This is a genomic window from Agromyces laixinhei (assembly GCF_006337065.1).
GTDB lineage: Bacteria > Actinomycetota > Actinomycetes > Actinomycetales > Microbacteriaceae > Agromyces > Agromyces laixinhei.
Map to the genome: position 1 here is coordinate 906,103 of NZ_CP040872.1, position 113,748 is coordinate 1,019,850.

The 113,748-nt window shown below is 68.7% G+C and carries 105 protein-coding genes (2 of these 105 cut by a window edge); 66 read left to right on the plus strand and 39 right to left on the minus strand.

What is annotated here, in order from left to right; genetic code table 11:
* From FHG54_RS04290 to FHG54_RS16290, 5 genes are all read left to right on the plus strand, one after another.
* Positions 1–3,672: the 3' portion of a DNA methyltransferase gene (locus FHG54_RS04290; RefSeq protein ID WP_233437870.1), read on the plus strand. The gene continues 630 nt to the left of window position 1, outside the view; only the last 3,672 of its 4,302 coding nucleotides appear in the window; the start codon falls outside the window, past its left edge; its stop codon occupies positions 3,670–3,672.
* Positions 3,669–9,980: a DEAD/DEAH box helicase gene (locus tag FHG54_RS04295; RefSeq protein WP_139416175.1), complete on the plus strand. Its 6,312-nt coding sequence runs from the start codon at positions 3,669–3,671 to the stop codon at positions 9,978–9,980. Before FHG54_RS04290 ends, FHG54_RS04295 begins: the two co-directional genes overlap by 4 nt.
* 28 nt (positions 9,981–10,008) lie before the next feature.
* The gene (locus tag FHG54_RS04300) at positions 10,009–12,246 is read left to right on the plus strand and encodes a 3'-5' exonuclease (protein ID WP_139416176.1); all 2,238 of its coding nucleotides are present in this window, start codon (positions 10,009–10,011) and stop codon (positions 12,244–12,246) included.
* A 20-nt stretch (positions 12,247–12,266) separates the two neighbouring features.
* Positions 12,267–13,238, plus strand: a complete 972-nt coding sequence (locus FHG54_RS04305; protein WP_139416177.1) for a DarT ssDNA thymidine ADP-ribosyltransferase family protein — start codon at positions 12,267–12,269, stop codon at positions 13,236–13,238.
* Between the two features lie 163 nt (positions 13,239–13,401).
* Positions 13,402–13,563, plus strand: a complete 162-nt coding sequence (locus FHG54_RS16290) for a DUF6994 family protein (protein ID WP_168197099.1) — start codon at positions 13,402–13,404, stop codon at positions 13,561–13,563.
* Between the two features lie 189 nt (positions 13,564–13,752).
* Here FHG54_RS16290 and FHG54_RS04310 read toward each other — a convergent pair whose 3' ends face one another.
* On the minus strand, positions 13,753–14,922 hold the full coding sequence (locus FHG54_RS04310) for an NINE protein (RefSeq protein WP_233437871.1): 1,170 nt from the start codon (positions 14,920–14,922) through the stop codon (positions 13,753–13,755).
* A 361-nt stretch (positions 14,923–15,283) separates the two neighbouring features.
* On the opposite strand from FHG54_RS04310, the gene FHG54_RS04315 reads away from it, so the two are divergent.
* Positions 15,284–15,934: an NADPH-dependent F420 reductase gene (locus tag FHG54_RS04315; protein ID WP_233437872.1), complete on the plus strand. Its 651-nt coding sequence runs from the start codon at positions 15,284–15,286 to the stop codon at positions 15,932–15,934.
* Positions 15,935–15,946: 12 nt separating this feature from the next.
* Here FHG54_RS04315 and qcrB read toward each other — a convergent pair whose 3' ends face one another.
* Positions 15,947–17,659 (minus strand): cytochrome bc1 complex cytochrome b subunit, encoded by a 1,713-nt coding sequence (gene qcrB, locus FHG54_RS04320; protein ID WP_139416179.1) that lies wholly within the window; start codon positions 17,657–17,659, stop codon positions 15,947–15,949.
* A gap of 247 nt (positions 17,660–17,906) precedes the next feature.
* Between qcrB and FHG54_RS04325 the strand changes: the two genes are divergently transcribed.
* From FHG54_RS04325 to FHG54_RS04340, 4 genes are all read left to right on the plus strand, one after another.
* Positions 17,907–18,287: a hypothetical protein gene (locus FHG54_RS04325; RefSeq protein ID WP_139416180.1), complete on the plus strand. Its 381-nt coding sequence runs from the start codon at positions 17,907–17,909 to the stop codon at positions 18,285–18,287.
* A 186-nt stretch (positions 18,288–18,473) separates the two neighbouring features.
* Positions 18,474–19,640, plus strand: coding sequence for a hypothetical protein (locus FHG54_RS04330; protein WP_139416181.1), 1,167 nt, complete (start codon positions 18,474–18,476; stop codon positions 19,638–19,640).
* Between the two features lie 305 nt (positions 19,641–19,945).
* Complete coding sequence (locus FHG54_RS04335; protein ID WP_139416182.1) at positions 19,946–20,209, plus strand: hypothetical protein; 264 nt, start codon at positions 19,946–19,948, stop codon at positions 20,207–20,209.
* 21 nt (positions 20,210–20,230) lie between these two features.
* A complete protein-coding gene (locus FHG54_RS04340) occupies positions 20,231–20,629 on the plus strand; it encodes a type II toxin-antitoxin system VapC family toxin (protein ID WP_139416183.1) in 399 nt (132 codons plus the stop codon).
* A gap of 17 nt (positions 20,630–20,646) precedes the next feature.
* Here FHG54_RS04340 and FHG54_RS04345 read toward each other — a convergent pair whose 3' ends face one another.
* Together FHG54_RS04345 and FHG54_RS04350 are read right to left on the minus strand one after the other, a co-directional pair.
* Complete coding sequence (locus tag FHG54_RS04345) at positions 20,647–21,177, minus strand: hypothetical protein (protein ID WP_139416184.1); 531 nt, start codon at positions 21,175–21,177, stop codon at positions 20,647–20,649.
* Positions 21,174–21,419 carry a hypothetical protein gene (locus FHG54_RS04350; protein WP_168197100.1) on the minus strand — a complete coding sequence of 82 codons (246 nt, stop codon included), beginning with the start codon at positions 21,417–21,419 and terminating at the stop codon, positions 21,174–21,176. The genes FHG54_RS04345 and FHG54_RS04350 overlap by 4 nt, the downstream gene beginning before the upstream one ends.
* Positions 21,420–21,490: 71 nt before the next feature.
* Here FHG54_RS04350 and FHG54_RS04355 point away from each other — a divergent pair, with 71 nt between their 5' ends.
* Positions 21,491–22,759 (plus strand): hypothetical protein, encoded by a 1,269-nt coding sequence (locus tag FHG54_RS04355; protein WP_139416186.1) that lies wholly within the window; start codon positions 21,491–21,493, stop codon positions 22,757–22,759.
* 80 nt (positions 22,760–22,839) lie between these two features.
* Entirely contained in the window at positions 22,840–23,187 is a 348-nt protein-coding gene (locus FHG54_RS04360) for a VOC family protein (RefSeq protein WP_139416187.1), read from the plus strand.
* 76 nt (positions 23,188–23,263) lie between these two features.
* On the opposite strand, the gene FHG54_RS04365 is transcribed toward FHG54_RS04360, so the two are convergent.
* The gene (locus FHG54_RS04365; RefSeq protein ID WP_233437873.1) at positions 23,264–23,707 is read right to left on the minus strand and encodes a DoxX family protein; all 444 of its coding nucleotides are present in this window, start codon (positions 23,705–23,707) and stop codon (positions 23,264–23,266) included.
* A gap of 131 nt (positions 23,708–23,838) precedes the next feature.
* Between FHG54_RS04365 and FHG54_RS04370 the strand changes: the two genes are divergently transcribed.
* A complete protein-coding gene (locus FHG54_RS04370) occupies positions 23,839–24,108 on the plus strand; it encodes a hypothetical protein (RefSeq protein WP_139416188.1) in 270 nt (89 codons plus the stop codon).
* Between the two features lie 16 nt (positions 24,109–24,124).
* Here the strand turns inward: FHG54_RS04370 and FHG54_RS04375 are convergent, their stop codons facing one another.
* Positions 24,125–24,337 (minus strand): VOC family protein, encoded by a 213-nt coding sequence (locus FHG54_RS04375; protein ID WP_139416189.1) that lies wholly within the window; start codon positions 24,335–24,337, stop codon positions 24,125–24,127.
* Positions 24,338–24,378: 41 nt separating this feature from the next.
* Here FHG54_RS04375 and FHG54_RS04380 point away from each other — a divergent pair, with 41 nt between their 5' ends.
* A complete protein-coding gene (locus FHG54_RS04380; protein WP_139416190.1) occupies positions 24,379–25,017 on the plus strand; it encodes a rhomboid family intramembrane serine protease in 639 nt (212 codons plus the stop codon).
* On the opposite strand, the gene FHG54_RS04385 is transcribed toward FHG54_RS04380, so the two are convergent.
* From FHG54_RS04385 to FHG54_RS04400, 4 genes are all read right to left on the minus strand, one after another.
* Entirely contained in the window at positions 25,014–25,388 is a 375-nt protein-coding gene (locus tag FHG54_RS04385; RefSeq protein ID WP_233437874.1) for a hypothetical protein, read from the minus strand. The genes FHG54_RS04380 and FHG54_RS04385 overlap by 4 nt on opposite strands.
* Positions 25,389–25,472: 84 nt before the next feature.
* Positions 25,473–26,096: a dihydrofolate reductase family protein gene (locus tag FHG54_RS04390; protein ID WP_139416192.1), complete on the minus strand. Its 624-nt coding sequence runs from the start codon at positions 26,094–26,096 to the stop codon at positions 25,473–25,475.
* 61 nt (positions 26,097–26,157) lie between these two features.
* Positions 26,158–26,997 carry an AraC family transcriptional regulator gene (locus FHG54_RS04395; RefSeq protein ID WP_139416193.1) on the minus strand — a complete coding sequence of 280 codons (840 nt, stop codon included), beginning with the start codon at positions 26,995–26,997 and terminating at the stop codon, positions 26,158–26,160.
* Between the two features lie 183 nt (positions 26,998–27,180).
* Entirely contained in the window at positions 27,181–27,837 is a 657-nt protein-coding gene (locus FHG54_RS04400) for a response regulator transcription factor (RefSeq protein ID WP_139416194.1), read from the minus strand.
* Between the two features lie 69 nt (positions 27,838–27,906).
* Between FHG54_RS04400 and FHG54_RS04405 the strand changes: the two genes are divergently transcribed.
* Entirely contained in the window at positions 27,907–28,413 is a 507-nt protein-coding gene (locus FHG54_RS04405) for a hypothetical protein (protein WP_139416195.1), read from the plus strand.
* Positions 28,414–28,655: 242 nt separating this feature from the next.
* On the opposite strand, the gene FHG54_RS04410 is transcribed toward FHG54_RS04405, so the two are convergent.
* Together FHG54_RS04410 and FHG54_RS04415 are read right to left on the minus strand one after the other, a co-directional pair.
* Positions 28,656–29,291 (minus strand): LysE family translocator, encoded by a 636-nt coding sequence (locus FHG54_RS04410; RefSeq protein WP_139416196.1) that lies wholly within the window; start codon positions 29,289–29,291, stop codon positions 28,656–28,658.
* Positions 29,288–30,061, minus strand: coding sequence for a metallophosphoesterase family protein (locus FHG54_RS04415; RefSeq protein ID WP_139416197.1), 774 nt, complete (start codon positions 30,059–30,061; stop codon positions 29,288–29,290). The genes FHG54_RS04410 and FHG54_RS04415 overlap by 4 nt, the downstream gene beginning before the upstream one ends.
* Before the next feature lie 133 nt (positions 30,062–30,194).
* Here FHG54_RS04415 and FHG54_RS04420 point away from each other — a divergent pair, with 133 nt between their 5' ends.
* A complete protein-coding gene (locus tag FHG54_RS04420) occupies positions 30,195–31,367 on the plus strand; it encodes a DUF222 domain-containing protein (protein WP_168197102.1) in 1,173 nt (390 codons plus the stop codon).
* Entirely contained in the window at positions 31,282–31,710 is a 429-nt protein-coding gene (locus FHG54_RS17110; protein WP_420837422.1) for an HNH endonuclease, read from the plus strand. Before FHG54_RS04420 ends, FHG54_RS17110 begins: the two co-directional genes overlap by 86 nt.
* A gap of 44 nt (positions 31,711–31,754) precedes the next feature.
* Here FHG54_RS17110 and FHG54_RS04425 read toward each other — a convergent pair whose 3' ends face one another.
* Positions 31,755–32,231, minus strand: a complete 477-nt coding sequence (locus tag FHG54_RS04425) for a hypothetical protein (RefSeq protein ID WP_139416199.1) — start codon at positions 32,229–32,231, stop codon at positions 31,755–31,757.
* Between the two features lie 148 nt (positions 32,232–32,379).
* Between FHG54_RS04425 and FHG54_RS04430 the strand changes: the two genes are divergently transcribed.
* Positions 32,380–33,600: a sensor histidine kinase gene (locus FHG54_RS04430; protein ID WP_139416200.1), complete on the plus strand. Its 1,221-nt coding sequence runs from the start codon at positions 32,380–32,382 to the stop codon at positions 33,598–33,600.
* Positions 33,597–34,205 carry a response regulator transcription factor gene (locus tag FHG54_RS04435; protein WP_139416201.1) on the plus strand — a complete coding sequence of 203 codons (609 nt, stop codon included), beginning with the start codon at positions 33,597–33,599 and terminating at the stop codon, positions 34,203–34,205. The genes FHG54_RS04430 and FHG54_RS04435 overlap by 4 nt, the downstream gene beginning before the upstream one ends.
* A 61-nt stretch (positions 34,206–34,266) precedes the next feature.
* Here the strand turns inward: FHG54_RS04435 and FHG54_RS04445 are convergent, their stop codons facing one another.
* Together FHG54_RS04445 and FHG54_RS04450 are read right to left on the minus strand one after the other, a co-directional pair.
* Entirely contained in the window at positions 34,267–34,554 is a 288-nt protein-coding gene (locus tag FHG54_RS04445) for a DUF1905 domain-containing protein (protein ID WP_139416203.1), read from the minus strand.
* Between the two features lie 34 nt (positions 34,555–34,588).
* Positions 34,589–35,695, minus strand: coding sequence for a hypothetical protein (locus FHG54_RS04450; protein WP_139416204.1), 1,107 nt, complete (start codon positions 35,693–35,695; stop codon positions 34,589–34,591).
* Positions 35,696–35,799: 104 nt separating this feature from the next.
* Between FHG54_RS04450 and FHG54_RS04455 the strand changes: the two genes are divergently transcribed.
* Positions 35,800–36,513, plus strand: a complete 714-nt coding sequence (locus tag FHG54_RS04455; RefSeq protein WP_139416205.1) for a hemerythrin domain-containing protein — start codon at positions 35,800–35,802, stop codon at positions 36,511–36,513.
* Between the two features lie 64 nt (positions 36,514–36,577).
* Here FHG54_RS04455 and FHG54_RS04460 read toward each other — a convergent pair whose 3' ends face one another.
* From FHG54_RS04460 to FHG54_RS04480, 4 genes are all read right to left on the minus strand, one after another.
* Positions 36,578–37,843, minus strand: coding sequence for an MFS transporter (locus FHG54_RS04460; RefSeq protein WP_232331424.1), 1,266 nt, complete (start codon positions 37,841–37,843; stop codon positions 36,578–36,580).
* A 160-nt stretch (positions 37,844–38,003) separates the two neighbouring features.
* Complete coding sequence (locus FHG54_RS04465; RefSeq protein WP_139416207.1) at positions 38,004–41,195, minus strand: M14 family metallopeptidase; 3,192 nt, start codon at positions 41,193–41,195, stop codon at positions 38,004–38,006.
* 360 nt (positions 41,196–41,555) lie between these two features.
* Positions 41,556–43,835, minus strand: coding sequence for an ABC transporter ATP-binding protein (locus tag FHG54_RS04475; protein WP_139416208.1), 2,280 nt, complete (start codon positions 43,833–43,835; stop codon positions 41,556–41,558).
* Entirely contained in the window at positions 43,832–45,565 is a 1,734-nt protein-coding gene (locus FHG54_RS04480; RefSeq protein WP_139416209.1) for an ABC transporter ATP-binding protein, read from the minus strand. Before FHG54_RS04480 ends, FHG54_RS04475 begins: the two co-directional genes overlap by 4 nt.
* A 279-nt stretch (positions 45,566–45,844) precedes the next feature.
* On the opposite strand from FHG54_RS04480, the gene FHG54_RS04485 reads away from it, so the two are divergent.
* From FHG54_RS04485 to FHG54_RS04505, 5 genes are all read left to right on the plus strand, one after another.
* The gene (locus tag FHG54_RS04485) at positions 45,845–47,548 is read left to right on the plus strand and encodes an acyl-CoA dehydrogenase family protein (RefSeq protein ID WP_338025692.1); all 1,704 of its coding nucleotides are present in this window, start codon (positions 45,845–45,847) and stop codon (positions 47,546–47,548) included.
* Between the two features lie 90 nt (positions 47,549–47,638).
* Positions 47,639–48,187, plus strand: a complete 549-nt coding sequence (locus tag FHG54_RS04490) for a hypothetical protein (protein WP_139416211.1) — start codon at positions 47,639–47,641, stop codon at positions 48,185–48,187.
* The gene (locus FHG54_RS04495) at positions 48,163–49,020 is read left to right on the plus strand and encodes a hypothetical protein (protein WP_139416212.1); all 858 of its coding nucleotides are present in this window, start codon (positions 48,163–48,165) and stop codon (positions 49,018–49,020) included. The genes FHG54_RS04490 and FHG54_RS04495 overlap by 25 nt, the downstream gene beginning before the upstream one ends.
* 354 nt (positions 49,021–49,374) lie before the next feature.
* The gene (locus FHG54_RS04500; protein ID WP_139416213.1) at positions 49,375–49,923 is read left to right on the plus strand and encodes a hypothetical protein; all 549 of its coding nucleotides are present in this window, start codon (positions 49,375–49,377) and stop codon (positions 49,921–49,923) included.
* Positions 49,899–50,756: a hypothetical protein gene (locus FHG54_RS04505; RefSeq protein ID WP_139416214.1), complete on the plus strand. Its 858-nt coding sequence runs from the start codon at positions 49,899–49,901 to the stop codon at positions 50,754–50,756. The genes FHG54_RS04500 and FHG54_RS04505 overlap by 25 nt, the downstream gene beginning before the upstream one ends.
* Positions 50,757–50,782: 26 nt before the next feature.
* Here the strand turns inward: FHG54_RS04505 and FHG54_RS04510 are convergent, their stop codons facing one another.
* The 4 genes from FHG54_RS04510 to FHG54_RS04525 form a co-directional block, all read right to left on the minus strand.
* The gene (locus FHG54_RS04510; protein WP_139416215.1) at positions 50,783–51,901 is read right to left on the minus strand and encodes a carboxylate-amine ligase; all 1,119 of its coding nucleotides are present in this window, start codon (positions 51,899–51,901) and stop codon (positions 50,783–50,785) included.
* A gap of 108 nt (positions 51,902–52,009) precedes the next feature.
* On the minus strand, positions 52,010–52,798 hold the full coding sequence (locus tag FHG54_RS16685) for an NINE protein (RefSeq protein WP_139416216.1): 789 nt from the start codon (positions 52,796–52,798) through the stop codon (positions 52,010–52,012).
* On the minus strand, positions 52,788–53,618 hold the full coding sequence (locus FHG54_RS04520) for a sulfite exporter TauE/SafE family protein (RefSeq protein WP_232331411.1): 831 nt from the start codon (positions 53,616–53,618) through the stop codon (positions 52,788–52,790). The genes FHG54_RS16685 and FHG54_RS04520 overlap by 11 nt, the downstream gene beginning before the upstream one ends.
* A gap of 49 nt (positions 53,619–53,667) precedes the next feature.
* Positions 53,668–54,252, minus strand: coding sequence for a VanZ family protein (locus FHG54_RS04525; RefSeq protein ID WP_139416217.1), 585 nt, complete (start codon positions 54,250–54,252; stop codon positions 53,668–53,670).
* 367 nt (positions 54,253–54,619) lie between these two features.
* Here FHG54_RS04525 and FHG54_RS04530 point away from each other — a divergent pair, with 367 nt between their 5' ends.
* The 3 genes from FHG54_RS04530 to FHG54_RS04540 all read left to right on the plus strand — a co-directional run bounded on the left by FHG54_RS04530 (position 54,620) and on the right by FHG54_RS04540 (position 56,057).
* On the plus strand, positions 54,620–54,823 hold the full coding sequence (locus FHG54_RS04530; protein ID WP_022893782.1) for a cold-shock protein: 204 nt from the start codon (positions 54,620–54,622) through the stop codon (positions 54,821–54,823).
* A gap of 449 nt (positions 54,824–55,272) precedes the next feature.
* Complete coding sequence (locus tag FHG54_RS04535; protein ID WP_022893778.1) at positions 55,273–55,479, plus strand: cold-shock protein; 207 nt, start codon at positions 55,273–55,275, stop codon at positions 55,477–55,479.
* Positions 55,480–55,703: 224 nt separating this feature from the next.
* On the plus strand, positions 55,704–56,057 hold the full coding sequence (locus FHG54_RS04540; RefSeq protein WP_139416218.1) for a TFIIB-type zinc ribbon-containing protein: 354 nt from the start codon (positions 55,704–55,706) through the stop codon (positions 56,055–56,057).
* 148 nt (positions 56,058–56,205) lie between these two features.
* Here FHG54_RS04540 and FHG54_RS04545 read toward each other — a convergent pair whose 3' ends face one another.
* Positions 56,206–56,619: a VOC family protein gene (locus FHG54_RS04545; RefSeq protein WP_139416219.1), complete on the minus strand. Its 414-nt coding sequence runs from the start codon at positions 56,617–56,619 to the stop codon at positions 56,206–56,208.
* Between the two features lie 195 nt (positions 56,620–56,814).
* On the opposite strand from FHG54_RS04545, the gene FHG54_RS04550 reads away from it, so the two are divergent.
* The 3 genes from FHG54_RS04550 to FHG54_RS04560 all read left to right on the plus strand — a co-directional run bounded on the left by FHG54_RS04550 (position 56,815) and on the right by FHG54_RS04560 (position 58,179).
* Complete coding sequence (locus FHG54_RS04550; RefSeq protein WP_139416220.1) at positions 56,815–57,201, plus strand: ArsR/SmtB family transcription factor; 387 nt, start codon at positions 56,815–56,817, stop codon at positions 57,199–57,201.
* On the plus strand, positions 57,198–57,671 hold the full coding sequence (locus tag FHG54_RS04555; RefSeq protein WP_139416221.1) for an SRPBCC family protein: 474 nt from the start codon (positions 57,198–57,200) through the stop codon (positions 57,669–57,671). The genes FHG54_RS04550 and FHG54_RS04555 overlap by 4 nt, the downstream gene beginning before the upstream one ends.
* Positions 57,672–57,756: 85 nt before the next feature.
* Complete coding sequence (locus tag FHG54_RS04560) at positions 57,757–58,179, plus strand: VOC family protein (protein WP_139416222.1); 423 nt, start codon at positions 57,757–57,759, stop codon at positions 58,177–58,179.
* On the opposite strand, the gene FHG54_RS04565 is transcribed toward FHG54_RS04560, so the two are convergent.
* The 3 genes from FHG54_RS04565 to FHG54_RS04575 are packed head-to-tail and all read right to left on the minus strand — an operon-like array spanning position 58,148 to position 62,165.
* The gene (locus FHG54_RS04565; protein ID WP_139416223.1) at positions 58,148–58,765 is read right to left on the minus strand and encodes a GyrI-like domain-containing protein; all 618 of its coding nucleotides are present in this window, start codon (positions 58,763–58,765) and stop codon (positions 58,148–58,150) included. The genes FHG54_RS04560 and FHG54_RS04565 overlap by 32 nt on opposite strands.
* Complete coding sequence (locus FHG54_RS04570) at positions 58,758–59,696, minus strand: arginase family protein (protein WP_139416224.1); 939 nt, start codon at positions 59,694–59,696, stop codon at positions 58,758–58,760. The genes FHG54_RS04565 and FHG54_RS04570 overlap by 8 nt, the downstream gene beginning before the upstream one ends.
* A 39-nt stretch (positions 59,697–59,735) precedes the next feature.
* Entirely contained in the window at positions 59,736–62,165 is a 2,430-nt protein-coding gene (locus FHG54_RS04575) for a phosphoketolase family protein (protein ID WP_139416225.1), read from the minus strand.
* Between the two features lie 152 nt (positions 62,166–62,317).
* Between FHG54_RS04575 and FHG54_RS04580 the strand changes: the two genes are divergently transcribed.
* Positions 62,318–62,704 (plus strand): DUF1353 domain-containing protein, encoded by a 387-nt coding sequence (locus FHG54_RS04580; protein WP_168197103.1) that lies wholly within the window; start codon positions 62,318–62,320, stop codon positions 62,702–62,704.
* On the plus strand, positions 62,698–63,060 hold the full coding sequence (locus FHG54_RS04585; RefSeq protein ID WP_139416227.1) for a hypothetical protein: 363 nt from the start codon (positions 62,698–62,700) through the stop codon (positions 63,058–63,060). Before FHG54_RS04580 ends, FHG54_RS04585 begins: the two co-directional genes overlap by 7 nt.
* Here the strand turns inward: FHG54_RS04585 and FHG54_RS04590 are convergent.
* Positions 63,014–65,227 carry a DUF819 family protein gene (locus FHG54_RS04590; RefSeq protein ID WP_139416228.1) on the minus strand — a complete coding sequence of 738 codons (2,214 nt, stop codon included), beginning with the start codon at positions 65,225–65,227 and terminating at the stop codon, positions 63,014–63,016. The two genes, FHG54_RS04585 and FHG54_RS04590, sit on opposite strands and share 47 nt — an antisense overlap.
* A 310-nt stretch (positions 65,228–65,537) precedes the next feature.
* Here FHG54_RS04590 and FHG54_RS04595 point away from each other — a divergent pair, with 310 nt between their 5' ends.
* The 10 genes from FHG54_RS04595 (at position 65,538) to FHG54_RS04640 (ending at position 83,500) form a co-directional block, all read left to right on the plus strand.
* Entirely contained in the window at positions 65,538–68,087 is a 2,550-nt protein-coding gene (locus FHG54_RS04595; RefSeq protein ID WP_139416229.1) for a DEAD/DEAH box helicase, read from the plus strand.
* A gap of 138 nt (positions 68,088–68,225) precedes the next feature.
* Positions 68,226–70,538 (plus strand): 5'-nucleotidase C-terminal domain-containing protein, encoded by a 2,313-nt coding sequence (locus FHG54_RS04600; RefSeq protein ID WP_139416230.1) that lies wholly within the window; start codon positions 68,226–68,228, stop codon positions 70,536–70,538.
* Positions 70,539–70,744: 206 nt separating this feature from the next.
* A complete protein-coding gene (locus tag FHG54_RS04605; protein WP_139416231.1) occupies positions 70,745–75,295 on the plus strand; it encodes an ExeM/NucH family extracellular endonuclease in 4,551 nt (1,516 codons plus the stop codon).
* A gap of 102 nt (positions 75,296–75,397) precedes the next feature.
* Complete coding sequence (gene recQ, locus FHG54_RS04610) at positions 75,398–77,398, plus strand: DNA helicase RecQ (RefSeq protein ID WP_139416232.1); 2,001 nt, start codon at positions 75,398–75,400, stop codon at positions 77,396–77,398.
* Between the two features lie 87 nt (positions 77,399–77,485).
* A complete protein-coding gene (locus tag FHG54_RS04615; protein ID WP_139416233.1) occupies positions 77,486–78,163 on the plus strand; it encodes a PadR family transcriptional regulator in 678 nt (225 codons plus the stop codon).
* A 151-nt stretch (positions 78,164–78,314) separates the two neighbouring features.
* On the plus strand, positions 78,315–79,346 hold the full coding sequence (locus tag FHG54_RS04620) for an ATP-binding cassette domain-containing protein (protein ID WP_139416234.1): 1,032 nt from the start codon (positions 78,315–78,317) through the stop codon (positions 79,344–79,346).
* Positions 79,343–80,185 (plus strand): ABC transporter permease, encoded by an 843-nt coding sequence (locus FHG54_RS04625; protein ID WP_139416235.1) that lies wholly within the window; start codon positions 79,343–79,345, stop codon positions 80,183–80,185. Before FHG54_RS04620 ends, FHG54_RS04625 begins: the two co-directional genes overlap by 4 nt.
* 143 nt (positions 80,186–80,328) lie before the next feature.
* Positions 80,329–80,748, plus strand: a complete 420-nt coding sequence (locus FHG54_RS04630; RefSeq protein ID WP_139416236.1) for a hypothetical protein — start codon at positions 80,329–80,331, stop codon at positions 80,746–80,748.
* Positions 80,749–80,800: 52 nt separating this feature from the next.
* Entirely contained in the window at positions 80,801–81,196 is a 396-nt protein-coding gene (locus tag FHG54_RS04635; RefSeq protein WP_139416237.1) for a DUF7144 family membrane protein, read from the plus strand.
* 174 nt (positions 81,197–81,370) lie between these two features.
* Positions 81,371–83,500, plus strand: coding sequence for an acyl-CoA dehydrogenase family protein (locus FHG54_RS04640; protein WP_139416238.1), 2,130 nt, complete (start codon positions 81,371–81,373; stop codon positions 83,498–83,500).
* Positions 83,501–83,556: 56 nt separating this feature from the next.
* On the opposite strand, the gene FHG54_RS04645 is transcribed toward FHG54_RS04640, so the two are convergent.
* Together FHG54_RS04645 and FHG54_RS04650 are read right to left on the minus strand one after the other, a co-directional pair.
* Positions 83,557–84,396, minus strand: coding sequence for an ABC transporter permease (locus tag FHG54_RS04645; protein WP_139416239.1), 840 nt, complete (start codon positions 84,394–84,396; stop codon positions 83,557–83,559).
* The gene (locus FHG54_RS04650; RefSeq protein ID WP_139416240.1) at positions 84,393–85,418 is read right to left on the minus strand and encodes an ATP-binding cassette domain-containing protein; all 1,026 of its coding nucleotides are present in this window, start codon (positions 85,416–85,418) and stop codon (positions 84,393–84,395) included. Before FHG54_RS04650 ends, FHG54_RS04645 begins: the two co-directional genes overlap by 4 nt.
* A gap of 82 nt (positions 85,419–85,500) precedes the next feature.
* Here FHG54_RS04650 and FHG54_RS04655 point away from each other — a divergent pair, with 82 nt between their 5' ends.
* Positions 85,501–86,298: a TetR/AcrR family transcriptional regulator gene (locus FHG54_RS04655; protein ID WP_139416241.1), complete on the plus strand. Its 798-nt coding sequence runs from the start codon at positions 85,501–85,503 to the stop codon at positions 86,296–86,298.
* Here FHG54_RS04655 and FHG54_RS04660 read toward each other — a convergent pair.
* Together FHG54_RS04660 and FHG54_RS04665 are read right to left on the minus strand one after the other, a co-directional pair.
* Positions 86,276–86,446, minus strand: a complete 171-nt coding sequence (locus FHG54_RS04660) for an HPP family protein (protein ID WP_139416242.1) — start codon at positions 86,444–86,446, stop codon at positions 86,276–86,278. The genes FHG54_RS04655 and FHG54_RS04660 overlap by 23 nt on opposite strands.
* Before the next feature lie 30 nt (positions 86,447–86,476).
* On the minus strand, positions 86,477–87,490 hold the full coding sequence (locus tag FHG54_RS04665) for a malate dehydrogenase (RefSeq protein ID WP_139416243.1): 1,014 nt from the start codon (positions 87,488–87,490) through the stop codon (positions 86,477–86,479).
* 74 nt (positions 87,491–87,564) lie between these two features.
* On the opposite strand from FHG54_RS04665, the gene pip reads away from it, so the two are divergent.
* The 3 genes from pip to FHG54_RS04680 all read left to right on the plus strand — a co-directional run bounded on the left by pip (position 87,565) and on the right by FHG54_RS04680 (position 89,914).
* The gene (gene pip, locus FHG54_RS04670) at positions 87,565–88,647 is read left to right on the plus strand and encodes a prolyl aminopeptidase (protein WP_139416244.1); all 1,083 of its coding nucleotides are present in this window, start codon (positions 87,565–87,567) and stop codon (positions 88,645–88,647) included.
* Between the two features lie 25 nt (positions 88,648–88,672).
* Positions 88,673–89,542 carry a KPN_02809 family neutral zinc metallopeptidase gene (ypfJ, locus tag FHG54_RS04675; protein WP_139416245.1) on the plus strand — a complete coding sequence of 290 codons (870 nt, stop codon included), beginning with the start codon at positions 88,673–88,675 and terminating at the stop codon, positions 89,540–89,542.
* A gap of 111 nt (positions 89,543–89,653) precedes the next feature.
* A complete protein-coding gene (locus FHG54_RS04680) occupies positions 89,654–89,914 on the plus strand; it encodes a hypothetical protein (RefSeq protein WP_139416246.1) in 261 nt (86 codons plus the stop codon).
* Here the strand turns inward: FHG54_RS04680 and FHG54_RS04685 are convergent.
* Together FHG54_RS04685 and FHG54_RS04690 are read right to left on the minus strand one after the other, a co-directional pair.
* Positions 89,862–90,560 carry an alpha/beta fold hydrolase gene (locus tag FHG54_RS04685; RefSeq protein WP_139416247.1) on the minus strand — a complete coding sequence of 233 codons (699 nt, stop codon included), beginning with the start codon at positions 90,558–90,560 and terminating at the stop codon, positions 89,862–89,864. The two genes, FHG54_RS04680 and FHG54_RS04685, sit on opposite strands and share 53 nt — an antisense overlap.
* Positions 90,561–90,569: 9 nt before the next feature.
* Positions 90,570–91,553 (minus strand): EamA family transporter, encoded by a 984-nt coding sequence (locus FHG54_RS04690; protein WP_139416248.1) that lies wholly within the window; start codon positions 91,551–91,553, stop codon positions 90,570–90,572.
* A gap of 143 nt (positions 91,554–91,696) precedes the next feature.
* Here FHG54_RS04690 and FHG54_RS04695 point away from each other — a divergent pair, with 143 nt between their 5' ends.
* From FHG54_RS04695 to FHG54_RS04705, 3 genes are all read left to right on the plus strand, one after another.
* Positions 91,697–92,740, plus strand: coding sequence for an alcohol dehydrogenase catalytic domain-containing protein (locus tag FHG54_RS04695; RefSeq protein ID WP_139416249.1), 1,044 nt, complete (start codon positions 91,697–91,699; stop codon positions 92,738–92,740).
* Between the two features lie 77 nt (positions 92,741–92,817).
* Positions 92,818–93,501, plus strand: coding sequence for a DUF2510 domain-containing protein (locus FHG54_RS04700; protein WP_168197104.1), 684 nt, complete (start codon positions 92,818–92,820; stop codon positions 93,499–93,501).
* Between the two features lie 26 nt (positions 93,502–93,527).
* Positions 93,528–94,550, plus strand: a complete 1,023-nt coding sequence (locus FHG54_RS04705) for a PHP domain-containing protein (RefSeq protein ID WP_139416251.1) — start codon at positions 93,528–93,530, stop codon at positions 94,548–94,550.
* A gap of 9 nt (positions 94,551–94,559) precedes the next feature.
* Here FHG54_RS04705 and FHG54_RS04710 read toward each other — a convergent pair whose 3' ends face one another.
* From FHG54_RS04710 to FHG54_RS04725, 4 genes are all read right to left on the minus strand, one after another.
* Positions 94,560–95,462: an alpha/beta fold hydrolase gene (locus FHG54_RS04710; RefSeq protein WP_139416252.1), complete on the minus strand. Its 903-nt coding sequence runs from the start codon at positions 95,460–95,462 to the stop codon at positions 94,560–94,562.
* Between the two features lie 279 nt (positions 95,463–95,741).
* On the minus strand, positions 95,742–96,218 hold the full coding sequence (locus FHG54_RS04715) for a DUF1990 family protein (RefSeq protein WP_139416253.1): 477 nt from the start codon (positions 96,216–96,218) through the stop codon (positions 95,742–95,744).
* The gene (locus FHG54_RS04720) at positions 96,215–96,676 is read right to left on the minus strand and encodes an SRPBCC family protein (protein ID WP_139416254.1); all 462 of its coding nucleotides are present in this window, start codon (positions 96,674–96,676) and stop codon (positions 96,215–96,217) included. The genes FHG54_RS04715 and FHG54_RS04720 overlap by 4 nt, the downstream gene beginning before the upstream one ends.
* An 80-nt stretch (positions 96,677–96,756) precedes the next feature.
* On the minus strand, positions 96,757–99,498 hold the full coding sequence (locus tag FHG54_RS04725) for an ATP-binding protein (RefSeq protein WP_210415468.1): 2,742 nt from the start codon (positions 99,496–99,498) through the stop codon (positions 96,757–96,759).
* A gap of 247 nt (positions 99,499–99,745) precedes the next feature.
* Between FHG54_RS04725 and FHG54_RS04730 the strand changes: the two genes are divergently transcribed.
* The 15 genes from FHG54_RS04730 to FHG54_RS04800 all read left to right on the plus strand — a co-directional run bounded on the left by FHG54_RS04730 (position 99,746) and on the right by FHG54_RS04800 (position 111,886).
* On the plus strand, positions 99,746–100,597 hold the full coding sequence (locus FHG54_RS04730; RefSeq protein WP_139416255.1) for an alpha/beta fold hydrolase: 852 nt from the start codon (positions 99,746–99,748) through the stop codon (positions 100,595–100,597).
* A 48-nt stretch (positions 100,598–100,645) separates the two neighbouring features.
* On the plus strand, positions 100,646–100,828 hold the full coding sequence (locus FHG54_RS04735) for a hypothetical protein (protein ID WP_139416256.1): 183 nt from the start codon (positions 100,646–100,648) through the stop codon (positions 100,826–100,828).
* A 196-nt stretch (positions 100,829–101,024) separates the two neighbouring features.
* Complete coding sequence (locus FHG54_RS04740; protein WP_139416257.1) at positions 101,025–101,318, plus strand: RidA family protein; 294 nt, start codon at positions 101,025–101,027, stop codon at positions 101,316–101,318.
* A 24-nt stretch (positions 101,319–101,342) separates the two neighbouring features.
* Positions 101,343–102,104: a MerR family transcriptional regulator gene (locus FHG54_RS04745; protein WP_139416258.1), complete on the plus strand. Its 762-nt coding sequence runs from the start codon at positions 101,343–101,345 to the stop codon at positions 102,102–102,104.
* Entirely contained in the window at positions 102,094–102,492 is a 399-nt protein-coding gene (locus FHG54_RS04750) for a DUF4260 family protein (RefSeq protein WP_139416259.1), read from the plus strand. Before FHG54_RS04745 ends, FHG54_RS04750 begins: the two co-directional genes overlap by 11 nt.
* Positions 102,493–102,541: 49 nt before the next feature.
* Complete coding sequence (locus tag FHG54_RS04755) at positions 102,542–103,270, plus strand: DUF1345 domain-containing protein (protein WP_139416260.1); 729 nt, start codon at positions 102,542–102,544, stop codon at positions 103,268–103,270.
* A 151-nt stretch (positions 103,271–103,421) separates the two neighbouring features.
* Positions 103,422–104,024, plus strand: coding sequence for a small multidrug efflux protein (locus FHG54_RS04760; protein WP_139416261.1), 603 nt, complete (start codon positions 103,422–103,424; stop codon positions 104,022–104,024).
* 135 nt (positions 104,025–104,159) lie between these two features.
* The gene (locus tag FHG54_RS04765; RefSeq protein WP_168197105.1) at positions 104,160–104,891 is read left to right on the plus strand and encodes a GOLPH3/VPS74 family protein; all 732 of its coding nucleotides are present in this window, start codon (positions 104,160–104,162) and stop codon (positions 104,889–104,891) included.
* A 155-nt stretch (positions 104,892–105,046) separates the two neighbouring features.
* Entirely contained in the window at positions 105,047–106,090 is a 1,044-nt protein-coding gene (locus tag FHG54_RS04770) for a sensor histidine kinase (RefSeq protein ID WP_168197106.1), read from the plus strand.
* 14 nt (positions 106,091–106,104) lie between these two features.
* Positions 106,105–106,704, plus strand: coding sequence for a response regulator transcription factor (locus FHG54_RS04775; RefSeq protein ID WP_210415469.1), 600 nt, complete (start codon positions 106,105–106,107; stop codon positions 106,702–106,704).
* Between the two features lie 146 nt (positions 106,705–106,850).
* Positions 106,851–107,378, plus strand: a complete 528-nt coding sequence (locus tag FHG54_RS04780; protein WP_139416264.1) for a hypothetical protein — start codon at positions 106,851–106,853, stop codon at positions 107,376–107,378.
* Between the two features lie 129 nt (positions 107,379–107,507).
* On the plus strand, positions 107,508–107,972 hold the full coding sequence (locus FHG54_RS04785) for a hypothetical protein (protein WP_139416265.1): 465 nt from the start codon (positions 107,508–107,510) through the stop codon (positions 107,970–107,972).
* A 155-nt stretch (positions 107,973–108,127) separates the two neighbouring features.
* Positions 108,128–109,516, plus strand: a complete 1,389-nt coding sequence (locus FHG54_RS04790; protein WP_139416266.1) for a DUF1214 domain-containing protein — start codon at positions 108,128–108,130, stop codon at positions 109,514–109,516.
* Positions 109,517–109,619: 103 nt separating this feature from the next.
* Positions 109,620–110,540, plus strand: coding sequence for an HAD family hydrolase (locus tag FHG54_RS04795; protein ID WP_168197032.1), 921 nt, complete (start codon positions 109,620–109,622; stop codon positions 110,538–110,540).
* Positions 110,537–111,886: a DUF1214 domain-containing protein gene (locus tag FHG54_RS04800; RefSeq protein ID WP_139416267.1), complete on the plus strand. Its 1,350-nt coding sequence runs from the start codon at positions 110,537–110,539 to the stop codon at positions 111,884–111,886. Before FHG54_RS04795 ends, FHG54_RS04800 begins: the two co-directional genes overlap by 4 nt.
* Before the next feature lie 417 nt (positions 111,887–112,303).
* Here the strand turns inward: FHG54_RS04800 and FHG54_RS04805 are convergent, their stop codons facing one another.
* Complete coding sequence (locus FHG54_RS04805) at positions 112,304–112,981, minus strand: hypothetical protein (RefSeq protein WP_139416268.1); 678 nt, start codon at positions 112,979–112,981, stop codon at positions 112,304–112,306.
* Between the two features lie 368 nt (positions 112,982–113,349).
* Between FHG54_RS04805 and FHG54_RS04810 the strand changes: the two genes are divergently transcribed.
* Positions 113,350–113,748, plus strand: partial view of a hypothetical protein gene (locus FHG54_RS04810; RefSeq protein ID WP_139416269.1) — the 5' portion only. Its footprint extends 72 nt past the window's final position; the window shows 399 of its 471 coding nt (coding positions 1–399); it begins with the start codon at positions 113,350–113,352; the stop codon falls past the right edge of the window.

Consider the following 113,748-nt stretch of genomic DNA (forward strand, 5'->3'; position numbering starts at 1 on the left):
GACGCCGCCGACCGCACGCACTTCCACGATTCACTCGGCGTGCTGTTCCGACTCGTCGACCAAGGGCATCGGCCGGCGCAGGCCGCGACGGCCGAGGCATCCGATGTACTCGAGGGTCTCACGTTCAACAGCCTCAAGGCCGACCTCTTCGTGCCCGCGGCGACCGCGCACATCGACGAGGTCGGGCTCGGCGACGAGGCGATGCAGCGGGTGCTCGCCCACCTGCTGCTGAGCAAGGAGCAGCGCGGACGCGACCGGGGGTTCATCAGCTACTCCGACCTCGGCATCAACCAGCTCGGCGCCGTGTACGAGGGCCTGATGTCGTATACCGGCTTCTTCGCGACGACCGACCTCTTCGAGGTCGCCAAAGACGGGGATCCCTCGAAGGGCTCGTGGGTCGTGCCCGTCGACCGGTCGTCGGGCATCTCGCCGAAAGATTTCGTGCCGGCGGAAGACCCGATCACCGGCGAGAAGAAGGCGGTGCTGCACGAGCGTGGCAGCTTCGTCTTCCGCCTCGCCGGCCGCGAGCGCCAGCAGTCGGCCTCGTATTACACGCCCGAGGTGCTCACCCGGTTCGTGGTGAGTCAGGCACTCGAAGAACTGCTCGACCAAGACGGTCGCACGACCACCGCAGACGAGATCCTCGAGCTCACGGTCTGCGAGCCGGCGCTTGGCTCGGGCGCATTCGCGATCGAGGCGGTGCGCCAGCTCGCCGAGGAATACCTCACCCGCAAGGAGCAGGAGCTCGGCGAGAAGGTCGACCCCGAAGACCGCCCGCGCGAGCTGCAGCGGGTCAAGGCGTCGATCGCGCTGCACCAGGTCTACGGCGTCGACCTCAACGCGACCGCGGTCGAGTTGGCCGAGATCTCGCTGTGGCTCGACACCATGGTCGAGGGCCTGGCCGCGCCGTGGTTCGGGCTGCACCTCAAGCGCGGCAACTCGCTCATGGGGGCGCGCCGTGCGGTGTGTTCGACCGAGCAACTCGCCAAGAAGTCCTGGCTCAAGGATGTGCCGCGCGACGTGCCGGTGACCGACCTCGCCGAGAACCTGCGCGTCGGGCGGCTCGCCGAGGGCACGGCGGGCGCGATCCACCACTTCCTGCTGCCGGCCGACGGATGGGGCGCCGCGGTCGACGCCAAAGAAGCGAGGGAACTCGCTCCCGAAGCGCTGGCCAAACTGAAGGCTTGGCGCAAGCAGATCCTGCTCAAGCCGACGACGGCGCAGACGAAGAAGCTCGTGAACCTCGCCTACCGAGTCGAAACGCTCTGGCAATTCGCCCTGCGCCGCCTCACCATCGCCGAACGCGAGGCCCGCCGCGCCATCCCCCTCTGGGGCCAAGACGCTGCACCTTCCGTCGGTCGAGTAGCGAGCGCCAGCGAGCGTATCGAGACCACCCCCGTCACCCGCCCCGAAATCGAGGCCAAACTCAACGACCCCGACGGCGCCTTCCAACGACTCCGCCGCGTCATGGACGCCTGGAACGCCCTCTGGTTCTGGCCCCTCACCGACACGCTCACCGACGGTGCCCAGCCCCCGTCGCTCGACGAGTGGATCGACGGCATGACCGCCTTGCTCGGCACCCATTTCGAGGGCAAGAAGACGGGCAAGACCGCAGGCGCCGAGACCCTCGGCCTGCCGACGGGCTGGCACGCGCTCGGCGACGCCGAAGAACTCGACCTCTCGTTCGCAGGTGCGCAGCCGGTGGTCGAGCTCGTCGAGACCACGCCCTGGCTCAGAGCGGCAGAACGCATCGCCGCCCAGCAGGGCTTCTTCCACTGGGAGCTCGACTTCGCGACCGTCTTCGAGCGCGGCGGCTTCGACCTGCAGGTGGGGAACCCGCCCTGGGTGCGGCCTCGCTCCGACGTCAACGCGCTGCTCGCTGAGGGTGATCCCTGGTGGCAGCTGGCGGTGAAGCCGACGCAGGCGCAGATCGCGGCGAAGCGCGCCCAGACGCTCGAGCTCGACGGCATCCGAGACCTGCTGGTCGACGGCACGGCGGATGTCGCGGCCACCGCCGCGTTCGTCGGAGCCACTCAGAACTACACCCATCTCGCTGGTCTGCAGCCCGACCTCTACCGCTGTTTCATGGAGCGGGCGTGGTCGCACGGCAGCAACCGTGGTGCCATTGGACTTATCCACCCAGAGACGCACTTCACCGACGAAAAGGCCGGGCCATTGCGCGAAGCGACTTACACTCGACTTCGTCGGCACTGGCAGTTCGTGAATGCGCTGCTCCTGTTTGAGATCAAGGACAATAAGCGGTATGGCGTCCACATCTATGCTGTGGCGCGGGATTGGGTTGGTTTTCTCTCAGCGACAAATCTCTATCACCCAGAGACAGTTCAGCGGTCATTCATCCACGACGGAAGTGGTCCCGAGCCGGGGCCACGGACTCTCGAAGGGCGGTGGGAGACTGCACCCCATCGATCACGGATCGCCACAGTTACCGACTCGACCCTCGCTGCATGGCGTGATGTTCTCGGCGAGAGCGCCCCAATTCGTCAGACAAAGATGCTTTTCGCCGGCGGTCGTGCGGCCACACGTCTCTTTGAGCAACTGCAGCAAACCCGCCGCTTGCGTGAATTGATGCCAGAGTTTTCGGCTGGATGGGTGGAAGGATCTGACAACGGCCCTGGCGGTACCTTTGATGTTGCTTGGGGGATCCCGCATGCGTGGAGCGATGTGATCCTTCAGGGCAGTTTCCTCCACGTTGCTCGGCCCTTTTACAAGAAACCCAATTCGACACTTCGCCACAATCAAGACACGACGAACTATGACGTCGAGGCGCTTGAGCGGTCGGCCGTCCCCACCTCGTCCTTCATGCCGATCCTTGAAAAGTCCGAGTATCGTGCACGCTACGACCACGTCGCGGATGGGACCTCAGCACTCGATCATTACCGGATTGCCTGGCGGGCAATGGCTGACAATGTCGGCAGGCGGACGCTAATGCCGAGCATCATTCCGCCTGGGTGCGCCCATGTTGATGGAATTCACTCGATGATCGTCGATGAAGAGTCGTTGCCGAGTGCGCTGGGTTTCATGAGTTCATTGGTGGCGGACTTCCTCATCCGCGCGGCTCCTAAATCGACGATTCGCGCCAACGCAATTCAGCGTCTTCCGATCTCCACCGAGCACCATCTGGTGGATGCAATGGCCCTGCGCGCACTGCGATTGAACTTAGCGACGGATGCCTACTCCAAACTCTGGCGTGTCAGCCACCGCGACAGTTTCGTGGATGAGCGATGGACGGGTGGCGTCGGGTATGTTGGGCGACCGAAATTGGGCGACGTTGGCCATGAATGGGATAGAGGTCTCTTTCTTCGGCGAGATGCGGACCGCCGTCAGGCGCTTCTCGAAATCGACGTGATTGTTGCGATGGCACTCGGCCTCACGGCAGACATGCTTGTCGGGATCTTGCGGTCTGGCTTTGCTGTTCAAGCAGGCTATGACCGGCGAGAGCACTTCGATGCCTGCGGGCGCCTCGTCCCGAACTCTGTCCTGACGGTGTGGCGCAAGAAGGGCGAAAGCATTACGGAATCGGAGCGTACGGCTGAGCATCCGGGCTCTGGAATCGAATACACGTACGAGCTTCCGTTCGTGACGCTCGACCGAGAGGCCGACATGCGGCAGGCGTATGCGCATTTCGAGCGGATCCTGAAGGAGCGGTCGTGAGCGATCTGCTGCCGAGCGTCGAGGCGGAGCAGATCCGACGCAGCCTGCTCGGCTACCTCACGACGACGTTCGCCCTCGCCGACGTCGAGGCTCGCGATGCGCTCACGTCATTCCTCGACCAGCCCGACGACGGCATCTTCCGTGGGCCGTACGTAAGAGTTCGGCTCCCGTTCCGGCCGGCGGATGCCGACCGGCCGGCGGCGCTCGAGTGGGACAGCGGCCAGACGCCGTACGGCCACCAGGCGGCGGCGTTCGAACGGCTGAGCAGCGCGAACCTCAGCGAAGCGAAGCCGTACCCGCTGCCCACGCTCGTCACCACCGGCACCGGGTCGGGCAAGACCGAGGCGTTCCTCTACCCGATCCTCGATCACGTGCTGCGCGCGAAGCGGAACGGTCAGGGCGGCGTCAAGGCGCTGATTCTCTACCCGATGAACGCACTCGCCAACGACCAGGCGCGACGCCTCACCGACCTCGTCACCATGCGCGAGGAGCTCCGCGGCATCCGTGCGGCGATCTACACCGGGCAAGCCGACGCCGAGCGCTCCCACGTCACGCCTGACGGCCTCATCACGAGCCGGGCGGCGATCCGCGGCGAAGCGCCCGACATTCTGCTCACGAATTACAAGATGCTTGACCAGCTGCTGCTGCGTGGCGAAGACCAGACGATATGGCAACATAGCGCCGGCAGCCTGCAGTACCTCGTGCTCGACGAGTTCCACACCTATGACGGCGCGCAGGGCACCGACGTCGCCATGCTGTTGCGGCGCCTGCGACTCACACTCGAACGGTACGCCGGCGAGGCGGTGCAGGTGACGCCCGTCGCGACCTCCGCGACGCTCGGCGACCGGGGCGACCCGAGCGCCATGATCGACTTCGCCCGCACCGTCTTCGGGGTCCACTTCGACGAGACCTCCGTCGTCACCGAGACCCGGATGTCGTACGATGTGTGGTCGCGCGACGCGGCCGCTCGAGCCGTCGCGGGCGGGTTCGCCGCTGAACCGGTCGACAACGCGCTGGTCGATTCGGTCGTGGGCGCCGTGGCCGACCCGCGCGAGCTCGACGTCGACGAACTCACCCGCCGCGTCAGCGCCGCGCTCTACGACGGCGTCGCATCAGATTCGCTCGACGATGATCTCGTCGCCGCCCTCGCCGCAGCGCACCCGCTCGTCCGCGCGCTCGCCGAAACCGCGAACGACGCGATCCGCCTCGACGACCTCGCCGACCGCATCCTGCCAGCCGGCCTCGCCGTCGACGAGACCTTCGAGACGCGGGCCGAGCGACGCCGCGCATTCCTCGTCACGGTGCTCGCCGCACTCAGCCACATCCGCACCCGGCAGGGACGCGGCGCACTCTCGATCGACCTCCATCTCTGGCTCCGTGCACTGACGCGCATCGACCGGGTCGCCGACCCCGTCGCCCGGTTCCGATGGAGCGACGACGGGCAGCTGCTCGGCTCCGATGCATCCGACCTCGACGGCGCGCCGGCGTACCCGGCGATCTATTGCCGCCACTGCGGCCGAAGCGGATGGGGCGTGCAGCTCGCCCCCGTCGGCACCTACCTCGACCACGACGACGTCGACATCCGCGGCAACCACCTGCACCGCGAGCGCGGATTCCGTGCCCTCGTGCACGCGCCGAACGAGGCCCGTCGTGCCCTCGACGAACCCGTCGATGGGCTCCGCTGGTTCCACGTGCGCGACCGCATCATCCTCGACGCGGCACCCGACGACGATGCCGTCGTGCTGCCGGTGCTCGTGCTCTCCGGCAACGACGTCGAAGACCGATCGAAAGACGACGACTGCCCGTCGTGCGGGCGTGCCGACGGTATCCGTTTCATCGGCAGCGCCGTGGCCACCATGCTCTCGGTCGCGGTCACGACGCTCTTCGGCGAGCCCGCGCTCGACGCTGCCGAGAAGAAGGCGCTCGTCTTCACCGACAGCGTGCAAGACGCGGCGCACCGGGCCGGGTTCGTGCAGAGTCGCTCGCACGTGTTCAGTCTGCGCAACGCGGTGCGCCGCGCCGTCGGCACGCGCCCCGCGAACCTTTCGAAGCTCGTCGAGCTGCTGCTGCAGGATGCCGGCGACGACCGAGACGCCCGCTATCGTTTGCTCGCGCCCGAGATCGTCGACCACGACAACTTCCGCGGCTTCTGGGAGGCCGATTCGGCGCGCGACGTCGACCCCGCCGTCGAAGAACGGGTGCGACAGCGGTTGCTGTTCGACCTCGTCATGGAGTTCGGCCTGCAGTCGCGGGTCGGTCGCACGCTCGAGCTCACCGGCAGCCTTGCCGCCGAGGTGAGCGCCGGCACCCCGGCGAAGCTCGAGGCCATCGGCCGCTCGGTGCTCACCGGCTTCTCGAAGACCACCACGCTCGACGAAGGCACCCCCGCCGAGGTGCCGGCCGACGTCGTCGTGCGCTGGGTGCGCGGCGTGCTCGAACGACTGCGCGACCGCGGCGCCATCGACCACGACTGGTTCCGCAAGTACGTCGAGAACGACGGCAAGCGCTGGTACCTGTGGGGCGGTCGCCCCCGCGGCGTCGGCATGCCCGCGTTCCCCGACGGCCGCGACGCCCCCGGGTTCGCGCGCATCGGCTCGCCGTCGGCTGCGGGCGGCCCCGGGCAGAAGAGCCACCTCGACCAGGCGAGTTCGAGCCAGAGCTGGTACGCCTCCTGGGCGCGTGACGTGCTCGACGTGACCCCGGCCGTCGGCGCCCACCTCACGCGTTCGCTGTTCGCGCAGCTCGACGCCGACGGCGTCGTCTCGTCGGTCGGCATCGGGGCCGGCGCCGCGACGGTCTACCGGCTCGCGCCGGCATCCGTCACGGTGCATCCGGTCGACCTCGCCGACTTCGAAGCGGGTCGCCACCTGCTCGTCTGCGACGTCTGCCAGAACCCGGTGCCCGGCACGATCGCCGTGGTCGACCAACTCGCCGACGGCCCCTGCGTGTCGGCCCGCTGCCCCGGCTCGCTGCGACGCAGCCGCGGCGGGCAGAACTACTACCGTGCCCTCTACGACGACGGCGACATGCGCCGCGTCGTCGCCCGCGAGCACACCAGCCTGCTCGACGACGAGACCCGCCTCGCCTACGAAGACGGGTTCAAGTCGTCGGGCACCGACCCCGACAGCCCCAACGTGCTCGTCGCCACACCGACGCTCGAGATGGGCATCGACATCGGCGACCTGTCGACCGTCATGCTCGCCGGGCTCCCTCGCACCGTCGCGTCGTACTTGCAGCGCGTCGGCCGCGCGGGGCGCCTCACCGGCAACGCCCTGTCGCTCGCGTTCGTGACCGGCCGCGGCGAACAACTGCCCAAACTCGGCGAACCGCTCTCGGTCATCAACGGGGCCGTGCGGGCGCCCGCCACCTACCTCAACGCCGAAGAGATCCTGCGGCGGCAATACGTCGCCTCCCTCGTCGACCGGCGAGCCGCCGACCTCACGGACGCCCCGCGGAACGCGCGGGATGTGCTCTCTTCGACGGAGCCCGGCTCCTTCCTCGGCGACCTCGTCGCCGATGCCGAGGCGCACCACGTCGAGCGCCTCGGCGCCTTCCTCGGCGCCTTCGACGGCGGCAGTGTGAGCGACGAGGCTCGCGACGCGCTCCGTCGCTGGGCGACACCGGGCGAGGAACCCGGGTCGAGCGCCTTCGCCGCGGCTGCGCGTGATGCCGTGCAGCGATGGAGCGCGCAGGTCGACGAGGTGCGGTTCCGCAAGAATGCCGTCGCTGACGCCCTCGACGACCTCAAGCGCGCGGCGGAGCATCCGACCGCCGGCGACGAGGAGCGCCGCGAATACCGCACCGCGCGGGCCTCGTACGCGATGGCGACCAAGCAGCTTGCCGAACTGCGGTCGGAGCACTGGGTCGCCGCACTCGAGCGCTTCGGGCTGCTGCCGAACTACTCGCTCATCGACGACTCGGTGCGGCTCGACGTGGCGCTCAGCTGGATCGACCCCGACAGTCTCGAATACCGCGATCGCGCCATCAGCTACGAGCGGGGCGCGGGCATCGCGATCAGCGAGCTCGCGCCCGGGGCGGTGTTCTACGCTCAGGGCATCGAGATCACCGTCAACGCCGTCGACCTCGGCAGCGGCGGCGAGGCCGTGCGCACCTGGTCGTTTTGCCCCGCGTGCGGCTTCGGATACGACCACGGCACTGTGGAGCACACCCACGGCTCATGCCCGCGCTGCGGGGCAAGCGGCATCGCCGACACCGCGCAGCAACTGCGCGTCGTCGAGCTCGAGCAAGTGTCGGCCGAAGTGCGCCGCGACGAGGCATCCATCGGCGACCGCCGCGACGAACGCCAACGCGAGCGGTTCGTCATGCAGGTCGCGGCCGACGTCGACCCGGCCGGCATCACCGACGCCTGGTACGTCGAGGGCGACGGCTTCGGCGTCACGTACCTGCGCGACCTGACCGTGCGCTGGCTCAACCTCGGGCGCGTCGGGCCCGCCGGCGAGAACCGGCTCATCGCCGGAGACGAGCGCACGGCGCCACTGTTCCGCGTCTGCCGGGTCTGCGGCAAGCTCGATGCCGAAGCGAACGCGAACTCGCGGCGTGAGCACAAGCCGTGGTGCCCGAACCGCGACGCCCGCGACGAGCAGGCGATTCCGATCGCGCTCAGCCGCACGCTGACCACCCAGGGCATCATGCTGCGTCTGCCGCCGCGCATCACCATCGGCGACACTCTCGCCGTGCCGAGCCTCGCCGCGGCGATCCTGCGGGGCCTGCGTGAAGTCATCGGCGGCGACCCCGACCACCTGCGCATCATCGAGACCGTGCAGCCCACGCTCTCCGACGGCTCCGAGAACGTGCCCGCGCTGCTCGTGCACGACGCCGTGCCCGGCGGCACCGGCTACCTCGCAGAGCTCGCGAACACCGACCGCATCCGGGAGCTCCTCGAGATCGCGTGGCAGACCGTGCGCGACTGCCCCTGCCGCACCGAAGGCAGGGCGTCATGCCATCGTTGCCTGCTGCCGTACGCGCCCGGCGGCAGCGCCGACCGCGTCTCGCGGGCGAGTGCCGAACACAGCCTCGCGGTGCTGCTCGGCGTCGTCGACGGTGAACCGACCGCGTGGGAGGTCACCCGTGAAGACCCCGGCGTCGCCGTCGGCGAGCCGGTCATCGAATCGCTCTTCCGTGAGGTCTTCATGGCCCGGGCGAAGAAACTCGGCGCCGGTGTCAAAGAGATCCCCGGCGACCACGGCAACAAGATCCAGGTCACTTTCCCCGGCAGCCGTCGCATCTGGATGCTGCAACCGCAGCTCATGCTCGGCCACACGCAGCCCGACTTCGTGCTCGAACAGTTCGGCGGTGGGGCCAAACCGATCGCGATCTACACCGACGGGCGTGCGTTCCACGCCTCCGTCGCCCACAACCGGATCGCCGACGACGCGCAGAAACGGGAGCTGCTCAGGGAGCAGGGTTACCTGGTGCTGGCGTTCACCTGGGACGACCTCGTGCGCGCCCGCGACGAGAAGGTGGAGCCCGCGACGCCGTGGTTCGACGCCGGCACGGCGACGGTCTTCTCGGGTCAGTACGGGCTCTCGCTCGCTTCGCTCGACCACGTCACCGCGAACCCGATGACCTGGCTCATGGGTTGGATGCAAGACCCCGAGAAGGCCGCGAAGCGATGGGAGTCGGTGGCCGAAGCGCTGCCGATGCTCGTGCGCCTGCCGACCAGCGTGCTCATCGACTCGGGCGAACGCACGCTCGATGAACTGAGTGTCGAGGCCCTCGTCGACGGGCAGCCGGTCGGCTCCGACCCGACCACGTGGCAGTTGAGGCACGATCGCGCCGTGCTCACGGCCCGTCATCTCGGGCACGGCAAGACCGAGGCATCCGTCGCCCTCGACGACCGAACCGCGGCCGTCGGCGGCGCGAGCTTCGCCGACGACTGGCGGTTCTGGTTGCGACTCTCGAACCTGCTCGGTGCGCGGGCGGAGGTGTCGTCGGTCACGATCGCGGCCCTCAGCGACCTCATGCCGAAGACCTCCGGCGGCGCGCCCGGACCCGCCGACGTGACGATGTCTGCCGACCTCACCATCGAATGGCAGGGCCTCGTCGACCTCGCCACGCCCGAAGAGCGGGTGCTCATCGACGCCATGCACGCGGTCGAAGGCATGCCCGTGCCTGAGATGGGCCTCGAGCTCGGCGACGGCATCCCCGCGTCATTCGCCTGGATCGAACCGAAGATCGTCGTGCTGCTGCACCCTGCCGCCGGCGACCGAGCCGAGCTCGAGGACGCCGGCTGGACGCTCGTCGAGCCTGACGCGACATCCGTGGCCGCCGCCCTCGGCCTGAACTGACCATCCCTGCCGACGCGAGAGGACGCCGATGCCCAACCTGATCATGACCAAGATGAAAGGTCAGAAGCACGAGAAGGCCGTCGATCTGAAGATCATGGCGTTCCTGCGCAAGCTCACCGAGGACGACACCATTCCCGGCCTCAACATCGAGCGGATGAACCACCCGGTCGACGAGCGGGCGCGCACCGGGCGGGTCGACATCCACTTGCGTGCGGTGCTCTACCAGCTTGACCCCATCGGGCAGGAGCGCACCTATGTGTACGCAGGAACCTGGGAGCACGACGAGGCGATCGAGCGTGCCCGCACGCGCAAGCTGCAGATCAACCCGGTCAACGGGATCCCGGAGTTCATCGAGTCGACGACGCCCGCGGATGAGGTGCCTGCTGAGGGTCAGCCGACGGCCGGGAGTTCTGACGTGCAGGCCGCCGCGTCACGCTCGTTCCTCACCGAGCGGTCGTACTTCCGAAGCGATCTCGTCGACGAGTTCGGTTTCACCAGTGAAATCGCGGAGCGCGCCTTCGCCGCGCCCGACGAAGACGCGCTGCTCACCTTTGCCGCGTCGCTCGAGAACGACTGGCAGGCGTCGGTGCTGCTCGAGATGGCGGTGGGCTCCGCCATCTCGCAGATCAAGGAGTCGCTCGGCATCGCGGAATCGACTGAGCCCGTTGCGCCCGTCGAGGTCGATGTCCGCCACGAAGATGCTCGACTCGTCGACGCACTCAAGCACCCGGCCGCGCAGATGCAGTTCACGTTCATCGACAACGACGAAGAACTGCAGCGCGTCATCGAAGGCGCCGACTTCGGCGCCTGGCGGGTCTTCCTCCACCCCGACCAGCGCAAGTACGCCACGGCGAAGTACCACGGACCGTTCCGGCTCACCGGAGGGGCCGGCACCGGCAAGACCGTGGTCCTGATCCACCGCGCCCGCAACCTCAGCGCGAAGGACCCGGCATCGCGAGTCGTGCTCACCACGTACACGCGGGCGCTGGCCGACAACCTGCGACGCGACCTCGAGCGTCTCGATCCCGACGTTTCGTTCGCAGGCGGCCTCGGCGAATCGGGAGTGCTCGTGCGGGGGGTCGACGCACTCGTCGCGGCCATCCGCGAGCGCGCCGGTGCCGGATTCGGCCAGGCTGCGACGCGGGTCATCGGCGGTCAGGTCGATTCGTCCGCACGGCCCGTTTCGAACGACAGCGGGTGGGATGCCGCGGTCGACGACTCCGGGGCGGACCTCGCTGGGGCGCTCCGCTCGAAGTCGTTCCTCTCGGGCGAGTACCTGGAGGTCGTTCTCCCGAACCGGGTGACCACGAAAGACGAGTACTTCGCCGCGCGGAGGCCGGGACGCGGCATCGCCCTCGACCGCGCGAAGCGCGCACAGGTCTGGAAGGTCGTCGAGCACTTCCGGCGCAACGCGCGGATCAACGGCACGGTCACCTACGCCGAACTCGCCGCCATCGCCGCCGGGTGGCTCGCGGGCCTCGACGGCGGCGAGCCGCGCAGCTTCGCCGACCACCTGCTCATCGACGAGGCGCAAGACCTCACCGCGTCGCACTGGCAGTTCCTTCGCGCATTCACCGCCGTCGGCGACGACGACATGTTCATCGCCGACGACATCCATCAGCGCATCTACGGCCGCCGGATCGTGCTCTCACGGTTGGGTATCCCGATCGTCGGGCGCAGCCGCAGGCTCAGCCTGAACTACCGCACCACGGCGCAGAACCTGCGCTACGCACTCGGTCTGCTCGAAGGTGCGGAGTTCATCGATGCACAGGGCGACCCTGAGGATGTCGCGGGCTACCGCTCGGCGCGCCTCGGACCCGACCCTCGACGAATCGCGACCACGTCGGCAGGCGAGCAGTACTCGGTGCTCGCCGACACCATCCGCGGATGGCTCGACCAGGGAGTGCGCGGAGAGACGATCGCGGTGCTCACAGCGTCGAACAACGCCTCGAAAGACGTGCACGACGCGCTGGCGCATCACGACATCCACAGCACCATCCTCACGACGGCCAAGCAGACCGGCACCGATCCCGTCGTGCTCACCATGCACACCTCGAAGGGCATGGAGTTCTCACGCGTCGTGCTCTTCGACATGTCCGACGGGTCGTTCCCGTCGGCGTGGGCTTCGCGGGGGCTCGCGCCCGAGGACCGAGCCGACCAGGAGCTGCGCGAACGGTCACTGCTCTACGTCGCTTCAAGTCGGGCGCGCGATGAACTCGTCGTGTTGTGGAATGGTCGCCCGTCCGAGCTGCTTCGGGCGTCCTGATCGGGTGATCGCCGCCACCGATGTCTGAGGTCAGCCGGTCACTCGTCGCCGAGACGCAGCCGTGTGGTCACGGCATCGACATCGATGCCTGCCTGTTCTGCGCCGAGTTCGCGGCAAACCGCGTCTGGCTGAGCGACACGGAGCAGTTCTTCCACAACCGCCCAGACTGCGAGACTCGAACGCTGAGCGAACGTCGTGGCCGGTACTCGAAGGATCCGAACTGGCGTCGGCAGATCGGGTTCGCGAAAGCCGAACGCGAGGGTGCCCGACCGTGCCCGCAGTGCCGCCCGTATGATCCTCGGCGTTGGCGGCGGAAGCAGCCGACGGAGCGCCACATCGGTGAGTTGCGGCTCACCCACTTCACCACGCTCGACAACCTCATCCGAATCATCGGTGACCGGGAGGTGGTCTGCCGAAGCCGGCTTGACGCATCGGTGAAGGGCTTCGGATCGGTTGCCGGCGCTCGGCAGCGTGCCGGAACCCTCGTGCGGGAGCCGGATGTGACGGCGCTCGACTGCGTCCCGTTCAGCCTCACCCACCGACCCGCATTCATGGAAGCGCTCGTTCGTGGTCGTGACGACGTTCGTCTCGTTGCGCCGGAGGAACGGCCGCCCGTCGAGACGATGATCGCTCTCGAGACGTCGTTTCGCCGCGTCATCCATCGCGATCCTGATGTGGCTCGGGCGTTCGAGCTCCGGTGGGCCGTGTCGTCTCGTGACGCCGGAGATCCGCGTACCGGCATCCGCCATTCGAAATCGGATCTGATCCAACTGATCGATTTCGCACGTGGTGCAACGGGAGACAGGTTTGCGGATCATCCGATCGCACAGAGCGCGGAGTTCCTGGTAGAGCAGGGAGTGCCGTTCCGGCTGATCGATCGTGTGCTCGTGCCGTCCGTCGCCTTGAAGCGTGCGGTCGCCCACCTGCTGGAGAGCACGTCGATCGCCGACCCGCCTGATGTGCGCCTTCGTTCGCACTGGTTCCGATTGTGACCCGGCTCCGAGTTGATCGCACCCCGCGGGGGCTTTTCGTCGGCAAGAGTGCTGACTCTTGAACGACGCGGTGAGAATCGACACGACGTTCGACTTCCGCGACGATGCGGGTGGCAAGGATCCCGATCAGCACAGCCCCACGCTGCGGGCATAGCACAAGCTGTTGTGGAGCAAACCGCTACCCGACGGGCGGATGCTCGATCTCGTCGATACGAGGCGAGGGCCCTACCTCTACCATCACTCCGATGTCGGAGAATTCTTCCTCGCGAGCGACTCGGTCGTGCACACGTACTCCGACTGGGTGACGACCGCCCAGATCATTTAGCAGATACCAACCGCGGGCGTGCTCACGTTCAAGGCGGCCGGGTACACCATCGGAGGAATGATGGTGTACCCCGGCAACACGGTCGTTCCGATTGACGCCTTCGGTCAGCGCATCCGTTCGCCATCAACGCGGGCCGGTTCGCATTCGGCGTCGTCGGCCGGACTCTCGAGCCCGGCCGACCGCACAACGTCACAGCATTGCGTACGCCTCGAACGTGAGGCCAGCGGGCAGGGTCTCGAGGTCCCAGAAGGAGGACTCGAACTGGGCGGTGCCGCCGGCAGGGAGGCGATCGATGAAGGCGAAGCCGCTGCCGACGATCGTTCCAGCGCTGTCACGGGCGATCACCGCGACCTCGACGAGCTCCTGGTCTTCGCTGAAGGCCGACGATACCTGGCCGGTGACACTGAGCCAGCCGTACTCTTCCGCGGTCGCAATGCCCGAGACGCTGAACGAGCCGGTTTCAGCCGCAGGAGAAGACGTGGCTGCGAGCGATGTCGGGCCGCGCACATCGAGCTTTGCGATGGTGCCGGCACCGACCGAGTAGAAGTCGCCGACGATGACGGTGCGACCCTGCAGAACCGTTGTGTAGTTGCTCGCGGAATCGAGGATCACGCCAGCAGCGTCGACTGCCTCGACGGTGATTCCTGCCGACGGGAACACGTGGTCGGCGTTGGGATTTTCGATCACGACGGCGTACCACCAGGTGTCGGATTCGACGTCTTTGCCGAACGCGGACTCCACGATGGCGGGGTCCTGGATCGCGGGTGCCGCGGGCTTCTCCGGTCTCGGAGCGGATGCGGCATCCTCTTCGGTCTGGCTCTTCTCATCTGCCGTCGTCGTGGCCGCGGCGGCGCCCGCCGACGCAGCCGTGCCTGCGAGTGCCGCGGCACTCATGCCGTTGATGACGAGCGACAGTACGAGGACGACGCCCGTGACGATCCACGCCGTCGTGCGGTGTTTCGCGTAACCGTCAAGCGGGCGACCCTGCAGGTCGCGCTGCGCTCCGCCGAGCACGAGAATGAGGTCGACCAGCACCCAGATGCCGAGACCGCCGAGCGTGAGCAGCTTCGCGATGCCGGTGCCGACTTTGCCGAGGTAGAACCGGTCGACGCCGAAAAAACCGAGGAACAGTGCGAAGAGCCAGGTCGCGATGAACGACTTGGGAGGGGTGTCGCCGGTGGCTGGTGCTGCGTATGCGTCGGACGCTGTTGCGGCGGGCGTTGCGTGCTCGGTCCATGCCTCGCCATCCCAGTAGCGCAGGCCGCCCACGCTGTCGTACCAGCCCGCGGGAACGCCCGTGGGTGCAGTTCCGTCGGTGTCGACGGGCAAGCCGCTTTCGGCGGGCAAGTCGGTAGGCATGTTCATGATGGTCCGTTTCGCTGTGGTGTCGGATGCGTCGAAGTCAGTGCGCATCGCCGTCGGGTCGACAGCCGACTGACGTTACAGATCCGGTGCGACAAACGCTGGCCCGGAACGCCGGATCGGCGGGCTGAGCGCGGCGAGATTCGCCGCCTGATCTGGTGATCGATTCGCGGAACCCCCACAACGGGGCACGAAGCCGCAACGCAGATTCCTGAGGCCCATCGGTCCCGCCGCTACCAGCGGCGAACGCGCGCGTGGCCTTGAACCCGATGCCGCTGTACGCGCCGATGCCGTGATCTTCGTGCCGGTCAAGCCGGCAGCCGGGAACAACGAACGCCCGCACATGGTTCGCTTCACCATGACGACCATTGGAATCATCGGAGCAGGACACATCGGCAGCCAGGTCGCGCGCGCGGCGATCGGGGCGGGCTACGACGTGGTCATCGCCAACTCGCGCGGGCCCGAGACGCTCGCAGACCTCGTCGCGGAGCTCGGTCCGAACGCGCGCGCTGCAACGGCGACGGATGCCGCGACCGCGGCGGATGTCGCCGTCGTGACGGTGCCCTTCAAGGCCTACGCGTCGATCCCCGTCGAACCGCTCGCCGGCAAGATCGTGATCGACACGAACAACTACTACTGGGAGCGCGACGGCCGGGTGCCCGCGCTCGACGAGGGCCGCGACACCGTCTCGGGCATGCTGCAGAAGCACCTGCCCACGAGTCGGGTGGCCAAGGGCTTCAACCACATCCGGTCGGGAGAGATCACGACCGACGGCGCGCCTGCAGGGTCGTCCGAGCGTCGGGCGCTGGCGACGGCGAGCGACTTCGACGATGCCGCGCAGTTCGTCGCCGACCTCTATGACCAGATCGGCTTCGACACGGTCAACGTGGGCCCGCTCTCCGAGAGCTGGCGCATCGAGCGCGACCAGCCGGCCTACGTCGTGCCGCAGACCCGCGACGAGCTCGTCGCGAACCTCGCGAAGGCCGAGCGGCAGGTCGCCGCCGCGTAGACACCGGCCGGTTCAGTGCCGGTGGGCGGTCGCGAGATCCTCGGCGATCGGGGCATCCGACGGCGTCACCGAGTCGTCGCGCGCGTCGATGGCGCGTTCTGAGGCCCTGACCTCGATCCGATCCTCGAAGAAGAACCGCGACAACAGCACCTGCACCCGCCGCGCGACGGTCAGCCTCCCGCGCTCGTCGGGCCGTAGCTCGAGCGGCCGGGGAACGTCGACCGACCCGATGCGCCGCCGCTCGTGCTCGCTCACCGGCTTGTGCATCTCGACGTACTCGCCGCCGGGCATTCGCACGATGCGCCCGGTCTCGAAGCCGTGCACGAGCAGCTCGTGGTCTTTGCGCTGCAGGGCCAGGCACACGCGCTTCGCGATGAAGAACGCGGTCGCGGGGCCGAGCACGAGCGTCGCCTGCAGCACCGTGATCACGCCCTCGAAAGTCACCGAGAAGTGCGTCGAGATGAGGTCGGCGCTCGCCGCGATCCAGAGGGTGCCGTAGAAGACGATGGCGGCGACGCCGATCGCGGTGCGGGTCGGGGCGTTGCGCGGGCGGTCGAGCAGGTGGTGGTCGCGGTGGTCGCCCGTGATCCACTCCTCGACGAACGGGTAGACGACGATGAGCAGCATGTACGCGGTCACCACGGCGAGGGGCACGAGCAGGGCGAGCGTCCACGTGCGGTCGAGCCACACGAACTCCCAGCCGACGGGCACGAGTCGCAGCGCCCCGTCGAGAAAGCCCGTGTACCAGTCGGGTTGGCTGCCGGCGCCCGCGTCGGTGGGCGACGCCGGGCCGTAGAGCTGGATCGGGTTCACGGTGACGAGCGCCGAGATCAGCAGAATGAGCCCGGTGACGATGAACATGAGCCCGCCGGCGCGAGCCGCCGCGTTCGGCAGCATCGGCACGCCGACGATGTGCTGCTCGGTGCGCCCGATGCCGGGGAACTGCGGCGGCCGGTGGTGCCACGCCGCGAGCGCGCGCGTGGCGACGAGCGCGATGAGCAGCGCAGGCACGACCGCCACGTGCAGCGGATACAGGTACTCGATGATCTGCCCCGGAAACTCGCCGCCGAAGAGCAGGAAGCTGAGCCAGGTGCCGACGAGTGGGATGCCGCGTGCGATGCCCTCGGTGATGCGCAGGCCGGTGCCCGACAGCATGTCGTCGGGCAGCGCGTAGCCGCTCCAGCCGCCGGCGAGCGCGACGACGAAGATGAGGAAGAGCAGCACCCACATGGCCCGGCGCGGCCGCCGGAACGCCCCGGTGAAGAACGTCGTCAGCAGCTGCATGATGATCGACGCCGGCAGCAGCAGCCCGGCCCAGTGGTGCGCCTGCCTGATGAGCAGGCCGCCCGGCACCTCGAACGAGATGTGCATGGTCGACGCGAACGCCTTCGAGACCTCGGCACCGTGCAGCGGAGCGTACCCGCCGGAGTACGTCGTCAGTTCGCTCGACGGGGTGTACCAGAACATCAGCAGCACGCCGGTGACGGTGATCACCACGATGCAGGCGAGCGTCACCACGCCGAACAGGTTCGTCCAGTGGCTCGGCACCCTGCGCCGCCGAAGCTCGGCGGTGACGTCGCCGATGCGGCGGCCGAAGATCGTGGTGTTCGCCGCCCGCCCGGCGAGTCGGTCGGTGACCGAGGTGCGCGCCGGGCTCCGGCCGTCGGGCCGGTGGCCCGGGCCCGCCACGAACTCGCCACGAGGTTCTTCCACGGTGCTTCGCATGTGCGGCTTCTCCAATCGTCCTCACTACATACGACTGAGAAGCAGGTCGAGTTGTGACATCCGTCGGCCATGAAAGCCAGCGGATGTCACGACGTCGAGAGAGTTCGTCACGAAACGCCGGTGCCGGAGTGCCGAAGTGCCGGAGTGCCGAAGTGCCGAAGTGCCGAAGTGCCGCGACTCGGATGTCGGTGGCCCGCTCTAGCGTCGGAATCTTCGGCCCCGGCCGGAGTCAGCTAGGGGCACGACCATGAGTTCGGACTCTCACCTCTCCGCGATCGCTGCGAGGCACCTCGGCATCGCAGATGCATCGGAACGCCGCATCGAGCGGGCGCGGTTCGTCGCAGACATCAACGATCTCGAACTGCGCCTCGCCATCATCGACGATCGGTTCGAGCGGCTCGCGAGTCGCAGCGACGAGCGCTACCAGGACTGGCGTCGCGACACGGCCACGAAGTGTCGAGACCTCGCGATCCGCGCGCGCTCGCTCGAGGATGACGGCCGGCTCGAGGCGCACCTTCGGCGCCAGGTCGCTGCGGTGCTCGTCACGATCCGTGCGCGCGTCGCGGCGCTCGACGCCCGGCGCAGCGCGCTGCTCGACCGGCGGTCGCGCGCGCGAGTCGAGAGTTGACGTTTCGCCTCGTTGATTCTCCGGCTGTGGTCGGTGGTCGGTGGTCGGTGGTCGGTGGTCGGTGGTCGGCGGTAGCGTCGTGATCTTCGGCTCGACCGGAGCCACAGCAGCAGGAGCCTTCAGATGACGCCCCAATCAAGAAAACCTCTCACTCGGGATCGTGGCTCGCGACCTGGCGAACACGGCATGCCCGCAACCCCGTGGTTCACCTTTGCGGTGATTGCGTTCCTCTCCGTGGCTGGTCTGCTGGTCTGCATCCAAGCGCTCACGATCGTCTACGAACTGCGCGACACAGCTGGTTCTGCCGAGACCCCGGCCGTGGGCCGGGCAATCGAGTCCCTCGCCGAATTCGGCCGTGCCGCATCACAGGAATCGATGACCTTCGTCACGGCCATGCTCGGCCTCGTCATCGCGCTGCACGCGGGCTCTGCGCTTCGAGCTGATCGATCGGTCTCGTCTCGTCCCGACGGCGAGCATCGGATCTTCGCACTGCTCGCTGCCATCGCGGCGATCGCAACCGGAATCTGGATTGGGCTCCTCCTCGTCGGCGGCTGGAGGGGAATGGCAGCTGCGCCTGCAACGGCCGCGTCGATCGTGATCGGTGGAGCGACCATCGTGCTCGCGGCTTGGGTGGGCAGACTCTTCGTGCCGCCGCTCACCACGCAGATCGCGGTAGTCGAGACCCAGATCGCTGAGGCGAGCGCACGCCTTGCTCAAATCGGCGAACCTGAGCGCGGCCGCTGGGCCGACTTCGGAGCGCGCTGCGCGCTCGCCGCGTGGATTTGCGTGCCGCCGATCGTGATGATCTGGGTGGTCGTGCGCGTGGGCCAGGGTGAGGGGTACTCCGCCACGCTCATTGCGAGCGCGATGACGCTCGCGAGCGTACTGATCGGCGCGGTGCTTGCTGCCGGTTGGCTCTCATGGGCAGGTACCCGCGGCGTCACGTCGATTTTCAGGCGCAACGTCTCGATAGTGGCCAGGGTCATGGGTGTTCTCGGAATCCTCGCGATCTGCGTTCCGTTCGCGCTGGATCCCGACCCCGTGAGCCAGATCGCGGCGGCGCTGCTCATCGGATGGGCCATTGTTGTTGTGCTCGCGTTCTGGCTGCCGTCCACCACTTTCATCGGTCTGAATCGTTGGTCGGCAGCGCACGCACTCGACGTCTCCGTAGCAGCGAGTCTCCGAGCTCGAGTGAGCAGGCTCGACGATCGACTTGATGTGCTGCGAGGCGAGCGTCGTCAGCGTCGCGTTGATGGGGGCCGTCGTATTCGGGGAGCCATTCGTCAAGGGACTCCGAGGTCAGATAGCCGAGACCAGGTGACGCAGAATGGGCTGCTGTTCGACGAACAGTAGTTCACGCCGCCGGGGATCGTGGCGCCGCGGCATCCGCTCGCTCAGCTCCGCGGTGCCGGTCTCTCGACCTGTTCGCTGTCGCTCGATCGCGCGCGCGCCCAGCGCAGCGTCGATCGCATCGAGCAGTGCGGGCGCGTGCGTCGTGACGGTAAGTCGACCTCGGGCCCGGCATCGACGAGCAGGTCGACATCGCTCGAGCGCGGCGGCATCCGAATCGCGTGTCGTTACTCGACCGGTATATCGCCGGGGCGGCTCGATCAGGCGCGACAGGTGTGCCACCGACTCGCCGGTGGTACACTGACGGCATGCCCACCATCCGCCCGCGGTTCCAGGTGACTGAGACGCCCGAGATCGAGCGCGCGCTTCGGCTCGCCTCGGCGGCATGGCCTGACGTGCCGCGGCATGAGCTCGTCAGCCGGCTGTTCAGCACGGCTGCGGCCGAGCTCGATGCCGAACGCGAGGCTGCACGTCGGGATCGAATCAGCGCGGTCGACTTCACCGCGGGTGCGTTCGACGTCGCGTACGCGCCGGGCTACCTCGAAGAACTTCGCACCGAGTGGGCTGAGTGATCGGGTGGGCCGAGTGACCGAGTGGGCCGAGTGATCGTGCTCGACGCGAGTGTGGTCATCGCGCACCTCAGCTCGCACGATACGCATCACGAGCGTGCTGTGGCGTTCTTCCGCGCGAACGTGGCCGAGGCGTTCGTGATGCACTCGTTGACCATGACCGAGATCCTGGTCGGGCCGATCCGTGTCGGGCGCAGTGAAGCGGCGGAGCACGCGCTCGCAAGCCTCGGCATCAGCGAGTGGATGCCGCCGGCCGGGAGTGCAGCGCGTCTCGCCCGAGTGCGCGTCGAGTCGGGGCTGAAGCTTCCCGATTGCTGCGTGCTCGATGCTGCGCTGAGCAACCGCGGCCGCATTGCGACCTTCGACGGGCGTCTCGCGCAGGCCGCGCACGATCTCGGCGTCGAGGTGATCCAGCCGGGTTGACGGGCGTCCGCCCGCGGTCACTCGGGCGCGAGGCCGAGGTCGCGGATGAGGTACACCCACGGGAAGGCGCGACACGCCACGATCCAGCCGTCGTCTTCGTCACGCCGTGATGGGCCCCGCCCCACGATCCGCTTGTGCTGCCACTGCGTGACGGTGCGAACCATGCGGTGGCGCAGCATGCCGGCCTCCACCGTGTGCCAGCCCGCTCGCCCGGCGAGCTCGAGTTCGGCCATCTCGTCGAACGCGGTGACCGGGCCGAGCCAGCGATATTCGGTGTCGTCGTCCGCGACATCCGCTCGGCTTGTATCGCCGAAGCGCTGCTGCGCGGCCTGCCTGCTCATGCCGAGTTCGGCGCCGATCGCCGACCAGCTGACACCGCCTGAGCGAGCCGTCTCGACGGCCTGTCGCAGGATGGCGCGCACCTCGCGTTCAGCCTCGTCGCTGGCCCGGATGAGGGCGAGATGGCCGTCGTGACCGATCTCGCCGCCGCCGGCGACCTCGACGGAATCGAGAATCGCGAGCGTGACCGCGTCGCCGACGCTGCTCATCGCTCGTCGTCGCGGCTGGGCAACCACCAGCCGTCACTCTCGCTCGACCGGTTGTGCGATGAGAGCCACCCGAGCGTGCCGGCCAAGAGCACCGTGCCGGTGATGGTCAGCACGATGCCGATGCCGATCAGCATTCCTCGAACGAACCCCTCCAGCAGGAGGATGCCCAGCATGGTGGTGGAGACGCCGAGCAGTATGGCGCCGAAGCCGGTCGACCATCCGGCGATGAGGTGACGGTTCATTGGCCGGCGCATGCGTCAACGATAGATTGACACTTCGGAGGATGTCAAGTAATGGTTGACATCGTCAGTGGTTGCGAGCGGCGATCGTAGGATGGAGCATGGCCGGTTTCAGGGTCAGGCGTTTCGGGGTCGGGCGCAGGCGCGCTGCGCACGAATCCGAGGCCCACGACGCCGATTTGGCGAAACGCGCCGGAGCAGCCCTGGTCGCCGCCGACGAGCGCATGCGCCTCACCGCCGACGAACTCGGCTTCGCCGAAGCCGAGCTGGGATCTGGCGCCACGGCGCAATCGAGCGAAACGCTCGTCACGGTGCGCAGCCAATTGAACGCTGCCTTCCGGTTGAACCGGCTCAACCACGATGTGGCTGCTACCGCCGCCATCGGGAGCGCCATCGAGGCGCCCGCCGGCGTCACACCCGGCGCCCCCGGCGGCGTCACAACCGGCGCCGCCTCGTCCGCAGCCGACGACGCGCGGGCCCGCAACCTGCGCATCCTGCAGTTGTGCGAGTGGGCCGAGACCGTGCTCGACGCGCAGACCGCCGCCCTCGCCGACCGGGCGAAGCGCGCGCGGCATGCGCCAGAGATCATCGCTTCCGTGCGAGTCGACATCGAGCGCATGCGCGCCCGGATCCCATACGCCCGCGCTGTCACCGACCATCTCGCCGCCCGGTATTCGAGCGCGGCGCTGGCCCGGGGGCAGGTGAACCCCGCCGAGGCCGAGCAGCTGCTCGGGTTCGCCGAACACAGCGTGGGCGTGGCAGAGCTGCGGCGTTCGGCCGGCCACGGCGAGCAGGCGGATGTCGCGCTCGAGGCATCCGTTGCATCGGTGCGGCGAGCTGCGACGCTGCTCGATGCGGTCGAGACGTTCGAGGTCGAGGCATTGCGTGCGGAATCCGCGCCGGCAGCGGTCGCCGGGGAGTCCCGTCGGGACCTCGCCGCGGCGGTCGCGGGGCCCGAGCCGCCGGCGGCAGCTCCGGCGCCAGCGGGGGACCGGGCGATGCATCCGGCCCCGACCGCGCACCACATGCACCACATGCACCACATGCACCACCTGCACCATGCGCTCGAGCACGCCGACCGGAAGCTCGACATCGCCCGTGACGCCATCGCCGGCCACCCCGGATGGATCAGCGCGGAGGCGCTCACGCGGCTGGCCGAGTCCGAGCACATCCGGGTCGTTCTCACGCACTTCCTCGGCGGCTCCGCGGCGATCATCATGACGGACGATCGCCGCGAGCAGGTGATCGCCCTCGCCCAGCGGGTCGCGTACCTCGCGAGCGAATCCCTGCGCCAGGCCCGGCGTGACATTGCAGCGTCGCGGATGTCGCGGGCGTACGCATAGCTGCAGTCGGGTTCATTCGAGCTCATGTCGGTGGGCCGTGCGAGGCTGCCATCATGTCGCCACACCAGCACACGATTCCCATGACCATCGATTACATCGAGATCTCCGTCACCGACCTGGCCGCTGCGAAGGCGTTCTACGGCGAGGCGTTCGGGTGGGAGTTCACCTCGTACGGAGACGAGTACGCGGGCATCCGCACGGCCGCCGAAGAGGGCGGCGATGAGGCGGGCGGGCTCAACCTCGTCGACGAGGTCACGCGCGGCGGGCCCCTGGTGCTGCTGTACAGTGACGACCTCGACGCCACGGTCACCTCGGTGACGCGGGCCGGCGGGCAGATCGTGAGCGGCCCTTACGAGTTCCCCGGTGGCCGGCGCTTCCACTTCCTCGATCCGAGCGGCAACGAGCTCGGGGTATGGGCCTCGCAGTAGAGGTGCGGGATTCTCGCGCCGGCCGCGGCGCCGGGCCGTAGCGGCGCGGGTCGCGTACCAGGCGGGGGACGCCGGCTCAGTGAGTCAGCGTCGAGCGGTTCGGCGCGGTGCTCCACAGCGCCCACGCGATGAGCACCGGCTGCAGCCACAGTCGCACGAATCGCGCGCGGTCGGTGCGCAGAAGCGGCGCGGCACGACCGGTGCGCCACTGGTGCACGTTGCCCGGAAACACCGCGACGAAGAACGCGGCGATCAGGGCGCCGATCCGGCGGCGTTCGCGGGGCAGGCCCACGACCGCGGCTCCGAGCATGATCTCGACCGCGCCCGATGCCACCACCACCGCGTCCTTGTCGATCGGCGCCGACTCGACGACCCAATCGGGCACGACGATGCGGTAGCCCTTCCGGGCCCAGAACAGGTGCGACAGCCCCGAGAAGACGAGCAGCGTCGCGAGCAGCCACCGGGCGATCGAGCGGGCGACGGCCATCGGGCGAATTCGGTCGCGTCGTCGTCGGCTCATGGCGCCATTGTCGCATCCGACTCGGTCGAGTGGGGCACCGATGGCCGATGCGCAACCCCCGTGCGGCGTGACATCCGTCGCCCTATTCTGAACGCACCGAACGCTGAACGCACCGAACGAGGAGGGCGAACATGAGCGACACCACCGGACGCGACGATCGGCTGCCAGACGACCGGAGCGTGCCAGGCAACCGGAGCGTGCCGGGCAACCGGAATCTGCCGGACGACCGCGACTTCGCCGACGACGCCGACGAACAGGAGCGACTGCGCGCCGAGCACGACGAGGAGCTCGGCGTCGATCCGTTCTTCGAGGGAGCGAACATCACCGAGAGCGACGGTCCCGACCTCGAATCCGGTGACGACCTCGACACCGGAGGCGGATTCCGCACGCCGCGCGGCTGACGCATCGCGCTGGGTGTCAGTTCGCCTGTGCCAGCGTGACGAGGTTTCCTTCCGGGTCTTGGAGATACGCGAGACGCCCACCCCACGGCATCAGGGCAGGCGGCCTCAGCACCTGTGCGCCGGCCCCGCTCGCCGTCTCGGTGGAGTCATCCAGGTTCTCGACGTAGACGAAGAGCTCGTGCCGCGGCCCGGGCCCGTTTCCCTCTCGGGGAGAGGTGCGGCGATTCATACTGGAGCACTGGGGCGGCAAGTGGGCCGCAGGGAGGAACCGTGGAGAGTCTCGCGCTCGGCGTCATCACCGCCACGACCGTCGTCGGCACCATGTTGCACCTTCGACGGACCGGTGGTCGCTTCCGGTTTCCGAAAGTGACGCTCGTTGTGGCCGCGGTCACGTTGGTCATCAGTGTGCTCGGGGATCTCGATCAGCACGTCCTCGATCTGTTCGGCCGCGACCGATCGCAGTTGCTCGACGGCGAATGGTGGCGCATGATCACCCCGCTCTTCGTGCAGGACGGCGCGTGGCTCGGCACGATCTTCAACATCAGCTCACTCATCGTGATCGGGCTCTGCGCCGAGACGCTGTACAACGGCCTGACGTTCGTCTGCGTCTACTTCGCTGCCGGAATCGTCAGTGAAGCATTCGCGTACACGCTCATGCCGCATCAGGGGTTCGCCGGCAACTCGGTCGCGAACATGGGTGCCGCGGGTCTGTGCCTCGTCACCCTCTGCGCCGCCGGTGCGGTTTCGGTGAGGATCGTCGGAATCACCGGTGTGCTCGGCGGGATCGTCCTGATCGCCACCGGCGACCTGCATGGAGTCGGCTTCGCCGTCGGCGCGGTGGCGGCGCTCATCGCGATCTTCCGATCGCGACGACGCCAGCCGTCCGGTGGCGCCGGTCTCCGGTCCTAGTCGGCACGTTCACCCGTCGCAGTGTGCGTGCCTGCGTGCCCACGCCGATCGAGTCGTTGCAGCAGCGCATGCACGGGGCCGATGAGCACGAGCAAGACCATCGACCAGTACCCGATGCCGGGAAAGGTGACCGAGACGAGGAAGACGACCGCGAACATGACTGACGCGATCGTTTCCGCGCGGATGTCGCGGCGCAATTGCCGCTCGGGGATGCTGTGCAACTCGGGGTGGCGCTGGGTGTACATGCCGATCGCAGCCATGATGACGCTGGTGGCGAAGAGTGCTCCGATGTAGAGCGCCTTCTGCACGATGTCGTTCGGCACGAGGCCGAAGGTCGCGGTGGTCACGGGTAGCCACACGATCGTGAACATCCACGCGATGTTCAGGCGGCAGGATCAGCAACGTCATCGCGATCGCCACGACCGCGTCGGTGAACGCCTTGATGCGTTCGGCTGTCATACCTCTCGCTCCCCCTGCAGGCTCGATGGCGACGCCGGTCGGCGGCGCACCTGGTAGCGGAGGTGCAACACCCGGTTGCCTTGAATGACCTCGTCAGGATCCTCCAGCAGGTGCTGCCCGTTGATCGACCCGAAGTAGCGCTTGCCCGACCCGAGCACGACGGGTGCGACATCCATTCGCACCTCGTCGACCAAGCCGGCGGCGAGCACCTGACCGCCGACGTCGCCCGCAGCGACCTCGACGATGCGGTCACCCGCGAGCTCCTGCGCCGTGGCCACGGCCGCCTCGATGCCGTCGACGAAGTGAAACGGCGCGTTGGGGTCCCAGCCCACGGGCGCAGGCCGGTGTGTCACCACGATGACGTGGTCGATCCCGCTCGGGGGCGTCCCGTCCCAGCCGTCCGTGATGTCGAAGACGTGACGTCCGGCGATCGTCACGCCGATCTGGTCCCAGTACGGCCGGATGTGGTCGTACGACGCTTGCGACACGTTCAGTACGCCGCTGTCGTCCAGCGGCACGGCACCGCTCACCAACCATTCGAACAGTGCGCCGGGATCGTCGTCGTCGGCCGCAATGAATCCATCCACCGAGACCGACGCATTCATGACCACTTTCCCCATGGGTTCCTCCTCTGTCTGGGGCCCAGTCTCGCGGGTCGTGTGCGGTCGCTCTTGTAAGAAATCAATCGGCCGGCAGCGGCCAGCCTTCCAGGGCGTGGTCGGGGTGTTCGCGGAGGAAGCGCTGCCGGACTTCGACATACCGCGTCGGCGTGAGCCCGGTGTACTCCCGGAACTCGTGCACGAAGTGGGCCTGGTCGAAGTAGCCTGCGCCGGCGGCGACGTCGCCCCAGTCGCGAGGTGCGGCGACATCGAGCGCCAACACGGCGGCGGTGAACCGGTAGCTGCGCGCCAGCCGCTTCGGCGTGACACCGATGATCTCTTTGAACCGCTTCGCCAAGTACGTGCTGCTGGCGCGGGCCGCCGGGCCGAGGTCGCCGATCGGCACCGCTCCGCCGGTCTCCGCGATGGCGCTGCTCATGTGGCGCACGACGTCGAGGCCGTTGATCGCCCGCATCCGTCGCACCAGCTCTTCCTCGAGCAACGTCAGCATGTCGTGCGGTGCGTCCGCCACGGCCAGTCGGCGTCGCAATTCCGCGGTGGCGGGCGGGCCCCAGATCTGCTCCACCGTCGCCGGTCGGTCGCACAGTTCGGCCGCGGGCACCGGAAGGAACGGTGCCAGCCCCCACGGCCTGAAGTGCACGCCAACGGACCGGGTCGGGGTCGGGTAGCCGAACTCCCAGGCACGGGTGGGCGTGGCGACGACGCAGCCGTCGGCGTATTCCACGGCTTCGACGTCGGCGCCTGCGCGGATGAGAAACGGCGCTCCGAGATTGACGATGAGCAACGGCGCGGGCGCCGCCGGCAACATCAACCGGGCGTACGGCGGGACGCCCTCCAGGTAGTAGAGGTCGTCGATCAGCCCGTCCAGCGGCGGTCGCGGCGCTCTCGACACGTACTCCACGCCCCCAGTATCGCCGACGCTCCGTCGGCGCCGCGGTATCGCCGACGCTCCGTCGGCGCCGCGGTATCGCCGACGCCCCGTCGGCGCCGCGCGCGCGATGGTCCAGCTGTTGTCGCCGGCACTCGCCTCAGCGCGGTCGCGGCTGCGTTCGCGCTCGGGAACCGATGAGATCGCCGACCGGCTTCAAGCCTTCAGGACACGTCGAGGGTTGCTGATGCGGGTATGGTCTGGTCGAAAACCGTGTTCGATGCCCCACAGGACGGCATTCGTGCGACTGGTCACGTTGATGCGCCGGTAGCAGTTGCGGATGTACGTCTTGACCGAGTTGATCGAGAGATGGGCGCGGTCGGCGATCTCGAGGTTCGATAGGCCTTGGGTGACCAGCGCGAGTATCTCCGCTTCACGTTGAGTCAGCCCTTCCTCTCGCCCCGGCCAATCTCCACTGAGGACCGTGGTCGTGGCTTTCCCGTCGTACAGTCCGTGATCGCCGTGGTTGACGTCTTCGAGCGCCGCAACGAGATCACGGGCGGGTAGCGCCTTCGAAACGTAACCACGTGCGCCGTTGGAGAGCGCCGCGTCGACGACCGCAGTGTCTCCTGCCCATGAGTAGACCACGACGGCGCCGACCAAGGGATCGGCTGCGAGCTCTCGAACCGTCGCCCCATTCTCCTGGACGTTTCCGAACGTGTCGACCAGTGCGATGTCGACTGGCTCGCTGACTTGCCTGTTCGCGTCGAGCTCCACGATGCGCACCCTCGAATCGTAGGAGCGCAGCATGGCGGCCAGGCCGCGGACGACGACTTCGTAGTCGTTGACGAGGGCAAGTGAGACTTGAGTCATGGTGCAATTCTAGGCGAGAATTTCACCCCTAGGGGTGTACCAGCGCCTCCTCGCGTTGCATAGCTTTGAATGCATGAGCACTCACTCGTCCGGCTCTTCCGGGTCTCACTCGTCGTCATCGTCATCGCCTTCGCCGGTATCGGCGAAGATCATTTCACGCCGGTTCGACGCGCGCCGGTGGTTCTCAGATTCGTGGGCCGCGCGCGATGGGCGTGGAGCCGCGAGCGATGGGCATGGACGCGAGTTCAAGCCGTTTCGAGTAAGGCGATGAGTGGCACGAGCAGCCCGGTGGAGATCGACCACAATCGCAGACTCGACGGTGTGGACGATGTCATCTGGGTCGAGGTGGATGACCGGTATTGGGTGGGCAATGCCCCCGGGATATTCGTCGGCTCCATCGAACAGAGCAGCTCAGGTTTCGAAACGCGAGACATGTTCGGCGTCGAGCGCGGCACGTTCGAGGATCTCCGAACCGCTCAGCGCCTGCTGCGGTTCTTCATGGGTGCATCCCGGCATTGGGATGCCTCTCTTGGGTCTGTCGAACGCGAAGTGGCCGTTCTCGGTCACGCAGCTTGACGACAAGCAGGAGTGATCGATTTCCTGTCGACACCCACAGGTTTCCGGGATGCGCAACACGCCCGGAGTCGACCCGGAGATGCTCGGCGGACTCGGGGGATAACGCCGCATCTTCGAGGGGGACGGCGCCGAGGACGGTAGTTTCTTCCTACCGCCCTCGGCGTCATGTCGCCGCGCGACTTCCACGCGGAACGCTGTTGCGCACACGACGGCCCCACGATGGAGTGTGCCTTGGGCGGGGCTCAGGCGCGCGCGGCCGTCTCTGCCATGGCATCGACGAGGCTCCAGGCGCCAAGCGCCACCAAGGTCACGGCGGCGAGCAGCAGGAGCAGATCACGAGCGCGCCGTGACGTCCCGAGCCAGGGGACAGATCTGACGACGACGCCGAGAAGCGTGAGCCAGGCGAACAGCATCACCACATGTACGGCGGCGAAGGCCAGAAAGAGGGCGGGCCCGTCGACACCGATGCCGGAGAGAGAGGGAACGAGCAGTCCGTACAGGCTGAGCGCCTTCACGTTCGTGATGACCGCGAGGAAGGCCCAGAGCACGAGCCGTGGTGCCGGCCGCGGGGGTTGATCGCTGCCGTCCTTGGGCCGCCCCATGGTCTTGGTGAGGGAGACGATACCGATCGCGATCAGCACGACCCCGCCCACGACGCCGAAGATGATCCGGGCGACGTCGCTGCCGGCGACGAGTTGCCCGAGGCCGCTGAAGCCGGCAACGCCGGCGAGGAGGAGGATCCCCAGCGACGTTCCCGACCACACCTTCACCGGAGCGCGCCGGTCGCCCGTGATGGCAGCGCTGACGGTAATGGTGAAGCTCGCACCGGGAGTGATCACGAACGGCAGTGCCGTTGCGGCCAGGAGCGCGATGTTCACAACGCGGACGGGCTGAGGTAGTGGAACACCGTTCTGATGGTGGCGCCGTCGACGGTGTGCACGGCAAGGCCAGGCATCGCGTCAGGATCCGCGATGGGGTCCGTCTTGCTCCCCAGCCGCATCGTCGACACGATACCGGGCGCGCCGAGCAGAGGCACACCGGCGAACGCCGTCGCGACGGCCGTATGCACATGCCCGGTGAACACGCCGACGACGTTCTCGTGGGCGTGGATGATCGCCGCGAGCACGTCGCCGTTCGCGAGCCCGAATCGGTCCATGACGTGATGCCCGATCGGAACCGGCGGGTGATGCATGACGAGGACTGCGGGGTCGTCCGTGCCGGAAAGCTGCTCGTGGGCGTACTCAACCGTTGCCGAGCCCAACTCGCCGTGGTCGTTTCGGTCGAGATGCGAGTCGAGGCCGACCAGCAGGAGGCCGCCGACGTCCAACGTCGCGTTCAGTGACGGCGGATGACCGTGCGCCCGCATGGCGGCGAGCAGCGGCGCAGACAGATCGTGGTTCCCAGGTACCACGAGCGTAGGCAGACCGGGAAGTGCGGCAAAGAACTGTTCGTACTCACCGACGTCGCCATGGTCGGCTATGTCCCCGCTCACGAGCAGCGCATCGACGTTGCCGAGGTCTGCCACCTGGTTGAGCACTGCCTGCAAGCGTCGGAGTCGTGCCGAGGACTCATCGAGGTGCGTGTCACTGAGATGAGCGATGACGGGCAACGGTCCCCCTCGACGTGGCTGTGCTTGGCATTCCAGCATTGCATGTCCGCCACCCACCCGGCCCGATCGGCGGCCGGTGCTTCGAAGTTATGTCCGAGTTCAGCTTGTGCCGACTTGTCCACAATTCGAAACTTTCTCTTCCATTCGAACTCCCGCCATGGGAGAATCAAGCATGAACGATTCGCCGCAGGCACTCCAGTCGCTGGAGGCTCTGCATGCGAATGTGACGGATGCCTGGTCGGGGGCGCTCCTCGGTGAATCGCGTGATGTCGGCGACGATGTTCGGGTCATGAGCGACGACGGTCTGGTTCGAGCGACAGAGGCGCTCGCGCGGTTGCAGCGCAGCGTGCAGGTCTTGCAAGCACGATGCGCCGCCGAACTCGCGGGGCGGTCGCGCACGGGTGACGAGTCCGATGTGGCGAAGAAGCACGGGTTCGCCACGGCCGAGCGACTGATCGTGCAGGCGACCGGTGGTCGGTATGCGGATGCCGCGCGCCTGGTGTCCATCGGCGAGGCGACCTCGGCGCGGCGCTCCTTCGCCGGCGAGGTCCTGCCGGCACGTCACCCTCATCTGGCCACGGCGTTCGAGTCGGGCGCGGTGAGCCTCGATGCCGCCGATCTGATCCGCCGTTTCCTCGACCGCGTCGCCCTTCGGGCCGATCGCGACGATCTCGGCGATGCAGAGATGCTGCTTGTCGAACGAGCACCGGTTGTGGGTGTCGAGGGAACCCAGCGCCTCATTCGACAACTCGAAGCGCATCTCGACCCCGATGGAGTGAAGCCACGCGAAGACGAGCTGCGCAGCGCGCGGTCGCTGAAGATCTGGCAAGACGCTGCCGGCATGATCAATCTGCGCGGCGCGTTCGATCCGGCGAGCGGCGCCCCCATCAAGTTGGCGATCGAGACGCTCGTCGGCGCCGAGTTGCATGCCGCGCGCGATGCGCGCCCCGGGTTCGGTGCGAAAGCGTCGAGTGCGGCTTCCGGTGGCCAGGGCGATGCTCCCCACCTCGACGGAGTGGTCGCCGAAGACCGCTCGATCGCTCAGATGAACGCCGACGCGCTCGCAGACATTGCGTGGCTGTCGCTCTCGAGCAGCGACGCCCCTCCTGCGTTGCGGGCGGTCACCGTCATCGTTCGCGTCGACGGCGACGATCTCGCCTCCGGCGAGGGGCACGCGACGATCGACGGCATCGAGCATCCGGTCGCCACCGATACGGTGCGCGAGTGGGCGATGTCGGCCGGGTGTTTCGCCGCTGTACATGGCCGAGGGCTGCGAGCGAGTGCAGCTCGGGCGATCGCGGCGTCTCTTCAGCGCGGCTCAGAAGGCGGTGCTGGTCGCTCGTGATGGCGGCTGCGCCTGGCCCGGGTGCCAGCGGCCTCCCTCGCACACGCAAGCACATCACCTGCGATGGTGGAAGCGAGACGAGGGGCCGACCGACCTCGAGAACGGCATCATGCTCTGCGCACATCATCACCATCGGGTGCATGACGACGGGTGGACGATCTTCATCAGAGACGCTCGAAGTTGGTTCATTCCGCCGGCGCATCTCGATCCCGACCAGGTCGCTCGGGCGGGCAACATCGCCCCAGATCACCTGGCTCGCGAGCATCTGGCGTCAGGACGTCGAGCCCGCCGTGCAACACGGAGAACCGACGCGCCCGCCGAGATGGGCGCGCCCGCGGCGTGACGGCGACGCGGGTGCCTGCACCCGGCGCCCGCGCCTGCCACGGCTCAGCGCGCGAGCGAGACGCCGAGGGTCGCGAGCACACCGAAGACCACGCCCCAGAGCACGATCGAGATGACCTGCCACACGATCACGACGTTGCGGTTGGCACCGAACGACACCATCGCGGCCGAAGTGATCTGGCTCGGCAGGATGGTCTGGCCGAGCAGGCTCACGCCTGCCACTCCGTACTTGTCGAACGAACGGCGCAGCTTCTCGCGGCGCGGCGACTCGGCGGTCGGCTCCTTCTTGCCCGCCACGACCTTGCCGCGCACGCCGTGCGCCGTCAGCACGAAGATCAGCATCGAGACGATGTTGCCGATGATGGCGACGCCGATCGCGAGTGCCGTCGGCAGCCCGATCAGCACGCCGATGACCGAGCCGAAGTACGACTCGACGAACGGGATCGCGGCGACGACCATGACGCCGAACCACTGGAGGAAGGCGGGCAGTGAGGAGGCGAAGTCCTGCAGGGCGTCGATCACGAGATGTCCTTTCGTCGGGCCGGTAACAAGCTGTTGCCTCAATCCTGCGAGCGGCGCCGCGCCCCCGGCAGTGTCGCGGCGTCAGCGGTTCGGGTGCGATTCCGCACGCGGCATCCGTGACACATGTCACTGTTCTAAGCTCGAACCCATGCCTGCCGAACAGGCCCGCGGTGTGCAGACCACCTGGCTGTACACGCTCGGGTCGATCGTGTTCTTCTTCGGGTTCCTCGACGTGATCGTCGCGCTGACGATGCTCGAGACGTACCTGAGCACCGACGACCCGGTGACGGCCGCGGCCATCGTGCTGCTGTTCGTCGCCTCGGCGATTCAGCTTCGCTACTGCTGGTTCCTGCGCTCCGGTCGAGGCGGCGGCCTGCCGCGCCCCGCCTGGACGATCGCGCTCTTCGCATCCGCCGGAGCCGTCTGGGTGCTCGGCCTCATCCCGCCCGGCAACGAGCTCGCTGCCGCGGTGCCGCTGTGGGCCGCGACCTGCCTCGCCGCCTGCCTGCTGCCGACCACGAGGCGTTGGCTCTCGCTGCTCGCCGGGGCGCTCGTGCTCATCGCGCATCCTGTGCTCGCCGTGATGACGACGGGCGCTTCAGACATCCACGTACGCGCGTCTGCCGCGTGGATGCTCGGCATCTACTGCCTGCTGCTGCCCTTCATGGTGATCACGAGCATGTGGTTCTGGGAGGTCGTCGTCGAACTCGACCGGCACCGTCGCGCCGCCGCCGAGCTCGCGGTGACGCAGGAGCGGTTGCGCTTCGCCTCCGACCTGCACGACATCCAGGGCCACCACCTGCAGGTCATCTCGCTGAAATCGGAGCTCGCGGAACGCCTGCTGCTGATCGACCCCGAGGCCGCGCGCGTGCACCTGCACGAGACCCGCCTGATCGCCAAGCAGGCGCTCGAAGAGACGCGCTCACTCGTCGCCGGCTACCGGCAGGTCGCCTTCGACGACGAACTCGAGAACGCCCGGGAGGTGCTCACCGCCGCGGGGGCCGAGTGCGAGCTCCGGCTCGGCGCCGTGCCGTCGGATGCCGCGGCGCAGAGCCTGCTCGCATCGGTCGTGCGCGAGGCGACGACGAACATCCTGCGGCACAGTGAGGCGACGCGAGTGACGATCGAATTGACCACGACAGGTGACCGCACCGAGCTCGCGATCGCGAACGACGGCGTCCCGGCGACGGATGCCCCGGCGCCCGGCCCCACTGGCACGAGCGGGCGCGCAGCCGGTTCAGGCCTCGCTGGGCTCCGCGAGCGGCTTGCGACGCTCGGCGGCACACTCGAGACCGCCGCGGATGCCTCGACCGGCCCGTCGAGACGGGGCGGTCGCTTCGAGGTCCGGGCCACGGTGGTGCTCCCGTGAGCGGCATCCGTCTGCTGATCGCCGACGACGAGCACCTCATCCGCGGCGCACTCGTCGCGCTCTTGAACCTCGAGCCCGACATCGAGGTGGTGGCAACGGCCGACAACGGCGTGGCGGCCTACGAGCAGGCGGTCGCGGCGACCCCCGACGTGTGCCTGCTCGACCTCGAGATGCCCGAGGCCGATGGGCTCGAGGCCGCCGTCCGCATCCTCTCCGAGGTGCCGACGCGCGTCGTGATCGTGACGCGGCACGCCCGCCCCGGTGTGCTGCGGCGGGCCCTCGCCTCGAAGGTGTCGGGCTTCGTGCCGAAGTCGACCGCTGCCGAAGACCTGGCGCACGTCATCCGTGACGTCGCCGCCGGCCGGCGCTACATCGACCCCGAGATCGCCGCGACCGCGCTGACCGCCGAGCGCTGCCCGCTCACCGACCGCGAACTCGATGCGCTGCGCCACAGCCGTTCGACGATGAGCGTGCAGCAGATCGCCGACCGCCTGCACCTCGCGCAGGGAACGGTGCGCAACTACCTCTCATCGGCGATGACGAAGCTCGACGCCTCCTCGCGGCACGAGGCCGCCGAGAAGGCGTGGCAGCACGGCTGGATCTGAGACTGCGCCAGCCGCGCCGGCCGCGCCAGCCGCGCCAGCGGCGCCGGCCGCGCCGCCGGCGTCACCCGTCGAGCACGTCGAGGTCGACCTCGATCTCGTCACCCTCGCCGATGCCCTCGGCCCGCAGCACCGCCTTCTTCAGCGGCAGCGCGTAGGTCTCGGCGCCCGGGAAGATCGACGTGCTCCACGTCGTGCCCCCGACCGTCGCGACGACGCGCACGGAGTCGAAGCCCCGCGGCATCCGCGGCTGATCGAAGATGTCGGCGCTCGGCTCGGGCGGAACATCGACGAAGAACCAGTTGCGGCGCGCGGTCCATTCGTAGATCTCGGCGGTGAAGCGGATGCGCATGCCGCGATCGTACTCGCGCCCGCAGTCAGCGACCTCAGCCCGCGGCGGCGATGACCTCGCGGTGCAGCGTGAGCAGGCCTGCCGTGCGATCGGCGGGGCCGCGTCCGAACCCGCACTCCGTGCCGATGCCGAACACGGTCACGCCGGCGGCGGCGAACGCCTCGCGGGCGGGCGCGATGCGGGCGAGCGCGCCGTCGACGCCGTCTTCGTGGTGCACGAGACCGAGGAACGGCGTTGTCTCGGCGGGCAGCGCCCAGCCGGCGAGGGGCGCGAAGTACGCGGCATCCGTGCGCTCGATCGGCACCGGCAGGTGCACCCAGTCGATCGGCCGATCGAGCTGCGCGGCCAGGGCGTTGGCGACCGCGACGAGCCGGCCCGCGTCGCTCGGCTCGACGAAATGCTTCTCGGCGACATCGCCGTAGCAGAGGTGGCACCCGAGCTGCGCGCCGGCCGGCACCCGTGCCGCCAGCTCGACGGCGAGCCCGGCGATGGCCTCGACGAGCGCCGGGGCATCCGCACCGCCGTCGGTGAAGAACGCCTCGAGCGGGCCGCCGCCGAGGCTCACGCCCTCGAGGTAGGCGAACTCGGTCGCCAGGTCGATCTGCACGGCGAGGTCGTCGGCCGGGATGGCCGCGGCGATGCGGTCGAGCTCGGCGGCGAGGGCGGCGGCGTACGCCGGATACACGGCGGCGCGATCGGCCGGCGCCACGTAGGTCGTGACGGGCGCGAGCGGCGACGGCAGGCACACCTGGAACCGCGTGCCCGCCGGAATCACGCCCTCGCCGCGAAGGCGCGTGAAGTCCGCGTAGCTCGCGGCCGCGGCATCCGCGTAGCCGAGTGAACCGAACGCGAGGTCGGATGCCGGCACGGTTCCGTCGAGCACGAGCGGCCGAAGGTCGAAGCCTGCGACGATGATCGGATCGATCGGCACCCGGCTGAGCCCCTCGACCGCGTCGAACGCGGCGCCCTGGAACAGGATCCAGTGGAACCGCTCGCCGACCTCGCCGTCGGGGATGCGGGGAAGGTCGGCGCCGAGATTCCCGCCGAGCTCCGCCGCGACGACGCGGAACGTGGCCTCGGCGGTGGGCTGGTTGATCGATCCGACGAGGTGGGCACCGGCGACGCGGGGGAGTTCAGGCATCCAGCCATCGTAGATCGTCGCCCCTCGTGCGGGGTCTTGCCGCGGCATCCGTCACGTCATAGGGTCGCGTGCGACTGCGCTGTTCGCTGACGATCGGAGTCGACATGCCCGCAACCGCCCTGCCCTCGAGCGGCGATCAACCCGGTGATGCCGGTGGCGCCGGTGGCCGCGCGAAGACCTGCGACGCGAGCGGCATGGCCGAGATCCACCGCTTCTTCCGCGCCGGGTTCGGCGAGGGTCGTGCACTCGTCGAGGGCGTCGACGAAGCGGATGCCGCTCACGCCGAGGTCGTCGGCGACCACCTCTCGATGCTCTCGACCGCGCTGCACGCCCATCACGAGGGCGAAGACACGATGCTCTGGGGGGCCCTCGAAGAACGCGCACCCGGATGCGTCGCCCACGTGGCCCGCATGAAGGCGCAGCACGCCGTGATGCTCGTGCACCTGCAGCAACTCGACGCGGCACTGCCGGCGTGGCGGGCGAGCGGCAGGCCGGCGGATGCCGCGGGAGTGCTCGCCGCCCTTGACGGCGTCACTACGGCGCTCGCCGACCACCTTCCCGACGAGGAGGCGAACATCGTGCCCGTCATGGAGGTCACGCTCACGCCGAAGGAGGTCGACGCGCTCTCAGAGCACGGGCGCAAGGCGACCCCGAAGGGCAAGACGTTCGAGCAGCTCGGGGCGATCCTCGCGGCGCAGCCCGACGGCGGTGCTGCCTGGCAGCGTTCGCATCTGCCGGCGCCGGTGCGCCTGATCTGGCGTGTGATCGGCAAGCCGAAGTACCAGGCGAATCGCGCGGCGCTCCTCGGGCGGCGCTGAGCGGCGCTGAGCGGCAGCCGGGCGCCACTCGGCGGGTCGCTCCCGGCCCGCGCTCACCCCGCACTCACTCCGCGGGCCGCTCCCGTCGCGGCCGGCGCGGCTCGTCGAGCCCGATGTGCACGCGGGTGCGCTTGCGCTCGAAGACGATGAAGCCCGCGCCGAGCAGCCAGAGGGGCAGCTGGGTGAGGAACGCGATGCGGAACGCGTCGAGGCTGTAGGTCTCGGGAGTTCCGGCCCCCTGCGCGTCCATCGCGATGCCGATGAACAGGATCGCGAGCAGGGCCGCGAGGAATCCGCCGACGTTGACGATGCCGGTCGCGGTGCTGAGCCGGTGCCGCGGGTTGTAGGTGCGCGCGTGGTCGAAGCCGATCATCGAGGCGGGGCCGCCGGTGCTGAGCGCGAGCGCCAGCACGAACAGCAACCACAGCGGCGACGTGCCCGGCCACAGGATCACCACGAGCCACGCGACGACCTGCACGGCGATGATCGGCAGCACGAGCATGCGCGACCGGCGCATCGGGTGCCGGCTCGACAGTGCGCCGATCACCGGCCCGATGAGCATGCCCGCAACGACATACACACTGAAGATCAGCGAGGCCATCGCGGGGGAGAGGCCCTCGCCGACGGTCAGGAACGGGAACCCCCACAGCAGCACGAACGCGGTGCCCGAGAACGGCGTGGTGAAGTGCGACCAGAACGCGAGCCGAGTCGCGGGGTGCGCCCACGACTCCTTGAAGCCCTGTCGCAGGTCGGCCGACGACGTCACGGCATGGATCGCGCCGGTGGCCGTGTCGACCGAGACGTCGGCGCTGCGCCCGGGCGGGCGGTTGCGGATGACGGCGAACGTCAGCACGGTGAAGAGCGCGCCGAGACCGGCGAGGCTGCCGAAGGCGACGGTCCAGCTCGTGGCGTGCAGCAGGGCGGCGATCGGGAGGATCGCGAGCAACTGCCCCGCCTGGCCGACGATGCCGGTCAGCTGCACCATGAACGGCGCCTGCCGTTCGGGAAACCACACGGCGACGACGCGCAGCACGCTCGGGAAGATCGCCGCGTCGCCGGCACCGAGCAGCATGCGGGCGAAGATCGCCGTGCCGACGTCGGGCGCGAACGCCATCACGAGCTGACCGATCGCCATGACGAGCATGCCGATGCCGATGATCGGCCGTGCGCCGAACCGGTCGAGCAGGATGCCGACGGGAATCTGCATCGCGCCGTAGACGAAGAGCTGGATGACGGCGAACATCGAGAGCGTCGAGGCATCCGCGTCGAATCGCACGGCGGCGTCGACGCCCACGGCGGAGAGCGAGGTGCGGTTCGTCACCGACAGCATGTAGGCGGCGACCCCGACCGACCACACCAGCCAGAGCCGCCACGGGCGCACGGGTTGGGGCAGGATCGTCACGGTGCGTCCAGCGTATCCCCGGCATCCCGGTATCGCCGCAGCAGGATGCCTCGCCGCGCACGCGTCGCGGCGAGGCATCCGTCGACTGCTACCCGAGCAGGTGCGCGAGCATCCGCTCGACCACTGCCGCTCGCTCGGCGTCGGTCGACAGCTGCTCGAGGCCGAAGCCGAAGAGCAGCGTGTCGGGCGTCGCCGTGGCGGCGATGATGGCGCCGATGCCCTGCGTGAGCTCGAAGTCCGAGCTGTTGCCGGGGCTCCCCTCCGGCGCACCCGGCACCGTCCAGGCGCCGAGCCCGTTCTCGAAGCCCTCGGCCTCGGTGTCGGCACCGGCGACGACGAGCTTCGTGTCGTCGACGACGAGCCCCATCTCGCCCGTTCCCGGGTCGGTGACGTAGCTCACGACCACCTCGACCGGTGCGCCCGCGAACTCGCTGAGGTCGAACGCGACCGGCACCCAGCCGCCTGACGACCCGGTGAACGAGTTCCACGAGCCGGCCGGGGTGGTCGAGCCCGTCGGGGTGCAGGGGTTGCCACCCGTCAGGTAGTGCTCGAGGAAGGCGTGTTCGGCCAGCAGGAAGCCGGCCTCGCACTCCGTCGGGACGGCGCTCGTCGTGCCGCCGTTCACGTCGGGCAGCGTCGTCCAGGCCTCGGTGCCCACCGGGCGTGCCTCGACGATCACGTGGTCGTACCCGCCCTCGGTCGAGTACGCGAACTGCGCCTCGAACGTCGGAGTGTCCGACGCCGCCACCGTGGTGAGGTCGAAGGTGCGACTGAGTCGCTGGTAGCCGTCGTCGATGTGCTCCGCCGCGGCGGCCCACGCACCCTCCACCGGAACCACCCGGCCGTCGGCGTCGACGTAGTCGGCTGCGGCCCAGCTCTCGAACTGCGGGAACTCGTCCACGGGCAACACCTCGCTCGTGGGCGTGAACGCACCGAGCTCGTCGATCGGGTTGTCGACCGTCGCCGGCCCGCCGAAGGCCGCGTCGATGCCAGTGAGCGGATCGGCCGTGCCGGTCACTCCCGCCGCGACGAGCGGCGTGCGGTCGTACCCGCCGAGCCAGTACTGATGGAAGTCGTCGGCGAGCAGCAGGCAATCGGAGAAGAAGTCCTCCGTCACCGCGCAGTCCGCCTCCGGCGCTCCGTTGAGGCCGTAGTAGATGCCGCCGAGAGAACCGCCCAGCAATCCGAAGTACCCGGTGGTCTCACCGGAGACGGCCAGCTTGCCGCCCTCGTTGAGCCAGTCGCGCACCGCGATCGTGAGGTACTGCTGCCGTTCGGCGACCGAGAGGTCGGGGAGCGGTCCGAACTGGAAGGTGTCGGTCAGCTCGTCCTCCGGGTCTTGCGTGAGCCGGTTGTCGCCGAGGTACCACAGCGCCGTGTCGAAGTGCGAGAGTACTCCGAGCGGATGCGGCACGCCCTGCGCGTCGACGTCCCAGGTGTCGGGCGTGACGCCGTTCGCCACGAGGGCCGCGACGTGCTCGTCGAGGTACTTCGGCGCGGTCGTGCCCGCCGGGTACGTCGGGTTCACGCCCGTGTAGTCCTCGTTCGCGATCACGAGCGCCGGGCTGCCGGTGTCTTGCGCGAGCGTGTAGCTGAAGTGCTCGCTCTCGATCTTGCGGAACTGTTCGCCGTTCAGCAGGTCGCGGATCGACGGGAATGCCGAGAACCATACCTCGACCGTGTCGCCCGGGTCGGCGCCGCGCACGGTGCCTCGATACTCGGCGTAGTAGTCGTCGTTCTCGTCGCCGTACCGTTCACCGCCCTGCCACTCCCGCACGAGCGAGACGCGCATGCGGCCGTCGTTGATGCGGTACTGCATGAACTTCGCGGTCAGGTCGCGCTTCGCGATGACGGCCACCGGCTGCGGGTCGCCGTACGACACGGTGAAGCTGTCGACCTTGAAGTCGGCCGCCTCGCGGTCGACCACCGACACCGGGTCGTTCGGGTCGAGCGCCGACTCGGCGACCGCGAGCGCGAACGGCACGTTCTTCTCGAACTCGGCCTGGATGAGGTCTTCATCGTCGGGGAAGTTGAAGCCGCTCTGGCAGTCCTCCGCCAGCCACTCGTCGTCGGGCACTGAATCCGAGACCGTTTCGCAGGTCGTCATCTCGGGGGTGAAGCCGAGCGTGCCGTAGGCCTCCTGCATGTGCGAGTCGGTGTCGCCGTTCGTCGTGTAGAGCTCGGCCGAGATGTCGGGGTCGAAGCCGGGAATCGCCGGGTTCGCATCGTCACCGACCATCGCCTCGTAGAGCACGTCGTCGGGCGACGGCGTCGCCACCTGCCAGCCGATGCCGTGCAGCAGCAGTTCGGCGGCCGAGTGGTAGTTCACGAGGAACTCGGGCGTGATGTTCGCGAACAGCGAGTCGAGCGCCTGCGTCTCGGGCTCGGATGCCGGTGCGGCACCGCGATACGTCTGGCTGCCCGGGTTCGGTGACGAACCTTCGTTGTCGTATCCCCACCGGGTCGGGTAGTTGCGGTTCAGGTCGACGCCGTCGCCCGGGGTGATGACGCCGTTGCCGTCGACGTCGCGCAGGTTCTTGCGCCAGAGGCGCTGCCCCTCTTCGAAGGTGAAGTCGTAGCCATCGGGGTTCGCGACCGGGATGAACCACATCTCGGTCGTGTTCACCAGATCCGTGATGCGAGCGTCGGTGCCGTACTCGGTGAGCACCTTGTCGAGCAGGCGCCGCACCATCTCGGGGGTGATCCACTCGCGAGCGTGCTGCGCGCCGGAGAACACCGTCGCCGGACGCTTGCCGTCTTTCACCTTCGTCGGGTTCTTCGTGACCCGCACGGCAGTGATGTCCTGCCCGTTGATGGTCTGGCCGATCACCACGAGTTCGGCGATGGTCGGGTTCGCCGCGGCCTGCGCGACGAGTTCCTCCCGGATTCCGCCCGCACCCGAGTAGGTGCGGTACACCCCGTCGCCCTGCACCAGTGCTCGGCGCTGGGATGAGGCCTTCTGCTCGAGTTCGGTACCGGCCTTCGCGAGCTCGGCGACCTGCTCACCCGAGAGGATCACCTCGACGTCGACGGTGCCCGCATCGGCGCCGGGCGTCGTGACGATCTCGCTCCGGTCGACGCCGAGTTCGACGATCGCGGCGAGGCCTGCAGCATCGACCGCACCCGTGTAGACGGCGAGCCGGTCGTCCCCCGCTGGCGGGGGAGCCGGTCTCGCCATGCTCGGCGCCGCGGTCACCACCGTGAGGATCAATGCCGCCGCGGTGGCGATGGCGAGCCGGCGTGCAGTGCTCTTTCGGGCAGTGCTCAGCTTCTGGAACATTGCGTACTCCCTTGTGCGCGATGACGCTTCGGTTACGGTGTTCACGATCGTTCAGGAAGGCGATGGCCCCCCTGAACGTTCCTCATCTTCCCGGGATGGTCGGGCGGCCGTCAAGGGGTTCGTCTCGTGGCACACGGTGCCGAAGTGCCGGAGTGCCGGAGTGCCGGAGTGCCGGAGTGCCGAAGTGCCGAAGTGCCGGAGTGCCGGAGTGCCGGAGTGCCGGAGTGCCGAAGTGCCGAAGTGCCGAAGTGCCGAAGTGCCGAAGTGCCGGAGTGCCGGAGTGCCCCGCTCCAAACGCCGACTGCCCGCCGGATACCTCAGCTGAGGCATCCGACGGGCAGTCGAGGCGAACCGGGAGAGCTAGCTCTTCGAGGTGCCACGCTCCGAACCGGGCTCCGTGCCACGCTTCGAACCACGCTTCGAACCACGCTCCGAACCGGGCTCCGAACGCGGCCCGGCCTCGTCGGCCGGCCCATCGGGGCGTTCGGCCATCGCTTCCGCCTCGGCGAGACCGCCGAGGCCGGCACCGATGCCCGGCGCTGCCACCGCTCCGGCAGCGAGCGTCGCGTCGACCAGCGCCGTCTCGGCCGCCTCGCGTTCGCCGTCTGACGTGATGACCGTGTCGTCGCCGAGTGCCTCCTCGGCCTCGATGTCGATTGCGGCCTGCTCGAACTGCGAGTTGTACAGGCGGTAGTACGCGCCCTTCGCAGCGATGAGCTGTTCGTGGTTGCCCTTCTCGACGATGTCGCCGTGTTCCATCACGAGAATGAGGTCGGCGTCGCGGATCGTCGACAGACGGTGCGCGATCACGAACGAGGTGCGGCCCTCCCGCAGCGCCGCCATGGCGTGCTGCAGCAGGAGCTCGGTGCGGGTGTCGACCGATGAGGTCGCCTCGTCGAGGATCAGCACCGACGGCTGCGCCACGAACGCGCGAGCGATCGTGATGAGCTGCTTCTCGCCGGCCGAGACGTTCGACGCGTCTTCATCGAGCACGGTGTCGTACCCGTCGGGCAGCGAGTGCACGAAGCGGTCGACGTACGTCGCCTGCGCCGCCGCGAGCACCTCGTCGTCGGTCGCCGTCTGGCGACCGTACCGGATGTTCTCGCGAATGGTGCCCGCGAACAGCCACGGATCCTGCAGCACCATGCCCGTGCGCGACCGCACGTCGTGCCGCGACAGCTCCGCGATGCTCTGCCCGTTGAGCAGGATGCGACCGCCGTCGAGCTCGTAGAACCGCATGATGAGGTTCACGAGCGTCGTCTTGCCCGCGCCCGTCGGGCCCACGATCGCGACCGTCTGGCCCGGCTCCACCCGGAACGACAGGTCGGTGATCAGCGGGCGATCGGGGTGATACGAGAACGACACGTGCTCGAACTCGATCGTGCCGTCGCCGTCGACGGGCGCCGGGGCATCCGCTGCATCGGGCTCTTGCTCGTCGGAGTCGAGCAGCTCGAAGACGCGCTCCGCCGAGGCGGTGCCCGACTGCACGACCGCGGCCATGCCGCCCAGCTCCGAGAGGGGCTGGGTGAACTGCTGCGAGTACTGGATGAACGCCTGCACGTCGCCGAGACGCAGCTGGCCGGTGGTGACCATCAGCCCGCCGAGCACCGCGATGCCGACGTAGGTGAGGTTTCCGATGAACATCATGCCCGGCATGATGATGCCCGACAGGAACTGCGCCTTGAACGAGGCCTCGTAGAGTTCGTGGTTCTCCTTCTTGAAGGCCTCGCGCGAGGTCTCTTCGCGGCCGAACACCTTGACGAGCGCGTGGCCCGAGAACGACTCCTCGACCCGTGCGTTCAGGCGGCCGACCTTGCGCCACTGGATGCCGAAGGCCTTCTGCGACTTCGGCCCGATGATGCCGAAGATCACGGCCATGAGCGGCAGCGAGACGAGCGCGACGAGCGCGAGCTGCCACGAGATCGAGAACATCATGATCATCACGCCGATGACGGTCAGCACCGAGGTGAGGGCCGTCGACAGCGACTGCTGCATGGCCTGCGTGATGTTGTCGATGTCGTTCGTGACCCGGGAGATCAGCTCGCCGCGCTGCACCTTGTCGAAGTAGCTGAGCGGCAGGCGGTTGATCTTCGCCTCGACCGACTCGCGCAGGCGCCACATGGTCCTCACCATGATGATGTTGATCACGTAGCCCTGCAGCCAGGTGAGCACGGATGCCGCGAAGTACAGACCGAGCACGGCCACGATGACCTGGCTGAGTGCCACGAAGTCGACGCCCGCACCGACCGCGAAGTTCTCCATCGCGGCGATCATGTTCGCGAAGTCGGTCTGGCCGGCGGCCCGCAGTGCTTCGACGACCTGCTCCTGCGAGGTGCCGGGCGGGAACTGCCCGGCGAGGCCGGCCGATGCGACGCCCTCGAAGATGATGTTCGTCGCCTCGCCGAGCACCTTCGGTGCGAGCACCGTGAGCACGACGCCGAGGGCGCCGAGGATCGACACGAACACGAAGGCGAACGCGTGCGGCTTCAGCAGGCCGATGAGCCGGCCGAAGCTCTGCCCGAAGTTCTTCGGCTTGCCCGGGGCGACGCCGCCGCTCCAGTCGTCGGCGTTGATGCGGGCCTGCTCGCCGAGCTCGATCTCGAGCTGTTCGTCTGCGGTGAGTTTGGAATCGGTGCTCATGCGCCGGCCTCCACTCCGAGCTGGCTTTCGACGATCTCGCGGTAGGTGGTCGACGACTCGAGCAGCTGCTCGTGCGTGCCGACCCCGACCATTCCGCCGTCATCGAGCACGATGATGCGGTCGGCGTCGGTGATGGTGGACACCCGTTGCGCGACGACGATCTTCGTCACTTCCGGCAACTCCCTCCAGAGTGCTTGTCTGAGTCTTGCGTCGGTGGTGAGGTCGAGCGCCGAGAACGAGTCGTCGAAGACGAGGATGCCGGGGTTGTGCACGATCGCGCGGGCGATCGCGAGCCGCTGGCGCTGGCCGCCCGACACGTTGGTGCCGCCCTGCGAGATCTTCGCGTCGAGGCCGCCTTCCATCTCCTCGACGAAGTCGCGGCCCTGTGCGATCTCGAGCGCGTGCCACAGCTCTTCGTCGGTGGCGTCTTCGCGCCCGAACCGCAGGTTGGTCGCGATGGTGCCCGTGAAGAGGAACGGCCGCTGGGGTACGAGGCCGATCGTCGACCACAGGTGCTCGAGGTCGGCCTCGCGCACGTCGACGCCGTTGACCTTGACGGAGCCGCCGGTGACGTCGAAGAGACGGGGGATCAGCGAGATGAGCGTCGTCTTTCCGGCGCCCGTGGACCCGACGATCGCCACGGTCTCACCCGGTGCCGCCGAGAAGGTGATGCCGCTCAGCACCGGGTGCTGCGCACCGGGGTAGGTGAACTCGGTGTTCGCGAACTCGACCGCGCCTGGCGTCGGGAACACGCTCACCGCGTTCTCGGGCCGAACGAGCGAGGTCTCTGAATCGAGCACTTCGCCGATGCGCTCGGCCGACACCGCCGCACGCGGAATCATCATCGTCATGAAGCTCGCCATGAGCACGCCGGTGAGGATGAGCATGACGTACTGCATGAACGCGAACAGGGTGCCGATCTGCACGGTGCCCGCATCGACCTCGATCGCGCCGAACCAGACGACGCCGACGACGGTGACGTTCAGGATCAGCATGAAGAGCGGGAAGAGCAGCACGAAGAGCGAACCGACCTTGCGGCCGACGACGAGGATGTCGGTGTTCGCGCCGCGGAAGCGCTCCTCTTCGATCGGCTCGCGCACGAACGCCCGCACCACGCGGATGCCGGTGAGCTGCTCGCGCATGATGCGGTTCACGTTGTCGAGCTTCGCCTGGTAGCTGCGGAACAGCGGCACCATGCGGCCGATGATGAGCACCGCGACGATGAGCAGCGTGGGCACCGCGACGGCGATGATCCACGACAACCCGACGTCTTGCTGCAACGCCATGATGATGCCGCCGATCGCGAGGATCGGCGCGGTCACGAGGAACGTGGCGCCCATCATCGCGAGCATCTGCACCTGCTGCACGTCGTTGGTGTTGCGGGTGATGAGCGAACCGGGCCCGAAGACCGAGACCTCGCGTTCGGAGAACGTCGAGACGCGCTCGAACACGTCGTCGCGGATGTCGCGGCCGGCCTTCATCGCGGCCTTGGCTGCGAAGAAGGTGGCGATGATCGACGCGGTGATCTGCCCGAGCGAGATGACCAGCATCAGCGAGCCGGTCGACCAGATGAACGCGGTGTCGCCCTTGGCGACGCCCTCGTCGATGATCGACGCGTTGAGGCTCGGCAGATTGAACGTGGCGATCGCCGAGGCGAACTGGAACACCAGCACGCCGAGCAGCAGCCACTTGTAGGGTTTGAGGTAGCGGACGAGGATTTTTCCGAGCATTGCGTCTCCATCGTGCGGAGTCAGTGAGAGGTCGGTGAACCGAACGGATGCCGCGCACCGCGGCGCGTTCTTGCGCGCATGGCGTCGACGAAGGCTGCGGCGCCCTGCGTTCGATCTGCATGGTCGCACCCCCGTACGACATTGCAGCGTTTCAGCCTCACACGGCCGGCAGGGTGACGCAAGCGTGATCGGGGCATCCGACGCCCGCGTTCACCGAGGGCGAAATCTTCGTCGACCAGCCGTTTGCCGTTCAGGCGAGAATGGCGGCGGAGGTCGATGATGATCAGCACGCACGAGGTCGAGAACCAGGTTCCGGCGCGCGAGGGCGTCGACGAGTACACGTCGAACGCGCCGCTCGTCGAGGCGGTCGCGCGATGGGGGCGCGGCGGCGCCGAGGCATCCGCTCGCTCGCTCGCCGACGTCGGCGGGCTCGTGGGCTCGGCCGCATTCCAGCGCGACGCCGATCGGGCGAACACGCATCCGCCGGTGCTGCAGGCGTTCGACCGGTGGGGCCGGCGCGTCGACGAGGTCGAGTACGACGACGCGTATCACCGGGTCCTCGGGGCGGCGGTCGCGGCGGGTGCGCACACGAGTGCCGCCGCTGCGCCCGGGCCCGGAGCGAACGTCGATCGGGCGGCGGCGTTCCTGCTCTTCGCGCAGGTCGAACCGGGGCACGCCTGCCCGATCTCGATGACGCATGCGGCGGTGCCGACACTCGAGCTCGCGGCATCCGGTCTGCAGAGCGAATGGATGCCGCGACTGCTGAGCCGCTCGTACGACCCTGCGCTCGGCGGTGGCGGTGGCGGCGGCGCCGCGCCTCCGAAGTCGTCGGCGCTCATCGGCATGGCGATGACCGAGAAGCAGGGCGGTTCCGACGTGCAGGCCAACACGACGCGCGCGGAGCGGCGCGGCGGCGGCTCGGGTGGCGGCTCCGGCGGCGGCCCCGGATCGTGGGGCGCCGAGTACGGACTGACCGGGCACAAGTGGTTCGCCAGCGCGCCGATGAGCGACGCGTTCTTCGTGCTCGCGCGGGCGCAGCACGGGCTCAGCTGCTTCTTCGTGCCGCGGGTGCTGCCCGACGGCTCGCGCAACGTGTTCCGCATCCAGCGGCTGAAGGACAAGCTCGGCAACCGGTCCAACGCCTCGAGCGAGATCGAGCTCGACGGAACGACGGGCTGGCTCGTCGGCGAAGAGGGTCGCGGGGTCGCGGCGATCGTGCAGATGGTCACGCGCACGCGGCTCGACTGCGTGATCGGCTCGTCGGCGGGCATGCGGCAGGCGGTCGCTGAAGCCGCGTGGCATGTGCGGCACCGGCGTGCGTTCGGCGCACTGCTCGTCGACCAGCCGGCGATGGCCGCGGTCGTGGCCGACCTGGCGCTCGAGTCGGAGGCGGCAACGCTCACGTCGATGCGGCTCGCGCGTGCCTACGACGTCGATGCGGATGACGCGGAGCAGGCGTTCCGGCGACTGGCGACGGCGGTCTCGAAGTACTGGGTGTGCAAGCGCGGCGCGGGGCACGCGGCCGAAGCGCTCGAGTGCCTCGGCGGCAACGGATACACCGAGGCGTTTCCGCTCGCCCGGCGGTACCGCGAGCAGCCGCTGCTCGCCATCTGGGAGGGTTCGGGCAACGTCATCGCCCTCGACGTGCTGCGCGTGCTCGCGCGGGAACCCCAGGCGTTCGAGGCGTTCTTCGCCGAGGTGGGCGCCGCGGCCGGTGCGAGCGGCGTGTTCGACGAGGCGCTCGCGGCAGCGGTCGCCCTCGTGCGCGAGACCTCGACGATGAGCCCGGATGCCGCGGCATCCGTCGCCCGTGAACTCACCGAGCGGCTGGCGCTCGTGCTGCAGGGCTCGTTGATGCTGCGGTATTCGCCGGCGCCGGTCGCCGAGGCGTTCGTGCGCTCGCGGCTCGGAGGCGAGGGCGGTGCGCAGTACGGCGTGCTGCCTCGCGGGGTCGACGTCGGGGCGATCCTCGCGCGGGCGTGAGGCTGTGGATAACCGGGTTCGTCGATCGTCGGCTCGCCTAGGGTATTCGCCATGCCCCTTCTTCGTCCGGTGTCGCGACCTCGTCGGGGCGTGGCCGCCGCGCTCGCTGCGGCCTGCGCGGTCGCGGTGCTGCTGAGCGGATGCACGGGCGGCGCCCCTGCCGCCTCGCCGAGCCCGTCAGCGGATGCCGCCGAGCCGATCTTCGCCACCGACGAGGAGGCCCTCGCGGCGGCGGAATCTGGCTACGACCAGTACCGAACGACCTCGGCAATGATTCTCGCTGAAGGTGGCGCGGCGCCAGAGCGGATTGCGCCTTTCGTAACTGCAACATATGCGGTCACACTCGCCGAGGAGTTTGAAGCGTTTCGTTCGGCCGGTGCACGCACGATCGGAGACAGCACCATCGACACCGTCTCGCTCGTCGATCGATCGGAAGCAGACGATAGCGCCGAAGTGTCGATCTATCTCTGCAGGGATTTGACCAGCGTTCGAGTACTGGGTCCGGACTCCAGTGACATAACGCCATCAGATCGTCAGAATCGTGTGCCCTCTCATGTCTTCCTCGTTTCCAGCGCGGACGAGGCCAGTGTCCTAATCGTCGATCGGGTGGAAAAATGGCAGGGCGAAGATTTCTGCTGAGTGCAGGCGCGGGCACGGCCATGGCGGTGGCTTTGGTGTGCTCAGTTGTTGCTGGCGCTGCGGCCGCTACCGATTCATGCTCAGACGCTGCTGCAGCGCTCGGATGCGAGGTGTCGTCGAGTCTGGGACCCGGCGACGTAATCCTCGAGCTCGTCACTGAGGGCGGTGACACAACCATAGGACCGGGTGCTGGCCCGGATTCAGAGCAGGAATCCGACATCGATATGTCCGAGGAGCAACCCGAGCCGGTACTCGGAGCGGGCGATGACTTGTGCAGCCCAATCGATCCGGCGAGTTGCTTGTTCGAGCCCGCGCTTCCGGCGGATCCGGCGGCGGCGGTTCCGGGTGTGGTCGTGACGTTGCGCGATATTGCGTCGTTCGTGCCGGCGGGGCCGGGTAGCGAGATGGAGCCGGGTGGCTGGGCGGTGGAGGATCTTCCGGCGAACTTCGTGGCTGTGGCATCCGTGCAGGTGGTGTCGGGCATGTTGCTGGGCCAGCCTGCCGATGTTCGGTTCACGCCGGTCGGGTTCCGGTGGATGCACAGTGATGGTGCCGTGGTCGAGAGCGGCTCCCCGGGTGCGACCTGGGCGGTGCTCGGGCAGCGTGAGTTCAGTGTCACGGGCACGAGTCATGTCTATGCCGAGTCGGGCGAGTACACGGTCGCGCTCGAGGTGGTGTTGCGTGCGGAGTATCGTTTCGCGGGCTCGGGTTGGCGGTCGATCGCGGGCACGCTCGCCGTCGCTGGTGATCCGCAGCGGGTGCTCGTCGGCGAGTTCGACACGGTGCTGACGAACGGCGACTGCAACACCAACCCCTCCGGCCCCGGCTGCTGAACGGTGCGGGTGGCGATGCGCGTCGGTTGAACGCGACGATGTCCGGCGCACACGCGTATGCCAGTTCCGCCTCATCGGTATGGCCTTGAGACTTCACACCTCACCGATGAGGCGGAACTGGCATACCGAATCCGAAGCTCTCGAAACCCTCGCCGCGCATCTCCGGGGGTGAAATGGGGCATGGCCGAAACACCGGAAGGCTCCGACCGTTCGAAGCCGCCGGCGTGGCGATGGGCGACCTTCCGGTCGGCAGTCGACTCATGTGCCTGTGGATAACCGGGTTCGTCGATCGTCGGCTCGCCTAGGGTATTCGCCATGCCCCTACTGCGTCCGGTGTCGCGACCTCGTCGGGGCGTGGCCGCCGCGCTCGCTGCGGCCTGCGCGGTCGCGGTGCTGCTGAGCGGATGCACGGGCGGCGACCCTGCGGCCTCCCCGGCCCCGTCAGCGGATGCCGCCGAGCCGATCTTCGCCACCGACGAGGAGGCCCTCGCGGCGGCGGAATCGGCCTACGACCAGTACCGAACGACCTCGGCAATGATTCTCGCTGAAGGCGGCGCGGCGCCAGAGCGGATTGTGCCTTTCGTAACTGCAACATATGCGGTCACACTCGCCGAGGAGTTTGAAGCGTTTCGTTCGGCCGGTGCACGCACGATCGGAGACAGCACCATCGACACCGTCTCGCTCGTCGATCGATCGGAAGCAGACGATAGCGCCGAAGTGTCGATCTATCTCTGCAGGGATTTGACCAGCGTTCGAGTACTGGGTCCAGACTCCAGTGACATAACGCCATCAGATCGTCAGAATCGTGTGCCCTCTCATGTCTTCCTCGTTTCCAGCGCGGACGAGGCCAGTGTCCTAATCGTCGATCGGGTGGAAAAATGGCAGGGCGAAGATTTCTGCTGAGTGCAGGCGCGGGCACGGCCATGGCGGTGGCTTTGGTGTGCTCAGTTGTTGCTGGCGCTGCGGCCGCAACCGATTCATGCTCAGACGCTGCTGCAGCGCTCGGATGCGAGGTGTCGTCGAGTCTGGGGCCCGGCGACGTAATCCTCGAGCTTGTCGCTGAGGGCGGTGACACAACCTTACGGCCGGTTGCTGGCCCGGATTCAGAGCAGGAATCCGACATCGATATGCCCGAGGAGCAGGCCGAGCCGGTACTCGGAGCGGGCGATGACTTGTGCAGCCCAATCGATCCGGCGAGTTGCTTGTTCGAGCCCGCGCTTCCGGCGGATCCGGCGGCGCCGGTTCCGGGTGTGGTCGTGACGTTGCGCGATATTGCGTCGTTCGTGCCGGCGGGGCCGGGTAGCGAGATGGAGCCGGGTGGCTGGGCGGTGGAGGATCTTCCGGCGAACTTCGTGGCTGTGGCATCCGTGCAGGTGGTGTCGGGCATGTTGCTGGGCCAGCCTGCCGATGTTCGGTTCACGCCGGTCGGGTTCCGGTGGTTGCACAGTGATGGTGCCGTGGTCGAGAGCGGCTCCCCGGGTGCGACCTGGGCGGTGCTCGGGCAGCGTGAGTTCAGTGTCACGGGCACGAGTCATGTCTATGCCGAGTCGGGCGAGTACACGGTCGCGCTCGAGGTCGTGTTGCGTGCGGAGTATCGTTTCGCGGGCTCGGGTTGGCAGTCGATCGCGGGCACGCTCGCCGTCGCTGGTGATCCGCAGCGGGTGCTCGTCGGCGAGTTCGATACGGTGCTGACGAACGGCGACTGCAACACCAACCCCTCCGGCCCCGGCTGCTGAACAGTCCAGAAAGCCGGCCCTCGACGCTATCCCGCCGCGAACGTCGACTCGTAGAGCGCGAGCAATCCCGCGTTGCCTTGCTCCGCAAAGGCGGCGCGCTGTCGTGTGGCCCCGGTGCCCTCGCGCAACAGCCGCGCGATGCCGTCGTTCACGAAATCGAGATCGCCGGCCGCTTCGAGTGCGGGCGTCAGCAGGAGGATGCTTCTCGCCACCGTCTCGGCCGCAGGCCGCAGCTCGGCGAGCACGGGATCGAGTACGTTTCCGCGCAAGCCCCAGCGCGCTGAATGCATGAGGGATGCGTTCAACAACTCCGGTCCGGGCGCCGTCGCGGCGGTCGGCTGCACTGCTGAGGTACGGTCCAGCCCGTCATCGACCACGCACGCGACGAGGGCACGGTACAGCGCGGCGACGAGCACCGCCGACCAGGCCGCGAGCTGCGCATCGGCGACCCGCAGTTCGATGGTCGGCAGGTGCGGTGAGAGCCGCGCGAACCACATGATGATCGCCCGATCCTTCATGCCGCCCACGCCGAGCAATCGTCCGAGACGCTGATCGTAGTCAGCGCCGTCGCGGAACACTGGCGGGCACCCGGTCGTGGTCCACCGTCGTTGCGTGACGTTGCGCCAACTCTCGAACCCGGTGTCGTGCCCGCGCCAGATGGGAGAGTTGCCGGTCATGGCGGAGAGGAGCGGGAGCCAGGTTCGTGTCGCATTGAGCGCGCGCACCCCGGCATCGCGGTCGGCCACGCCCACGTGCACGTGCAGTCCCTGGATCTGATGGTCGGCGATGACTCCGCTCATGTCGTCGAGGATGTGGAGATACCGCGGCAGTTCGCTGATGGTGGGGAACTCGTGTGCGTCGGGCGGCGACCCGACGCTGGCGATCGTCACGCCGAGCCGAGCCGCCATTTCGGCGAGCTCGCGGCGGAACGACGCGAGCGAGGTGAGCGCCTCCTCAGTCGTGGTGAAGACCGCTGAGGCGTGTTCGACCTGCGATGCGAGGAACTCGCGATGCGTGATCGGCGCCCACGCCGGACGAGCCGCAAGGCGGTGGAACGCGCCGGCCGCGACATCCGCCGGTCGCAGCGTGTCGCGGTCGAGGAAGACGAACTCCTCCTCGATACCGAAGGTCGATTCCGCCGCCATCGCCGTCCTCCCTGAACACGATGCTGACGCTCGAACTCTCGTCACGTCTGAGAGCACTGTCAAGGGGTAACGCGTGCGGTTCGACCGTGCGAGCGGGCGCGAACCGAGTCAGCGCACGATCAGGCTCACGACGCTCGACACGATGCCGATGAGCATGCCGAGGCCGACGAGGGCGCCCGTCACGATCCACGCGGTGCGCTTGTGCTCGTCGTATCCCTCGAGGGGGCGCCCGTCGCGGTCGCGCTGCGAACCCGTGAGCACGAGCAGCAGGTCGACGAGCACCCAGACGCCGAGTCCGCCGAGCGTCAGGAGCTTCGCGATCGCGGTGCCGAACTTGCCGAGATAGAAACGGTCGGCGCCCCAGTAGCCGAGCAGCATCGCGAACAACCACGTCGCGATGAAGGTGCGGCCGGCGGTGCGATATGGGTCGTAGGAGAACTGCGGGCCGGATGTCGCGCCGTACTCGGGCGGGAGCGGCGCCGTCGTCTGCTCCTGCAGGGTGTATCCGGGCGGGGCGGGCAGCGTGTACGACGGCAACTCGCCGGACGCCGCGGGAGGGGCGGCGGGCGGCGGAGGGAAGGCGGCCGGTGCCGCGGGCTGCGGAGGAAAGGCGGCCGGAGCTTGAGCAGCGGGCGCAGCCTGCGAACGGGGAGGGCGGACGCTCGTCGATTCGTCGATGTCGTCGAACGCCGGGGGCGTCTGGGCCGCGGGCGCCGCAGGCGCGGGCGGGGTCAGCGGAGCGCTCGGAGCCGCGCTCGCACCCGCCGCAGCGGGCAGCGGGTTCGGCGCGGCATCCGCTGGTCTCGGTGCAGTGTGCGGGCTCCAGGCGGTGCCGTCCCAATACCGCAGCAGCGCGGCATCCGCTTCGTCGTCGTACCAACCGGCCTCAAGCGACACGTTCGCTCCTCTCCTTCTTGTGCAGTCGAACGGCGCGCACCGAGAGCTGCGCCGCGGCGAACACCACGAGGGCCGCGAACAGCCAGGCTGACACCTCGGGTGACATCAGGTGTGCAAGGGCGACGCCGCCGAACGAGGCGACGGTCGCCGCGATGCCCGCGATGATGCCCGCGCGCAGGTCGACCACGCCTCCGCGGGCGTTCGTGAGCGTGCCGCTGATCGCCGTGGGAATCATCACTGCGAGCGACGTGCCCTTGGCAGCGAGGTCGCTCATGCCGAAGAACAGCATGAACGCGGGCACCATGACGAGCCCGCCGCCGATGCCGAAGAGTCCGGATGCCACGCCGACGACGAACCCGAGGACCACCATGCCGATGATGGTGAGCGCATCGAGGTCGAGGGGAGCACCCGCGCGTTCGGGCACGAAGAGCAGCATGCGCACGGCGACCGCGACGATGAGGGCGATGAACATCCAGCGCAACCAGCCGAGCGGCAGGCGCCGCAGCAGCCTGGCGCCGACCCACGAGCCGATGATGCCGCCCGCGGCGACGAACAGCGCAGGGATCAGTTCGACCTCGCCGTTCACGAAGTACGTGATCGAGCCGACGATGGCGGTGGGCACGATCGCGGCGAGCGAGGTCGCCGATGCGCGGCGCTGGTCCATGCCGGCGAGCATCATGAAGAGCGGCACCATGATGATGCCGCCGCCGACGCCGAACGCCCCTGAGAGCAATCCCCCGACCAGGCCGATGACGGCGAGGCGCACCCAGCCGGCGCGCTGCCCGGCGGTCTCGGCGGCAGTCGGGTCGGCAGAGGTCACCCGCCCACTGTACTGGCGCTCCCGGTGGGGCCGACGATCTCGCCGCCGCCTATGCGGCCTTGTCGACGTGGGCGGTGGTGAGCGCAGGCGTGGGCGTCGGCTCGGGCGTCGGCGCGCCGTCTGCGACGGTGCCGGGCAGCGAGGCCGAAGTCGGATCGGGCAGCGAGGCCGAAGTCGGATCGGCCAGCGCGGCCGAAGTCGGATCGGCCAGTGAGGCCGCGACGAGGCCGGCGCGACGCACCTCGCGGGCGAACACCACGATGAGCACGCCGAGCACGGCGCCTGCGGCGTTCATGACGAGGTCGCGCGGGTCGGAGACGCGCGTGGGCTCTGGCAACTGCACGAGTTCGATCAGCGTGGTGAATCCGAGGCCGGCGAGCATGGCGAGGGGCCAGAGCCGGCGGGAGATGAGCAGTGCTGCGAGCACGCCGACGGGCACGAAGATCGCCACGTTGAAGGCGATCTCGGTGATGTAGCCGGTCGTCCAGGTGAGCGGGGAGACCCAGGCTTCGGGGTTCAGGATGCCGCCGTCGAGCTGGTACCCGGCGGTGCGCCACGGTGCCGGGCCGATCGTCACCCAGAGCACCGCGCCTGCATACGCAGCGGCGACGATACCGAGGGGGCGGCGGTTCATGCCCCCGATTCTCCACCCGTTCGCTGCAAGTGCGCTGGCACCTTGCCGAAATCGACCCGATCATGACGAAAATCGCCGGAACGGTCTTCCCATGTCACGATTCGGTCGCGTACCGTGTGAAGCTGAGCGTCACCCGATAGGGTATGTTCACTGATTCCTCCATCAAGCGGGCACTCGCCCGTGCCTCCATCTGATTGCCCGGAGGCGGACCGATCCGCGTGGCATGACCCGATACGAGACGGCGGATGCCAGAGCGCACACCCGCCCCTCGCCCCCGCTCCGTCGGCAACCCGCCGTGCGGGGCAGCGATCGACCGTCGGTCGCATCGGGCTCGCACTTGCAGCCCATAGGACAGAAGGACAGCAGTATGGCAACCGGAACCGTCAAGTGGTTCAACGCCGAAAAGGGCTTCGGCTTCATCGCTCCCGACGACGGCTCGGCCGACGTCTTCGCGCACTTCAGCGCCATCTCGGGCAACGGCTACCGTTCGCTCGAAGAGGGCCAGAAGGTCGAATTCGAGGTCGCACAGGGCCCGAAGGGTCTGCAGGCCGAGAACATCCGCGGCCTCTAGGCCACGGCGGCAGCACTCGAACGCCCCCGCAGCGCACGCTGCGGGGGCGTTCGTCATGTCTCGCACCGTCCGGCCCGCGTCCGCTCGTTTGTCCGGTTCCCAGTGGCTGTACATGCGAGTGGGGTAGAGTCGAGTCATCTGCAGCGGGGTTCCTTCCTCGCGTGACACGGCTGGGAAGCCGACGACCAGTCGGGACGAAGTAGACATCACTCACGCCGAAGCATTCGGTGCGACGCAGGCGACGAAGCCCCGCACCGGTTCAGCTGACATCAAGCGGAGCGCCATCGCCGTCTCATCGAACACCGACGAGACGAGTCTTCCGCGTCCCTCCCGAGTGGTGGGCATCATGAACTTCCGGCGGCGGACGTCGCCGTCGGAACCCTGCGCGACCTGAGGTCGTGCACGTCGCAGTCGCTTCGGCGGCTCGGCTTTACAGAAGGAAAAGAAATATGGCAACCGGAACCGTCAAGTGGTTCAACGCCGACAAGGGCTTCGGCTTCATCGCTCCTGACGACGGCTCGGCCGACGTCTTCGCGCACTTCAGCGCGATCGCATCGGGCGGCTACCGCTCGCTCGAGGAGAACCAGAAGGTCGAATTCGAGACCGCCCGCGGCCCCAAGGGTCTGCAGGCTGAGAACATCACGGTCATTTCGTAAGTTCTCGCATCCCTTTCGATCGGGTGTCGGTGCGCTGTGCGCGTCGGCACCCGATCCACGAGCGGATGCCGCGGCAGCCGCCTCTTCGTGAGGTCGGGCGCCGCGGCATCCGCTCGCTGCGTTTCACGGCGCCGGCCGATGCCGAGCTTCTTCAAAGACTCGTTCCGTAGGCTCGTCGAAGACGACTGCCGATCGTTCCCGGTCGGCCCCGAAGGAGGAGCCCCATGCAGTGCCCCAGTGACGGAACCGTGCTCGTGATGAGCGAGCGCAGCGGCATCGAGATCGACTACTGCCCGACGTGTCGCGGGGTGTGGCTCGACCGGGGCGAGCTCGACAAGATCATCGATCGCGCGGCGCGGGAGTTCGCCGCACCGGCAGCGCCGGGCGCTCCGGCGGCGCCGGCCGCTGCTGCTGCCCAGCCGCCGGCCCCCGCATACGGGCAGCCGGCCTACCAGCAGCCCTACGACAACCGTGGGTACGACAACCGCGGGTACGACGACCGTGGGTACGACAACCGCGGCAACCAGGGCTACCGCAAGAAGAAGAAGGAGAGCTGGCTCTCCGAGCTCTTCGACTGATCACGCGCTCTCACACCGCTTCTCAGCTCCCCCACCGTTCTCAGGAACGAGTGCTGAAAACACCCCTCTTCTCAGGAAATTTTCGACCGATCACGCGGATCGCCACGAAAATCTCCTGAGAAAAGTGGGGTGGTGTGGTGGCGGTGGGTCAGGCGGCGATGTTGACGAGCCACGTGACGCCGTAGCGATCGGTGCACATGCCGAACGCGTCGCCCCACGGGGCGACCTCGAGTGGCACGATCTGCGAGCCGCTCGCGAGGAGCGTCTCCCAGTACCCGCGAAGGGTGGCATCGTCGTCGGCTCCGCCAGAGAGTGAGACCGAGATCGGCCCGCCCGTGCCGGGGTCTCCCATCGCGCTCGGGGAGTCGGCGCCCATCAGCACGAGTCCGCCCGGCGCCTCGAGTTGGCCGTGCATGACCTTGTCGGCATCGGCGGGGTCGTCGGCCTGGCCGCCCTCGGCGAAGGTGCTCGTCGTGAGTTCGCCGCCGAACACCGACCGGTAGAACTCCATCGCCTCCTTCGCGTTGCCGGGGAAGTTGAGGTACGGGTTGAGCGTGACCATGGTGCGACCCTTTCGATCTCGAGGTGCGTCGTCGGGGCCGATACTCGTCGATCGAAGCCCGGGCGGCAACCCCGGGGACCAACCGCCGGCGCCGACCGCCGAGCAGATCAGAACCAGTGCTTGACATCGCCCGCTGCCCGTCCTACGTTGTTATCAACTAAATGGTTGATCAATGAATAGGTTGGTTAGCCGGCAATGATTCTCGATCCGAGCGCAGATGACCGCCTCGACCGCGCCTTCATGGCGCTGGCCGACCCGGTGCGCCGCGGCATCATCGCCCGCCTGAGCCGGGGGCCGGCCACGGTCAATGAGCTCGCAGAACCGTTCGCGATCACCAAGCAGGCCGTCTCGAAGCACATCCAGGTGCTCGAGCACGCGGGGCTCGTCACGAGAACACGCGACGCGCAGCGCCGACCCGTGCACCTCGACGCGGCCCAGCTCGAAGCCCTCACCGCGTGGATCGACCGATACCGGCTGATCCACGAGCAGCAGTTCCGTTCGTTGGACGCGCTGCTCGCCGAAGACCGTACCGAAGATGCCGGCACCACGACCGGCCGCACACGAGAAGAGACCCCATCATGACGAACCCCGTCACCATCACCGCCCCCGAAGGCCTGCCCTTCGTCGAGATCGAGCGCGAGTTCGATGCATCCGTCGCCGCCGTCTTCAACGCGCACCGCGACCCCGACCTCGTCACGCGCTGGCTCGGCCCGAACGGCTATGAGATGCGCGTCGACCGGTGGGACTTCGTGCCGCAGGGCGGCTACCGCTACCTGCACATCGACCCCGACGGTGAGGAGTACGCCTTCAACGGCACCTTCCACTCGGTGCGCGAGAACGAGTTCGCCGTGCAGACCTTCGAGTACGAGGGCTTCCCCGACGTCGTCGCCATCGAGTCGATCGCGTTCGAAGACCTCGGCAACGGGCGCACGCTCCTGCGCATCCACTCGACCTACCCGAGTCTCGAGGCCCGCGACGGCATGATCCAGAGCAACATGGAGCAGGGCGTCCGCGAGGGCTACGAGCGACTCGACGGTGTGCTCGCCGCCTGAGAGCGAGCGGATGCCGCGGCGCCCGCGTCCATCGGCGGCCCGCGCCGCGGCATCCGACCCAACATCATCTCGAAGGGAGCACCTCATGGACTGGACCCTGGAAGTCGTCATCGTGCCGGTGAGCGACCTCGATCGATCGATCGCGTTCTATCGCGACCAAGTCGGTTTCGACCTCGACCACGACACCGAGAACGAGCGCATGCACGTCGCGCAACTCACCCCCCGCGGCTCCGGCTGCTCGATCGTCATCGGCTCGCTGCCGTCGCAGAACGAGATGGCACCGGGCTCCCTGCACGGCGTGCAGCTCGTCGTCGCCGACGCTGCGGCAGCTCGTGACGAACTGATCTCGCGCGGCGTCGAGGCGAGCGAGATCACCGTCTTCGACGAGCGCGACGGTGGCACCTTCTTCGGCTTCGCCGACCCCGACGGCAACACCTGGGCCGTGCAGCAGATCGCGGCACGCGCCGCCGAGCCGCTCATTCCGCGCGTCGCGCAACCGGCTGTCTGAGGATCGTTCGGAGCTTCTCGGGTGCGGCGCGGCGCGGGTCGCCGAGGTACACCTCGTGATGACGGCCGTTGAACCGCAAGCCGTGCTCGGGCATGAACTCGTGATGCAGGCGCGCGAGCGTCGGCCCTTCGTCGTCGTAGGGGCCGACGTGCAGCGTCTGCACCGAGCTGCCCTCGGCGAGACGTTCGAAGCGCACGTGGCCGGCGGCGGGCGCCTTCGCCATTGCCCTCGCGATCGCCTCGGCGACAAGCTCTGGGGTGAGCCAGTCGGGCTGCCAGATCATCATCGTCCACGACCAGGCCGACTTCTCGCGGGTGACGAACGCCGCCGGGTCGTCGGCGCTCCACAGCCCCTCGAGCGGCCCGACGACGTAGTCGCGGTCGAGCTCGCGCTTGCTCTGGAACTTGGCGGCGTACGAGACGGCGTAGAGCGCCGCAACCGCTGCTGCGTACTCGGGGGCGGTGTTGGGGTTGCCGTGCCCGTCGACCATGCAGTACGCGTGCTCGGGCACCTCGATGATCTCGAACCGGCCGCGCGGCGCGGTGTACGAGGGCAGCTCGCGTTTCACGTCGTACTTCTCAGCCATGTCGCTCCTGCCCTCGCGTGCTGACCACGGTAGCGGTGCCGAGCTCGGCGAAGCCGGCCTCGAGCAACGCGGTCAGCGACTCGGCGTACTCGCCCGTGGGGTCGAGATCGGGGTCGAAGATCGCGACGTCGGCCCCGATCGCGTCGGGAGCGAGGGCCTGCAGCAGCGCCACCAGCTCAGCAGGGTCGAGACCGCCGGCATCGACGCTGTCGACGGCCGGCATGTACTCGGGATCGAGTGCGTCGACGTCGAGATGGATCCAGTAGCCGTCGAGATCGCTCGCCGCCACGACGGCGCGCACGCGTTCGACGGTGCGCTCGATGCCGTCGGTGCGCACCGCGCTGGTCGGGAGGAATGCGCCGAGGGTCTCGGCGAGCTCGATGGCATCGACCTCGTCGTCTCGGGCGCCGAGCTGCACGGCATCGCGCGGCTGTATGAGCGGCCGAAGCCCGTCGAGGTCGCTGACCGCCGGCGCATGCAGCCCGACGGCGGCGGCGAGCGCCTCGCCGCCGAGCGCCCCCACCTCGTCGCTGTTGCCCGGATGCCGGAAGTCGCCATGACCGTCGAGGTAGACGAGCCCGAATCGGCCGCGACGCCGCAGGGCGAGCGCCGGCGCGAGCACGATGCTGCAGTCGCCGCCGATCACGAATGGCGTGCGACCCGCACCGATGGCGGCGTCGATGCGGCCTGCGAGGCGTCGACTGTGATCGATGATCGCCGTTTCGTTGCGCACGGTCGCGCCCGGCTCGACGGCGGCACGATAGCGAGCGGCGAGCTCGGTGCCCGCATCGCGTGCGCCGAGCCGTGCGAACGCCCCGAAGAGCCCGGACTCGCGCAGCGCCTCGGGGGCTTTCGCGGTACCGGGCACGCTGCCCGGTTCGGGAGGGCGCAGGCCCAGGTTCGACGGAGCGGCGATGAGGTCGATGGCCATGCAGACAGTCTCACGCGCACCACCGACCTCGCGGTGCGTCTACCCGTTCGCTGCGGCCGGCGTCGGCGCGAAACGCCAGCCCGTGATCCACTCGGGGTCCTCACCGTGCTCGTACGCGTAGGCGCGGGCGGCCGCGCGGGCGGCGTGCCACTCGTCGGTGATCTCGCCGATGCCGGCACGGTCCTCGAGGCCGGGCACCCGGTGCACCACGTCGAGCGCAAGCCGGTATCGGTCGAGATCGTTCAGGTGCAGCATGTCGAACGGGGTCGTGGTCGTTCCGCGTTCCGCGAAGCCGCGCACATGCACATTGGCGTGGTTCGTGCGCCGGTAGGTCAACTGGTGGATGAGCGACGGATACCCATGGAACGCGAAGATCACAGGTGCCGAGCGCGTGAAGATCGCGTCGAACCGCTCGTTCGGCATCCCATGCGGGTGGTGCTGCGGATCCTGCAGCCGCATGAGGTCGACGACGTTCACGAGTCTCACGCGCAGTCGGGGCAGACGTTCCCGCAGCAGCTGGGCAGCAGCGACCGCCTCGGTCGTCGGCACGTCGCCGGCGCAGGCGATCACGACGTCGGGTTCGGATGCCGCGGCATCCGATTGATCGAAGCCCGACTCGTTACCCGCCCACTCCCACGCGCCGAGACCGGCCTCGACGTGCGCGGCGGACTCGGCAGGTGAGAGCCACTGCGGTTGCGGCTGCTTGCCCGCCACGACGACGTTGACCCGGTTGCGCGTGCCGAAGGCGTGCCGCATGACCTCGAGCAGGGTGTTGGCGTCGGGCGGCAGGTAGACCCGCACGATCTCCGCCTGCTTGTTGACCACGACGTTCAGGAATCCCGGGTCCTGGTGCGAGAAGCCGTTGTGGTCCTGGCGCCACACATGTGAGGAGAGCAGGTAGGTGAGGCTCGCGACATCACCGCGCCACGGCACCTGCGATGCCGACTCGAGCCACTTCGCGTGCTGGTTGAACATCGAATCGACGATGTGGATGAACGCCTCGTAGCTCGTGATGAGCCCGTGTCGCCCGGTCAGCAGGTACCCCTCGAGGAGGCCCTGCATGAGGTGTTCGCTGAGTGCCTCGATCACGCGCCCCTCGCGCGCGAGGTGCTCGTCGAGCGGATGCATCGCCTCAGCCCATGCCCGCGAGGTGACCTCGAACACGGCGCCGAGCCGGTTCGAGCTCACCTCGTCGGGGCCGAAGAGGCGGAAGTCCGCGGGGTTGTCGCGCATCACGTCGGCGAGCCAGGAGCCGAACACGCTCGTGGCTTCGCCCGAGGCGCCGCGCTCGCCGGAGACGACATCGACCGCATGGGGCGCGAGCGGCGGCAGCGCGAGCGGACGGGCGATGCCGCCGTTCACGCGGGCGCTCCGATTCGCGCTCATGCGCAGCTCACCGGTGGGTCGCAGTGCGTCGAGCGTGGCGACGGCACGTCCCTCGCCGTCGAAGAGCTCCTCCGGCCGGTACGAGCGCAGCCAGGCCTCCAGCATCGCGAGATGCTCCGGGTTCTCGCGAACCCCGGCGAGCGGTACCTGGTGGGCATGGAAGGTGCCCTCGACCTGCACGCCGTCGACGACACGCGGTCCGGTCCAGCCCTTCGGCGTGCGCAGCACGATCGCGGGCCGGCGCGGCGCGGTCTCGGCGAACGCGCCTCCCGCGGCATCCGCTCGTATCGCGGCGATGCGCGCGTAGGCCACGTCGATCGCGTCGGCGAGCCGGCCGTGCACGGCCATCGGGTCGTCGCCGTCGAATCCGCCGGTGACGAGCAGCGGTTCGTAGCCGTTGCCTCGGAAGAAGTCGACGAGCTCGGCCTCTGGGATGCGGGCCAGCAGCGTCGGGTTCGCGATCTTGAAGCCGTTCAGGTGCAGGATCGGCAGCACCGCGCCATCCGTCAGCGGGTTCAGGAACGAGTGCCCGCGCCAGCTCGCCGCGAGCGGACCGGTCTCCGCCTCGCCGTCGCCGATCACGCAGGCGACGACGAGGCCCGGATTGTCGAGCGCGGCGCCGTACGCGTGCATGAGCGAGTAGCCGAGCTCGCCGCCCTCGTTGATCGAGCCCGGTGTCTCCGGTGCAGCATGAGAGGGGATGCCGCCCGGGAAGGAGAACTGGCGGAACAGCCGGCGCATCCCTTCGGCATCGGTGCCGACTGCCGGGAAGAGCTCGGAGTACGTGCCGTCGAGCCAGGTGTTCGCGACCATCGCCGGCCCGCCGTGGCCGGGACCGCAGACGTAGATCGTCGGCGTGCCCCGCTCGACGATCGCCCGGTTGAGGTGGGCATACACGAGGTTCAGACCGGGGGAGGTGCCCCAATGCCCGAGCAGTCGCGGCTTGATGTCTCGGGGTTCGAGTGGTCGGGCCAGCAACGGGTTCGCCATCAGGTAGATCTGGCCGACGCTCAGGTAGTTCGCGGCGCGCCACCACGCGTCGACGACCTCGAGCGGAACCTCGTGCCTGCGTGCTTCGGCCATGCCTTCCCCAGTCGACTCGGCTTCGTTTCGAGCTTAGGTCGAAGCGCGCTGAGGAGGAAGGAGCGGCAGCGGCTAACGTCGGTGGTGATGAGCCTGTGATGCACCCCGACGATCTCTGTGCTCGCGACATCACGAGCGAAGGAGACGCCTCGATGCCATTCCTCACCGATGACGACCGGCCGCTCGACGAGCTGCTGCTCGCGCAGCGCCCCGACGACGGGCACCGGTTCCAGGTGCGCGCGCCGTTCGCCTATCTCGATCCGGTCGGCGGCCAGCGCTACGAGGTTCCGGTACAGGATGCCGCGAGCTCTCCCGGCGACGCCGGCGACGGCGCCGCTGGCTCCGACCTGGCCTCGGTGCCGAGCGCACTGTGGGGCCTCATCGCGAGCTACGGTCGCCAGTCGGCGCCGGCGCTCCTGCACGACCATCGCTCGGCGGTCGCGGCGGGCTCGGCGACCGGCGGGCCGCCCTCGCGCAGCGCCGCGTCGACGACCGGGTGTTCCGCACGGCGCTCCGCGAGCAGGGGGTGCCGGTGCTGAGAACCGCGGTGATGTGGGCGTGGGTCTCGGCCGATCGCGAGCGGCAGTTCGGCGGCGCCGCCGGCGTGCTGTTCGTCGCGCAGGCGGTGCTCGGCGGGCTCGTGGTGGCCGGGGCATCCGTCGCCGCATTCTGGAACCCGCTGTGGCTCGTGCTGCTCGCCGTCGTCGCGCTCGCCGGGCTCGCGTGGGGGCGCCTCGCGGCACCGCAGCTCGTGCTGGCGTTCTCGCTCGGATGGCTGGGGCCGTTCGCGCTCGTGCAGTTCGCGGCGATCGTGCCGTTCCGGCTCGTCGAGGCGTTCGTCGAGCTCGTCAGCGGCGGCGACCCGGCCGGGGTGTGGCGGCCGACGCTGCGCTGAGCGGCGGTGGGGTCGGGCCCTGCGCGGCCGTCTTCGGCCAGTCGTGGAACCATCGGGCCCAGACCCGGGCACGCCAGCCCTGCGGGCGGAGCAACCGGCGTCGCGCCGCGAGATCCTTCGTGAACTCGTCGGTGCGCACCGCGTCGCGGAGCCTCATCGGCGCGGGGATCGCGGCCGCAGCCATGACGCTCGCGGCGGAGTCGCCGGCGCGTGCGGCGACGACCACGGGAACAGGTGAGTAGAGCGGCTCGACGAAGACGAAGACCGCGACGATCAGGAGGATCACGGCGCTCACGAGCAGCCACTCGAGCGGGGGCCGGCTCCAGGTGGCGATCGCGAGCCAGATGCAGACGAAGGCACCGAAGACATAAGCCGCGCGGGGGATCGAGCTCAGCACGAGCCAGTCCTTCGGCTCGACGGGGCACCGGTCCCACTCGCGCGACCGGCGTGTGAGCGTCGACAGGCGCTGGTTCAGCCAGATCAGCACGGCGAGCGTGAGGCCAGAGGCGACGAGCCAGCTCCACGGCCCGAGCCCGTTCGGGTCGGTCACGAACGAGGCCGAGGCGATCGCCGCGGGCACGGCCTCTGCGACATCCTGGCCGCCCGGGAAGACGCCGATCACGAAGCCGATCGCACCGGCGACCCAGCTCGCGAGCGTCGCGAATGCCGCGTAGACGCCGGGAAGGCCGGGCAGGATCGCGGCGATCGCGACGGCGGCGAGCATGTTGATGCCGAGCGACTTCTTGTCGATGACCGAGAGCCGGTTCTCGACCTGGGTGACGGCGACGGGGGCCTCCGGGAAGTCGGGGCCGAGCAGGAGCCTGGCCGTCGGTTCGACCACCTGGATCGTGTTCTCGAAGTAGACGGAGTGGTCGAGGAATGGCTGGCTCGTGTTGTGCACGGCGTGCTCCTCGGGGCCCATCACGGTGGCGGGGCCGGGGAAGTAGGCGTTGCGCCAGCGTTCACGGCGGCCCGGCGCGGTGTCGGCGATGGGGCCGGCCGAGAACGGATCCCAGATGGCCCAGTGGTTCGCCCACGTGACGCCGTGCCCCTCGCCCGCGGCCTCGTTGCACTCGATCCACTTCGCGACGGGCCGGTACTCGTCGGGCCGGCCGAGCCATCGATCCCGGCCGAGCAGCACGACCGCCGCGCCCACCGTGGTGAGCCGGTTGACGTTGTAGTCGCTCGGCGAGAGCTCTTCGAAGAGCGCGAAGGTCGCGACCGCCGCCCCCTGCGAGTGGGCGAAGAGGTGCACGTCGCCGTCATCGCCGACGAGTTCCTTGGCGCGCGCGAGCGCGTCGCGCACGACGAGTCGCATCGCCGAGGCGCGCACCGGCCGCTCCTTCCATGCCGCCACGTCGCCGATCGACTCGACGATGCCGTCGATGACGCTCTGGGCGGCGTTCTTGAACCACGGGATGAGCAGGAGCGGGCTGATGAGCGGCAGGATCGGCGTCAGCACCACCGAGAGCAGCACGAGGAACACCCAGGTCACGGCGAAGGCGATCGTGCAGACGACGAGCCTGACCGCGTCGATCACGAGATCGACGAGCCTCGGCAGCGCCCGGGGTTCGTCAGGCCCCTTCGTCCAGTGCTGCACGAGCGTGTACCAGGGCACGAGCACCATGGTGCCGACGAAGAGGTCGAGCACGCGCCAGATCGCACGCCACATGAAGACGACGGCCCATTGGAAGATCTGGCCGCGGTTCATCGGCACGAACGATTCCGACCATCGCGCCTCGATGATGGCGATCTTCTGCTCGACGTCGTCGTCTTCGTCGGATGGCGCGCCGGCCGCCTGCGCTCGCGGGCCCGGGTAGCGCACGGTCGCCGTGATGATCGGCAGGTCGCCCGAGAGATCGGACTCGTGGATCTCGACGCCGTGGCGCTCGTCTGCGCCGATCACCCGGTCGCGCGCGAGCCAGTCCATGCGGCCGAGCAGCGGCTCCGCCCACTCCAGCAGGATCTGGCTGCGATACGCGTTGCCCATACCGTGCACCACGACGAGGGCGCGGTCGAACCCGCCGCCATCGGATGCCCCTGCACGGCGTTCCGCCGACCGGCTGACGTCGCCGGGCGACTCCGCGCCATCGTCTGGCGTCGTCTCCACCGATTCCTCTGGCGTCGCTGCCGATTCGTCTGGCGTGGGGCTGGGTGCGATCCGCATTGGATTCTCCTCGAGCGAGTACGTCTCCGCGAACGCTAGCGCCTCGCACCGCCCTGTGTCTCCTGTGCTGGTCCGGCGTGAAGATCAGGGTTAGCCCTGATTCGCGGCATCCGTCGCCGTTCATAGTGTGGGTACCGGTCGTCGTTCCGCGGGCTGCAGGGGGAACTGTCATCGCGGCAACGACGGCTGGATAGCCGGTCAGCACCGAGTCTCGAAGGCGAGGTGCAGGCCGGCTTCCCCCGTTTCACGGCGCCGACGCCGTTTCACGGCGCCGACGTGCCGCGTCGCGCTCGCGTGACAGACTCGACGGATGACCCTGACGCTGCCCGAGCTCTCGCCGAGCCCGTACGACGCCGATGCGATGTACGACGCCTTCGTCGATTGGGCCGAGGGCCGCGGCCTCTCGCTCTACCCCGCGCAAGACGAAGCGGTCATCGAGATCGTCTCGGGCGCGAACGTCATCCTCTCCACGCCCACGGGCACCGGCAAGTCGCTCGTCGCGGTCGCCGCCCACGCGGCATCCGTCGCAAGAGGCGGGCGCAGCTACTACACGGCGCCCATCAAGGCGCTCGTCTCCGAGAAGTTCTTCCAGCTCGTCGAGATCTTCGGCGCGGGCAGCGTCGGCATGGTCACGGGCGACAGTTCGGTGAATCCGGATGCCCCGATCATCTGCTGCACCGCCGAGATTCTCGCGAATCTCGCGCTGCGGCACGGGCCGGGCGCCGACGTCGACCAGGTCGTGATGGACGAGTTCCACTACTACGGCGACCCCGAGCGGGGGTGGGCCTGGCAGGTGCCGCTGCTCACGCTCCACCGGGCGCAGTTCGTGCTCATGTCGGCGACCCTCGGCGACGTCACCGCCATCGCCTCCGACCTGCAGCGGCGCACGGGCCGGGAGACCGCGCTCGTCACGGGGGTCGACCGACCGGTGCCGCTGCATTTCTCGTACGCGAAGACCCCGGTACAGGAGACGGTCGAAGAGCTCATCGAGACCCGCCAGGCGCCCGTCTACATCGTGCACTTCTCGCAGGCCGCGGCGATGGAACGGGCGCAGGCGCTGTCGTCGATCCGTGTCGTCACCCGCGAGCAGCGCGACGAGATCGCCGAGGCGATCGGCGGGTTCCGCTTCACCACGGCCTTCGGCAAGACCCTGTCGCGACTCGTGCGCTCGGGCATCGGCGTGCACCATGCCGGCATGCTGCCGCGGTACCGGCGACTCGTCGAGACCCTGGCGCAGCGCGGTCTGCTGCGCGTGATCTGCGGCACCGACACGCTCGGCGTCGGCATCAACGTGCCCATTCGCACAGTGCTCATCACCGCGCTCGCGAAGTTCGACGGGCAGCGGATGCGGCAGCTCACCGCGCGCGAGTTCCACCAGGTCGCGGGGCGGGCGGGGCGGGCCGGCTACGACACCGCGGGAACGGTCGTGGTGCTCGCACCAGAGCACGAGATCGAGAACGAGACGGCGGTGCGCCGGGCGGGCGACGACCCGAAGAAGCGCAAGAAGATCGTGCGCAAGAAGGCGCCGGCGGGGCAGATCACCTGGGGCGAGGGTTCGTACGACCGTCTCGTCGCGGCGGAACCCGAGCCGCTCGTGCCGCAGATGAAGCTCACGGCGGCGATGCTCATCAACGTCATCGGTCGCGGGGGCGACGTGATCGGCGACATCCGCTCGCTCGTCTTCGACAACCACGAGCCGCGCGCCCGGCAGTTCGAGCTCGCCCGGCGGGCGCTCGGCATCTTCCGCACGCTGCGCGACGCGGGCGTCGTCGAGCTGCTGGCGCCGGCAGGTGACGGCCTGCCGATCGTGCGGCTCACCGTCGACCTGCAGCCGAACTTCGCGCTCAACCAGCCGCTGTCGCCGTTCGCGCTCGCCGCGATCGAGCTGCTCGACCCCGAGGCGCCCGCCGGCCCGCCGGCCGAGTCAGGGGCGGTCGGCACCGGCCACTACGCCCTCGACGTCGTGAGCATCATCGAGTCGACGCTCGACGACCCGCGCCCGATCCTCTCGCAGCAGCAGTTCACGGCCCGCGGCGAGGCGATCGGCCGCATGAAGCAGGAGGGCATCGAGTACGACGAGCGAATGGAGCTCGTCGAGGAGGTCACCTGGCCGAAGCCGCTCGACGAGCTGCTCGCCCAGTCGTTCGAGGTCTTCGCGTCGAGCCAGCCCTGGGTGCGCGACTTCGAACTGTCGCCGAAGTCGGTCGTACGAGACATGTTCGAGCGAAGCATGTCGTTCGGAGAATACGTCGGCATGTACCAGCTCGCGCGCAGCGAAGGACTCGTGCTGCGCTATCTCTCCGACGCGTTCCGAGCGATCCGCCAGACCGTGCCGACCGAGGCGAAAGACGAAGAGCTGCTCGACATCATCGAGTGGCTCGGCGAACTCGTGCGCCAGGTCGACTCGAGCCTCGTCGACGAGTGGAACGAGCTCATCGACCCTGCCGCCCACCTGCCTGAAGACGAGACGGCGGTCGTGCCGCCCGCTCCGCCGTCGGTCGTCGGCAACCGCCGCGCCTTCACGGTGCTCGTGCGCAACGAGTTGTTCCGGCGCGTGCAGCTCGCCGCGCTCGAGCGCGACGACGAGCTCGCCGAACTCGACCCCGAGGCGGGCTGGCCCGACGCCCTCGACCGGTACTACGCCGAACACGACGAGATCGGCACCGGGCCGGCGGCCCGCTCGCCGCGCATGGTCACGATCGACGAGACGGATGCCGCCAGCGGCATGTGGCGGGCCGAGCAGACGATCGACGATCCGGCCGGCGACCATGACTGGCGAATCAGGGCAGACGTCGATCTCGATGCCTCCGCCGAGGAGGGCGCAGCGGTCGTGCGCGTCAGCGAGATCGTTCGGCTCTGACGAGATCGTTCGACTCTGGCCGGAAGCGCAGGTTCGCGCGAAGCGCAACCCCCTTGGCGCGCGCCGTCGCGGTGCCTAGTCTGGCGGCAGGTGCCCGATGTGCGCGCGACGAAGCGTGCCTGAACGAGGAGAAGCCGGATGTCGCATCACTCGAAGATCGCCGATCGCCAGCCGAAGACCGAGCGGGCTCGCCGCAGATCGGCCGTCGCGGCCACCGCACTCGCGACGGGAGCCGCCCTGGCGCTGACCGGTGCCGTCGTGCAGCCGGTCGTCGCCGCACCGCAGACGATCAACCTCGTCACCGTGAACGACTTCCACGGGCGCATCGAGCGAGACCCGCGTGGCGGCGCCGTCGCCGGGGTCGCAGCACTCGCGACGGCCGTGAACGAGGTGCGCGCGGCCAACGAGAACACCGTCTTCGCCGCGGCCGGCGACCTCATCGGAGCATCGACCTTCACCTCGTTCGTGCAGCAGGACGTGCCGACGATCGAGGCACTCAACGCGGCGGGCCTCGACGTGAGCGCGGCGGGCAACCACGAGTTCGACCAGGGGTGGGCCGATCTCCGCGATCGCGTGCAGGGGCTCGCCGACTGGGAGTACATCTCGGCGAACGTCGTGCTCGAAGGCACCGACGACACCGCGCTCTCCGAGTCGTGGACGACGACGCTGCCGAACGGCGTGACGATGGGCTTCGTGGGCGCCGTGACCGAGGAGCTCCCGTCGCTCGTGAGCCCGGCCGGCATCGCAGAGCTCGAGGTCGTCGACATCGTCGACTCGGTCAACGCCGCCGCCGACCGGTTGGTCGACGGCGTCAGCACCCCCGACAACCTCGAGGCCGACATCGTCGTGCTCCTCGTGCACGAGGGCGCCACGACGACCGAGATCGAGTCGGCGACCGACCCTGCCTCGGCGTTCGGCCAGATCGTGCTCGGCGTCGATGACGACGTCGACGCGATCGTCTCGGGGCACACCCACCTCGCGTACAACCACGTGATCGACGGCCGCCCGGTCATCTCGAGCGGTCAGTACGGCGAGCAGTTCAGCAACATGACGATCACGTACGACCCCGAGACGGGTGCGCTCACGATGGACAACGTCATCGCCCCGCTCGCGCCGTACCCCGACGACCCGGAGGTCGCGAAGATCGTGACCGAGGCGGTCGCGGTCGCCGACGAGCTCGGCGCGGTGAAGGTCGGTGAGATCGCCGACGACTTCAACCGAGCACAGATGCCCGGCCTCGACGATGAGGGCAACCCGGCCATCGTGGAGTCCCGCGGCGCCGAGTCGACCCTCGGCAACTTCGTCGCCGACGTGCAGCTCTGGGCGGCCGGAGCCGATGGGCAGCAGGTCGACATCGCATTCATGAATCCGGGCGGTCTGCGCACCGACCTGACGTATGCCGGCACCTCGGCCGACGACCCCGACGGCAACGTCACGTACGCCGAGGCCGCGAACGTGCAGCCGTTCGCCAACACCCTGTTCGCGATGACCCTCACCGGGGCGCAGGTGCTGCAGGTGCTCGAGGAGCAGTGGCAGCCGGTCGGCGCGTCGCGTCCGTTCCTCAAGCTCGGCGTGAACGAGGGGCTCGAGGTCGTCTACGATCCGGCGGCGCAGGCCGGCTCGCACATCACCCAGGTCACGCTCGACGGCACCCCGATCGATCCCGCTGCCGAGTACCGGGTCGTCGCGAACTCGTTCCTCGCCTCGGGCGGCGACAACTTCGCGACTCTTGCCGAGGGCACGAACCGCGCTGACACGGGCCGCATCGACCTGCAGTCGATGGTCGACTGGTTCGCAGAGTTCGGCACGGCGACGCCCGACTACGCGCAGCGATCGGTGGGCGTCGTGCTTCCGCCGCCGGCGAACGGCACCGCCTACGCACCCGGTGAGACGATCCGGCTCGCGCTCAGCTCGCTCGAGTTCTCGACGACCGAACCGCCTGCGGGCGAGGTCACGGTGTCGCTCGGTGACACGGTGCTGGGCACCGCGCCCGTCGATCCCACCTCGGTGCCGACGACTGACGAGGGCGGCCGGGCGACGCTCGACATCACGATCCCCGACGGGGTCGTCGGAGCCCAGGCACTCGTGATCTCGACGCCGACCGGCACCGAGGTCGACGTGCCGATCACGGTCGAAGACGTCGTCGTACCCGAGCCGGTCGGCACCTACGTGATCGGACTCCCGAGCCCCTTCTTCGTGCGGGGCGACGCCGCACTGCACTATCGAGGTTGGATCGTCTCCGACGACGGCTCGAACGCGGTCGGTACGCTCACGGTGTTCGACGGGTCGCAGGTGATCGCGACCGCCGAGATCGGTGCCGACGACGGCGGCGAGTTCACGGTGGAGCTGCCGGCGCTGTCGCGCGGGGTGCACGTGCTGAGCTCGAGCTTCGACGGCGCCGCGCCGTACACCGACTCGACCTCGTTCCGGGTGCCCGTGCTCGTGTGGTGATCGCGTTTCGCTCATCCGAGCAGCCGATCGAGTGCGCCGTGCTCATCTGTGCGACATCCGTGAACAACACGTGAAATCACGCGGATGAATCGGCGTGACCCCCTTGGCAGTGCCGCCGCCCGCTCATATGCTCTGTGGCATTGTCCCCCCGAACAGGGCGCCGGTTCGTGCGTCGTCGGCGGGATCCGATCGCACTGAGGAGAGTCATGCATCGTCGCCGCCACATCCCACGTCTGGCCGCAGTCTCGGCCGTCTCGATCGGAGCACTCGTCGTCGGCCTGCTCGGCGCACCGCCGGCGCTCGCCGCCGTCGACGGCTCCGGCGTCGTCATCAACGAGGTGTACGCCCGCGGCGGCAGCGCGAACCAGCCGTTCAGCGGCAAGTTCGTCGAGCTGTACAACCCGACCGGAGAAGCGGTCTCGCTCGACGGCTGGTCGCTGCAGTACCGCAGTGCCACGAGCACCGGAGCCTCGAGCGGCGTCGGCGCGCTCTCCGGCGAGATCGGGGCGGGCGGCTACTACCTCATCGGACTCCCCGGCAATCCCGCCGGGACCGGCGCCGCGTTGCCGCCGGTAGATGTCACGGTCACGGTGAACCCGAGCGGCACGAACGGTTCGCTCTTCCTCGCGAACGTGGCCGGCGCGATCAACCCGGGCACGGGCTCGATCGTGAACAACCCCCAGGTCGTCGACTACGTCGGCTACGGCACCTCCGACAACTTCGAGGGTGCTGCGGCCGACTACACGGGCGGCAATTCCGACCCCGGCAGCATCGTGCGCACCGACTTCGTCGACACCGATGTCAATGCCGCCGACTTCACCTTCTCCGCCTCCGTGACGCCGCAGGGGTCCGGCGGCGGCACCGATCCCGTCGACCCGACCGCGGCGACGATCGCCGAGGTGCAGGGCACCGGCGACGCGACCGCGATGGACGGCGCACTGGTCGTCGTCGAGGGCGTCATCACCGCCGATCACCGCACCGGCGGCTACGGCGGTGTGACGATCCAGACACCTGGGGCAGACACGACGCCCGGGGCATCCGACGGCATCTTCGTCTTCCAGATGCCCGCGGTCGGCGCCATCGGCGACCTCGTGCGCGTCACGGGCACGGTGAGCGAGTACTTCGGGCTGACCCAGATCACCACGAGCGCGACCGGCGCCGAGGTCGTCACCGCTTCCGTCGGCGTACCCGACGCGGTCGAGCTGCCCGCAAGCACCGTGGGCGCGGCGCGCGAGCCCCTCGAGAGCATGCTCGTCGCCCCCAGCGGCTCGTACCTCGTCTCGAGCACCCACGAGGCTTCGAGCTTCGGTTCGGTGTGGCTCGCCGCGGGCGACTCGCTTCCCGTCAAGAGCACGGAGCAGGTCGACGCCGGCCCCGCAGCCGACGAGATCGCCGTCGCCAACCGCGCGCGCCTCCTCGTGCTCGACGACGGCTGGAACAGCCGGGCCGACGGTTCGTCGCACCCGAACGAGCAGCCGTACCTCACCGAAGACACGGTGGTGCGCAACGGCGACCGCATCGTCTTCCCCGAGGCTCCCTACGTGCTGAGTTACGGCTTCAACGCGTGGCGGTTGCAGCCGACGGCCCCGATCGACGACCTGACTCCCGACGAGAAGCCCACGTTCGAGGCGCAGAACGAACGCCCGGCCGGGGCACCCGAGGTCGGCGGCGACGTGCAGATCGGCGTCTTCAACGTGCTCAACTACTTCACGACCCTGACGAGCGAGAACGCCGACGCACGCGGAGCAGACACCGCAGCGGAGTTCGCGCTGCAGGAGGAGAAGATCGTCGAGGCGATCACCTCGCTCGACGCCGAGATCGTGGCGCTGCAGGAGATCGAGAACTCGCTGAAGCTCGACGGGAACGCCGACGAGGCCATCGGGGCGATCGTGGCCGCGCTCAACGCGGCCGAGGGTTCGGATGTCTGGGAGTTCGTGCCGACCCCGGCCGTGCTCACGGCGGCGACGACCGACTTCATCCAGAACGCGATCATCTACCGTTCCGACGCCGTCACGCCGCAGGGCGAGGCCCAGACGATCGTCGACGAGGCGGTCTGGGGCAACGCTCGCGAGCCCATCGGGCAGGTCTTCGAGATGGCGAACGGCACCGATCTCTCGGTGATCGCGAACCACTTCAAGTCGAAGAGCGGCACGGGGGCCGAACCGGCCGACGGGCAGGGGCACTTCAATGCCGACCGCGTCGCCCAGGCGACCTCGCTCCTCACCCTGGCCGACCAGCTCGCCGAGCAGTCCGACGAGGTCTTCCTCCTCGGCGACTTCAACGCCTACGCGCAGGAGGATCCGATCCAGGTGCTGACCGGCGCCGGATACACCGACCTGCTGCCAGAGCTCGCGCCCGGGGAGTACACGTACACCTTCGACGGCGAACTCGGTTCGCTCGACCACGCACTCGCGAACTCGAAGGGCGCCTCCGCCGTCACCGGCATCGGCCGCTGGGCGATCAACTCGCCCGAGTGGAGTGCCCGCCAGTACGGGCGTGAGGCGGCTGACGACGGTTCGGTGTTCCGTTCGAGCGACCACGACCCGACGCTCATCGGCGTCGATCTCGCCGAGCTCGCCGACGTCGACATCTCCGTCGTGACGATCAACGACTTCCACGGCCGCATCGAGAAGTCCGCGCCGGCCGCGGGCATCGCGGAGCTCGCCGGAGCGGTCGAGCAGATCCGGGCCGAGAACCCGAACACGGTCTTCGCGGCGGCGGGCGACCTCATCGGTGCGTCGACCTTCACGTCGTTCATCCAGAACGACACCCCGACGATCGACGCGCTCAACGCGGCCGGGCTCGATGTGAGCGCGGCCGGCAACCACGAGTTCGACCAGGGCTGGGAAGACCTGAAGGGCCGCGTGCAGGACCGTGCCGACTGGGAGTACATCAGCTCGAACGTCTTCCTGAAGGGCACGGATGACACGGCGCTCGCGCCGAGCTACACGCAGGAGTTCGAGGGAGTCACCGTCGGGTTCATCGGCGCCGTGACCGAAGACCTCCACTCCCTCGTCAGTCCCGCGGGCATCGAAGACCTCGAGGTGCGCAGCGTGGTCGACTCCGTCAACGCGACGGCGGCCGACCTGAAAGACGGCGACCCGGCCAACGGCGAGGCCGACGTGCTCATCCTGCTCGTGCACGAGGGCGCGTCCTCGACGAAGATCGAGGCGCTCACCGACGGTTCGCCCTTCGCGCAGATCGTGGCGGGCGTCGACGACTCCGTCGCGGCGATCGTCTCGGCGCACACGCACCTGCCGTACAACCACACGGTCGACGGGCGGCCGGTCGTCTCGGCCGGGCAGTACGGCGAGCAGTTCGGGCTCATGCAGCTGCAGGTCGACTCGGTCTCGAAGGAGCTGCTCTCGATCACCAACGAGCTGAAGCCCCTCATGACCCGTGAGACCCCGACGTCGCCGTGGGTCTCGGTGTACCAGCCGGTGCCCGAGGTCGCCGAGATCGTCGCCAAGGCCACCGCCGAGGCCGACGTGCTGGGCAAGGTGAAGGTCGGCACGATCACCGACGATCTGAACCGGGCACAGCAGCCCGGCGTCGATGCCCAGGGCAACCCGGTGCTCGTCGAGAACCGGGGCGGTGAGTCCACGATCGGCAACTTCATCGCCGACGTGCACTACTGGGCGGCGAACGTCGACGGCCACGCCGACATCGCCTTCATGAACCCGGGCGGCATCCGTGCGAATCTCGCGTACGCGTCGAGCGCGGCCGACGACCCCGACGGCAACGTCACCTATCGCGAGGCGGCGACGGTGCAGCCGTTCGCCAACTCGCTCGTGACGCTCGACCTCACGGGCGCCCAGGTGAAGCAGGTGTTCGAAGAGCAATGGCAGACGAGCCCGACTCGTCCGCTGTTGAAGCTCGGCGTCAACGAGGGTGTCGAAGTGGTCTACGACCCGACGGCACCGACCGGATCGCACGTGGTCTCGGTCACCCTGGACGGCACGCCGATCGATCCGGCGGCGACGTACCGAGTGGTCGCGAACTCGTTCCTTGCCGGAGGCGGCGACAGCTTCGCGACCTTCGCCGAGGGCACGAACCGCTCCGACACCGGCAAGGTCGACCTCGAGTCGACCGTCGAGTGGTTCGCGGCACATGGCACGGCGACGCCCGACCTCGCGCAGCGCTCGGTCGGTGTCGCGATGTCGGCTCCGGCCAACGGCACGGCATACGCCCCCGGCGAGTCGGTCGAGCTCGACCTGAGCTCGCTCGACTTCAGCACGACCGAGGTCGCCGCCGGAGAAGTGAGCGTGTCGCTCGGCGGCACGGAGCTCGGCACCGCACCGGTCGACCGCACCCTGCTCGAGAAGTTCGACGAGATCGGTCGGGCGAACCTGTCGGTCGTCATTCCCGAGGGTGTCGCCGGTGTGCAGCAGCTCGTCATCTCGGTGGCATCGACGGGCACGAACGTCGAGGTGCCGATCACGATCGACGAGCCGGTCGCCGAGGTCGGTACGACGACCATCGGGTTCCCGAACAAGCTGTTCGCCCGGTCGGGGTCGACGGTGAAGTACTCGGGAGTGGTCTTCGCGCGCGACGGATCCAGCGCCGTCGGCACGGTGACGATCACCGACGGGTCGAAGGTCATCGCGACCGTCGAGATCGCCGCCGACGACAACGGCCGCTTCTCGGTGGCCCTGCCCGCGCTCGGCCGCGGTGTGCATGTGCTTCGGTCGAACTTCGACGGCGCATCACCGTACGAGGGCTCGCGGTCGTTCGCGGTGCCGATCCTCGTCTGGTAGGCAGCGCGGGCTCATGACGAGCGGGGTGGCGGTCGGTGGACCGCCACCCCGCTCGCGTGTTCGCCCGGCGCTTCGGTCGGTGGCGCTCGTTACACTCGACGAATGAGCTGGAACGCGGAACCCGCCTGGGCCGACGAGGTCCCGTGGGACGCCGACGAGTTCGCGCCGCCGCCCGACGACGAGTGGGTTCCGCCTGCCGATGACGCGCAGTTCGGGGCCGGTCGCCCGGCTGTCGCGGGGCCCACCGTGCCCGCCGCTGCCCGTGCCGCGGCCCCGGCGCGGTTCGACTCGGCCGCCGAAGCGCTCCACACGGTCTTCGGCTACGACAGCTTCCGCGGCGAGCAGGCCGAGATCATCGCGCAGCTCGCGGGCGGCGGCGACGCGGTCGTGCTCATGCCGACGGGCGGAGGCAAGAGCCTCTGCTACCAGATCCCATCACTCCTGCGTGAGGGCACGGGCATCGTGGTCTCGCCGCTCATCGCGCTCATGCACGATCAGGTCGACGCCCTCGTGCGCAACGGCGTTCGTGCCGGCTACCTGAATTCGAGCCAGTCGTCGCACGAGCGGGCCGGCGTCGAGCGCGCCTACCTCGCCGGCGAGCTCGACCTGCTCTACGTCGCCCCCGAGCGGCTCGGCACCGAGGCGACCAAGCGCTTCCTCGAGCAGGGCACGATCGCGCTCTTCGCGATCGACGAGGCCCACTGCGTCGCCCAGTGGGGGCACGATTTCCGCCCCGACTACCTCGCGCTCTCCGAACTCGCCGAGCGCTGGCCCGACGTGCCGCGCGTCGCGCTCACCGCGACGGCGACCGAGGCCACCCACCGCGAGATCACCGAGCGGCTGAGCCTCGGCGGCGCCCGGCACTTCGTCTCGAGCTTCGACCGGCCGAACATCCAGTACCGCATCGAGGCGAAGCTCGAGGTGCGAAGGCAGTTGCTCGAGTTCATCCGCAGCGAGGGGCGTGACGCCGCGGGCAACCCCGTGGCGGGCATCGTCTACGCCCTCTCGCGGGCGAGCACCGAGAAGATCGCGGCGTACCTCGCCGAGCACGGGGTCACCGCGCTGCCCTACCACGCAGGCCTTGACGCTGGTGTTCGCCGGCGCACGCAAGAGCGGTTCCTGCGCGAAGAGGGCGTCGTCGTGGTGGCGACGATCGCGTTCGGCATGGGCATCGACAAGCCCGACGTGCGCTTCGTCGCCCATGTCGACCTGCCGAAGTCGGTCGAGGGCTACTACCAGGAGACGGGCCGCGCGGGCCGCGACGGCGCCCCCGCAACCGCGTGGCTCGCCTATGGCCTGCAAGACGTCGTGCAGCAGCGCCGCATGATCGACGAGAGCCCGGGCGACCTCGCCCATCGGCGGCGGCTGGCGCAGCACCTCGACGCGATGCTCGCGCTCTGCGAGACCGTGCAGTGCCGCCGACAGAACCTGCTCGGCTACTTCGGCCAGCCGAGCGAGCCGTGCGGCAACTGCGACACCTGCCTCGAGCCGCCGGCCTCGTGGGACGGCACGGTGCCGGCGCAGAAGCTCATGTCGACGATCGTGCGCCTGCAGCGCGAGCGCCGCCAGAAGTTCGGCGCCGGCCACCTCATCGACATCCTCCGCGGCAAGGAGACGCCGCGGGTGCGCCAGTACGGCCACGACGCGCTCGCGACGTGGAGCATCGGGCAAGACCTGACCGACCAGCAGTGGCGCGGCGTCGTGCGGCAGCTCCTCGCCCAGGGCCTGCTTGCGACGCACGGTGAGTACGGCACCCTGGCGGTGACGGATGCCGCGGCAGACGTGCTCGCGGGCAGGCGCGTGGTGAACTTCCGCGCCGAACCCGAGCGCGCCTCGCGCTCGCGCGGTCCGAAGGCGGCGACTGCCGCGGCCGACCTCGAACCGGTGCAGGCCGAGCTCTTCGAGCAGCTTCGCGCGTGGCGTGCCGGCGAGGCGAAGCAACAGGGCGTGCCCGCCTACATCGTCTTCGGCGACGCGACCCTGCGCGCCGTGGCGGTCGCGAAGCCCGCGACCCTCGCCCAGCTCGACGGCATCACGGGCATCGGCGCCAAGAAGCGCGAGGCCTATGGCGAGGCGCTGCTCGCCGTCGTCGCCTCGGCGTAGCGCACGCCCGGGTTGTCGGTGGTATTCAGCGACCCTTGACCGACGCTCATTCGCGATATACTCTGATCAAAGTATTTGGAGGTGAGTATGTCGCGTCGACCGGTGGGCAATCCGCTCGCACTCGCAGTGCTGGCGAGCCTGTGGGAGCGGCCGATGTACCCCTACGAGATCACGACCACGCTGCGTGAGCGTGGCAAGGAAGACAGCATCAAGCTGAACTTCGGTTCCCTCTACGCCATCATCAAGTCGCTCGAGAAGCACGGCCTCATCGAAGAAGCACGCGTCGAGCGAGAGGGCAATCGGCCCGAGCGCATCGTCTACGCGATCACCGACGCAGGTCGCGCAGAGGCGCACGATTGGATGCGAGAGCTCATCGCCGTGCCGGTCAAGGAGTATCCCGCCTTCGAGGCCGGCCTGTCGCTCCTCGCACTGCTTGCTCCCGATGAGGCGGTCGCGCTCCTGCGCGAGCGGCTCGAGCGTCTCGACGCCGAGCTCGCCTCCCGGGCCGAGCTCGCCGAGCAATCCGACGAACTTCGACTGCCTGAGCTCTTTCTCGTCGAGTTCCGCTACCGCGTCGCCATGACCCGCGCCGAGCGTGAGTTCGTGGCCACCATGCTCGTGCGCCTCGAGTCGGGCGAGCTCGGCGGACTCGACGCCTGGAAGGCCATGCACGAGCTGATCGAGTCAGGCGCTTCCGCCGCCGAGATCGAGTCGCTGCTCGCGCATCACCTGAGGGAAGGAGCCGCAGACCCGCAGCAGCACTGACCAGCACGCAGACCGATGGCCCGGATGCGGCAACACCCGAGCCATCTCGCAACCGAGTCGTTCAACGTGAATCGAATCCATCCCAGTGCGTACCGCCATTCTACCGGCGCGCGCCTCACGACCGAACGGCTCCCCACCGAAGGAGAGCCTCATGGCTGCATCACCCGACGGGATGGCCCTCACGGCCGCCGATCTCGTCAAGACCTACTCCCAGGGGCGCGGCAAGCCGCCGCTCCGGGCCCTCGACGGGCTCACGTTCAGCGCCGAGGCGAGTACCGTCTTCGGTCTGCTGGGCCCCAACGGCGCAGGCAAGTCCACTACCGTCAAGATCCTCTCGACGCTCTCGCGAGCCGACGCGGGCACGGCGACCGTCGCCGGCATCGATGTGCGCCGGTATCCCGCACGCGTGCGCCGCGCGATCGGCTTCGTCGCCCAGAAGCAGGTCTCCGATCCCATGGACACCGGCGTCGAGAACCTCGTGCTCGCGGGTGAGCTGCACGGCATGTCGCCGCGAGCAGCGCACGCTCGGGCCGACGAGCTGCTCGATCGATTCGCGCTCACGAGCGCAGCGCGGCGTCAGGTGAAGACGTACTCGGGCGGAATGGCGAGAAAGCTCGACGTGGCGATCGGGCTCATGCATCGTCCCGATGTGTTGTTCCTCGACGAGCCGACCACTGGCCTCGATCCCGAGGCGCGTGCCGAGATGTGGGCCGAGATCGAGCGGATGTCCCGCGACGAGCGCATGACCGTGCTGCTCACCACCCACTACCTCGACGAGGCCGACCGGCTCGCGAATCGTCTGGCGATCGTCGACGGCGGCCGAGTGGTGGCCGAGGGAACGCCCGAGCAGTTGAAGAGCGGACTGCGCGGCGACGCGGTCGTCATCGAGGTGCGTGAGACAGGCGATGTTCCCGCCGTGCTCGGGCGCATCGCCGGAATCAGCGCCCTGCGCGGAGTCGCGGCCGACGGTCGCACCGTTCGAGCTCGAGCCGACGACGGCGCGGCAGCATTGCCGCTCGCTCTCGGCGAGCTCGACGCTGCAGGTCTCGCCGTGGCATCCGCCACCGTGTCGCGGCCGAGCCTCGACGACGTCTACCTGGCCCACACGGGCCGTTCATTCACATCGGCGCACCGCGACGCTGGGCCGTCGCCGGCCGAAGAGCTTCAGGAGGTCGCATCATGACCACGATCATCACGCCGGCGACGGACGACACGCGATCGGCCGACACCCGCACCCGCACCCGGCCGAGTTTCGTTCGGCACACTGCGTACCTCACGCTGCGCCAATTGCGAGCGGCCTGGCGCATCCCCGCGTTCATCCTCATGAACGTCGTACAGCCGCTCATCTGGCTGCTGCTGTTCGGTCAGTTGTTCAAGTCCGTCGTCGAGATCCCCGGATTCGGGGGCGGAGAGAGCTACCTCGTCTTCCTGACACCGGGCATCGTGATGATGATGGCCCTGTTCGGCAGCGCATGGGCGGGAACCAGTTACATCCAGGACATGGATCGGGGCGTCATGGACCGGTTCCTCACCTCACCGACGAGCCGTGGCGCCATGATGGTGTCGACCCTGCTCTATCAGGCTTTGCTCACGCTCGTGCAGTCGCTCATCGTGCTCGGCGTGGCGTGGCTCATGGGGGCCCGTTTCGATGGCGGACTCGCCGGCATCCTCGTGCTGCTGCTCGCCGCCATGTTGCTGACGGCGGGTTTCTCGGCGCTCTCGAACGCGGCGGCGCTGCTCGCGCGCGACCAGAACGTGCTGATCGGTATCTCGCAGTTGATCACGATCCCGCTCATGTTCCTGAGCTCAGCGCTCATGGACACGAGACTGGCGGCCGACTGGGTCGCGGATGTCGCACGATTCAACCCGTTCGAGTGGGCGGTGGTTGCGGGTCGCCAGGCGCTCACCGAGAGCCCCGACTGGGCAGAGGTGTGGGCGCATCTCGGACTGCTCGCCGCGTTCGCCTCGGTGCTCGCGTGGATCGCGACGCGAGCGTTCCGCGTGTATCAGCGCAGCGCGTAGCACTGGGATCGACTCCGACTGGGCCGACCCGCTCGTCTCCGGTCACGCCCGCACCTCGCTCAACGCCCTCGCGGCGGCATCGGTCGCCGCGCTACCATCGGCCCAGAGCCGTCGCACCGATGCGGCGACGATGGGGGTGCATCATGGCTGAAGCAGTGAGTCGACCGGTCGGGGTTGCAATCGTCTCGATTCTGGCGTTGCTCTCGGGCGTCATCGACATCATCTCGGGCGTACTGCTCATCTTCCGGGCAGACGATCCCGCGGTGGCCGCCGCGTTCGGCGGGTCGGGCGGTGTGTTCGCGGCGTCGATCGGGGGCATGGTGCTCGGGGCGATCGTCGTGATCCTCGCCTTCGGCCTCTGGGTCGGCGGCGGGTGGGCGCGCATGATCATCACGGTGCTCCAGGCGCTGTCGCTCATCCAGTCGCTGTTCCTCGCGGTGGCGAACCTCGGCCACCCGGTGGGCGAGTGGGCGAGCGTGCTGGTCTCGGCGATCATCCTGATCCTGCTCTGGACCCACTCGGCGAGCGCGTACTTCCGAAGCGCCGAGACGGCGTTGCGCTAACCTCCTACCAGACGCGCTGCGTTCCGGCGGCGCCGAACTCGGGGGAGTCACCATGGCCAACGATCGACCCGGCGGCGTCACGCTCGTCGCCGTGCTCACCTGGATCTCGGGCTTGTTCGACGTCATCGGCGGCACGATCCTGCTGTTCCAGACGAGTGTCGCGGCGACCGTCGAGCAGTTCGGCGGTGCCAGCGCGCTCATCACCTCGGCGATCATCTCGATCCTGATCGGCCTGATCGTGATCATCGTGGCGGGCGGGCTGCTGCGCGGCAGCAGCGGAGCCCGCACGATCGTGACCGTCGTGCAGGTGCTCTCGATCGGAACCTCGATCTTCCTCGCGATCGCCCACCCCGCCCAGGCGATCGGCGAGTTCTTCAGTATCGCGATCGCGGTCATCGTGCTGGCCATTCTCTGGACGGGCCGCGCGAGCGCGTTCTTCCGACACTGAGCGCCTTGTCGGTATCCCATCGGTGCCGTGGGTCTCAGTTGTAGAGTCCTCACAGTGCCGTCGATGCGTCGTCGCGCCCGTTTGTAGGGCACGGACGCAGGGTTTCGGTGATGCACAGGCTCGACCTACCGTGGAACGAAGCCCAGACCGCACACGAAGGACGAGACACCGACGATGGTTGACACGGCACCCCGCACCGCATCGAAGACCTCCAAGACCACGGCGAGCCGGCCCGCCGGCGCCGCAGCGCCGCACGACCGCCCCGCGGCATCCGTGCCCGCGAACGGCGACACCGCAGCGACCCCGCAGGTCGATGTCGCCGCGCTCGGCCGCCAGCTGCTCGGCACCTGGGCCGACCTTCGACTCATCGCCCGCGAGCGCGCCGCGCAGCCGGAGCTGCAGCGCATCGAGGGCCAGTCGATGGCCGAGCACCGCGAGCGCGTGCTCGGCCAGCTGAAGATCCTCGTCGATCAGGGCGCCATCCACCGCGCATTCCCGAAGTCGCTCGGCGGATCCGACGACCACGGCGGCAACATCGCCTCATTCGAAGAGCTCGTGATCGCCGACCCGAGCCTGCAGATCAAGGCGGGCGTGCAATGGGGTCTCTTCGGCGCCGCCGTGCTGCATCTCGGCACCGAGCACCACCACATGACCTACCTGCCCGACATCATGTCGATGAAGGTGCCCGGCGCATTCGCGATGACCGAGACCGGTCACGGTTCGGATGTCGCGGCGATCGGCACCACCGCGACCTACGACGAGGCCAAGCAGCAGTTCGTCATCAACACGCCCTTCCGCGGTGCGTGGAAGGACTACCTCGGCAACGCCGCGCTGCACGGTACGGCCGCGGTCGTCTTCGCGCAGCTCATCACCAAGGGCGTCAACCACGGCGTGCACGCGTTCTACGTGCCGATCCGGGGCGTGAAGGGCGGCTTCCTCAAGGGCGTCGGCGGCGATGACGACGGGCTGAAGGGCGGCCTCAACGGCATCGACAACGGGCGCCTGCACTTCACGAACGTGCGCGTGCCGCGAGAGAACCTGCTGAACCGCTACGGCTCGGTCGCCGAAGACGGCACCTACTCGAGTCCCATCTCGAGCCCGGGCCGCCGATTCTTCACGATGCTCGGCACCCTCGTGCAGGGCCGCGTCTCGCTCGACGGTGCCGCGACGACGGCCGCCGCCATGGCGCTGACGATCGCGATCACCTACGGCAACCAGCGCCGCCAGTTCAACGCCGCGAGCGACACCGACGAAGAGGTGCTGCTCGACTACCAGCGCCACCAGCGCCGACTGCTGCCGAAGCTCGCGACGACGTACGCGCAGGTCTTCGCGCACGACGAGTTCCTCGTGAAGTTCGACGCCGTCTTCTCGGGCGCGGCCGACACCGACGACGATCGTCAAGACCTGGAGACGATCGCCGCCGCGCTGAAGCCCCTCTCGACCTGGCACGCGCTCGATACCCTGCAGGAGGCTCGCGAGGCGACCGGCGGGGCCGGCTTCCTCTCGGAGAACCGCATGGTCGGTCTGCGTCAGGACCTCGACATCTACGCGACGTTCGAGGGCGACAACAACGTGCTGCTGCAGCTCGTCGCCAAGCGCCTGCTCACCGACTTCTCGAAGCAGTTCGCGAAGGCCGATGCCGGCGCCATGGCCCGCTACGTCGTCGCACAGACGGCCGACCGTGCGTATCACGGCACGGGGCTCCGCAGCCTCGCGCAGACCATCGCCGACTTCGGTTCGACGGCGCGCTCGGTCTCGGAGCTCCGCGACGAACCCGCCCAGCGGGAACTGCTCACCGACCGGGTCGAGACCATGATCTCCGAGATCGCCGGCCGCCTGCGCGATGCGCGGAAGCTCCCGAAGGCCGAGGCCGCCGCGGCGTTCAACCGCAACCAGAACGAGCTCATCGAGGCGGCACGGGCGCACGGCGAACTGCTGCAGTGGGAGGCGTTCACCCGCGCACTCGCGAAGACCGCCGACCCCGGCACGAAGCAGGTGCTCACGTGGGTGCGCGACCTGTTCGGCCTCGGCCTCGTCGAGAAGCACCTCGCCTGGTACCTCATCAACGGCCGGCTCTCGCCGAAGCGCGCGCAGGCCGTCACCGCCTACATCGACCGGCTGCTCGAGCGGTTGCGCCCGCATGCGCAAGATCTCGTGGACGCGTTCGGCTACGGCCCCGAGCACCTGCGCGCGAAGATCGCGTCGGGTGCCGAGCAGGAGCGTCAGGACGAGGCTCGGGCGTACTACGCCGAACAGCGCGCGGCGGGCACGCTGCCCGTGCCCGAGAAGTCGAAGAAGAAGTAGCACCCCGATCACCGCGAGGGCCGGGCATCCGCGGATGCCCGGCCCTCGTCGCAGCGTCAGCGGCGCAGTCGCCGGTACGCGCTCGCGGCCAGCGGCAGGAAGACGGCGGTGATCACGAGCGGCCAGACGGATGCCGCGAGCACGGCGTTCTCGGCGAGCCACCCGCTCGTCGCACCCGTGGGGTTCCCGAACAGCTCGCGGGTCGCCGTCGCGGTCGCCGACACCGGGTTCCACTCGGCGATCACGCCGAGCCAGCCCGGCATCGTCTCGGCCGAGACGAACACGGTCGACAGGAACCCGATCGGCCAGACGAGCACCTGCACCGCGGTCGTCGCTCCGGCACTGCGGAACCGCAGGCCGAGGAAGATGCCGAGCCAGAGCAGTGCGAAGCGGAGCCACAGCAGCAGCACGATGCCGAGCGCGATCTCGCCGGGGCCGGTGGTCGGCCGCCACCCGATGAGCAGGCCGCCGAGCATGAGCACGCCGAGGCTCAGCGCCGAGGAGGCGAGGTCGGCGATGGCCCGGCCGAGCGCGACCGAGGCGCTCGCGATCGGCAGCGAACGGAACCGATCGGTGATGCCGCGCTTGGCATCCTCGGCCATGGCGGTCATGGTCGACTCGAGTCCGAAGAGCATCGTGAGCGCGAACATGCCGGGCAGCAGGAACGCGATGTAGTCGCCGCCGCCCGGAAGCTCGATCGCGCCGCCGAAGAGGAACCCGAACATCAGGATGAGCATGATGTTGAAGGCGAGCCCGAACACGATGCCCCAGGGCTCCCGAATCCAGTGCAGCATGTCGCGTTCGGCGATCAGCCAGCCTTCCCGGGCGGCGTTCGGGCGACGGTCGCGCGTGCGCGATGCGTCGGTGACGGCGGTGGGCGGGGTGACGGCGGTCATCGTGCCTCCTCGGCGGTCGGTGCGGCGGATGCGGTCGGTGCGGCGGATGCCACGGGCTGCGGCCCGGCCGCCGGCCCGGTGAGGTGCAGGAACACCTCGTCGAGGGTCGGCCGTCGCAGTGCGAGGTCGTCGACGGTCAGTGCAGCGGCGTCGAGCGCACGAACGATCGGCGCGAGCGCCTTCGGCCCGTCGGCCACCTCAACCGTGACCGTGCGCGTATCTGCGTCGACGGATGCCGCTGCCCCGACCACCTGCCCGATGAGCGAGCCTGCCTCGTCGAGCCGCGTGACCTCGGCGATGACGGCGGCGACCCGGTCGCCGCCGAGCCTGCGCTTGAGCTCGCCCGAGGTGCCCTCGGCGACGACACGGCCGTGGTCCATCACCGAGATGCGGTCGGCGAGCTGGTCGGCCTCGTCGAGGTACTGCGTGGTCAGCAGCACCGTCGTGCCGGCCGCTGCGATCTCGCGTACCGCCTGCCAGACCGTCGCCCGGCCGCGCGGGTCGAGCCCGGTGGTCGGTTCGTCGAGGAAGAGGATCGCCGGGGTCAGCACGAGGCTCGCGGCGATGTCGAGTCGTCGTCGCATGCCGCCCGAGAAGCCGGAGACTGCGCGGCTCGCGGCATCCGTCAGCTCGAAGGTGCCGAGCAGTTCCTCTGCCCGGCGTCGTGCGCGGGCCTTCGAGAGCCCACTGAGTCGCGCGAAGAGCACGAGGTTCTGTTGTGCGGTGAGGGCTTCGTCGACGGCGTGGAACTGGCCGACCAGGCCGATGCGCTCGCGAACGAGCGCGGGCAGCTTTCGCACGTCGATGCCGTCGATCGTCGCGGTGCCCCCGTCGATCGAGGTGAGCGTGGTGAGGCAGCGCACTGCGGTGGTCTTGCCGGCGCCGTTCGGGCCGAGCAGGCCGTGCACCGTGCCCGACTCGACCGTGAGGTCGAAACCGGCGAGCGCGTTCGTCGTTCCGTAGTGCTTCTGCAGGCCGGCTGCCTGCAGCGCTGGGGCGGGTCGAGCTGGCTTCGGAGTCATCGCTCTCTTTCTCTGTACGGTGTATGCCGAATTTGATCCGGGGCATTAGCGTACACCATACGGAGAGGCTAGGCTAGCCCGTATGGCGGGAGAATCCACCGGACGAGGAGAGCCTGATCGCACACTCAGGCTGCTCTGGCGAGCACACCTCGGTGAGCCGACCGGCTCCCGCGGACCCAAGCAGCGCTCGAGCGTCGACGAGGTCGTGAACGCGGCGGTCCAGTTGGCAGACGACGAGGGCATCGACGCCGTCTCGATGCGCCGCATCGCCGATCGGCTCGGCCTGAAGCCCATGTCGGTCTACACCTACGTGCCGGGCAAGGCCGAACTCATCGACCTCATGGTCGATCAGGTCGCCGGCGAGAGATCGCTGCCACCGCTCGAGGGCACGCTCCGCGAGCGGCTCACCCGCATCGCACGCCTGCAGTGGAACGAGTTCGTGCAGCACCCGTGGCTCCTCTCGATCGACACGAGCCGCCCGCCGCTCGGTCCGAACGTGTCCGACCACTGGGAGTGGTGCCTGCGCGCGATCGACGGCCTCGGGCTCTCCGATCTCGATATGGACCGGGTCATCAACCTGCTGCTGGGATACGTCGGCGGGCCGGCCGGCGCGTACGTCGACGCCGAGCGGTTGCACGCCTCGAGCGACGAAACCGACCTCGAGTGGTGGGAGCGCAACGCACCGCTGCTCGACGAGATCATGGACGCCGCCCGCTACCCCGTCTCGGGTCGCGTCGGCCAGGCGGCCGGCGAGGCTTACCAGTCGGCGAGTGACCCAGCCGACGCGTTCGAGTTCGGGCTCGCTCGCGTCATCGACGGCATCGAGGGCTACATCGCGGCGTCCGGGCGCCCGGGCGCTACTTCGACGGCGGCTTCATGATCGCCCCCGCGGCGAGGCCGACCACGACACCCGCCGCCGTCCACAGCCAGAAGCCGGTCCACAGGCTGATGGCGACCCCGACGATGGCTCCGACGATGAGGCCGACGATCAGCTGATTGCGGCGTGCGGAAGACTTCGGTTCGGCCATGACCTCAGCCTACGTCGGCGCCGGAGGCCGTCAGAGCAGTCGGAGCGCGCGCACGGCGTCGCGCTCCTCGACGAGTTCGGCGACGGATGCCTCGATGCGCTGCCGTGCGAAGTCGTCGACGGCGAGTCCCTGACGGATGCGCCAGGCACCGCCCACCGAGTCGACGGGGAACGAGCAGACGAGTCCTTCGGGTACGCCGTATGAGCCGTCGGAGACGACCGCCGCGCTCGTCCACCCGTCGGCGGTGCCGAGGGCCCAGTCGCGCACGTGGTCGATCGTCGCGCTCGCCGCCGAGCCGACCGACGACGACCCGCGCACCTCGATGATCTCGGCGCCGCGCTTCGCCACCCGGGGGATGAACTCATCGGCGACCCACGTGCGGGCGGCAGTGTCGCCGCCGAATCGCTCAGCGAGCAGCGCGGGCACCGAGTCACCTGCCGCGGTCGCGTGCGCGACGTCGGGAAACTGGGTCGCCGAGTGATTGCCCCAGATCGTGACCCCGCGGAGGTCGCCGACGGGACGCTCCACGGCGGCCGCAAGTTGCCCGAGCGCCCGGTTGTGGTCGAGGCGAGTGAGCGCCGTGAAGCGTTCGGCCGGCACATCCGGAGCGTGCGCCGAAGCGATCAGCGCGTTGGTGTTCGCGGGATTGCCGACGACGACGACGCGGACGTCGTCGGCCGCGCCCGCGTTGATCGCCGCGCCCTGCGGGCCGAAGATGCCGCCGTTGGCGGCGAGCAGGTCGCCGCGTTCCATGCCAGCGGTGCGGGGGCGCGCACCGACGAGCAGGGCGACGCCGGTGCCCTCGAACGCCGAGCGTGCGTCGTCGAAGACCTCGACGTGCGAGAGCAGCGGAAAGGCCGAGTCCGCGAGCTCGAGGGCGGCGCCCTCTGCGGCGCGCACACCCTGCGGGATCTCGAGCAGGTTGAGGCGCACCGGGGTGTCGGGCCCGAGCATCGCGCCCGAGGCGATGCGGAACAGGAGGGCGTACCCGATCTGGCCGCCTGCGCCTGTGAGCGTGACGGTGATCGGTTTCTTGGCGGCCATGCTTCGAGCGTAGCCGGGGCGCCGCCGCGGCGCGGCGCCTGGCCGCGGCATCCGCTGGTCGATACCGTGTCGCCATGAGAGAGATGTATCCGGAGATCGAGCCGCTGGAGACCGGCATGCTCGACGTGGGGGACGGCCAGCACATCTACTGGGAGGTGTCGGGCAATCGGCAGGGGAAGCCCGTCGTGTTCCTGCACGGGGGGCCGGGAGCGGGAACGACCCCCGAGCACCGCCGCCTCTTCGACCCCGAGCGCTATCGCATCGTGCTCTTCGACCAGCGGGGTTGCGGCCTGTCGATTCCGCACGCGAGCGAGCCCGGCGCGAGCCTCGACGCCAACACGACCTGGCACCTCGTCGCCGACATGGAGCGCCTTCGCGGGCATCTCAGCATCGACACGTGGCAGGTGTTCGGAGGCTCGTGGGGGAGCGCACTCGCACTCGCCTACGCGCAGACCCACCCCGAGCGGGTCACCGAACTCGTGCTGCGCGGCATCTTCACGCTTCGTCGCCAGGAGCTCGACTGGTTCTACGAGGGCGGGGCGTCTGCCGTCTTCCCCGACCTGTGGGCGGACTTCCTCGCTCCGGTTCCGCCGCTCGAGCGGGCACACCTGATCGAGGCGTACGCGCGGCTGCTCGCCGACCCGAACCCCGAGGTGCACGAGCCGGCCGCCATCGCGTGGGCGCGCTGGGAGTCGTCGACCATCACGCTGCTGCCCCAGCCGGCGAACGTCGCCCGCTACACCGCGCCCGAGTACGCCACGGCGTTCGCGCGCATCGAGAACCACTACTTCCGGCACGGCGGCTGGTGGGACGAAGGGCAGCTGATCCGGGATGCCTCGCGACTCCGCGACATCCCGGCCGTCATCATCCAGGGCCGCTACGACATGTGCACCCCCGCGATGACCGCGTGGGATCTGCACCAGGCCTGGCCCGAGGCCGAGCTGACGATCATCGACGACGCCGGGCACGCCTTCGACGAGCCCGGCATCCTCGATGCGCTCATCACGGCGACCGACCGGTTCGCCGCCGGAACCTTCGACGACGATGACGAAGTCGAAGACGAAGACGATGACGAAGACGATGACGAAGACGAAGACGGCGAGGATGACGCCGATGACGAGGAAGAGGCCGACGATGGTGTCGACCGCACCCGCTGATTCCGTCGAGGAGTAACGTCGGCTCATGACGTTCAATCCCGACGCCGACATCAGTAGGGGCAAGGCGTCGAAGCGCGGCCGCAACGCCGGAATCGCCGTGGGCGGCGGGCTCGGCGTGCTCGCCCTCTTCCTGATCTCCCAGTTCCTCGGCGTCGACCTGACCGGGCTCGGCGGCGGCGGCGAACAGTCCGCGGTGAACGACTCCGCGCTCGAGCAGTGCCTCACCGGTCAAGACGCGAACGAGAACGTCGAGTGCCGCATGAAGGGCGCGTCGGCGTCGCTCGAGGCGTACTGGCAGACCGAAGCGCCGGCGCTCGGCGTCGCCTACAACGCCCCGCAGGACTTCATCCTCTTCGAGCAGGCCGTCACGACGGCGTGCGGCGCCGCCTCATCGGCCACCGGGCCGTTCTACTGCCCGCCCGACCAGATCATCTACATCGACGTGAGCTTCTACGACGAGCTGCGCAGCCGCTTCGGAGCGAGCGGCGGCCCGCTCGCCGAGATGTACGTCATCGCGCATGAATGGGGCCACCACGTGCAGAACCTCGCGGGCGTGCTGCAACGCTCGCAAGACGGGCAGACCGGCCCGACATCGAACGCCGTGCGGGTCGAGTTGCAGGCCGACTGCTTCGCTGGTGCGTGGGCGGCGGAGGCATCCCGCGTGGCCGACGAGCGCGGCGTGCCGTTCCTGCAGCCGATCACGAAGGCGCAGTACGCCGATGCGCTGAGCGCGGCATCGGCGGTCGGCGACGACCGGATCCAGCAGGCGACGCAGGGACAGGTGACGCCCCACTCGTTCACGCACGGCACGAGCGAGCAGCGCATCGCATGGTTCGAGACCGGCTACGAGCAGGGCGCCGGCGCCTGCGACACCTTCAGCCCGAGCACCCTCTGACCGGCGGCCACTCGGCCGCCGAACGGATTTCGCCGCCCGGCGTCATGATCGGCCGCGATCGACGTCTCTTCTGTAAGCGCACCGACGACGTGCGCAGACAGGAGAGCGAGCATGGCCCGGCGACGACGCGACACCCCCACTCAACACCGCGAGTTCTTCCGAGCGGTCACGATCGACGAGACGGTCGCACTCGCGTGCACCTGCAACCGCGGCGCCGATCACTGGTACGCAGAACCGACGGGCACCCCGCCGGTGACGGGCACCCGCCTCGGCAAGCGCGTCGAGCAGCACGACACCCCGGAACCCGACCTGCTCGCCCTCAGTCTGCGAGCGCTGCAGCGATCGTCTGACCGAGCTCGACCGGCCTGGTGAACTGCGGCCAGTGGCCGGTCGGCAGGTCGACGTAGTTCACCTGCTCGACCTTCGCGAGTTCGCGGGTCATCGGTGCGTCTGCTGCGATCCACTCGGCGAGCAGCCGGCTCGGGAACTCGCACGCGATGATCGTGATCGGCACGTCGTAGCGACGCTCGTCGCCGAGGCGGATGGGGTCGGTGGCGACCGCCGACGGCTGGGGGACGGCGCGAGCCCTGAACTCGGAGCGGAGCCCGTCGTCGAGGTCGACGAGGTCTTCGTCGCTGAACGCCTCCCACGGCGGGAGCGGCAGGTCGGCGCCCTCGACGGGCAGATCGTCGTTGATCACGTCGCCCTCGGCGACCGGCCCGGAGTCGACGTAGACGACACGTGCGATGCGGTCGGGGCGAGCGTCGACGACGCCGTGGGCGACCGTGCCGCCGCCCGAGTGGCCGACGAGCACGACGGGCTCGTCGAAGCCGTCGACCACCTCGACGACGGCATCGATGTGGGTGCGCAGGCCGATGTCGGAGCGGTCGGCGTCCGCCGACTCGAGGCCGGGCAGGGTGAGCGGATGCACGCGGTGGCCCGCCTCTTCGAGCAGCGGGGTGACCCGTTGCCACGATGACGCGTCGAGCCAGAAACCGGGGATGAGAATGACGTCCATGCGGTGACGCTATCCCCGACCTCCGACACGGGGAACTGCGACGGCCGCCCCTCGGGCGACCGAGACGCGGGGGCGCCGCCCGACGTTCGCTGTCGCGAGCACGACGATGCCCGCGGCGAGCACGACGAGTCCGAGCAGTGCGCCGCCGGTGAGCGCCTCGCCGAGCAGCGCGACACCGAGGATGCCCGCGGTCAGCGGCTCGGCGAGGGTCAGCGTCGACGCCGTGGCGGGGGCCAGTCCGCCCAGCCCGTACCCGAAGAGGAGGTAGGCGACGGTCGTGGTGACGAGGCCGAGCCAGAGCGCCATCACGAGTCCGGGCGCGGTCGCGAGCCACGAGACATCCGTCGTCGCGAGCACTGGGATGCTGCAGACCGCCGCCGCGCCGAAGAGCGCCCCCATGCTCGACGACGCGCTCCAGCCGCGATCGAGCAGTGCCTTCGCGGCGAGCGTGTAGACGGCGTACGAGGCGCCGGCGCCGAGCGACGCGGCGAGGCCGAGCGGGTCGGCCCCCGCGGATCCGCCGCCGCCGGTCGCGGCCGCGAGGATGCCGACGCCGAGGGTCGCGATGGCGGTCGCGACGGCCCAGCGGTGGCCGGGATAGCGGCGCCGCAGCATCCAGTCGAGTCCGCCCGTGATGACAGGGGCCGAGCCGAGCGCCACGACGGTGCCGACGGCGACGCCGTTCGCGGCGGTGCCCGCGAAGAACGCCGGCTGGTAGGCGAGCACGCCGGCAGCGCCGATGGCGACGACGAGCCATGAGGGCAGCGGATGCCGCGTGGCGATGCCGGCGGCCGGCGCGACGGGGGCGCGGGCGGCCGCGCGTCGGCGCGCGGCGAGGATCGGAACGAGGGCGATGAGCCAGAGCGCGCCGCCGCCGATCAGGATCCGTGCCGCGCCCACCGAGGCCGCGCTCGCATCGGGGCCGAGCGCCTGCGCGGTGCCGGTGGTGCCGAAGCAGACGGCCGCGAGCAGTACGGCGGTCACGAATCTCATGCCATATTGTTCCACAATCCCGCGTGCGGTGGTGCGCGGGCGCCTCGCCGCAGGCGGGTAGGCTCGCGGATGTCGTGCGCGCGATCCGGCGACGAAGCCGTGGGCGCAGCCGACATCCGTGACCCGAAACGGAAAGGACTCCTGTGCGCGCCGTGCTCTTCAACGCCTTCGGTGAGACGCCCGAACTCGTCGACGTGCCCGAGCCCGAGTGTCCGCCGCGCGGCGCCGTCATCCGGGTGCGCGCGACCGGCGTGTGCCGCAGCGACTGGCACGCCTGGATGGGGCACGACGAGACCGTGTCGCTCCCGCATGTGCCCGGGCACGAGTTCGCCGGCGAGATCGCCGTGCTCGGCTCCGAGGTCGACCCGGCGGCGGGCTGGGCGGTCGGCGATCGCGTCACCGCCCCGTTCATCTGCGCGTGCGGCCGCTGCCACGAGTGCCTCACCGGCAACGAGCAGGTCTGCGACCACCAGTCGCAGCCGGGCTTCACCCGCTGGGGCTCGTTCGCCGACTTCGTCGCGATCGACGAGGCGGAGCTGAACCTCATCGCCCTGCCCGATTCGCTCGGCTTCGTCGAGGCGGCCTCGCTCGGCTGCCGGTTCGCGACGGCCTACCGGGCCATCGTCTCGCGTTCGCGACTCGCTCCCGGCGAGCAGATCGCGGTGCACGGATGCGGCGGGGTGGGCCTCTCCGCGATCATGATCGCCGTCGCGGCGGGCGTGAAGGTCTACGGCGTCGACGTGTCGGATGCCGCGCTCGCCGCGGCCGAGGGGCTCGGCGCCGTGCCCGTGCAGGGCGGCGAGGGCGCGGCCGATCGCATCCTCGAGATCTCGGGCGGCGGTGTGGATGTCTCGGTCGACGCCTACGGCTCGTCGCAGACGTCGTTCGCCTCGGTGCGCAGCCTGAAGAAGCGGGGCCGGCACGTGCAGATCGGCCTCATGGTCGGCGATTCCGCGCTCGCCGCGATGCCGATGGACGCCGTCATCGACGGCGAACTCGAGATCCTCGGCAGTCACGGCATGGCGGCCCACGAGTATCCTTCGATGCTCGGCGCCGTCGCCTCGGGTGACTTCCGCCCGATCGAGCTCGTCGGTCGGCGCATCACCCTCGACGAGGTGCCGTCGGCGCTCGCGGCGATGGGCCGGGCGGGCGGCGCAGGCTCGGGCATGACCGTCGTCGAGCTGTAGCGGCATCCGCTCGCCCTGCTCGTCAGGTGCCCATCGGATGACCCCGTAGCATGACGGGGAACCCTCAGGAGGAATCGATGAGCGATGGTCGTGCCGCACCCGCAGGCTGGTATCCCGATCCGAACGATGCCGCAGCGCAGCGTTGGTGGGACGGTGCGCAGTGGACCGAGCACCGGGCTGCCGCCCCGGTGACGGCATACCCCGCCGCCCCCGCCTACGTGCCGGCTGCGGAGGGCGGGCGCCCTGCGCCGTACGGCGGCGCCGAAGCCGCGCGCATGCCCGAGGGCACTCCGGTCGACACGCTCTGGATCTGGCTGATCGTGGCCCTGCCCGTGCTCGCCGCGCTGCCGATCTTCTTCTGGGACCTCGAGGCGTACGTGATGTCGTCGATGTCGGTGGATGCTTCGGCGAACCCGGTGCTCGCCGCGCTCGGCCCCTACACCGACCCGTGGTATCTCGCGCTGATGTTCGGCAGCTGGATCGCCTACGGGCTCGTCGTCTGGTTCGCCTACCTCGACTACGCGGCACTCAGGCGGCTCGGCTACGCGCGCCGCTTCCACTGGGCGTGGGCATTCCTCTCCTCGCTCGTCTACGTCATCGGCCGTTCGGTCGTGGTGCGGGGGCAGGCCGGTCGCGGGTTCCTGCCGATGGCGGCGGCGATCGCGTTGTCGGTCGTGCTCACGATCGGCGTGGTGACGTGGGTCGCGGTCATGATGGTGAACCTCTTCTCGAGCTCGATGGAGATGTACTCCTCGTACTGACCGCCGCGACCGAGCAGAATGGGGCGATGGACCCCGTCGCCGCGCTCGAGGAGATCGCCTTCCTGCTCGAACGCGATCGCGCCTCGGCGTACAAGTCGAAGGCGTTCCGGCGGGCGGCCGAGATCATCCGCCCGCTCGACGCCGAAGAGGTCGCGGCTCGCGTCGGCGACGGCCGGTTGAAGCGCACGGCCGGCATCGGCGACTCGACGCTCGCGGTCATCGCCCAAGCGGTCGAGGGCGGCGTGCCCGCGCGTCTCGCGGAGCTCCGGGCGAAGGCCGGCCTCTCGCCCGAGGGCGCGCGCACCGGTCTCCGCGCGCAGTTGCGCGGCGATCTGCACAGCCACACCGACTGGTCCGACGGCACGACGAGCCTCGAGACGATGGCCAGGGCGGCTGAGGCACTCGACCTCGAGTACCTCGCCGTCACCGACCATTCGCCGAGCCTGCGCGTCGCCAACGGGCTGAGCGCCGAGCGACTCACGGCACAGCGGCACGCGATCGCCGAGGCGGCGGCGGGGGCCGGCGGCATCCGTCTGCTTCGCGGCATCGAGGTCGACATCATGCTCGACGGCACCCTCGACCAGACTCCAGAGATGCTCGACGGGCTCGACGTCGTGGTCGCGAGCGTGCATTCCAAGCTCCGCACCGAGGCGCCCGAGATGACGAAGCGGATGCTGCGCGCCATCGCAGACCCGCACACGAACGTGCTCGGGCACTGCACCGGCCGGCTCGTCGAGGGCGCGCGCGGCACTCGCCCGCCGTCGACCTTCGACGCGCAGCCGGTCTTCGAGGCGTGCGCCGAGCACGGCGTCGCCGTCGAGATCAATTCGCGGCCCGAGCGGCAGGATCCGCCCGATGAGCTGATCGCGGTCGCGCTCGAGGCGGGGTGCCTGTTCTCGATCGACAGCGATGCGCACGCTCCGGGGCACCTGACGTTCCTCGAACTCGGGGCCGCCCGCGCGACGGCGAACGGCGTGCCCGCCGAACGCATCGTCACGACATGGCCGGTCGAGCGGCTGCTCGAGTGGAGTCGCGACCGCTCGGCGTGAGCTGCTCTCCTACGAACCCGGACGCTGCGATGTGCCCTGATGCGGCGGCAGGTGCGTGCCGCGGTGGATCTCGGTGAGGCTCGCGTGTCCGGGGGATGCGGGGTCGTCGACGATCGGTCTGTCGGCCATGAACAGTCGGATGAGATGGGCGAGCTCACCCGAGTGGCTGAAGTTGATCGCGTGCGCCGCGCCCTCGATCTTGACGAGCAGCACGTGGTTGTCGGTCGCTGCGGCGACCTCCTGCACCCGGGTCGCACCGGGCATGAGCGGATCGCGTTCGCCGATGACGACGAGCGTCGGAACGTGGAGCTCGAGCAGACGTTCGAGCGACGGGTACTGCGTGAGGGCCCGGAACATCTTGAAGGTGCTGGGCACGCCGAAGCGAAGGTAGTCGGGCACGGCGACCTTCATCATGCGCGGGGGCTCGCGGCCGCCGTCACGGGTGAGCTGGCCGACCGCGCGGCCGAGCGGCTGGTTGTAGACGCCGCCGGCCGGTGAGACGAGCACGGCCCGCTCGATGCGCTCGGGGTAATGGTGTGCGAATTCGAGGATGACCGGGCAGCCCATCGAGTTGCCGACGAGGGTGGCCTTCTCGATGCCGCGATCGTCGAGGAAGCGGGCAGCAGCGTGCGCGAGGTCGGGCACGTCGAGCGCATTCGCGGCCCTGCCGCTGCGGCCGAAGCCGGGCAGGTCGGGCACCAGGGTGTGGAACTGGTCGGCGAGGCGCTCTGCGGTCGGCAGCAGGTATCGCCCCGAGAGGCCGAAACCGTGCAGGTGCATCATCGCCGGGGCATCCGGTGGCTGCGGGGATTCGCGGTAGAACAGGGCGATGCCGTCGACCGTGGTCCACCGCTCGGCCAGACTCGACTCCGGCCGCCTGGGAGGCCGCCGGGGCGCCGCTTTCGTGCCCATAGCGTCGATCATCCTCGCCGCCGGAATCCCCGTCAACGGCGTGGTGCTGGCACACTCTCCTACTGATGCGTCTGGCGCATCAGTACGTGAGTCTGGCCGCACCTGATGCGCCTGGCCGCACCTTGACGAGCCGGGGTCTTCTACGCCGAGGCGCCGGGGCTCGATTCGCGCGTGCGCGCGCAGCCGTCCGGGATGTCGATCCGTTCACTGACCCAGACGGGTACGAGTGGACCGGTTCGTGACCGGTGGTTCGGGAGTCGCGCGTCGTCGGTGAGATGGTCAGCGTAGCGCGCTCAGATACCGGCGTCGGGCAATCTGCTGAGCGATGCGGAGTAGCGGATAGAGCGCCCGCCACGGTTGCTGGGGCGCCGGGCGCGTGAGCGATCGGATGGTGAGGAACACGTCCTCGACTTCGCGGTGGACGATGAATGCTTCCTCGCCGTCGACGGGGTGCCCTGGGAGGGTTCGGTAGGAGAACCCGACGCGTGATCCGGTGGCGATGACGGACACCACTCGGACGGGTTCGTGGACGGTGATGCCGGCCACCCGGGCGGTGATCGTGAGTTCCATGCCCGGCGAAACCGGTTGCGCGTCGGGTACGGTGAATCCGCTCCGGGTCTTCACCTTCCAACGGAGGACATCGTGTACGGCGCGCTCCCAGACCTCGTCGCCGTGTCCGATCCCGGTCGATGCTTCGGAGCGATGGAACGAGCTCGACTCGTCGACGGGCCATGCCTGCAGCTGAGGGTCGGTCATGTGGTGCCGGTCGCCTCCTCGAGCACCGCAACGAGGTGGCGGTTGCGGATGCGGATCAGCCGGCGCAGGTAGGGCACCAGCGCCGTGCGCTCGGCGAGCCGTCCGAAGATCGGCGACCCGATCGTCAACGTGTCGACCATGACGGTGATCTCGCCGTCCCGGCCGAACGAGTGCTCATGGCGAAAGGAGCGGAACGGTCCGCTGGTCTGCTCGTCGACGAACCGATCGGGTCGATCAAGACTGGTGATCTGCGCGGTCATCGTGAACCAGACCCCGAAGTGCCGCGCACGCCAGGTCACGGTCTCGCCGAGCCCGATCGATCCGCCGGTGACACCGCCGATCGCTCGCTCGCTCGACTGCCGCATCGACGCCACGTGCTCGTCGATGCTCAGGGAGGCATCGAACAGCTGCTCCACCGGCACTGTCGTTCGGGTGACGAGAGAAAAGGAACTGACCACGCATCGATCCTGTCAGGTGGGCCGCCTCCGACCTCGATTGAGGATGCTTCCGATCTTGCTGCAGAGATGTGCAGTGGGAGTCACGGAAGGGAGAACTCTCTGAGTTGACGGCGCGAGGTGAGGTCGAGCTTGCGGAAGATGTTCCGCAAGTGGGCTTCGATCGTGCGCGGACTCAGGAACAGTTGCGAGCCGACTTCTCTCGACGTCGCCCCGGTGGCCACGAGGCGCGCGATGTGAAGCTCCTGGGCGGTGAGTTCGTCGGTGGACCGGGCGGTTCGTTTGCGCGGATGCTCCCCGGTGGCGCGTAGCTCACGGGCGGCTCGTGAGGCGAACGCCTGCGCACCCATGTGCGACAGAAGCTCGTGGGCCTCCCGCAGCTGTTCGCGTGCATCCTGCCGACGACCCTCGCGGCGCAGCCACTCCCCGTAGACCAAGTGGGCGCGGGCGGTTTCGCCGGTCATCCTGGAGTCTCCGAGGAGTGCCAGCGCCTCACGGTAGTGGTCTTCGGCATCGGGGCCGGTGCTCGTCAGTGCCCGTGAACGTGCCTCGAGGCCGAGCGCCCACGGCGTGCCACAGGCACGGGCTCGCGAACTCAACCGCTCGAGCGCGAGTGCCGCGCGTTCCGGGTCGCCGGCACGAACGGATGCTTCGATCAGCTCGGGCAGGCTGACGCTGCTGATCGACAGCTCGTCGGTGCTGCACGCCCTCGCCGCAGCCTCCTGAGCGGCCGGATACTCGCCGAGCCCGTTGTGAAGCACTGCTGTCGCATACTGTGCCAAGGCAACCTCGGCACCGTCCTCGGGGTAGCTGGCATCGTGGAATGTGAGATCGCTCAGTTCGGTCGTCACAGCTCGGTCGCCACACCAGGCAGCCAGGATGGTGTGCGCGTGACGCAGCTGAACGCCGCCGGTCGAGTCGGTGATCGCCGACGCCTCGGCAGCCAACTCGCCGGCGCGGGCGAGCTGCCCGCTGATGACGAGAACGTTGGCCTGGAAGTTCAGGGCGGCGGGGAGCCCTGCCAGTGCGCCGGCGGCACGCGTCAGGCGAACGGTGCGGTCGGACAGCACGTGAGCCAGCTCGTCGTCGAGGATTCCGACGGCGATTCGGCCCGCCAGCCACAGCCACGGCTGATCCCGATCGTCGTGCACAACGTCCGCGCGGTCGGCGTCACGAAACGCCTCCAGCGCGAGCCGCAGTCGAGGAACCCCTGCCGAGTACCCCCGGGCCATGGTCGTCGCAAGTCCGTCCAGGAGCAGGTCGACCGGCCGCGCCGTCGGCCCCGGGTCGCAAGCGACAAGCGTCGCCTCGGCGATGCCCGCACCGGCGGAGCCGCCGTTGATGATCGCCGCATCGAGTGCGTAGAGGTACGTCTCGCGAGACAGCGCTGCGTCCAACGGGGCGAGCATCCTGGCGGCATCCAGCAGCATTCCCGGCGCCTCCGTGCCACGCGACACGTGGAACGCGATCTGAGCGCGCAGCAGATCGACTCGTGCGCGCTGCAGCGTGTCGAGCGGCCCGGCCTCCGCGACCGCGAGCAGTTCCAGGGCGGCATCCGATGCACCGGCCTCGTGCTTGGCATGCGCGGCGTCCAACGCGCGTCTCGTGCGGTCGGACGGCTCGGGCGTCAGCTCTGCGGATCGCTGCATGAACGCTCCCGCGGCTGCGAATCCGCCGCGGGCACGCGCTCGCCCTGCTGAACGCTCCAACTCTGCTGCGGCCTGCTCGTCGGCGCCCATGACCGCTTGCGCGCCGTGCCATGCGCGCCGGTCGGGGTCGAGCAGGGGGTCGGTTGCCGTGGCCAACGCGCTGTGCGCCCGGCGGCGGTCGGGCGGGGTTGCGGCCCGATACACCGCCGAGCGCACCAGCGGATGGCGAAACCGCACTCGGGAGTCGATCTCGAGCAACCCGGCGGATTCCGCCGGCGCGGCCGCCTCAGGGGAGATCTCGAGCTGAGCAGCCGCGCGCCACAGCAGAGCCGCGTCTCCCGTCGGTTCGGCCGCGGCCACCAGCAGCAGAGCCTGCGTGGTCTCTGGCAGGCTGCCCGAGCGGCGTCGGAAACTGTCTTCGACGCGGCCCGGGACATCCATGAGGTCTGGCAGTTGGAAGCCTCCCGCAAGCCGAGCAGGTTGCATGCTCCCGGGCAGCTCGAGCAGCGCGAGCGGGTTTCCCCGCGCCTCCGCGATGATCCGGTCGCGAACGCCGTCGTCGAACGCCGCCCGCACGGCTGTGCCCAGCAGCACCCGGGCATTCGTCTCGTCGAGCCCGTTCAGACGCAGATCGGGCAGGCCGGCGAACGTATGTGCAGTGCCCTCTGCGGGGTCGCGCACACCGAACACCAACACCAATTGCTCGGCCGACACCCGCCGGGCCACGAACGCCAGCACCTCGGCGGACGCGTGGTCGAGCCACTGCGCATCGTCGGCGAGACAGAGCAACGGGCCATGCTCGGCGACCTCGGCGAGAAGGTTGAGGGTCGCCAATCCGACGAGGAACCGGTCTGGAGCGGCACCGCCTTGCCTGCCCAACGCCACTCCGAGGGCGATCTGCTGCGGTTCCGGCAGCACCCCTATGCGGTCGAGCAGCGGTGCACACAACTGATGCAACCCGGCGAACGCGAACTGCGATTCGGCCTCGACTCCCGTCGATGACTCCACCCGGAACCCGGATGCTTCTGCCATGTCGCGCAGGTGATCGAGCAGGGCGGTCTTCCCGATTCCAGCCTCGCCGCGCACGACGAGCGCCCCGCTGCGCCCGGCTTGCGCCGCGGCCAGAAGTTGCTCGAGCTCGTGGCGCTCAGAGCGCCTGTCCAGAAGCTTCGGCACGTTTCGCTCCCATGCAGTGTCGGATGGCACCGCCTGCCCGAAACCATGTGGTTTCCACAGCAATTATCCCTGACGCGGGTGTCGACGGCCCGAACAGCCGTCGGTGACATCCGGAGATCAACTCGGTGGCTTCCACCGACGCGAAGCGGCCCGTGCCGGTGCGAGCCTGACAGCACGGTGGAGACCCGCGAGTCGGGGAACCAGCCGAACCGAATCTGCATGAAGGACTTTCGAGAGGGGAAACGACATGGGACACATCGCCGTCGGGGAGGAGAACAGCACGCCGATCGGGCTGTACTACGAGGATCATGGCGCAGGCCAGCCTGTGGTGCTCATCCACGGGTATCCGCTGAACGGCCAGAGCTGGGAGCGTCAGACCCGGGAGTTGCTCGCTGCCGGATACCGGGTCATCACCTATGACCGTCGGGGCTTCGGCCAGTCCTCGAAGGCCGGTTCGGGCTACGACTACGACACCTTCGCCGCCGATCTGAACACGGTGATGGAGACCCTCGACCTCCGAGACGTCATCCTCGTCGGGTTCTCGATGGGAACCGGCGAACTCGCCCGTTACGTGGCACGATACGGCCACGAACGGGTCGCGAAGCTCGCGTTCCTCGCCGCCCTGGAGCCGTACCTCGTCGCCCGGTCGGACAATCCCGAGGGCGTTCCCCAGATGGTCTTCGATGAGATCGAAGCACAGGCGAGGGATGATCGGTACGCCTGGTACACGCAGTTCTTCACCGACTTCTACAACCTCGACGAGACCCTCGGCAACCGAATCAGCCAGGAGGCCGTCACCGGCAGCTGGCAGGTCGCGATCTCGAGCGCACCCGTGGCGGCGTCTGCCGTGGTGTCGTCGTGGATCGAAGACTTCCGTGGGGATGTCGAGGCGGTTCGCGCCAGCGGCAAGCCCGCGCTCATCCTCCACGGCACGGCCGACAGGATCCTCCCGATCGACGCGACGGCCCGCCGGTTCCGGCAGGCGCTGCCCGACGCGCAGTACGTGGAGATCACCGGGGCTCCGCACGGGCTGCTGTGGACGCACGCCCCCGAGGTCAACGCCGTGCTGCTCGCCTTCATGGCACCGCACCTCGACTGACGGCGCCGCAGAGCCGCCGTCGACGACCCGTCTCAGAAGGAGCCGACGATGAATGAACCGAGCAGCTCGACCGGGGCGACCCGCGCTGCGAACCCGGCCACCGCTCGTGATCGTGCCACCCGCCCCAGCGGTTTCAGCGTCGCCGCGGTGCTCGGCGGCACCCTGTTGGGCCTGGCCGGCACGCAGCGCCCCCGCATCCCGCACCGACGACCGCCTCGGGCAGAGAAATGACACCCCGTTCAGCCGCGGTGACTGCCGGCGGCTTCACGCTGCCTCTCTGCACCGAGACGGTTCCGGTCACACGAGTCCGACCCGACGATCTGGGTCTCGCCACCGCATCGATAGTGGCCTATCACGCACGACGCGCAAGCGCGCACCCGTCAACCCAACCATGCCCGTCGCGAATCACATCGAGTCAGGAGACACCATGACCGTACGACTGCTCAACCCCGACAAGGCCGGCCCCGACCCGCTGTACCATCACGTCGCCGTCGCGACCGGGGACACCCATGTGCACATTGCGGGCCAGGTCGCATGGGACGAGAACGGCGAGCTGGTCGCCGGTGTCGAGCAGGCCTCACGCGAGTTCGATCTGCCTCGACCGCCACTCGCCGCGATCGGGGTCGACATCCTGTTCGATGAGGGCATCCTTGTTGAAGCGGAGGTCACCGCCATCGTCGACACCTCTCGCCCTGGCCCGTCCCTGCAGGGCGGACGGTGAAGCCCGATACCGAAGGAGCAGCCGATGCCCTGGAGCACGCGTGAGCTGGCAGAACTCGCCGGCACGACCGTGAACACGATCCGCCACTACCACCGGCTCGGTCTGCTCGACGAACCCGAGCGCCGGTACAACGGGTACAAGCAGTACGGCGTGCGAGACCTGGTGCGCCTGCTGAGGGCCCGACGGCTTGCGGAGCTGGGGGTTCCCCTGTCGCGGATCGGGCAGGTCGGCGCAGGTGACGAGAGCACGCCGGATGCGCTCCGGAAATTGGATGCAGAACTCGCGGCGAGTATCGAGCGTCTGCAGCGGGCTCGCACTGACATCGCCGTGATCCTGCGTGAGAATGCGCCTGCGGATGCGCCGGCCGGGTTCGCGTCGGTCGCGTCGCGCATGTCGGAGGCGGACAGCTCGATCATCCACATCTACACGCAGCTGTATGACGAAGAAGCTCTCGCCGATCTGCGGCGCATGGTTGAAGTCGACGCCGACGCCGGCGCGGTCGGGGAAGCGATCGATGCGTTGCCGGAGAACGCGGATGACGCGACTCGACAGCGACTTGCAGAGCGGCTCGCTCCAGCCCTCGCGCAGAACCTGGTCGAGTATCCGTGGCTGGCGGACCCGGCAGGGCATCTGTCGAAGAGTGAACGCGTCACCCAGCAGACGTTCATCGAGGCAGCGGTCGAACTGTACAACCCCGCACAGCTCGACGTTCTCGGTCGCGCCGGCGTGCTCGCTCAAGAGCAGTTGCGCACCGAACGAGGGAAGGCCCCGGACGATGCGTTCTGAGACGACCACGACCATCCAGCGAATCGAGAATGCCGCGATCGCGGTGGCGATTCTGCTCGCAGTGATTGCGTTCGGTCAGCCCTGGTGGCTGCTGCTCGCCGCGTTCCTGCTGTTCGATCTCTCCGCTGCCGGCTATCTGCGAAGCGCTCGCATGGGCGCCGTCACCTACAACGCGGTGCACAACTACGCCGGCCCGGCGATCGTGTTCTCGCTCTACGTGATCCTGCTCATCATGGATCGTCATGTGGTCTGGCTTGCCCTTCTCGCGGCGTGCTGGGCGTTTCACGTCGCCGTCGATCGAGCGCTCGGGTACGGACTCAAGCTGGAGGATTTCGCTCATACGCACCTCGGGCGGATCGGCCGGCGGTCGCAGATCACGCCAGACTGAGGCAGCCGGCCGGTTCTGAGGTGCTCGCGAACGATGGAGGGAGACCCGTATGGGGTCGGCCAAGAGACCGAGGAGCGACATCTTCCGGGTCTGGGTGAGCAGCGCGGTCGCTTCCGTCGCCGCTCTCGCGGTGCTGGCGATCCTGGTGTACGTCGTGCACATCGACCTCCGCGAGCTGGACCAATGGATCGTGCCGGTCTACGCGATCTCGTGGCCCGTGTACACCGCGCTGTACGTGGGCTGGGGATACCGGGTGTACTCGCGCCTCGACCATGCCTCACTCAGGCGCGTGACCGTCGCCGAGAACCGGCATGAACACCGTTCGCTGCCGCGATTCCTCGGCCTGACCGGCACGACCAACACGACCATCTCGGCCGCCGTCGTGGCCGTCGCCGTCACCGTGGCGATCGCCCAGCAACCGGCGTTTCGCGGAGAACCCCTCTACATCGTTCTCGCGCTGCTCACCGTCGCGAGCTCCTGGATCCTGATGGTCTTCTCCTTCGCGCAGAGTTATCTCCGGCTGGGGGCCGGGGCCGGAGACGGCGACGGAGACGGCGACGGTGCTCACTTCCGTTTCCACCTCCCCGACCGCGCGCACTTCAGCGACTACATCACGTTCGCCGTGCTGATCTCCACCATGGCCGCCACGACCTCAGCCGACCCCGCCTCCCGTACGGCCTGGCGCATCGTGCGCGGCAACGTCGTCATCGCCTTCGTCTTCAACTCCGTCATCATCGCCATGATGGTCTCGTTCCTGTTCGGCGGACTGTCGGGGTAGCGAACGATCAGCGGAAGCAGCCGGGTCAGGCGGAAGTGAAGGGGCTCTGCTTCTGGCTCACAGGACTTGACCATGTTCTGAGAACGCGGTTTCTACTGGGGAACAGCCGGGACGAATCTCGGCGTTCGCCACCCAGTTCGAGGAGCTCACCGTGAATCCCGTCGAGGAACTCATCCGCAATTTCCAGGATCTCGTGGCCCAGGTGCCTGAGATCTTCCAGCCGTTCATCGTCTTGCTGGCCGGCGCCGTTCCCTTCATCGAAGGCGAGGGGGCAGCCATCATCGGCATCGTCGGCGGAATCAATCCCATCATCGCGGGCATCGCCGGCGCCGCGGGCAACTTCGTCGCCGTACTCGTCGTCGTACTCGTCACCTCGCGAGCTCGCAGCGCCGTCGTGAGTCGTCGTTCGGCACGCGCACCGGCGACGGTGGGCGCCCCGGCAACCGTGGGCGCTTCGCGTTACGCGGGCGCTTCGCGATACGCGGATGCCCCGGAGCTCGAGGAGCCCGCGCCCGCCAAGCCGGAGTCGAAGGGCCGTCAGCGCTTCAAGAGATGGCTCATCCGATTCGGCGTGCCCGGGGCCAGCATCCTCGGCCCGCTCGCGATCCCGACGCATTTCACGGCCGCCATGCTCGTCGCCGGAGGAACCCCTCGAGCGTGGGTGCTGCTCTGGCAGGCCATCGCCATCGCGCTGTGGACGACGGTGGGCACGGTCTCGGTCTGGGCCGCTCTCACCTTCGTCGTCGGCGTCTGAGCACCTACGACCTCGTCCGCGCACGTCCGTCGACGAGAACAACAGAGTCGACGAGAACAACAGAGTCGACGAGAGCACAACAGGGTCGACGAGAGCACAACAGGTCGACGAGAGCACGACAGAAAGGAACGACCGATGATCCCGCATCCCGACGGCCCACTCGCCCGCCCCGAACCCGCGAGCCCCCGCGAGAACACCCCCTCCGACGCATCCACCTTGGCGGAGGACCTGCTCCTCCTGCTGTTCCAGCCCGACTCCGGAGCGATCGCCGGCGAGAACACCCTGTTCTACATCCTCGCGGGAGCAGTGGTCGCAGACCTCGCCCTCGGCGACCACGTGAGGACGAGCCGGAACACGAAGGTGGAGGCCGTCGAGCACCGGCCGCCGGCCGATGACATCCTCCGAGCCGCCTGGGACTACGTCTCTGAGAAGCCAAGGGGCGTCCAGACGATCCTCGCTGCGATCGGGCCGACGCTGCGGGGGCCACTGCTGGAGCGGCTCATCGAACGCGGCGACGTGCGCCGAAGCACCCGCAAGGCACTCGGGTTGTTCGAGATGGCCGTACTCGAAGACGGCGGGACCGCTCGTCGCGATCGCCTGATCGCCGAGATCCGCGACGTGCTCGTCGACGGCGCGGAGCCGTCGCCCCGTGTCGCCGCGCTCGCCGCATTGCTCTCCGGAAGCGGCACACTTCCCCAGTTCCATCGTGAGATTCCCTGGTCGTCGCCGGTCATCACCAGGGCGAAGGAACTCGAAAGGGGCAACTGGGGGGCCGGAGCCGCCGCCGAGGCCGTCGCCCGCACCATGACGGCGATCATCGTCAACAACGTCATCATCGCCGCGGCCGTCCTTCCGCGGAATAGCTGAGCCCCGGCATCCGCTCGACGGCGTCGCGGATCGTGATGATGTGCCGGAGGTCGTATCGATCCGTGGTCGGCTTCGGGGTACGGTCCAGAAGAGGGCCACGTGCAGCGTGGCCACCGTCGAATGCCCGAGAACGGCAAGTGGGGGATGGAATGCGGATGGATGTGCCTGCGGTCTCCGGTTCGGTGATCGCCGAGTTGCATGCGCGGCTGCTGCAGCGAGGGAGCGTGTTGGCGACTGCTGATGCGCTCGACGGTGGGCTGGAGTTTCAGGTCGAGTCGATCCTTGCGGAGACGTTCTCGCAGTTGGGCGACGGCGGGGTCGGCTCGCCGCTCGTCGCGGTTGAGTACAGCGAGCTCGAGGTGTTGAGTGCGCACGGACAGCTGTCGGCTGCGTTGGACATCGATCCATCTGAGGCGCTGATGGCCGCGGAACTGCTGTACGGCGTGGCGTTGCCGCTCGTTGCCGACGCCGCTGCCGAAGCGTCCGGTCAGCGACGGGACCTGGATGTCGCGCGGGCGTTGCATCATGCGATCTGGCGGCGGTTCCCGCCCGGCGCCATCGCCTATGTGGAGGTGCTCCGGCATCAGCTGCGGTCGACGCATCGTGAGGCGCGGTTACGACTCGCGCGCGAGCTGCACGATCGGATCGCCCACGGCATTGCGGCCGGAGTGCAGCGGTTGGAGGCGGCCCAGCTGGGTCGACCGGATGAGGAGGTCGCGACGGCGATCGGGATCCTCCGCGGTGCGCTCGCAGACACGCAGGACATCGCCGTCGACCTCCGGGCGAAGGTCGGCGACAAGGATCTGGCTGAAGCGCTCGAGGACTACGCGTTTGCGACCGGCGGGCGCGGCACGCTGCCCATTCACGTCACGCAGGTCGGTGCGGTGAGGCCGCTGAGCGACCTTGCCCGTGAGGAGCTGTTCACGATCGTCACTGAGGCGACCCGCAACGCGCGCACGCACGCACGGCAGGCGACCGCGGTGCAGGCGCGTCTGGAGTGGTCGTCGACCGAGTTGCACATCACGGTCACCGACGACGGGCTCGGCTACGCCGACGGCGTTCGCCAGCCCACCTCGCTCGGGCTGCACGGCATGGCCGAGCGCGCCGGCACGATCGGAGCGACGGTGGAGTTTCCGACCGCGCCCGGTGCTGCGGGCGTACGACTCAGGTTGCCGTTCGTCGGCCGGAGCGCAATGTGACGGGCGCGGCATCCGTGACCGTGGTCATCGCGGACGACCACGAACTGTTCCGGGACGGGCTGCGGGCGATGCTCACCGCGGCCGATGGAATCGAGGTCATCGGTGAGGCCGCGACGCACGATCAGGCGTACGAGCAGACGATCGCGACACGACCAGATGTGCTGTTGCTCGACGTCGAGATGCCCGGCATTCCGGTGCTGTCGACGATCAGCCGGGTCCGAGCCGAGGCCCTCGACACGCGGATCCTCATCGTCACGATGCATCGCGACCGGGTCCTCGCGAATCACCTGCGAGCGGCGGGCGCGGCAGGGTTCGTGTCGAAATCGGCGCCGGCCAGCGAGCTGGTCGACGCGATCCGTTCCGCGGCCTTCATCAGTGACACTGTCGGCCGGGCCGCGCCCGTCGCCTCGATTCTGTCGCTGCGCGAGAAGGAAGTGATGCGGCTGATCGCGCACGGCATGTCCAATGAGGAGATCGGTCGATCGTTGTCGATCTCGGTCGGCACGGTCAAACGGCACAACACCAACATCTTCACCAAGCTCGGGGCGTCCTCCCGCACCGCCGCCGTGCAGAAGGCGTCACGGCTCGGCGAGATCGAATCACCGCGGTCATGAGCGAGCCGTCGTCTGATCCGGCCCCGCAGAACGGCGGTGTGGTTCCTTCAGGCGCGCGATCGGCTCCGATTGCACTGCTGCCCCCGTCGTCGGGCCGCCTTCGCGCGGCCATTCGCTGGGTGGCGATGGCCGCCGCTGGAGCCTCCGTGAGCGCGCTGCTCATCTTGGAACACCTCCAGCTTCCCGGGTTCGACGTCGTCGTCTTCTCGGTGGACACCTCCCAATGGGAAGTCATCCTTCACTTCTTCTTCCTCGGCTCGGCGTGCGTGGCGGCAGGGACAATCACGCATCAGCTGACCAGAGCGACGCGGACGCTGGAGCGCGCAGCCGGCTGGGCGCTCGGACCACTTCTCATCCTGTGCGGAATCGCAATCGGCCTCTTCTTCCTGCTCCTCATCGCGATCGCCTCGGTCAGGCAGTACGTCACGATCACGGCGGACGACGGCACGCAGCACCTGGTCCGCGCCCAGACTTGGCATCACACCAGGTACACCGTCCTCGAGCCTGCTGAGGAATGGGGCCCGTGGTACTCGGACGGCGCATCGATCCTCACGGACGACCCGAACAACGCGCTCGCGAACGGCGAGTACGGCCTGATACGAACGCCGAGGGGCTACCGCCTGACATTCGGTTCGCCGCCTGGAGACGGCCGCTCGTACGAACTCGTGTGGTGAACTCCTTCGGTGCATCGGACAGGCGGCGGCTCGGGCACGTGGAATGTAGCGAAGGTCGTATCGACGCACTGACGGGCCCCGACGTACGTTGCCTGTAGCCCTACCGTCACCGACCTGAGATGAGCCGACGTGGAACCGTACAACGCCGCAATACCCGACCGCGACGTGCCGGGCAGGGCGGCTGAGCAGATGCCGGAGGCCCTCATGAAGGCCGATGCGCGACGGGCGCGGGCTCGCCGGGTTCTCGGCCCTGTGCTCACGGTCGTGCTGACGTGCGTCGCCCTGCCGATCAACCTCTTCGCGATGTTCGGGCTCTCGATGAGCCTGCACGACTACGACACCAGCGGTCAGGGTGGCCCGTTCCGCACGTGCACGGCAGATTCCACGGAGTGTTCGGGCATGAACCCGGTCGGCATCGTGCTCACCAGTGCGGTGCTCGTCGGCATCGCCGTCGCCATCGGCTTCGCCGGACAGGCCGCTGCCGCGTTTCCCTCCAAGCTGATCGGGCGAATCACCATGACGACGTTGAGCGCCATCGTGACGGTGGCCGGTGTGGGGCTCATCTGGTCACAGCCCTTTCGCGGGGGCAGCTGAACGAGCGCCCTATCGCCGTTTCGGTCGGCTCGCCGATGCGTACCATCCCGCGTTGGATGCGATCTGCAGACCGTGCTACGTGTGTGGCGCCGTGTTGCTCTGGTCAGTGGGGTGATATCAGCGGTTGAATGAGCAGACGACGACCGGAGGCGGCAATGACGACACTCGACGGGCGATACGAGTTCCGTGGCGGGTTCCCCACAGAGCAGACCGTGACCACGGCGTACGACAACGCCGACTTCATCCGCGCGGTGACGTGCTACAAGCACTTCTTCCCCGCTGTGTCCGGCATGGCCATCCTGAAGGGCACCGAAGCGGTTGGAGTGAGACCGAATCGGGTGTTCGGAACGATGGACACGCGCCCCGGCCAGATCGGGTTCACCCTGAACTCCGACACGCCCTACGCGCCGGTCTTGCTCGATCTCAGCGGCGGCCCGCTCGAGGTCACGATCCCGCCGGGCCCGATCGTGGGCGCGTCACTCAACGCTGACCAGAGCTGGATCAGCGATGTGGGCATCCCCGGACCGGACGCAGGCAAGGGAGGCCGGCATGTGTTCGCCACCGCAGATCATGACGACGGCTTCCCCGACGGCGCCTACGTGCACCGCGCGTTGGGCAACCGGGTCGTGGTCGGCCTCCGGGCGATCCCAGTAGGCGGTGACGTCGACGCGGCGATCGACCTGTTGCGCTCCGTCGAGGTGAATCCGTTGCGCCACGACACAGCATGGGAGCAGCCCACGTGGCTCGACCTCACGGGCAAGCCGCAGGACACCACGCCGCTCGAGGTCCAGGGAACGATCGGCTACTGGCGTCTCCTGCACGACTACCTCAGTACCGAACCCATTCATGCCGACGACCGGTCGTACATCGGTGAACTCGCCGTTCTCGGAATCCGCGGCAACACACCGTTCGCTCCGGATGAGAGGCTGACACGCATCCTGGTCGACGCGGCCCGCGAAGCCGACGCGCAGCTGCGCGTCCAGTCGCTCGCCGATCGTCGAGAGGATCGTGTGGTGTGGACCGATCGGCAGTGGGAGTGGGTGACCCTGCGCCCCGAGAACGCGGCGTTCGAGATCGACGGGCGACCTGACGTCGACGCACGAGAGACCTGGTTCTACCAGGCCATCGCTTCATCACCGGTGATGTTCCGCCGCCAGGCCGGCCAAGGGTCGCTGTACTGGTTCGTCGCGCGCGACGACACCGGTGTCTATCTGGGCGGCTCTCGCTCCTACCGTCTCCGAGTGCCCCTTCCCGTTCCGGCCGGGCTGTTCTGGTCCCTCACCGTCTACGACGCGGAGACCCGATCGCAGATCGCCACCGCCCAAGACGCAGCCGCGGTGCGATCACTGTTCGAACTCGACGGGAAGCTCGACGGAACCGACGCCGAGATCGTCTTCGGCCCCGAGCGACCCGATAGTGATGCGGCCGCGTGGGTACAGACTCAGCCTGGGCGCGGCTGGTTCGCGTACTTCCGCATCTACGGTCCCACGCCGGCCGCGTTCGACCACAACTGGCGACTCGACGACATCACACCGACGGACTGATCACGGTGAGACTGTTCGTCGGCGTGAACCCCTCGAGGTCGGCTGCCACGCGCGAGATGACGTCGTGACGGAGCCGGATCTGGCGTCGTGGCAGGACACGTCTGTGAAGACGGCCATCCTCCGATTCGTCGAGTCTGCGACGACCGGCCCTTCGGCGATTCCGGTCGAGGAGCGGATCGCCGTGTTCGACAACGACGGCACGTTGTGGACTGAGAGGCCGTTGCCGGCGCAGGTCGGGTTCATCGTCGAGCAGTGGAGTGCGATGGCCACAGCTGATCCGGCGCTCACCGCCCGTGAACCGTACCGCAGCGCGGTGCGCGGTGATTTCTCCTGGCTTGCCTCTGCGCTGCGCAAGCACCTTGCCGGTGACGACACCGACCTGCACATCCTGATCGGTGCGATCACGCGCATCACGGAAGGGATGGGCGTCGCTGACTACGCGGCGTCGGTGGCCGAGTTCGCGGCGAGGGCGGAGCATCCCGTCCTGCGCCGCCCGTACGCCGAGACGGTGTACCGGCCGATGCTCGAGCTGCTGCGATACCTCGAGCGGGCGGGCTTCACCTGCTACATCGTGTCCGGCGGCGACCGCGACTTCATGCGGCCGTTCACCGAACGCGTCTACGGCATCCCTCCGGAGCGGGTGATCGGCTCGGCCGTCGGCCTGCAGTATGACGACGCCACCACCGAAGTGAGGTACGGACCGTCGTTCTCGTTCATGGACGACGGTGCAGAGAAGCCGGTCCGAATCTGGAGCCGCGTCGGGCGACGCCCCATCTTCGCTGCGGGCAACTCCGACGGTGACGCCCAGATGCTCGACTACGCCCTCGGCGGAGCACGGCCGGGATTCGCGTTGCTCGTCCATCACGACGACACAGAGCGGGAAGACCCCGCCTACGACACCGGCGCGGAGACCGTGCTGGCATCTGCCGCCGACCGCGGATACACGGTGGCCAGCATTGCCCGCGACTGGACGGACATCTGGACCGACAGCACCCGCACTCACACGGAGACGAGGATGAAATGACCGACACCGACACCAGCACGGACGCGCTCGCGCGCGGGACGCACCGCCACGCGGTCGAGGCCGCGATCTGGGGTATGGCTGCCGTGAACTTCCAGCTGATGCGGGAAGTGATGACTTCGGGCAAGACCAACGAATTCGTCTACTGGTCGCAATTGCTCGACTGGCAGAATCAGACGCTCACCCCGAACCCCGACCTGATCTACTACATGGCCTTCTTCGACACCCATGACGGCCCGGTCGTCGTCGAGATCCCGGGTGAGAGCGACGGTCAGGCGCTGAACGGCTCGATCTGCAGCCTCTGGCAGGTTCCGCTCGAAGATGTCGGTCACTTCGGCGTCGATCAGGGTCGCGGCGGCAACTACCTCATCCTCCCTCCCGGATGGGATGAACCGGTGCCGGAGGGCTACATCGCCTTGCCCTGCGAGACCTACAGCTCCTACGCGCTGCTGCGCTCTGTGCTGGGCGAGCACACCCAGGAGGCCCTCGACAAGGGCCTCGAGCTATGCCGGCGCATCCGCGTCTACCCCCTCGCCAGCGCAGGCAGCCCGCCCGAAACCCACGCCCGCGACCTGCAGGGCAAGGTCGTCGACGCCACCATCCCGTACGACCTGCGCTTCTACGAGCTCCTGCACCGGGCCCTCCAAGACGAGCCGCTCCTCGCACGCGACCGACCCTTCGCCGAGATGCTCTCCTCGATCGGCATCCGACATGGCGAACCGTTCCGGCCATCGCCGGAGCTGACCGCGATTCTCGAAGACGCCGTCGTTGAGGCGCATGCGTGGGTGAAAGCCGAGTACGAGCAGAACTTCGATCCGTTCTTCGCAGGCACGCAATGGTTCTTCCCCGGCCGCACCGACTTCACCGACAGTCAGCGCGACGGTTTCGACGCCCACCCTGAGGGGTACCCCTACCTCAACCGCGGTGTCATCTATCACATGGCCTTCATCGGCATCCGGTACCTCGGGATCGGACAGTTCTACCTGGTCGACCTGCGCGACAGCGACGGCGAATTCTTCTCCTCGAACAACAGGTATCGGATGCGCGTGCCCGCGAACGTCCCCGTCTCGCAGTTCTGGTCGGTCACCATGTACGACGCCGGCACCCACGCGTTCATCCGCGGCAACACGAAGTACTCCGTCTCGTCGCAGACGCCCGGGCTCGTCACCAACGACGACGGCACCGTTGACGTCTACTTCGCGCCGCATGCCGCGCCGGGCGAGGAGGCGAACACCATCGAGACCGGAGACTCGGAACGCTTCGAGCTGATGTTCCGGTTCTACGGAGTCGGCAAGGAGGTCATGACCAAGGAATGGGCTCTGACCGACGCGACTCGTGTCGACCACTGATGAACCCAGCGCACAGCGAGGCCCGGGCGCTGCGCGCGTCGCAACTGCACCGTCGCCGACCGAGGCGACGTGGGTCAGCAGCGCGAGCGCAACTCCCTGGTCGAGCATGCCCGCTTCATCGACGAATGGTCCGCACGCGGGAAGGCGAGCGGATGCCGCGGGGACGGCGACGTTCCTCGATCGGGTGACCTTTCGATTTTCAGTGAGCCTGGGCGGTTTTCGCTCAGTTCTTATGTGTGCGATATCGCGCTGATCAGGGATTCTTCGAAACGGTCACAGTTGGTGGCACAGATTCGGTTCGGAATCGGGGTCGGCGATCAGGCTCGTCGGTGACGAATCTGTGTAGGGACATCGGTAACACTTCGTATGCCAAGACATCGGCACACTCCGGGGTGTCGGTCTGCGGGTCGCGAGTCGCTAATCGGAGCGAGCGGCGATCAATGCATCAAGCTCATCGGACACAGCGTCAACGAGATCAAGGTGTCGCAGGAACTTCTCCGCGATCTTTGCCTGCTTCTTGAGAGTCGCCGCCGACTGAATTTTGACTTCGAACTCGGAAGAGATCGCAGTAAGACGCTCGAGTTCAATTCGCAGTTCCGACTCTCTGTCGTTCGACTGCACTCCTTGAAGGGGCTGGCTCGACGGTTCTTCGTTGCCCTCGAACCCGTCCTCTCCAAGCCCCGAGTGACCGCCCAATGAGGCGAGCGCACGCTTCATCGCCGCCGCATCCCCGTTCAGGCGATGCTCAGCCCTCGCCGCTGTGTCCTTCCCGAGGTCCCGACGCAGCGTCTTAGTCACCGTCTTGAGTGCGCCCTTCAGCCCCTTCTCCGTTGCACCCGCCCCGACGACTGCATATGCGGTAGAACCATCCGTGATCGCGGGTTTGGCGCCATCGCCCGCCATCGCGACCGGGATCATCACTCGGTAGACGTAGCCGATAGCGCTGTCGTGAATCTCGAAGTCGTCCGGATCAACACCTGCGGATCGGGCGGACTCTCGCAACTCTTCGGTGAACTCATAGTCAACGATGATGAGTGGTGGGACTGCGATCTCGATAGTTGCCGCGAGACCCGAATCGTTCACGTGAAGTTCCATAGTCATCCATTCGCGCGGGTAGCACATGAATCGTGCGCGTTGGCGCGGGAGCAGGCAGCTTGACCGCACCAAATGTGCTGCATCGTGATCCTACTGTGCGCTGCGCACCTCATCGGCGACCCGGTCTTGCGGGGCGGGTCGCGGCAGAACGCGACGGGAGGGCCCGTGGCGCGCTGTCGGGGCGGGGCGGTGGCTTCGCCGGGCCAGTAGGCGGTAGCCGAGCTCGTCGATGATCAGCAGGGGCTGTGCCGGCGAAGAACCGCATCCGGGTCGCCCATTTGCCTTCGATCGCGGCGCAGAGCGCCCCCCGCCCCCGAGGTGCGCGACGGGGCTTGGAACTCGTTACCTGAGTTGCCCACCACTGGTTGATGATCGCCCGCGACGCAGGCAGCGCGTGTGGGCAGCGAAGCGGTCGCGTTCACATCTACAACACCGAGCGCCCTCACCAGGGACTGCCCGGTCGCGTCATGCCGCTGACAGCATGGTCGGCGACCCCGAAAGCCCAGGCGCCACGACCGAAGCCTGACCGGCCGAGACCGCAACGGGCAGCGTCGACCGATTCACCCATCCGCACGATTCCGGTTGTCGGCGGCATGCGTGTCCTCAAGCTGCGTGAGAACGGCAGCATCCGTCTACGCAAGATCACCTACATGGTTGACGGCCAACGCGCTGGCGAAGACGTGCTCGTCAGCGAAGACGGTGACCCCATCACCGTCGCCGACCTCAACGGCACGGTCCTGATCGAGCACAGCAGGCCCGCGCCCGGG

Excerpts from the sequence above, each read along its gene's own strand:
- FHG54_RS04480 (WP_139416209.1), bottom strand. The coding sequence starts at position 45,565 with ATGCTCGGAAAAATCCTCGTCCGCTACCTCAAACCCTACAAGTGGCTG.
- FHG54_RS04800 (WP_139416267.1), top strand. The coding sequence starts at position 110,537 with ATGACCGACACCGACACCAGCACGGACGCGCTCGCGCGCGGGACGCAC.
- FHG54_RS04335 (WP_139416182.1), top strand. The coding sequence starts at position 19,946 with ATGCCCACCATCCGCCCGCGGTTCCAGGTGACTGAGACGCCCGAGATC.
- FHG54_RS04770 (WP_168197106.1), top strand. The coding sequence starts at position 105,047 with ATGGATGTGCCTGCGGTCTCCGGTTCGGTGATCGCCGAGTTGCATGCG.
- FHG54_RS04565 (WP_139416223.1), bottom strand. The coding sequence starts at position 58,765 with ATGGCTGAGAAGTACGACGTGAAACGCGAGCTGCCCTCGTACACCGCG.
- FHG54_RS04325 (WP_139416180.1), top strand. The coding sequence starts at position 17,907 with ATGAGTTCGGACTCTCACCTCTCCGCGATCGCTGCGAGGCACCTCGGC.
- FHG54_RS04540 (WP_139416218.1), top strand. The coding sequence starts at position 55,704 with ATGCAGTGCCCCAGTGACGGAACCGTGCTCGTGATGAGCGAGCGCAGC.
- FHG54_RS04430 (WP_139416200.1), top strand. The coding sequence starts at position 32,380 with ATGCCTGCCGAACAGGCCCGCGGTGTGCAGACCACCTGGCTGTACACG.
- FHG54_RS04615 (WP_139416233.1), top strand. The coding sequence starts at position 77,486 with ATGTCGCGTCGACCGGTGGGCAATCCGCTCGCACTCGCAGTGCTGGCG.
- FHG54_RS04745 (WP_139416258.1), top strand. The coding sequence starts at position 101,343 with ATGCCCTGGAGCACGCGTGAGCTGGCAGAACTCGCCGGCACGACCGTG.
- FHG54_RS04580 (WP_168197103.1), top strand. The coding sequence starts at position 62,318 with ATGCCATTCCTCACCGATGACGACCGGCCGCTCGACGAGCTGCTGCTC.
- FHG54_RS04605 (WP_139416231.1), top strand. The coding sequence starts at position 70,745 with ATGCATCGTCGCCGCCACATCCCACGTCTGGCCGCAGTCTCGGCCGTC.
- FHG54_RS04645 (WP_139416239.1), bottom strand. The coding sequence starts at position 84,396 with ATGACCGCCGTCACCCCGCCCACCGCCGTCACCGACGCATCGCGCACG.
- FHG54_RS04700 (WP_168197104.1), top strand. The coding sequence starts at position 92,818 with ATGAGCGATGGTCGTGCCGCACCCGCAGGCTGGTATCCCGATCCGAAC.
- FHG54_RS04365 (WP_233437873.1), bottom strand. The coding sequence starts at position 23,707 with ATGAGCCGACGACGACGCGACCGAATTCGCCCGATGGCCGTCGCCCGC.
- FHG54_RS04560 (WP_139416222.1), top strand. The coding sequence starts at position 57,757 with ATGGACTGGACCCTGGAAGTCGTCATCGTGCCGGTGAGCGACCTCGAT.
- FHG54_RS04805 (WP_139416268.1), bottom strand. The coding sequence starts at position 112,981 with ATGGAACTTCACGTGAACGATTCGGGTCTCGCGGCAACTATCGAGATC.
- FHG54_RS04555 (WP_139416221.1), top strand. The coding sequence starts at position 57,198 with ATGACGAACCCCGTCACCATCACCGCCCCCGAAGGCCTGCCCTTCGTC.
- FHG54_RS04680 (WP_139416246.1), top strand. The coding sequence starts at position 89,654 with ATGGCCCGGCGACGACGCGACACCCCCACTCAACACCGCGAGTTCTTC.
- FHG54_RS04620 (WP_139416234.1), top strand. The coding sequence starts at position 78,315 with ATGGCTGCATCACCCGACGGGATGGCCCTCACGGCCGCCGATCTCGTC.
- FHG54_RS04715 (WP_139416253.1), bottom strand. The coding sequence starts at position 96,218 with ATGACCGACCCTCAGCTGCAGGCATGGCCCGTCGACGAGTCGAGCTCG.
- FHG54_RS04710 (WP_139416252.1), bottom strand. The coding sequence starts at position 95,462 with ATGGGCACGAAAGCGGCGCCCCGGCGGCCTCCCAGGCGGCCGGAGTCG.
- FHG54_RS04475 (WP_139416208.1), bottom strand. The coding sequence starts at position 43,835 with ATGAGCACCGATTCCAAACTCACCGCAGACGAACAGCTCGAGATCGAG.
- FHG54_RS04400 (WP_139416194.1), bottom strand. The coding sequence starts at position 27,837 with ATGACTCAAGTCTCACTTGCCCTCGTCAACGACTACGAAGTCGTCGTC.
- FHG54_RS04465 (WP_139416207.1), bottom strand. The coding sequence starts at position 41,195 with ATGTTCCAGAAGCTGAGCACTGCCCGAAAGAGCACTGCACGCCGGCTC.
- FHG54_RS04420 (WP_168197102.1), top strand. The coding sequence starts at position 30,195 with ATGAACGATTCGCCGCAGGCACTCCAGTCGCTGGAGGCTCTGCATGCG.
- FHG54_RS04690 (WP_139416248.1), bottom strand. The coding sequence starts at position 91,553 with ATGAGATTCGTGACCGCCGTACTGCTCGCGGCCGTCTGCTTCGGCACC.
- FHG54_RS04350 (WP_168197100.1), bottom strand. The coding sequence starts at position 21,419 with ATGAACCGTCACCTCATCGCCGGATGGTCGACCGGCTTCGGCGCCATA.
- FHG54_RS04765 (WP_168197105.1), top strand. The coding sequence starts at position 104,160 with ATGATCCCGCATCCCGACGGCCCACTCGCCCGCCCCGAACCCGCGAGC.
- FHG54_RS04650 (WP_139416240.1), bottom strand. The coding sequence starts at position 85,418 with ATGACTCCGAAGCCAGCTCGACCCGCCCCAGCGCTGCAGGCAGCCGGC.
- FHG54_RS04510 (WP_139416215.1), bottom strand. The coding sequence starts at position 51,901 with ATGGCGGCGGAATCGACCTTCGGTATCGAGGAGGAGTTCGTCTTCCTC.
- FHG54_RS04655 (WP_139416241.1), top strand. The coding sequence starts at position 85,501 with ATGGCGGGAGAATCCACCGGACGAGGAGAGCCTGATCGCACACTCAGG.
- FHG54_RS04630 (WP_139416236.1), top strand. The coding sequence starts at position 80,329 with ATGGCTGAAGCAGTGAGTCGACCGGTCGGGGTTGCAATCGTCTCGATT.
- FHG54_RS04370 (WP_139416188.1), top strand. The coding sequence starts at position 23,839 with ATGAGCGACACCACCGGACGCGACGATCGGCTGCCAGACGACCGGAGC.
- FHG54_RS04705 (WP_139416251.1), top strand. The coding sequence starts at position 93,528 with ATGGACCCCGTCGCCGCGCTCGAGGAGATCGCCTTCCTGCTCGAACGC.
- FHG54_RS04755 (WP_139416260.1), top strand. The coding sequence starts at position 102,542 with ATGGGGTCGGCCAAGAGACCGAGGAGCGACATCTTCCGGGTCTGGGTG.
- FHG54_RS17110 (WP_420837422.1), top strand. The coding sequence starts at position 31,282 with ATGGCCGAGGGCTGCGAGCGAGTGCAGCTCGGGCGATCGCGGCGTCTC.
- FHG54_RS04300 (WP_139416176.1), top strand. The coding sequence starts at position 10,009 with ATGCCCAACCTGATCATGACCAAGATGAAAGGTCAGAAGCACGAGAAG.
- FHG54_RS04535 (WP_022893778.1), top strand. The coding sequence starts at position 55,273 with ATGGCAACCGGAACCGTCAAGTGGTTCAACGCCGACAAGGGCTTCGGC.
- FHG54_RS04575 (WP_139416225.1), bottom strand. The coding sequence starts at position 62,165 with ATGGCCGAAGCACGCAGGCACGAGGTTCCGCTCGAGGTCGTCGACGCG.
- FHG54_RS04455 (WP_139416205.1), top strand. The coding sequence starts at position 35,800 with ATGCCCGCAACCGCCCTGCCCTCGAGCGGCGATCAACCCGGTGATGCC.
- FHG54_RS04405 (WP_139416195.1), top strand. The coding sequence starts at position 27,907 with ATGCATGAGCACTCACTCGTCCGGCTCTTCCGGGTCTCACTCGTCGTC.
- FHG54_RS04635 (WP_139416237.1), top strand. The coding sequence starts at position 80,801 with ATGGCCAACGATCGACCCGGCGGCGTCACGCTCGTCGCCGTGCTCACC.
- FHG54_RS04590 (WP_139416228.1), bottom strand. The coding sequence starts at position 65,227 with ATGCGGATCGCACCCAGCCCCACGCCAGACGAATCGGCAGCGACGCCA.
- FHG54_RS04450 (WP_139416204.1), bottom strand. The coding sequence starts at position 35,695 with ATGCCTGAACTCCCCCGCGTCGCCGGTGCCCACCTCGTCGGATCGATC.
- FHG54_RS04310 (WP_233437871.1), bottom strand. The coding sequence starts at position 14,922 with ATGCCTACCGACTTGCCCGCCGAAAGCGGCTTGCCCGTCGACACCGAC.
- FHG54_RS04600 (WP_139416230.1), top strand. The coding sequence starts at position 68,226 with ATGTCGCATCACTCGAAGATCGCCGATCGCCAGCCGAAGACCGAGCGG.
- FHG54_RS04460 (WP_232331424.1), bottom strand. The coding sequence starts at position 37,843 with ATGCTGTCGGTGACGAACCGCACCTCGCTCTCCGCCGTGGGCGTCGAC.
- FHG54_RS04305 (WP_139416177.1), top strand. The coding sequence starts at position 12,267 with ATGTCTGAGGTCAGCCGGTCACTCGTCGCCGAGACGCAGCCGTGTGGT.
- FHG54_RS04740 (WP_139416257.1), top strand. The coding sequence starts at position 101,025 with ATGACCGTACGACTGCTCAACCCCGACAAGGCCGGCCCCGACCCGCTG.
- pip (WP_139416244.1), top strand. The coding sequence starts at position 87,565 with ATGAGAGAGATGTATCCGGAGATCGAGCCGCTGGAGACCGGCATGCTC.
- FHG54_RS04735 (WP_139416256.1), top strand. The coding sequence starts at position 100,646 with ATGAATGAACCGAGCAGCTCGACCGGGGCGACCCGCGCTGCGAACCCG.
- FHG54_RS04625 (WP_139416235.1), top strand. The coding sequence starts at position 79,343 with ATGACCACGATCATCACGCCGGCGACGGACGACACGCGATCGGCCGAC.
- FHG54_RS04750 (WP_139416259.1), top strand. The coding sequence starts at position 102,094 with ATGCGTTCTGAGACGACCACGACCATCCAGCGAATCGAGAATGCCGCG.
- FHG54_RS04385 (WP_233437874.1), bottom strand. The coding sequence starts at position 25,388 with ATGTTCACGATCGTGTGGCTACCCGTGACCACCGCGACCTTCGGCCTC.
- FHG54_RS04640 (WP_139416238.1), top strand. The coding sequence starts at position 81,371 with ATGGTTGACACGGCACCCCGCACCGCATCGAAGACCTCCAAGACCACG.
- FHG54_RS04330 (WP_139416181.1), top strand. The coding sequence starts at position 18,474 with ATGCCCGCAACCCCGTGGTTCACCTTTGCGGTGATTGCGTTCCTCTCC.
- FHG54_RS04685 (WP_139416247.1), bottom strand. The coding sequence starts at position 90,560 with ATGGACGTCATTCTCATCCCCGGTTTCTGGCTCGACGCGTCATCGTGG.
- FHG54_RS04530 (WP_022893782.1), top strand. The coding sequence starts at position 54,620 with ATGGCAACCGGAACCGTCAAGTGGTTCAACGCCGAAAAGGGCTTCGGC.
- FHG54_RS04665 (WP_139416243.1), bottom strand. The coding sequence starts at position 87,490 with ATGGCCGCCAAGAAACCGATCACCGTCACGCTCACAGGCGCAGGCGGC.
- qcrB (WP_139416179.1), bottom strand. The coding sequence starts at position 17,659 with ATGCGAAGCACCGTGGAAGAACCTCGTGGCGAGTTCGTGGCGGGCCCG.
- FHG54_RS04525 (WP_139416217.1), bottom strand. The coding sequence starts at position 54,252 with ATGAACCGCCGCCCCCTCGGTATCGTCGCCGCTGCGTATGCAGGCGCG.
- ypfJ (WP_139416245.1), top strand. The coding sequence starts at position 88,673 with ATGACGTTCAATCCCGACGCCGACATCAGTAGGGGCAAGGCGTCGAAG.
- FHG54_RS04505 (WP_139416214.1), top strand. The coding sequence starts at position 49,899 with ATGGCAGGGCGAAGATTTCTGCTGAGTGCAGGCGCGGGCACGGCCATG.
- FHG54_RS04360 (WP_139416187.1), top strand. The coding sequence starts at position 22,840 with ATGACCATCGATTACATCGAGATCTCCGTCACCGACCTGGCCGCTGCG.
- recQ (WP_139416232.1), top strand. The coding sequence starts at position 75,398 with ATGAGCTGGAACGCGGAACCCGCCTGGGCCGACGAGGTCCCGTGGGAC.
- FHG54_RS04660 (WP_139416242.1), bottom strand. The coding sequence starts at position 86,446 with ATGGCCGAACCGAAGTCTTCCGCACGCCGCAATCAGCTGATCGTCGGC.
- FHG54_RS04730 (WP_139416255.1), top strand. The coding sequence starts at position 99,746 with ATGGGACACATCGCCGTCGGGGAGGAGAACAGCACGCCGATCGGGCTG.
- FHG54_RS04375 (WP_139416189.1), bottom strand. The coding sequence starts at position 24,337 with ATGAATCGCCGCACCTCTCCCCGAGAGGGAAACGGGCCCGGGCCGCGG.
- FHG54_RS04495 (WP_139416212.1), top strand. The coding sequence starts at position 48,163 with ATGGCAGGGCGAAGATTTCTGCTGAGTGCAGGCGCGGGCACGGCCATG.
- FHG54_RS04345 (WP_139416184.1), bottom strand. The coding sequence starts at position 21,177 with ATGAGCAGCGTCGGCGACGCGGTCACGCTCGCGATTCTCGATTCCGTC.
- FHG54_RS04790 (WP_139416266.1), top strand. The coding sequence starts at position 108,128 with ATGACGACACTCGACGGGCGATACGAGTTCCGTGGCGGGTTCCCCACA.
- FHG54_RS04595 (WP_139416229.1), top strand. The coding sequence starts at position 65,538 with ATGACCCTGACGCTGCCCGAGCTCTCGCCGAGCCCGTACGACGCCGAT.
- FHG54_RS04550 (WP_139416220.1), top strand. The coding sequence starts at position 56,815 with ATGATTCTCGATCCGAGCGCAGATGACCGCCTCGACCGCGCCTTCATG.
- FHG54_RS04445 (WP_139416203.1), bottom strand. The coding sequence starts at position 34,554 with ATGCGCATCCGCTTCACCGCCGAGATCTACGAATGGACCGCGCGCCGC.
- FHG54_RS04485 (WP_338025692.1), top strand. The coding sequence starts at position 45,845 with ATGATCAGCACGCACGAGGTCGAGAACCAGGTTCCGGCGCGCGAGGGC.
- FHG54_RS04545 (WP_139416219.1), bottom strand. The coding sequence starts at position 56,619 with ATGGTCACGCTCAACCCGTACCTCAACTTCCCCGGCAACGCGAAGGAG.
- FHG54_RS04390 (WP_139416192.1), bottom strand. The coding sequence starts at position 26,096 with ATGGGGAAAGTGGTCATGAATGCGTCGGTCTCGGTGGATGGATTCATT.
- FHG54_RS04415 (WP_139416197.1), bottom strand. The coding sequence starts at position 30,061 with ATGCTGGAATGCCAAGCACAGCCACGTCGAGGGGGACCGTTGCCCGTC.
- FHG54_RS04315 (WP_233437872.1), top strand. The coding sequence starts at position 15,284 with ATGACGACCATTGGAATCATCGGAGCAGGACACATCGGCAGCCAGGTC.
- FHG54_RS04570 (WP_139416224.1), bottom strand. The coding sequence starts at position 59,696 with ATGGCCATCGACCTCATCGCCGCTCCGTCGAACCTGGGCCTGCGCCCT.